The 113,249-nt window shown below is 58.3% G+C and carries 111 protein-coding genes and 3 tRNA genes (2 of these 114 running past the window's edge); 59 read left to right on the plus strand and 55 right to left on the minus strand.

Going from position 1 to position 113,249, the window contains the following annotated elements; translation table 11 throughout:
- Nucleotides 1–94, plus strand: the end of a protein-coding gene (locus tag D7S44_RS12465) for a Gfo/Idh/MocA family protein (protein ID WP_120455294.1). It extends 1,076 nt beyond the left edge of the window; only the last 94 of its 1,170 coding nucleotides appear in the window; its start codon lies beyond the left edge, outside the window; the stop codon is at nt 92–94.
- A gap of 109 nt (nt 95–203) precedes the next feature.
- Here the strand turns inward: D7S44_RS12465 and D7S44_RS12470 are convergent.
- The 6 genes from D7S44_RS12470 to aspA all read right to left on the minus strand — a co-directional run bounded on the left by D7S44_RS12470 (nt 204) and on the right by aspA (nt 5,925).
- A tRNA-Phe gene (locus D7S44_RS12470) sits at nt 204–279 on the minus strand.
- Between the two features lie 107 nt (nt 280–386).
- The gene (gene dicD / locus D7S44_RS12475) at nt 387–968 is read right to left on the minus strand and encodes a division control transcriptional repressor DicD (protein ID WP_120455295.1); all 582 of its coding nucleotides are present in this window, start codon (nt 966–968) and stop codon (nt 387–389) included.
- Between the two features lie 54 nt (nt 969–1,022).
- Nucleotides 1,023–2,723: a protein-disulfide reductase DsbD gene (locus D7S44_RS12480; protein ID WP_120455297.1), complete on the minus strand. Its 1,701-nt coding sequence runs from the start codon at nt 2,721–2,723 to the stop codon at nt 1,023–1,025.
- A complete protein-coding gene (gene cutA / locus D7S44_RS12485) occupies nt 2,699–3,013 on the minus strand; it encodes a divalent cation tolerance protein CutA (protein ID WP_120455299.1) in 315 nt (104 codons plus the stop codon). The genes D7S44_RS12480 and cutA overlap by 25 nt, the downstream gene beginning before the upstream one ends.
- A gap of 75 nt (nt 3,014–3,088) precedes the next feature.
- On the minus strand, nt 3,089–4,390 hold the full coding sequence (locus D7S44_RS12490) for an anaerobic C4-dicarboxylate transporter (protein WP_120455300.1): 1,302 nt from the start codon (nt 4,388–4,390) through the stop codon (nt 3,089–3,091).
- Nucleotides 4,391–4,488: 98 nt separating this feature from the next.
- The gene (aspA, locus tag D7S44_RS12495; RefSeq protein WP_120455882.1) at nt 4,489–5,925 is read right to left on the minus strand and encodes an aspartate ammonia-lyase; all 1,437 of its coding nucleotides are present in this window, start codon (nt 5,923–5,925) and stop codon (nt 4,489–4,491) included.
- 347 nt (nt 5,926–6,272) lie between these two features.
- Here aspA and D7S44_RS12500 point away from each other — a divergent pair, with 347 nt between their 5' ends.
- The 4 genes from D7S44_RS12500 to D7S44_RS12515 all read left to right on the plus strand — a co-directional run bounded on the left by D7S44_RS12500 (nt 6,273) and on the right by D7S44_RS12515 (nt 9,509).
- On the plus strand, nt 6,273–6,731 hold the full coding sequence (locus tag D7S44_RS12500) for an FxsA family protein (RefSeq protein WP_120455302.1): 459 nt from the start codon (nt 6,273–6,275) through the stop codon (nt 6,729–6,731).
- A gap of 237 nt (nt 6,732–6,968) precedes the next feature.
- The gene (locus tag D7S44_RS12505; protein ID WP_021507766.1) at nt 6,969–7,262 is read left to right on the plus strand and encodes a co-chaperone GroES; all 294 of its coding nucleotides are present in this window, start codon (nt 6,969–6,971) and stop codon (nt 7,260–7,262) included.
- Between the two features lie 45 nt (nt 7,263–7,307).
- Nucleotides 7,308–8,957 carry a chaperonin GroEL gene (gene groL, locus D7S44_RS12510; protein ID WP_120455310.1) on the plus strand — a complete coding sequence of 550 codons (1,650 nt, stop codon included), beginning with the start codon at nt 7,308–7,310 and terminating at the stop codon, nt 8,955–8,957.
- Between the two features lie 195 nt (nt 8,958–9,152).
- Entirely contained in the window at nt 9,153–9,509 is a 357-nt protein-coding gene (locus D7S44_RS12515; RefSeq protein ID WP_120455312.1) for a DUF4156 domain-containing protein, read from the plus strand.
- Between the two features lie 147 nt (nt 9,510–9,656).
- Here D7S44_RS12515 and epmB read toward each other — a convergent pair whose 3' ends face one another.
- Nucleotides 9,657–10,685 (minus strand): EF-P beta-lysylation protein EpmB, encoded by a 1,029-nt coding sequence (gene epmB / locus D7S44_RS12520; protein WP_120455314.1) that lies wholly within the window; start codon nt 10,683–10,685, stop codon nt 9,657–9,659.
- A 41-nt stretch (nt 10,686–10,726) separates the two neighbouring features.
- Between epmB and efp the strand changes: the two genes are divergently transcribed.
- The 3 genes from efp (at nt 10,727) to D7S44_RS12535 (ending at nt 11,713) form a co-directional block, all read left to right on the plus strand.
- Nucleotides 10,727–11,293 carry an elongation factor P gene (gene efp / locus D7S44_RS12525; RefSeq protein ID WP_120455316.1) on the plus strand — a complete coding sequence of 189 codons (567 nt, stop codon included), beginning with the start codon at nt 10,727–10,729 and terminating at the stop codon, nt 11,291–11,293.
- Between the two features lie 51 nt (nt 11,294–11,344).
- Nucleotides 11,345–11,476 carry an entericidin A/B family lipoprotein gene (locus D7S44_RS12530; RefSeq protein WP_120455318.1) on the plus strand — a complete coding sequence of 44 codons (132 nt, stop codon included), beginning with the start codon at nt 11,345–11,347 and terminating at the stop codon, nt 11,474–11,476.
- Between the two features lie 102 nt (nt 11,477–11,578).
- Complete coding sequence (locus tag D7S44_RS12535; RefSeq protein WP_033749247.1) at nt 11,579–11,713, plus strand: entericidin A/B family lipoprotein; 135 nt, start codon at nt 11,579–11,581, stop codon at nt 11,711–11,713.
- A 33-nt stretch (nt 11,714–11,746) separates the two neighbouring features.
- Here the strand turns inward: D7S44_RS12535 and D7S44_RS12540 are convergent, their stop codons facing one another.
- Nucleotides 11,747–12,271, minus strand: a complete 525-nt coding sequence (locus D7S44_RS12540; protein WP_120455320.1) for a lipocalin family protein — start codon at nt 12,269–12,271, stop codon at nt 11,747–11,749.
- Between the two features lie 134 nt (nt 12,272–12,405).
- On the opposite strand from D7S44_RS12540, the gene epmA reads away from it, so the two are divergent.
- Nucleotides 12,406–13,383: an elongation factor P--(R)-beta-lysine ligase gene (gene epmA / locus D7S44_RS12545; protein ID WP_120455321.1), complete on the plus strand. Its 978-nt coding sequence runs from the start codon at nt 12,406–12,408 to the stop codon at nt 13,381–13,383.
- Nucleotides 13,384–13,560: 177 nt separating this feature from the next.
- Here epmA and degS read toward each other — a convergent pair whose 3' ends face one another.
- The 3 genes from degS to zapG form a co-directional block, all read right to left on the minus strand.
- Entirely contained in the window at nt 13,561–14,625 is a 1,065-nt protein-coding gene (gene degS / locus D7S44_RS12550; RefSeq protein ID WP_120455323.1) for an outer membrane-stress sensor serine endopeptidase DegS, read from the minus strand.
- 92 nt (nt 14,626–14,717) lie between these two features.
- On the minus strand, nt 14,718–16,088 hold the full coding sequence (gene degQ / locus D7S44_RS12555; RefSeq protein WP_120455325.1) for a serine endoprotease DegQ: 1,371 nt from the start codon (nt 16,086–16,088) through the stop codon (nt 14,718–14,720).
- 109 nt (nt 16,089–16,197) lie between these two features.
- Entirely contained in the window at nt 16,198–16,599 is a 402-nt protein-coding gene (zapG, locus tag D7S44_RS12560) for a Z-ring associated protein ZapG (protein ID WP_120455884.1), read from the minus strand.
- Between the two features lie 175 nt (nt 16,600–16,774).
- On the opposite strand from zapG, the gene zapE reads away from it, so the two are divergent.
- The 5 genes from zapE to sspB all read left to right on the plus strand — a co-directional run bounded on the left by zapE (nt 16,775) and on the right by sspB (nt 20,425).
- A complete protein-coding gene (zapE, locus tag D7S44_RS12565; RefSeq protein WP_120455327.1) occupies nt 16,775–17,902 on the plus strand; it encodes a cell division protein ZapE in 1,128 nt (375 codons plus the stop codon).
- Nucleotides 17,903–18,130: 228 nt separating this feature from the next.
- Nucleotides 18,131–18,559 (plus strand): 50S ribosomal protein L13, encoded by a 429-nt coding sequence (gene rplM, locus D7S44_RS12570; RefSeq protein ID WP_033793286.1) that lies wholly within the window; start codon nt 18,131–18,133, stop codon nt 18,557–18,559.
- Between the two features lie 15 nt (nt 18,560–18,574).
- On the plus strand, nt 18,575–18,967 hold the full coding sequence (rpsI, locus tag D7S44_RS12575) for a 30S ribosomal protein S9 (RefSeq protein WP_031375459.1): 393 nt from the start codon (nt 18,575–18,577) through the stop codon (nt 18,965–18,967).
- A gap of 327 nt (nt 18,968–19,294) precedes the next feature.
- A complete protein-coding gene (sspA, locus tag D7S44_RS12580; protein ID WP_033749254.1) occupies nt 19,295–19,936 on the plus strand; it encodes a stringent starvation protein SspA in 642 nt (213 codons plus the stop codon).
- Between the two features lie 3 nt (nt 19,937–19,939).
- Nucleotides 19,940–20,425, plus strand: coding sequence for a ClpXP protease specificity-enhancing factor (sspB, locus tag D7S44_RS12585; RefSeq protein ID WP_120455330.1), 486 nt, complete (start codon nt 19,940–19,942; stop codon nt 20,423–20,425).
- A gap of 51 nt (nt 20,426–20,476) precedes the next feature.
- Here sspB and D7S44_RS12590 read toward each other — a convergent pair whose 3' ends face one another.
- Together D7S44_RS12590 and gltB are read right to left on the minus strand one after the other, a co-directional pair.
- Nucleotides 20,477–21,895 carry a glutamate synthase small subunit gene (locus D7S44_RS12590; protein WP_120455332.1) on the minus strand — a complete coding sequence of 473 codons (1,419 nt, stop codon included), beginning with the start codon at nt 21,893–21,895 and terminating at the stop codon, nt 20,477–20,479.
- A gap of 54 nt (nt 21,896–21,949) precedes the next feature.
- The gene (gene gltB, locus D7S44_RS12595) at nt 21,950–26,419 is read right to left on the minus strand and encodes a glutamate synthase large subunit (protein ID WP_120455334.1); all 4,470 of its coding nucleotides are present in this window, start codon (nt 26,417–26,419) and stop codon (nt 21,950–21,952) included.
- 852 nt (nt 26,420–27,271) lie between these two features.
- On the opposite strand from gltB, the gene arcB reads away from it, so the two are divergent.
- Entirely contained in the window at nt 27,272–29,614 is a 2,343-nt protein-coding gene (arcB, locus tag D7S44_RS12600; RefSeq protein WP_120455336.1) for an aerobic respiration two-component sensor histidine kinase ArcB, read from the plus strand.
- An 883-nt stretch (nt 29,615–30,497) separates the two neighbouring features.
- Nucleotides 30,498–31,217, plus strand: coding sequence for a monofunctional biosynthetic peptidoglycan transglycosylase (gene mtgA / locus D7S44_RS12605; protein WP_120455338.1), 720 nt, complete (start codon nt 30,498–30,500; stop codon nt 31,215–31,217).
- A 3-nt stretch (nt 31,218–31,220) separates the two neighbouring features.
- Here the strand turns inward: mtgA and npr are convergent, their stop codons facing one another.
- From npr to D7S44_RS12660, 11 genes are all read right to left on the minus strand, one after another.
- Nucleotides 31,221–31,493, minus strand: a complete 273-nt coding sequence (npr, locus tag D7S44_RS12610; RefSeq protein WP_120455340.1) for a PTS phosphocarrier protein NPr — start codon at nt 31,491–31,493, stop codon at nt 31,221–31,223.
- Entirely contained in the window at nt 31,490–32,344 is an 855-nt protein-coding gene (rapZ, locus tag D7S44_RS12615; RefSeq protein ID WP_120455342.1) for an RNase adapter RapZ, read from the minus strand. The genes npr and rapZ overlap by 4 nt, the downstream gene beginning before the upstream one ends.
- A 54-nt stretch (nt 32,345–32,398) precedes the next feature.
- A complete protein-coding gene (gene ptsN / locus D7S44_RS12620; protein ID WP_120455344.1) occupies nt 32,399–32,878 on the minus strand; it encodes a PTS IIA-like nitrogen regulatory protein PtsN in 480 nt (159 codons plus the stop codon).
- A 156-nt stretch (nt 32,879–33,034) separates the two neighbouring features.
- Nucleotides 33,035–33,322 (minus strand): ribosome hibernation promoting factor, encoded by a 288-nt coding sequence (hpf, locus tag D7S44_RS12625; RefSeq protein ID WP_120455346.1) that lies wholly within the window; start codon nt 33,320–33,322, stop codon nt 33,035–33,037.
- 21 nt (nt 33,323–33,343) lie between these two features.
- Complete coding sequence (gene rpoN / locus D7S44_RS12630; protein ID WP_120455348.1) at nt 33,344–34,777, minus strand: RNA polymerase factor sigma-54; 1,434 nt, start codon at nt 34,775–34,777, stop codon at nt 33,344–33,346.
- 47 nt (nt 34,778–34,824) lie between these two features.
- Nucleotides 34,825–35,550 (minus strand): LPS export ABC transporter ATP-binding protein, encoded by a 726-nt coding sequence (lptB, locus tag D7S44_RS12635; protein ID WP_120455349.1) that lies wholly within the window; start codon nt 35,548–35,550, stop codon nt 34,825–34,827.
- A 5-nt stretch (nt 35,551–35,555) separates the two neighbouring features.
- On the minus strand, nt 35,556–36,104 hold the full coding sequence (lptA, locus tag D7S44_RS12640; protein WP_120455351.1) for a lipopolysaccharide ABC transporter substrate-binding protein LptA: 549 nt from the start codon (nt 36,102–36,104) through the stop codon (nt 35,556–35,558).
- Nucleotides 36,073–36,651, minus strand: a complete 579-nt coding sequence (lptC, locus tag D7S44_RS12645) for an LPS export ABC transporter periplasmic protein LptC (protein WP_120455353.1) — start codon at nt 36,649–36,651, stop codon at nt 36,073–36,075. Before lptC ends, lptA begins: the two co-directional genes overlap by 32 nt.
- A complete protein-coding gene (kdsC, locus tag D7S44_RS12650; RefSeq protein ID WP_120455354.1) occupies nt 36,648–37,214 on the minus strand; it encodes a 3-deoxy-manno-octulosonate-8-phosphatase KdsC in 567 nt (188 codons plus the stop codon). Before kdsC ends, lptC begins: the two co-directional genes overlap by 4 nt.
- A gap of 13 nt (nt 37,215–37,227) precedes the next feature.
- Complete coding sequence (gene kdsD, locus D7S44_RS12655) at nt 37,228–38,214, minus strand: arabinose-5-phosphate isomerase KdsD (protein ID WP_120455356.1); 987 nt, start codon at nt 38,212–38,214, stop codon at nt 37,228–37,230.
- A 17-nt stretch (nt 38,215–38,231) separates the two neighbouring features.
- Nucleotides 38,232–39,212, minus strand: coding sequence for a calcium/sodium antiporter (locus D7S44_RS12660; RefSeq protein ID WP_120455358.1), 981 nt, complete (start codon nt 39,210–39,212; stop codon nt 38,232–38,234).
- Nucleotides 39,213–39,437: 225 nt separating this feature from the next.
- Between D7S44_RS12660 and mlaF the strand changes: the two genes are divergently transcribed.
- The 7 genes from mlaF (at nt 39,438) to murA (ending at nt 44,242) form a co-directional block, all read left to right on the plus strand.
- A complete protein-coding gene (mlaF, locus tag D7S44_RS12665) occupies nt 39,438–40,253 on the plus strand; it encodes a phospholipid ABC transporter ATP-binding protein MlaF (protein ID WP_120455360.1) in 816 nt (271 codons plus the stop codon).
- A 4-nt stretch (nt 40,254–40,257) separates the two neighbouring features.
- Nucleotides 40,258–41,040: a lipid asymmetry maintenance ABC transporter permease subunit MlaE gene (mlaE, locus tag D7S44_RS12670; RefSeq protein ID WP_120455362.1), complete on the plus strand. Its 783-nt coding sequence runs from the start codon at nt 40,258–40,260 to the stop codon at nt 41,038–41,040.
- 4 nt (nt 41,041–41,044) lie between these two features.
- A complete protein-coding gene (mlaD, locus tag D7S44_RS12675; protein WP_120455364.1) occupies nt 41,045–41,590 on the plus strand; it encodes an outer membrane lipid asymmetry maintenance protein MlaD in 546 nt (181 codons plus the stop codon).
- Nucleotides 41,591–41,603: 13 nt separating this feature from the next.
- Nucleotides 41,604–42,236: a phospholipid-binding protein MlaC gene (mlaC, locus tag D7S44_RS12680; RefSeq protein WP_120455366.1), complete on the plus strand. Its 633-nt coding sequence runs from the start codon at nt 41,604–41,606 to the stop codon at nt 42,234–42,236.
- Between the two features lie 2 nt (nt 42,237–42,238).
- Complete coding sequence (gene mlaB, locus D7S44_RS12685) at nt 42,239–42,544, plus strand: lipid asymmetry maintenance protein MlaB (protein WP_120455368.1); 306 nt, start codon at nt 42,239–42,241, stop codon at nt 42,542–42,544.
- 114 nt (nt 42,545–42,658) lie between these two features.
- Nucleotides 42,659–42,916, plus strand: coding sequence for a BolA family iron metabolism protein IbaG (ibaG, locus tag D7S44_RS12690; protein WP_120455370.1), 258 nt, complete (start codon nt 42,659–42,661; stop codon nt 42,914–42,916).
- A gap of 66 nt (nt 42,917–42,982) precedes the next feature.
- Nucleotides 42,983–44,242 (plus strand): UDP-N-acetylglucosamine 1-carboxyvinyltransferase, encoded by a 1,260-nt coding sequence (gene murA / locus D7S44_RS12695; protein WP_120455372.1) that lies wholly within the window; start codon nt 42,983–42,985, stop codon nt 44,240–44,242.
- 68 nt (nt 44,243–44,310) lie between these two features.
- Here murA and D7S44_RS12700 read toward each other — a convergent pair whose 3' ends face one another.
- Nucleotides 44,311–44,613, minus strand: coding sequence for a helix-turn-helix domain-containing protein (locus tag D7S44_RS12700; RefSeq protein ID WP_120455374.1), 303 nt, complete (start codon nt 44,611–44,613; stop codon nt 44,311–44,313).
- Between the two features lie 250 nt (nt 44,614–44,863).
- Nucleotides 44,864–45,835, minus strand: coding sequence for an octaprenyl diphosphate synthase (ispB, locus tag D7S44_RS12705; protein ID WP_120455376.1), 972 nt, complete (start codon nt 45,833–45,835; stop codon nt 44,864–44,866).
- Nucleotides 45,836–46,091: 256 nt separating this feature from the next.
- Here ispB and rplU point away from each other — a divergent pair, with 256 nt between their 5' ends.
- The 3 genes from rplU (at nt 46,092) to cgtA (ending at nt 48,078) form a co-directional block, all read left to right on the plus strand.
- Nucleotides 46,092–46,403 (plus strand): 50S ribosomal protein L21, encoded by a 312-nt coding sequence (rplU, locus tag D7S44_RS12710; RefSeq protein ID WP_033749281.1) that lies wholly within the window; start codon nt 46,092–46,094, stop codon nt 46,401–46,403.
- 15 nt (nt 46,404–46,418) lie between these two features.
- Nucleotides 46,419–46,676, plus strand: a complete 258-nt coding sequence (gene rpmA / locus D7S44_RS12715) for a 50S ribosomal protein L27 (protein ID WP_006121751.1) — start codon at nt 46,419–46,421, stop codon at nt 46,674–46,676.
- Nucleotides 46,677–46,905: 229 nt separating this feature from the next.
- On the plus strand, nt 46,906–48,078 hold the full coding sequence (gene cgtA / locus D7S44_RS12720; protein ID WP_120455378.1) for an Obg family GTPase CgtA: 1,173 nt from the start codon (nt 46,906–46,908) through the stop codon (nt 48,076–48,078).
- A 39-nt stretch (nt 48,079–48,117) separates the two neighbouring features.
- Here cgtA and D7S44_RS12725 read toward each other — a convergent pair whose 3' ends face one another.
- Genes D7S44_RS12725 through D7S44_RS12745 form a run of 5 tightly spaced genes read right to left on the minus strand, consistent with a single transcriptional unit; the run spans nt 48,118 to nt 52,970 of the window.
- Entirely contained in the window at nt 48,118–48,534 is a 417-nt protein-coding gene (locus D7S44_RS12725) for a hotdog fold thioesterase (RefSeq protein WP_096072476.1), read from the minus strand.
- A 3-nt stretch (nt 48,535–48,537) separates the two neighbouring features.
- Nucleotides 48,538–49,296, minus strand: a complete 759-nt coding sequence (gene dhbA, locus D7S44_RS12730) for a 2,3-dihydro-2,3-dihydroxybenzoate dehydrogenase (protein WP_120455380.1) — start codon at nt 49,294–49,296, stop codon at nt 48,538–48,540.
- The gene (locus tag D7S44_RS12735) at nt 49,293–50,147 is read right to left on the minus strand and encodes an isochorismatase (protein ID WP_120455382.1); all 855 of its coding nucleotides are present in this window, start codon (nt 50,145–50,147) and stop codon (nt 49,293–49,295) included. Before D7S44_RS12735 ends, dhbA begins: the two co-directional genes overlap by 4 nt.
- A gap of 17 nt (nt 50,148–50,164) precedes the next feature.
- Nucleotides 50,165–51,781: a (2,3-dihydroxybenzoyl)adenylate synthase gene (locus D7S44_RS12740; RefSeq protein ID WP_120455384.1), complete on the minus strand. Its 1,617-nt coding sequence runs from the start codon at nt 51,779–51,781 to the stop codon at nt 50,165–50,167.
- 10 nt (nt 51,782–51,791) lie between these two features.
- On the minus strand, nt 51,792–52,970 hold the full coding sequence (locus D7S44_RS12745) for an isochorismate synthase (protein WP_120455886.1): 1,179 nt from the start codon (nt 52,968–52,970) through the stop codon (nt 51,792–51,794).
- A gap of 195 nt (nt 52,971–53,165) precedes the next feature.
- Between D7S44_RS12745 and fepB the strand changes: the two genes are divergently transcribed.
- Nucleotides 53,166–54,113 carry a Fe2+-enterobactin ABC transporter substrate-binding protein gene (gene fepB / locus D7S44_RS12750; RefSeq protein ID WP_371315471.1) on the plus strand — a complete coding sequence of 316 codons (948 nt, stop codon included), beginning with the start codon at nt 53,166–53,168 and terminating at the stop codon, nt 54,111–54,113.
- Here the strand turns inward: fepB and entS are convergent.
- Nucleotides 54,108–55,358 carry an enterobactin transporter EntS gene (gene entS / locus D7S44_RS12755; RefSeq protein ID WP_120455388.1) on the minus strand — a complete coding sequence of 417 codons (1,251 nt, stop codon included), beginning with the start codon at nt 55,356–55,358 and terminating at the stop codon, nt 54,108–54,110. The genes fepB and entS overlap by 6 nt on opposite strands.
- A gap of 143 nt (nt 55,359–55,501) precedes the next feature.
- Between entS and fepD the strand changes: the two genes are divergently transcribed.
- The 3 genes from fepD to D7S44_RS12770 are packed head-to-tail and all read left to right on the plus strand — an operon-like array spanning nt 55,502 to nt 58,289.
- Nucleotides 55,502–56,491 (plus strand): Fe(3+)-siderophore ABC transporter permease, encoded by a 990-nt coding sequence (gene fepD, locus D7S44_RS12760; protein ID WP_120455390.1) that lies wholly within the window; start codon nt 55,502–55,504, stop codon nt 56,489–56,491.
- A complete protein-coding gene (fepG, locus tag D7S44_RS12765; RefSeq protein WP_120455392.1) occupies nt 56,488–57,468 on the plus strand; it encodes an iron-enterobactin ABC transporter permease in 981 nt (326 codons plus the stop codon). The genes fepD and fepG overlap by 4 nt, the downstream gene beginning before the upstream one ends.
- Entirely contained in the window at nt 57,465–58,289 is an 825-nt protein-coding gene (locus D7S44_RS12770; RefSeq protein WP_120455393.1) for an ATP-binding cassette domain-containing protein, read from the plus strand. The genes fepG and D7S44_RS12770 overlap by 4 nt, the downstream gene beginning before the upstream one ends.
- A 135-nt stretch (nt 58,290–58,424) precedes the next feature.
- Here the strand turns inward: D7S44_RS12770 and D7S44_RS12775 are convergent, their stop codons facing one another.
- From D7S44_RS12775 to fes, 3 genes are read right to left on the minus strand one after another with little or no spacing between them, the layout of a single operon-like run.
- Nucleotides 58,425–62,345, minus strand: coding sequence for an enterobactin synthase subunit F (locus D7S44_RS12775; RefSeq protein WP_120455396.1), 3,921 nt, complete (start codon nt 62,343–62,345; stop codon nt 58,425–58,427).
- The gene (locus tag D7S44_RS12780; protein ID WP_120455397.1) at nt 62,338–62,556 is read right to left on the minus strand and encodes an MbtH family protein; all 219 of its coding nucleotides are present in this window, start codon (nt 62,554–62,556) and stop codon (nt 62,338–62,340) included. The genes D7S44_RS12775 and D7S44_RS12780 overlap by 8 nt, the downstream gene beginning before the upstream one ends.
- 40 nt (nt 62,557–62,596) lie before the next feature.
- Nucleotides 62,597–63,808: an enterochelin esterase gene (gene fes, locus D7S44_RS12785; protein WP_120455399.1), complete on the minus strand. Its 1,212-nt coding sequence runs from the start codon at nt 63,806–63,808 to the stop codon at nt 62,597–62,599.
- A gap of 274 nt (nt 63,809–64,082) precedes the next feature.
- Here fes and D7S44_RS12790 point away from each other — a divergent pair, with 274 nt between their 5' ends.
- Nucleotides 64,083–66,317: a TonB-dependent siderophore receptor gene (locus D7S44_RS12790; RefSeq protein WP_120455401.1), complete on the plus strand. Its 2,235-nt coding sequence runs from the start codon at nt 64,083–64,085 to the stop codon at nt 66,315–66,317.
- Here D7S44_RS12790 and pmrB read toward each other — a convergent pair whose 3' ends face one another.
- From pmrB to dacB, 3 genes are read right to left on the minus strand one after another with little or no spacing between them, the layout of a single operon-like run.
- On the minus strand, nt 66,318–67,376 hold the full coding sequence (pmrB, locus tag D7S44_RS12795; protein ID WP_120455403.1) for a two-component system sensor histidine kinase PmrB: 1,059 nt from the start codon (nt 67,374–67,376) through the stop codon (nt 66,318–66,320).
- A complete protein-coding gene (gene pmrA / locus D7S44_RS12800; protein WP_120455405.1) occupies nt 67,373–68,035 on the minus strand; it encodes a two-component system response regulator PmrA in 663 nt (220 codons plus the stop codon). The genes pmrB and pmrA overlap by 4 nt, the downstream gene beginning before the upstream one ends.
- 3 nt (nt 68,036–68,038) lie before the next feature.
- The gene (gene dacB, locus D7S44_RS12805) at nt 68,039–69,472 is read right to left on the minus strand and encodes a serine-type D-Ala-D-Ala carboxypeptidase (protein ID WP_120455406.1); all 1,434 of its coding nucleotides are present in this window, start codon (nt 69,470–69,472) and stop codon (nt 68,039–68,041) included.
- A gap of 250 nt (nt 69,473–69,722) precedes the next feature.
- On the opposite strand from dacB, the gene greA reads away from it, so the two are divergent.
- The gene (greA, locus tag D7S44_RS12810) at nt 69,723–70,199 is read left to right on the plus strand and encodes a transcription elongation factor GreA (protein ID WP_120455408.1); all 477 of its coding nucleotides are present in this window, start codon (nt 69,723–69,725) and stop codon (nt 70,197–70,199) included.
- A 121-nt stretch (nt 70,200–70,320) separates the two neighbouring features.
- Here greA and yhbY read toward each other — a convergent pair whose 3' ends face one another.
- Nucleotides 70,321–70,614: a ribosome assembly RNA-binding protein YhbY gene (gene yhbY, locus D7S44_RS12815; protein WP_120455410.1), complete on the minus strand. Its 294-nt coding sequence runs from the start codon at nt 70,612–70,614 to the stop codon at nt 70,321–70,323.
- Between the two features lie 126 nt (nt 70,615–70,740).
- On the opposite strand from yhbY, the gene rlmE reads away from it, so the two are divergent.
- The 17 genes from rlmE to D7S44_RS12900 all read left to right on the plus strand — a co-directional run bounded on the left by rlmE (nt 70,741) and on the right by D7S44_RS12900 (nt 88,727).
- Complete coding sequence (gene rlmE / locus D7S44_RS12820; protein WP_120455888.1) at nt 70,741–71,370, plus strand: 23S rRNA (uridine(2552)-2'-O)-methyltransferase RlmE; 630 nt, start codon at nt 70,741–70,743, stop codon at nt 71,368–71,370.
- 112 nt (nt 71,371–71,482) lie between these two features.
- Nucleotides 71,483–73,408 (plus strand): ATP-dependent zinc metalloprotease FtsH, encoded by a 1,926-nt coding sequence (ftsH, locus tag D7S44_RS12825; RefSeq protein WP_033749306.1) that lies wholly within the window; start codon nt 71,483–71,485, stop codon nt 73,406–73,408.
- 85 nt (nt 73,409–73,493) lie between these two features.
- Nucleotides 73,494–74,327 (plus strand): dihydropteroate synthase, encoded by an 834-nt coding sequence (folP, locus tag D7S44_RS12830; RefSeq protein ID WP_120455412.1) that lies wholly within the window; start codon nt 73,494–73,496, stop codon nt 74,325–74,327.
- A 7-nt stretch (nt 74,328–74,334) separates the two neighbouring features.
- The gene (gene glmM / locus D7S44_RS12835; protein ID WP_120455414.1) at nt 74,335–75,669 is read left to right on the plus strand and encodes a phosphoglucosamine mutase; all 1,335 of its coding nucleotides are present in this window, start codon (nt 74,335–74,337) and stop codon (nt 75,667–75,669) included.
- A gap of 216 nt (nt 75,670–75,885) precedes the next feature.
- Nucleotides 75,886–76,221 (plus strand): preprotein translocase subunit SecG, encoded by a 336-nt coding sequence (gene secG, locus D7S44_RS12840; RefSeq protein WP_103794032.1) that lies wholly within the window; start codon nt 75,886–75,888, stop codon nt 76,219–76,221.
- Between the two features lie 48 nt (nt 76,222–76,269).
- A tRNA-Leu gene (locus D7S44_RS12845) sits at nt 76,270–76,356 on the plus strand.
- A 59-nt stretch (nt 76,357–76,415) separates the two neighbouring features.
- A tRNA-Met gene (locus D7S44_RS12850) sits at nt 76,416–76,492 on the plus strand.
- Between the two features lie 209 nt (nt 76,493–76,701).
- Nucleotides 76,702–77,154, plus strand: a complete 453-nt coding sequence (gene rimP / locus D7S44_RS12855) for a ribosome maturation factor RimP (protein WP_147402108.1) — start codon at nt 76,702–76,704, stop codon at nt 77,152–77,154.
- 24 nt (nt 77,155–77,178) lie between these two features.
- Entirely contained in the window at nt 77,179–78,666 is a 1,488-nt protein-coding gene (gene nusA, locus D7S44_RS12860) for a transcription termination factor NusA (RefSeq protein WP_081136885.1), read from the plus strand.
- Nucleotides 78,667–78,683: 17 nt separating this feature from the next.
- Entirely contained in the window at nt 78,684–81,371 is a 2,688-nt protein-coding gene (infB, locus tag D7S44_RS12865; RefSeq protein ID WP_120455416.1) for a translation initiation factor IF-2, read from the plus strand.
- A 65-nt stretch (nt 81,372–81,436) separates the two neighbouring features.
- On the plus strand, nt 81,437–81,844 hold the full coding sequence (gene rbfA, locus D7S44_RS12870; RefSeq protein WP_120455418.1) for a 30S ribosome-binding factor RbfA: 408 nt from the start codon (nt 81,437–81,439) through the stop codon (nt 81,842–81,844).
- On the plus strand, nt 81,844–82,788 hold the full coding sequence (truB, locus tag D7S44_RS12875) for a tRNA pseudouridine(55) synthase TruB (protein WP_120455420.1): 945 nt from the start codon (nt 81,844–81,846) through the stop codon (nt 82,786–82,788). Before rbfA ends, truB begins: the two co-directional genes overlap by 1 nt.
- Nucleotides 82,789–82,907: 119 nt before the next feature.
- Nucleotides 82,908–83,177 (plus strand): 30S ribosomal protein S15, encoded by a 270-nt coding sequence (gene rpsO / locus D7S44_RS12880; protein WP_010615981.1) that lies wholly within the window; start codon nt 82,908–82,910, stop codon nt 83,175–83,177.
- Nucleotides 83,178–83,483: 306 nt separating this feature from the next.
- Entirely contained in the window at nt 83,484–85,619 is a 2,136-nt protein-coding gene (gene pnp / locus D7S44_RS12885; RefSeq protein ID WP_120455422.1) for a polyribonucleotide nucleotidyltransferase, read from the plus strand.
- Between the two features lie 131 nt (nt 85,620–85,750).
- Nucleotides 85,751–86,635, plus strand: a complete 885-nt coding sequence (gene nlpI / locus D7S44_RS12890; RefSeq protein ID WP_033749316.1) for a lipoprotein NlpI — start codon at nt 85,751–85,753, stop codon at nt 86,633–86,635.
- 105 nt (nt 86,636–86,740) lie between these two features.
- The gene (yrbN, locus tag D7S44_RS24105) at nt 86,741–86,797 is read left to right on the plus strand and encodes a protein YrbN (RefSeq protein WP_100229640.1); all 57 of its coding nucleotides are present in this window, start codon (nt 86,741–86,743) and stop codon (nt 86,795–86,797) included.
- A 16-nt stretch (nt 86,798–86,813) separates the two neighbouring features.
- Complete coding sequence (locus D7S44_RS12900; RefSeq protein ID WP_120455424.1) at nt 86,814–88,727, plus strand: DEAD/DEAH family ATP-dependent RNA helicase; 1,914 nt, start codon at nt 86,814–86,816, stop codon at nt 88,725–88,727.
- An 87-nt stretch (nt 88,728–88,814) separates the two neighbouring features.
- On the opposite strand, the gene D7S44_RS12905 is transcribed toward D7S44_RS12900, so the two are convergent.
- Nucleotides 88,815–89,561, minus strand: a complete 747-nt coding sequence (locus tag D7S44_RS12905) for an SDR family NAD(P)-dependent oxidoreductase (RefSeq protein WP_120455425.1) — start codon at nt 89,559–89,561, stop codon at nt 88,815–88,817.
- A 180-nt stretch (nt 89,562–89,741) separates the two neighbouring features.
- Here D7S44_RS12905 and D7S44_RS12910 point away from each other — a divergent pair, with 180 nt between their 5' ends.
- Nucleotides 89,742–90,644, plus strand: a complete 903-nt coding sequence (locus tag D7S44_RS12910; protein WP_120455427.1) for an AraC family transcriptional regulator — start codon at nt 89,742–89,744, stop codon at nt 90,642–90,644.
- A 17-nt stretch (nt 90,645–90,661) separates the two neighbouring features.
- Here the strand turns inward: D7S44_RS12910 and D7S44_RS12915 are convergent, their stop codons facing one another.
- The 3 genes from D7S44_RS12915 to ubiU form a co-directional block, all read right to left on the minus strand.
- A complete protein-coding gene (locus tag D7S44_RS12915; RefSeq protein ID WP_120455428.1) occupies nt 90,662–91,672 on the minus strand; it encodes a luciferase-like monooxygenase in 1,011 nt (336 codons plus the stop codon).
- 116 nt (nt 91,673–91,788) lie between these two features.
- Nucleotides 91,789–92,670 carry a U32 family peptidase gene (locus D7S44_RS12920; RefSeq protein ID WP_120455430.1) on the minus strand — a complete coding sequence of 294 codons (882 nt, stop codon included), beginning with the start codon at nt 92,668–92,670 and terminating at the stop codon, nt 91,789–91,791.
- A gap of 10 nt (nt 92,671–92,680) precedes the next feature.
- Entirely contained in the window at nt 92,681–93,676 is a 996-nt protein-coding gene (gene ubiU, locus D7S44_RS12925; RefSeq protein WP_120455431.1) for a ubiquinone anaerobic biosynthesis protein UbiU, read from the minus strand.
- A 203-nt stretch (nt 93,677–93,879) separates the two neighbouring features.
- Between ubiU and ubiT the strand changes: the two genes are divergently transcribed.
- Nucleotides 93,880–94,404 (plus strand): ubiquinone anaerobic biosynthesis accessory factor UbiT, encoded by a 525-nt coding sequence (ubiT, locus tag D7S44_RS12930; RefSeq protein WP_120455433.1) that lies wholly within the window; start codon nt 93,880–93,882, stop codon nt 94,402–94,404.
- Entirely contained in the window at nt 94,398–94,904 is a 507-nt protein-coding gene (locus D7S44_RS12935; RefSeq protein ID WP_120455435.1) for a GNAT family N-acetyltransferase, read from the plus strand. The genes ubiT and D7S44_RS12935 overlap by 7 nt, the downstream gene beginning before the upstream one ends.
- Here D7S44_RS12935 and D7S44_RS12940 read toward each other — a convergent pair.
- Nucleotides 94,888–95,175, minus strand: coding sequence for a GIY-YIG nuclease family protein (locus D7S44_RS12940; RefSeq protein ID WP_120455437.1), 288 nt, complete (start codon nt 95,173–95,175; stop codon nt 94,888–94,890). The two genes, D7S44_RS12935 and D7S44_RS12940, sit on opposite strands and share 17 nt — an antisense overlap.
- 90 nt (nt 95,176–95,265) lie before the next feature.
- Between D7S44_RS12940 and D7S44_RS12945 the strand changes: the two genes are divergently transcribed.
- On the plus strand, nt 95,266–95,712 hold the full coding sequence (locus D7S44_RS12945; RefSeq protein ID WP_120455439.1) for a YhbP family protein: 447 nt from the start codon (nt 95,266–95,268) through the stop codon (nt 95,710–95,712).
- A gap of 18 nt (nt 95,713–95,730) precedes the next feature.
- On the opposite strand, the gene D7S44_RS12950 is transcribed toward D7S44_RS12945, so the two are convergent.
- The gene (locus D7S44_RS12950) at nt 95,731–96,252 is read right to left on the minus strand and encodes a type 1 glutamine amidotransferase domain-containing protein (RefSeq protein ID WP_120455440.1); all 522 of its coding nucleotides are present in this window, start codon (nt 96,250–96,252) and stop codon (nt 95,731–95,733) included.
- A 142-nt stretch (nt 96,253–96,394) separates the two neighbouring features.
- On the opposite strand from D7S44_RS12950, the gene D7S44_RS12955 reads away from it, so the two are divergent.
- Complete coding sequence (locus D7S44_RS12955; RefSeq protein WP_120455442.1) at nt 96,395–97,021, plus strand: NAD(P)H-binding protein; 627 nt, start codon at nt 96,395–96,397, stop codon at nt 97,019–97,021.
- Here the strand turns inward: D7S44_RS12955 and nrdG are convergent.
- The 6 genes from nrdG to argF all read right to left on the minus strand — a co-directional run bounded on the left by nrdG (nt 97,018) and on the right by argF (nt 102,962).
- Nucleotides 97,018–97,494 carry an anaerobic ribonucleoside-triphosphate reductase-activating protein gene (gene nrdG, locus D7S44_RS12960; RefSeq protein ID WP_179256423.1) on the minus strand — a complete coding sequence of 159 codons (477 nt, stop codon included), beginning with the start codon at nt 97,492–97,494 and terminating at the stop codon, nt 97,018–97,020. The genes D7S44_RS12955 and nrdG overlap by 4 nt on opposite strands.
- Entirely contained in the window at nt 97,494–99,632 is a 2,139-nt protein-coding gene (gene nrdD, locus D7S44_RS12965; protein ID WP_120455445.1) for an anaerobic ribonucleoside-triphosphate reductase, read from the minus strand. Before nrdD ends, nrdG begins: the two co-directional genes overlap by 1 nt.
- A gap of 209 nt (nt 99,633–99,841) precedes the next feature.
- On the minus strand, nt 99,842–100,228 hold the full coding sequence (gene ridA, locus D7S44_RS12970; protein ID WP_120455447.1) for a 2-iminobutanoate/2-iminopropanoate deaminase: 387 nt from the start codon (nt 100,226–100,228) through the stop codon (nt 99,842–99,844).
- Between the two features lie 82 nt (nt 100,229–100,310).
- A complete protein-coding gene (gene pyrI, locus D7S44_RS12975; protein ID WP_120455449.1) occupies nt 100,311–100,775 on the minus strand; it encodes an aspartate carbamoyltransferase regulatory subunit in 465 nt (154 codons plus the stop codon).
- 12 nt (nt 100,776–100,787) lie between these two features.
- Nucleotides 100,788–101,723: an aspartate carbamoyltransferase gene (pyrB, locus tag D7S44_RS12980; RefSeq protein ID WP_120455450.1), complete on the minus strand. Its 936-nt coding sequence runs from the start codon at nt 101,721–101,723 to the stop codon at nt 100,788–100,790.
- Nucleotides 101,724–101,954: 231 nt separating this feature from the next.
- The gene (argF, locus tag D7S44_RS12985; protein WP_120455452.1) at nt 101,955–102,962 is read right to left on the minus strand and encodes an ornithine carbamoyltransferase; all 1,008 of its coding nucleotides are present in this window, start codon (nt 102,960–102,962) and stop codon (nt 101,955–101,957) included.
- 163 nt (nt 102,963–103,125) lie between these two features.
- Here argF and rraB point away from each other — a divergent pair, with 163 nt between their 5' ends.
- Nucleotides 103,126–103,554, plus strand: a complete 429-nt coding sequence (gene rraB, locus D7S44_RS12990; RefSeq protein WP_120455454.1) for a ribonuclease E inhibitor RraB — start codon at nt 103,126–103,128, stop codon at nt 103,552–103,554.
- Nucleotides 103,555–103,616: 62 nt separating this feature from the next.
- The gene (gene miaE / locus D7S44_RS12995) at nt 103,617–104,378 is read left to right on the plus strand and encodes a tRNA isopentenyl-2-thiomethyl-A-37 hydroxylase MiaE (RefSeq protein ID WP_120455456.1); all 762 of its coding nucleotides are present in this window, start codon (nt 103,617–103,619) and stop codon (nt 104,376–104,378) included.
- Between the two features lie 14 nt (nt 104,379–104,392).
- Here the strand turns inward: miaE and D7S44_RS13000 are convergent, their stop codons facing one another.
- The gene (locus D7S44_RS13000; RefSeq protein ID WP_120455457.1) at nt 104,393–104,896 is read right to left on the minus strand and encodes a GNAT family N-acetyltransferase; all 504 of its coding nucleotides are present in this window, start codon (nt 104,894–104,896) and stop codon (nt 104,393–104,395) included.
- Between the two features lie 99 nt (nt 104,897–104,995).
- Here D7S44_RS13000 and D7S44_RS13005 point away from each other — a divergent pair, with 99 nt between their 5' ends.
- Nucleotides 104,996–106,189 (plus strand): hypothetical protein, encoded by a 1,194-nt coding sequence (locus tag D7S44_RS13005; protein ID WP_120455459.1) that lies wholly within the window; start codon nt 104,996–104,998, stop codon nt 106,187–106,189.
- Between the two features lie 72 nt (nt 106,190–106,261).
- On the opposite strand, the gene D7S44_RS13010 is transcribed toward D7S44_RS13005, so the two are convergent.
- The 3 genes from D7S44_RS13010 to pepA form a co-directional block, all read right to left on the minus strand.
- Nucleotides 106,262–109,117, minus strand: a complete 2,856-nt coding sequence (locus D7S44_RS13010) for a valine--tRNA ligase (protein ID WP_120455461.1) — start codon at nt 109,115–109,117, stop codon at nt 106,262–106,264.
- Nucleotides 109,118–109,122: 5 nt separating this feature from the next.
- Nucleotides 109,123–109,581 (minus strand): DNA polymerase III subunit chi, encoded by a 459-nt coding sequence (locus D7S44_RS13015; RefSeq protein ID WP_120455463.1) that lies wholly within the window; start codon nt 109,579–109,581, stop codon nt 109,123–109,125.
- Nucleotides 109,582–109,726: 145 nt separating this feature from the next.
- On the minus strand, nt 109,727–111,238 hold the full coding sequence (gene pepA, locus D7S44_RS13020; RefSeq protein WP_033749345.1) for a leucyl aminopeptidase: 1,512 nt from the start codon (nt 111,236–111,238) through the stop codon (nt 109,727–109,729).
- A 257-nt stretch (nt 111,239–111,495) separates the two neighbouring features.
- Between pepA and lptF the strand changes: the two genes are divergently transcribed.
- Together lptF and lptG are read left to right on the plus strand one after the other, a co-directional pair.
- Complete coding sequence (lptF, locus tag D7S44_RS13025; protein WP_120455465.1) at nt 111,496–112,596, plus strand: LPS export ABC transporter permease LptF; 1,101 nt, start codon at nt 111,496–111,498, stop codon at nt 112,594–112,596.
- Nucleotides 112,596–113,249, plus strand: partial view of an LPS export ABC transporter permease LptG gene (lptG, locus tag D7S44_RS13030; RefSeq protein WP_120455467.1) — the 5' portion only. 423 nt of this gene lie beyond the right edge of the window; 654 of the gene's 1,077 nt are visible here — the first part of the coding sequence; the start codon lies at nt 112,596–112,598; its stop codon lies off the right edge, out of view. Before lptF ends, lptG begins: the two co-directional genes overlap by 1 nt.

Below are 113,249 nucleotides of genomic sequence, written 5' to 3' on the forward strand. Positions count from 1 at the left end.
GTATCCCGATGTTCATGCCGGTTTAGCGGGCGTGCGCTGGGTCGAGCAGTGCGTTAAATCGGCGGATGCGGGCGCGGTCTGGATTGAGTGTTAGCGGCTCTCTGGCGCGCGCCGTTATCCGGATCCCGATGTGGCGAGGATATTTCGATAACGGGTTCCGCACAAAAGCAAAAACCCCCGCCGAAGCGAGGGTTTCAAATTCGTGGTGCCCGAACCCGGAATCGAACCAGGGACACGGGGATTTTCAATCCCCTGCTCTACCGACTGAGCTATTCGGGCAACGGGGCGCATTAAACCGTAATGGCCGCTTCGCGTCAACGCCTTTCCGGTAAAAAAGCGGGAAAACGTGACTGATTGCCTGATTTTCAGGCAGAAGCGGCAAAACCCTAAGCCAGCGCGCCGTTGGCGCGGCACAGCGCGATGCGCAGCACATCTTCCGCCAGCCGTTTGGCTGTAGCGACATCCTGTACATTACGCTTCACCAGCAGCTTGCTGAGACAGCCTTCCAGGATAAGCTCCAGCTGATCCGCCACCATCGTCGGATTATCCAGCCCCAGCTCCACCAGAATGCTATGGGTGAAGTGCCAGGAGGCCTGTTTCTGCTGTTCGGCAATCTGATGCACCGGCTGATCCGGCTGCGGATAAAAGCTGCAGGCCGCAATAAACAGGCAGCCAGGATAGCGCCCCTTTTGCACCTGTTCGCTCAGCACCTGATAGCGCGCCAGCAGCTTCTGCTCGCCGTCGAACTTATCGCTGAGCAAAACCTGGCGCCGCCAGCTGTCGATCTGCTGGCCGTGATAGCGCAGCGCATCGTAGAGCAGGGCATCGCTATCGGGCCAGAATTTCTCTAGCTGCGCCAGCGACAGTTCGCTGTCGGCAGACAGCTGCGGTAGTAATGACGTCGTCGCCGCCAGTCCATTTTTTTCGAGCACGTTCAACGTATGCTCGAGTATCTGTTCACGCTGCAAGTGACGTCTCCTCTCTGTACGAGTCCGCCTGTGGCGGAGTTACTCCAGTGTCGTTTAGCGCGTCCGATTCTGCAAATGCGCGCGGAAATCCTCAGCGTTGAGGAAGCCCGTCACGCGAGAATCCGGGATCTCACGGCCCTGCGCATCAAAAAACAGAATGGTCGGCAGGCCGAGCACCTGAAGATGCTGCAACAGGGCGTTATCCGTGGCGTTATTCGCGGTTACGTTGGCCTGCAACAGCTGAAAATGACTCAGCGCTTCGCGCACGCCCGGATCGCTAAAGGTGTATTTTTCAAACTCCTTGCATGCCACGCACCAGTCAGCATAGAGATCGACCATGGTGACGCGGCCGTTAGCCTGCCGCAGCGCCTCGTCCAGCTGCGGCGCAGAGGCGATGCGCTGAAAGGGTAGCTGCGCTGCCGTCTGCGAGGCGGCAGGCGCGTTCCAGACCCACTCCTGTAACGGGCGGGCGCTGATTAGCGCCGCGGCCAGCATCACCATCTGCAGGATACGCCATTTGCCGCCGTGGCCGCGCAGGCTGCTGCAAAACGCCCAGGCGAAGCCAGCGACGCCCAGCGCGCTCCAGAGCCGCGCTCCCCAGAGATCGCCCAGTACGCGCTCCAGTAAAAAGACCGGCAGCGCAAGAATAACGAAGCCAAAGCCTTGCTTGACCGTCTGCATCCAGGGACCGCTTTTCGGCAGCAGGCGGTTGCCGAATACCGTCACCGCAATCAGCGGCAGGCCCATGCCCATCGCGTAGAGCCACAGCGTGCCCGCACCGGCCCAGAGATTGCCGCTCTGGGCGATATAGAGCAGGATGGCGCTGAGCGGCGCAGTGGTGCAGGGCGAGCAGATCAGCCCCGCCAGCGCGCCCATCAGGAAGACGCCGGGCAGCGAACCGCCCTGCTGGCGATTGCTCCAGAGCGTCAGGCGCGTCTGGACGCTGGCGGGAAGCTGCAGCTGGAACAGACCAAACATCGAAAGCGCCAGCAGGGTGAAAATCAGCGACAGACCGATCAGGACATAGGGATGCTGCAGTGCCGCCTGAAAGCGCAGGCCCGCCGCCGCAACCACCACGCCCAGCAGCGTATAGGTGAGCGCCATGCCCAGGACATAGACTAACGCCAGGCTAAACAGCCGCAGCAGAGAGCCGCTGCGCTGGCCGCCGAGGATAATCCCGGCGATCAGGGGATACATCGGCAGCACGCAGGGGGTAAAGGCGACGCCGATGCCAATCAACAGCGCCCAGAGCGGCGAGAAGGGCAGCGGCGTTGCGGGAGCGGGCGAGGCGCTGACCGCTGACGGCGCCGCGTCGGCGGCCACCGGCGTTAGCGGAATGGTGCGCGTTTCCGGCGGATAGCAGAAGCCTGCCGCCGCGCAGCCCTGATAGGTCACGACAAGGCTGGCGCCGCTGGCGGCCTGCTGTAGCTGTACCGGCACGCGGAGATCCTGCGGATAGATTTCGCTTTTGCCGTAGAACTCATCCTCATGCGGCTGGCCTGGCGGCAGCGCCACTGGCGCTATCTGTGCCTGGCGCGCGCTGACATGAATCTGCTGTCGGTAAAGGTAGTAACCCTCTTTGACTTTCCAGCTGAGGGTCAACTGATGGCCCTGCTGGCTGAAATCGAAGGCAAACGCCTGCTCCACAGGAACAAAGCGGCTATTGCCGTTAGAGGTGAAAATCGACGCCTGCGTCGGCAGCGCAATAAACAGCGCCAGCACAAAGGCGATCAGGCAAGAGATGCGTGCAGCCATGACAAGTATTCACTGTCTCCATGTTGAACCGGTAGCGCCAGCAGCTCAGGCACATCATAAGGATGTTCGCGCTTAAGCAGATCCATCAGCGCCTGCTGGTGCGTCGTATCGCTTTTTAACAGCAGCTGAACTTCGCTAGCCTGCTCAAGTTTGCCTTGCCAGACGTAAAGCGAAGTTGCGCCGGGCAGCAGCGTAACGCAGGCGGCAAGCTTCGCTTCCAGCGCCTGGGCGGCGAGCCGACGCGCGCAGGCTTCATCCGGCGCGGTACAAAGAATCACAACGGCGTTCATTGCGTCGCTCCTGTTGCGGAAAGCGAGGATGATAGCACGCGCGCGGCGCTTCAGGCTTTACAGGTTGTAACGGCGCTACAGCACCAGACCGCCAATCAAAAAGCCAAACAGCACCGAAAGCGCAATCGCCAGCACGCCGGGCACGATAAAGGCGTGATTGAAAACATAGTTGCCGATCCGCGTCGAGCCGGTATCGTCCATCTCGACGGCGGCGAGCAGCGTCGGATAGGTCGGCAGCACGAACAGCGCGGAAACGGCGGCGAAGGAAGCGATAGCGGTATGCGGCGAAACGCCCAGCAGCAGCGCGGCGGGCATCAGCGCTTTGGTGGTCGCCGCCTGCGAATAGAGCAGCATTGAGGCGAAAAAGAGTGCCACCGCCAGCAGCCAGGGCGCCTGTTGCAACAGACCACCCGCCAGCTGCTGGATCTCGCCGATATGCGCTTTGACGAAGGTGTCGCCGAGCCAGGCGACGCCCATCACGCAGACGCAGGCGCTCATGCCCGACTTAAAAGTGCTGGCGCTGAGGATGGCGCTGGTGTCGATTTTGCAGCTCAGCGAGATGAGCGTTGCGATGGTCAGCATAAACACCACTATCGCTTCGTTGCGCGGCAGCGGCGGATCGGCAATTAATCCCACTCCATCGCTGATAGCGGTGGCGTAGAGCACCACGGCGACGATACCGACCAGAAATAGCAGCACCGACCGTTTTGCGCCCGGCTTCTCTTCATAACGGCTGGCCCCACGCAGGCGCACTTCGCCTTTGGCGAGGCGCGCCTGGTAAACCTCATCTTCATGCAGTTCTTTGCCGAGGAAGTTGGTCACCAGCGCCGCGAGAAACAGGCCGATCATCGTCGAGGGGATCGCGACCGCCAGCAGGGAGATATAGCCGACGCCGCGCGGCTCCAGCAGGGAGGCGAAGAAGACCACCGCGGCGGAGAGCGGCGAAGCGGTAATGGCGATCTGCGAGGCGACCACGGCGATAGAGAGCGGACGCGACGGGCGAACGCCTTGCTCTTTCGCGACTTCGGCAATGACCGGCAGCGTCGAGAAGGCGGTATGGCCGGTGCCAGCCAGCAGCGTCATCATATAGGTTACCAGCGGCGCCAACAGGGTGACGTAGCGCGGATGACGGCGCAGCAGCCTTTCTGCCAGGCTGACCAGATAATCCATACCGCCCGCTACCTGCATCGCGGCGATAGCAGCGATCACCGCCATAATAATTTCAATGACATCAAAAGGGATCGCGCCCGGCTTCAGCCCACAGACCAGCGTCAGCGCCAGCACGCCCAGACCGCCCGCGAAGCCGATACCGATCCCGCCCAGACGCGCGCCCAACCAGATCGCCAGCAGGACGATCGCTAATTCAACGACGATCATTCGTCACCTCATCAGAATGAAAAGAGCCGGTTATGTACCAAATAAAAAGGCGCGCCGTGTTGATCGCGGCGCGCCTTTCTTATTATTACGTAAAAGAGTTACTGTTCGTTTTCGTCAGTGTAGCGACGGGCTTTATAAACCGGGTACATCAGGTTCTGCACCGAGAAAATGTCGTCCAGCTCGCTTTCGGTCAACAGACCGCGCTCCAGCACGACTTCGCGCACGCTTTTACCTGTCTCCGCGCAGATCTTGCCAACGATATCGCCGTTGTGGTGACCAATGTACGGGTTGAGGTAGGTCACGATGCCGATAGAGTTGAAGACATAGGCTTCGCATACCGCTTTGTTGGCGGTGATGCCGTTGATGCATTTTTCCAGCAGGTTGTAGCAGGCGTTGGTCAGGATGCTGATTGACTCAAACAGCGCCTGGCCGATCACCGGCTCCATTACGTTGAGCTGTAGCTGACCCGCTTCCGCTGCCATGGTCAACGTGGTGTCGTTGCCGATCACCTTGAAGCAAACCTGGTTAACCACTTCTGGCACTACCGGGTTGACCTTAGCGGGCATGATCGAGGAGCCAGCCTGCAGCTCTGGCAGATTGATCTCGTTAAGGCCCGCGCGCGGACCGGAAGAGAGCAGGCGCAGGTCGTTACAGATCTTCGACAGCTTCACCGCCAGACGCTTCAGCGAAGAGTGCACCATCACGTAGGCGCCGCAGTCCGAGGTCGCTTCGATCAGATCTTCCGCCGGCACCACCGGCAGGTTGCTGACTTCGGCGAGACGCTGGACCGCCAGTTGCTGATAGCCGTCCGGCGTGTTCAGACGCGTGCCGATCGCCGTAGCGCCGAGGTTCACTTCCAGCAGCAGCTCGGCGGTGCGCAGAATGCTGCGCGTCTCTTCGTTCAGCAGGACGTGAAAAGCGTGAAACTCCTGGCCCAGCGTCATCGGCACCGCGTCCTGCAGCTGCGTGCGGCCCATCTTGAGAATGGTCTCGAACTCCGCCGCTTTGCGCTCGAAGCCTTCACCCAGCTCTTTAATGGCGTCCAGCAGCTTCAGGATCGAGCTGTAGACCGCGATGCGAAAACCGGTGGGGTAGGCGTCGTTGGTGGACTGGCACTTATTGACGTGATCGTTCGGGTTGAGGAACTGGTATTCGCCTTTCTGATGGCCCATCAGCTCCAGCCCGATATTAGCCAGCACTTCGTTGGTGTTCATATTGACCGAGGTGCCCGCGCCGCCCTGATAGACGTCGACCGGAAATTGATCCATGCACTTGCCGTTGTTCAGCACCTCGTCACAGGCCTGAATAATGGTATTGGCGATATTGCGCGGGATGGTCTGCAGCTCTTTATTGGCGAGCGCGGCGGCCTTTTTCACCATCACCATACCGCGCACGAATTCGGGAATATCGCTGATTTTACTGTTGCTGATACGGAAATTTTCAATCGCACGCAGAGTATGAACGCCATAGTAGGCATCGGCGGGGACTTCACGCATGCCTAGCAGGTCTTCTTCGATACGAATGTTGTTCGCCATGATAACCTTCTTGTTATTGGCCGCTTGCGCTGGCGCCATCCATCACAGGTGATGTATTGATTTGTCGTGGAAAGCCGGAGCGGACAGTGTATCCGCCTCGCCACCGGCGCGCACGATCATATGCTGCCGTCGGGCTAAAGCGCGAGCCTGGATACGTATCCGTGCACCAATTATCGTCGCAATAACCGCGATATGTGATATCGCGCACAAATTTAACCCTACTGTAAATATTTGAAAACAGCGGTTGAATTCGCCGCGCCACAGGCCCATCTCATGGCTATGCCGTTTAACAGGGCATTTTTCGCTGTCTGCCTGACGCAGAGCAGCCCGACTAAAAGGAGAATACGGTGCGCTGGTTACCGTTAATCATTATTTTTGCGCTCGCCTGGATTGAGATCACGCTGTTTATTCAGGTGGCTCACGCGCTGGGCGTGTTGCTGACCATGCTGCTGGTGATTTTCACCTCGGCGATTGGCGTGTCGCTGGTGAAAAACCAGGGCATGAAAAACTTTATGCTGATGCAGGAGAAGCTGGCGCGCAACGAGAGTCCGGCTGAAGAGATGATCAAAAGCGTATCGCTGATTATCGCCGGTTTCCTGCTGTTGCTGCCCGGTTTCTTTACCGATTTTCTCGGCCTGCTGCTGCTGTTGCCGCCAGTGCAGAAACATCTGACGCTTAAACTGATGCCGCACCTGCGCGTCTGGCGCGGGCCGGGCGCTGGCCCTGACGGCGGATTTACCGTTGATGGCGAATATGAACGTAAGGAGAGCGATCGTATCGGCCATGACGATCGTCGCGATCGTTAAAGGCGCCCTAAAGAGAAGCGTGACCTGCGGGCCACGCTTTTTTTATGCGCGGCGCTAAAAGCGCCGCTGTTGCGCAAAAAACAGGCAGTTGTCATAACCAGGTAAAAAAAATTGTCCTGCCGCCCCTTGAAAGCGATTTTGTCCGACCCTATCTCTTGCACCACGAGGCCGGAAGCCCTGCAGCCCGGCGTTCAACCCAAAAATGAATGATTGGACTTCTCAAAGGAGAGCTATCTAATGAAAATTCGTCCGTTGCACGATCGCGTTATCGTCAAGCGTAAAGAAGTTGAAGCTAAATCTGCTGGCGGCATCGTTCTGACCGGCTCTGCAGCAGGCAAATCAACCCGTGGCGAAGTACTGGCCGTGGGCAATGGTCGCATCCTGGAAAATGGCGATGTGAAGCCGCTGGACGTCAAAGTGGGCGACCTGGTGATCTTTAGCGAAGGTTACGGCGCAAAAACCGAAAAGATCGACAACGAAGAAGTGCTGATCATCTCTGAAAGCGACATTCTGGCGATTGTTGAAGCGTAATTACGCGAAATTCACTGAACGAAACGAATTTAAGGGACAATTGAAATGGCAGCTAAAGACGTAAAATTCGGTAATGACGCTCGCGTAAAAATGCTGCGCGGCGTGAACGTACTGGCAGATGCAGTAAAAGTTACCCTGGGCCCGAAAGGCCGTAACGTGGTTCTGGATAAATCTTTTGGTGCACCGACCATCACTAAAGATGGCGTGTCCGTAGCGCGTGAAATCGAGCTGGAAGACAAGTTCGAAAACATGGGCGCGCAGATGGTGAAAGAAGTCGCTTCTAAAGCTAACGACGCAGCGGGCGACGGCACCACCACCGCAACCGTACTGGCGCAGTCTATCGTTAACGAAGGTCTGAAAGCTGTAGCTGCAGGCATGAACCCGATGGATCTGAAGCGCGGTATCGACAAAGCGGTTATCGCCGCTGTTGAGCAGCTGAAAGCGCTGTCCGTACCTTGCTCTGACTCTAAAGCTATCGCTCAGGTCGGCACCATTTCCGCTAACTCCGATGAAAGCGTCGGCACCCTGATCGCGCAGGCGATGGAAAAAGTGGGTAAAGAAGGCGTGATCACCGTTGAAGAAGGCACCGGTCTGCAGGACGAGCTGGACGTGGTTGAAGGTATGCAGTTCGATCGCGGCTACCTCTCTCCGTACTTCATCAACAAGCCGGAAACCGGCGCCGTTGAGCTGGAATCGCCGTTCATTCTGCTGGCTGACAAAAAAATCTCCAACATCCGCGAAATGCTGCCGGTGCTGGAAGCCGTTGCTAAAGCAGGCAAACCGCTGCTGATCGTCGCTGAAGACGTAGAAGGCGAAGCGCTGGCAACGCTGGTGGTCAACACCATGCGCGGCATCGTGAAAGTGGCTGCAGTGAAAGCGCCGGGCTTCGGCGACCGTCGTAAAGCTATGCTGCAGGATATCGCTATTCTGACCGGCGGTACCGTTATCTCTGAAGAGATCGGTATGGAGCTGGAAAAAGCGGCGCTGGAAGATCTGGGCCAGGCGAAGCGTGTAGTGATCAACAAAGACACCACTACCATCATCGATGGCGTGGGCGAAGAGTCTGCTATTTCTGGCCGCGTGACGCAGATTCGTCAGCAGATCGAAGAAGCGACCTCTGACTACGACAAAGAAAAACTGCAGGAGCGCGTAGCGAAACTGGCAGGCGGCGTTGCCGTTCTGAAAGTGGGCGCAGCAACTGAAGTTGAAATGAAAGAGAAGAAAGCGCGCGTTGAAGATGCCCTGCACGCAACCCGTGCTGCGGTAGAAGAAGGCGTGGTAGCTGGCGGCGGCGTAGCGCTGGTGCGCGTAGCGGCACAGCTTGCTGACCTGACTGGCCAGAACGAAGATCAGAACGTCGGTATCAAAGTCGCGCTGCGCGCGATGGAAGCACCGCTGCGTCAGATCGTTTCCAACGCAGGCGAAGAGCCGTCTGTTGTTGCCAACAACGTGAAAAACGGCGACGGCAACTACGGTTACAACGCGCAGACCGAAGAATACGGCAACATGATCGACTTCGGTATCCTGGATCCGACCAAAGTGACCCGTTCTGCGCTGCAGTACGCGGCCTCTGTTGCCGGTCTGATGATCACCACCGAGTGCATGGTGACCGACCTGCCGAAAGGCGACGCGCCTGATTTAGGTGCTGGCGCTGGCGGCATGGGCGGCATGGGCGGTATGGGCGGCATGATGTAATTGCCCTGACGCTTTCGTCATCTGAAAAACCCCCGATCGGAAACGGTCGGGGGTTTTTCTTTTGCAGATGAAAAGGGTATAAGTAAGGGCGCAATACTTCGGCTTTGCGGGTTCAGGGCAATGAATGTTCAGAAAAAAGAGACATTTTTCTGCTACGCTGCCGCCCGATACTGATGATAATAAATGGGGATTACAATGCGGATTAACCTCTTGCTCGGACTGGCGGTCGGTACTTTATTGCTGGCTGGATGCAGCAGCTCTCACCAGTTGAGCGCTGGCGGCGAACGTGTCACCTTCACCGACCAACAACCGGGCAGCGAATGTCAGCTTCTGGGAAATGTCACCGGTTCACAAAGTAACTGGCTGAGCGGCTCCGGCGGCGAGGGCAGCTCTCTGCGCGGCGCGGCCAACGATCTGCGCAACCGCGCGGCGGAAATGGGCGGCAACGTGATTTATGGCGCGACCAGCCCGACGCAAAACCTGTGGTCCGCTTTCGCGCCGCTGGACAGCAAAATGAATGGGCAGGTCTATAAGTGCCCGGCGAAAGGCTAATCGCGTTCGCAAGCTTATTGATAACGGCCGGTCTTACCGGCCGTAAATTTTTAGAAGGCGCAAAGCCCGGCTTGAGATAGCGGCTTTGCCCTTCGCGCCGTTTCACCTGGCCTGAAAAGGGGACGGCAGCCCGATATCCCTTCTCCTCTACTCCTGACGCAACTGCAAATCGAGCGGCGTTTTGCTCGGCTCGCCGCCGATCTCGCGCGCCAGCTTCGGCACCATATATCCGGACACCTGCGTCAGCAGCTCGCGTACCAGCGCGCGCGCCTCTTCGTCGGAGACAAAGAAGTGCGCCGCTCCCTGCACCTTATCCAGAACGTGCAGGTAGTAGGGCAGGATGCCCGCGTCGAACAGGGCGTTGCTGAGGTTAGCGAGCGTCTGCGCGTTGTCATTGACGCCGCGCAGCAGGACGCTCTGGTTCAGCAAGGTGACCCCGCCGCGCTTAAGCTGCTGCATCGCGGCCGCCAGCGGTTCGTCAATCTCCTGCGCATGGTTGATATGCGTCACCATCAATACCTGTAAACGCGTTTCGGCGAGGATTTGGCACAACCCGTCGGTAATACGCGCCGGGATGACGACCGGCAGACGGCTGTGGATACGCAGGCGTTTCAGGTGCGGAATCTGCGCCAGCGCGTCGATCAGCCACGCCAGCTCATGATCCTTCGCCATCAGCGGATCGCCGCCGGAGAAGATGATTTCGTCCAGCTCGGGATGGGCCGCGATATAGTCGATAGCCGTCTGCCAGTTGCGTTTATTGCCCTGGTTATCCTGATAGGGAAAGTGACGGCGGAAGCAGTAGCGACAGTTGACTGCGCAGCCGCCTTTGACGAGCAGCAGCGCGCGGTTTCTATACTTATGCAATAAGCCCGGCACCACGCTGCTCTGTTCGTCGAGCGGATCGGCGCTGTAGCCTGGCGCCTGAATAAACTCCTGGCGCTGGGTGAGCACCTGCAGCAGCAAAGGATCCTGCGCATCGCCTGGTTTCATGCGGGCGATAAAGGCGCGCGGCACGCGCAGCGCGAAAAGCCGGCGGGCATCATGACCAGCTGCCAGTTCCGCATGCCGTTCGAGGCCTAAAAGTTGCAGTAATTCATCAGGTTCGGTGACAACATCAGCAAGTTGCTGCAACCAATCTTCTCTGGAAGGGGTTTTTAGGGTTACAATGTGTGCCATTTTTTTGGCTATTACCAGTTCAATATTTACAGAGGGCCTTTATGGCGACTTATCTTAGCAACGATTTTCGTTCCGGTCTTAAAATCATGTTCGAAGGCGAACCTTATGCCATCGAATCCAGTGAATTCGTTAAGCCAGGTAAAGGCCAGGCATTCGCACGCGTTAAAATGCGTCGTCTGCTGACCGGTACGCGCGTTGAGAAAACCTTCAAGTCTACCGACTCAGCTGAAGGTGCGGATGTTGTTGATATGACGCTGCAATATTCTTACAACGACGGCGACTTCTTCTACTTTATGCACCCGGAAACCTTCGAACAGTACCAGGTCGAAGCGAAGATCCTGGAAGACGTGCAGAAGTGGCTGCAGGACAACTCAGAGTGTATCGTCACGCTGTGGAACAACAAAGCCATCGCCGTTCAGCCGCCGAACTTTATCGAAGCGGAAGTCATTGAAACCGATCCAGGCCTGAAAGGCGACACCGCTGGTACTGGCGGCAAGCCTGCCAAACTGGCGACCGGCGCCGTGGTGAAAGTGCCGCTGTTCGTACAGATCGGCGAAGTGGTTAAAGTTGATACCCGCTCCGGCGAATACGTGTCACGCGTAAAATAAGTGCGAAGGCGCATCCTGGGATGCGCCTTTTTCTTTGGTGAGTAAAGAAGAATGAAAAAACAGCTAACGCTTTTCACTCTTGTGCTGCTGGCCTGTTCCGCGCTCAGCGCCTGTAATACTTTTCATGGCTTCGGCGAAGATGTTTCCCACCTTGGCGGCGCCATCTCGCGCGCGGCAAAATAGACCCGGTAGATAACCTTTTTCTGTGCGTTTCAGTACGTTTGGCCATAAGCAGTCTATGCTTAAAGCGCTGTACTTGACTGCAACCACAAAAAGGACATTGCCATGTTAAAGAAAAGTATTGTTGCGATTTTCTCAGTGCTGGTGCTCTCTTCTCTGCTGTCCGCCTGTAACACCACCCGTGGTGTCGGCGAGGACGTAGAAGCGGGCGGCCAGGCTATTCAGCGTACTGCGCAGTAATTCCTTCAAGCCGGTACGATCTCTTCGTACCGGTTATTTCTGTTTGACCCAGATAAGCTCATCCACCGGGAAACCGGCCTGCCGCGCCTGATCTACCAGCTTTTGCTTCACGCCCTCTTCCAGCTGCGGCGTGCGCGATAATATCCAGAGATAGTGATGATTGGGACCGCACACCAGCGCGTAGCGGTAATCCTTATCCAGCGCGATAACGTTGTATCCGGCGTAGAAAGGACCAAAGAACGAGACTTTCAGGGCGGCACGCTGCGGATCGCCGGTAAAGTACGCCTTGCCTTCGCTCTCCTGCCATTTCTGCTTCTGCGGCTTGTAGCCGCGGTTAACCACCTTGATACCGCCGTCATCGCGCGGGCTATAGGTTGCAGTAACCTGTTCCAGGCCGCGCTCGAAGCGGTGGTCGAGACGCGCTATTTCATACCAGGTGCCGAGATAACGCTGACTGTCGAACCCTTCGACAACGGTAACGTTTTTCGGCGGCGTGGTAGAGCAGGCTACTGACAGCACTGAACTCAGGCCTGCGATAAAGGTTTTCCATGGGGACATACGCGATTCCTTTTTAGCTGAACAGATTAAGTATAGTTGCCGCTGCGATTTTTCTCTGGGTTCGGACGGCTCATTGTCTGCCGAGGGCATTGCAGGTAGACTTCCACCCCTTATTTGTATACGGAGTCATCACCATGAGCGAAACGGCAAGCTGGCAGCCGAGCGCACCCATTGCCAATTTGTTGAAACGTGCGGCTATCCTCGCGGAAATTCGACGTTTCTTTGCCGATCGCGGCGTGCTTGAGGTCGATACGCCGGCGATGAGCCAGGCGACCGTCACCGATATCCATCTGGTGCCCTTTCAGACGCGCTTTGTTGGCCCCGGCGCGACGCAGGGACGCGATCTCTGGCTGATGACCAGCCCGGAATACCATATGAAGCGCCTGCTTGCCGCGGGCAGCGGACCCATTTATCAGATGGGACGCTGCTTTCGTAACGAGGAGGCGGGTCGTCACCACAATCCTGAATTCACCATGCTGGAGTGGTATCGTCCGCATTACGATATGTACCGCCTGATGAATGAGGTCGACGATCTGCTGCAGCAGGTGCTGGAGTGCGACAGCGCTGAGTCGCTCTCCTACCAGCAGGCGTTTATTCGCCATCTCGATCTCGACCCCTTGTCTGCCGATAAAGCGCAGCTGCGCGAAGCGGCGGAGAAGCTGGGCGAAGGCGAGCTGGCAAACCGCGAAGAGGATCGTGATACGCTGCTGATGCTGCTGTTTATGCTGGGCGTAGAGCCGAAGATTGGTATCGATAAGCCGACCTTCGTTTACCATTTTCCAGCCAGTCAGGCGGCGCTGGCCGAGATCAGCACTGAAGATCACCGCGTCGCAGAGCGTTTTGAGGTCTATTACAAAGGCGTGGAGCTGGCGAACGGTTTTCGTGAACTGACCGATAGCCGCGAGCAGCGCCAGCGTTTCGAGCAGGATAATCGTCGGCGCGCGGCGCGCGGGCTGCCGCAGCATTCGGTCGATAATTTTCTGCTGGATGCGCTGGCGCATGGCATGCCTGACTGTTCCGGCGTGGCGCTCGGTGTAGATCGTCTGATTATGCTGGCGCTGAAGGCGGATTCGCTGAGCGAGGTTATCGCTTTCCCGGTAGATCGCAGTTAGAAGCGGCTTTTTGCTGTTGGCAAACGGCAGCCAAAGCTAAGGAGTGGGTGGTATGGACCGAAGAGCAAAGCGTCCCGCGCCATGGATGGCGCGGGCCGAGCTGGCAGGGATGCCGTCTTTTGCGTCTTTGCGATCGGGCCATACTACCCGCGACGGCACCCTCCTGGCAGCTCAGAATCAGTTCTCGCTGTCAGGAAACTCCTGAATAGTGACCGGCAGCGTCAGCTTCTGATCGTTGCGTAACACGTCGACTTTAATCACCGAGCCCGGGCGGATCTCTGCGACCTGATCCATCGTCTCCTGAGCGGAAACGGCCGGTTTGCCGTTGACGCTCAGCAGCACGTCATTCACCTGAATGCCCGCTTTCTCCGCCGGTCCGCCTGGCGTTACCACGCTAACGATAATGCCCTGAACGTGATCGATGCCGCTGCCCTGATTATGCAGCGCAGGCAGCTCGCGCCCGGTGATGCCGATATAGCCGCGAATAACGCGACCGTCGCGGATCAGCTTATCCATAATCTTGCTCGCCAGCGCGGTAGGGATGGCGAAACCAATGCCTTCCGGCGTCTCGCCGTCATTGCTTTTATCAAAGGTCAGGGTGTTGATGCCCATTAGCTCGCCCAGCGAGTTAATCAGCGCGCCGCCGGAGTTGCCCTGATTGATGGAGGCGTCCGTTTGCAGGAAGTTCTGGCGCCCCGATGAACTCAGCCCGATGCGGCCAGTGGCGCTGATAATGCCCTGCGTAACGGTTTGTCCTAAGTTATAGGGGTTGCCGATCGCCATCACCACATCGCCGATATGCGGCACGCGGTGCGGGTTAATCGGGATAACCGGCAGACTGGAGGCGGTGATTTTCAGCACCGCCAGATCGGTCATCGCATCCGAGCCCACCAGGTTGGCTTCAAAGAAGCGGCCATCCTGCAGCGCGACGATAATTTGATCGGCGTTGTTGATAACGTGCTTGTTGGTAAGGATGTAGCCTTTAGCGTTCATGATCACGCCGGAACCCAGCGTGGTAATGCCGCGGTTGTTATTGCCGTGGGCGCTGCGGTTGTAGACGTTGACTACCGCGGGCACGGCGCGGCGGACGCCGGCATTAAAGCTGAATGGCGTCTTATCGTTGCTGTCGTCATGGTCGAGAAGGGCGCTGGTGCCGCCCATACGCAGTGCGGGCAGCGCCGCAAGCAAAATGCCCGCGACTATCAGGCCCAACACCACCGAACGCAAAAGTTTAGGAAACATGGTGTTAACTTACGCCAGGGGGAGATCGCAGGGCAGAATAGCACGAGAAAGGCGAACAAACACGCGATCGTGTTGTTCGCCTGTAGAGAAGATTAACGCAGCAGCAGGTAGATAGATTCGCCGCCGCGCACGACGTTCAGCGCCAGCACCGGCGGTTTGCCTTCCAGCACCTTGCGCATTTCGGCGAGGCTGGTAACGCGCGTGCGGTTAACACCGACGATCACGTCCTCTTTTTGCAGACCGACCTGCTCAGCAGGCGTGCCTTTTTCAATGCTGTCGATCTTCACGCCTTTGTCGCCGGTTTTCGTCGCGCCGTCGCTCAGCATTGCACCCTGCAGCGCAGGCGACATCAGCTGCGCGCTTGCAGTGCTCTGCGCGCTTTGCTCCAGCGTTACCTCGACCGAGAGCGGCTTACCGTCGCGCAGCAGGCCGAGCTTCACTTTTTCGCCCGGCGCGGTGGTACCCACCTTCACGCGCAGTTCAGCAAAGCTGGTGATCGGCTTGTCGTTAATCGAGGTAATAATATCGCCTGACTTAATCCCCGCTTTCTGGGCGGCGGACTGCGGCAGCACCTCGGAGACGAACGCGCCGCGCTGCGCATCGACGTTAAACGCCTTGGCGATATCCGCTGTCATTTCGGTACCTTTGATACCGAGCTGGCCGCGTTTCACTTCGCCATATTTAATCAGCTGCTGCGCCAGATTCATCGCCATGTCGCTGGGGATAGCGAAGCCGATACCAATATTGCCGCCGCTTGAGGCCAGGATCGCCGTGTTGATGCCGATCAGCTCGCCATTAAGATTGACCAGCGCGCCGCCGGAGTTGCCGCGGTTAATGGCGGCGTCGGTCTGGATAAAGTTTTCCAGGCCTTCCAGATTAAGCCCGCTGCGGCCCAACGCGGAAATAATGCCGGAGGTGGCAGTCTGACCCAGACCAAACGGGTTGCCGATCGCCACGGCGAAGTCGCCGACTTTCAACTGATCGGAATCGGCGATTTTCACCTGAGTCAGGTTCTTCGCGCCTTCAACTTGAATCAGGGCGATGTCGGTCTGTTCGTCATGTCCAATCAGCTTCGCGTCATATTCGCTGCCGTCGCCAAGCTGCACGCTGATTTTGTCCGCGCCGTTAACCACGTGGTTGTTGGTGAGGATATAGCCTTTAGCGGCGTCGATAATCACGCCGGAGCCCAGGCCTTCAAACGGCTGCGCCTGATCGCCGCCCGGTCCCTGACCGAAGAAGCGTTTTAACGGTTCGGGAATATCCTGCGCCTGGCTAGCCGCTTCCGTACCTTCAACGTGGACGCTGACTACCGCCGGCAACACTTTTTCCAGCATCGGCGCCAGGCTGGGTAACGGCTGGCCCTGAATCTGCGCGGGCAATGTCGCCATCGCAGCAGGCGCTGCGGCAAGGCTCATCCCAATACTCAAGGCTAATGCGCTTAACAGTCGTGCTTGTTTTTTCATTGCTACAACGCTCTCGCTGCGAAAAGTGGGGGAGTAAACGTATGTGACAGTTGATTCAGGGTCGGGTTCGCAAAAATGCGGGGCGCAACGTGATTGCGCCCCAATAAGATTAGTCGCGCGCGGCGCGTTCGCCACGCAGCAGGCCGGAAGCGCCTTCAGAATAGTCGCGCGGGATCTGAACCGGCGCCTGATCGTTATCCGCTTCCGCTTCAGTCAGCTGATAGGCAAAAGGATTTTTTTCGCCCGGCAGGTTCGGCAGCAGATCGTTCGATCCTTTCGCCATATGCTGATAAAGCTGGCGATAGTCGCGCGCCATATTATCCAGCAGCTCTGCGCTCTGCGCGAAGTGGTTAGTGAGCTCTTCGCGGTAATCCGCCAGCTCCGCTTTGGACTTCTCCAGCTCGTACTGCATGCTGCGCTGCTCACGCAGCTTTTTGTTACCGAAACGCATGGCAACCGCGCCGATAATAATGCCAATTACTAAACCAATTAGCCCGTATTCCCAGGTCATAATGACTCCCATGTAATTTCCGTTGCTTGTAGGGCATCCACCATTTCAATAATAGCCACTATACCCGTTAATCTTATGGATGTGGAACTCTGAGGCGGCATGCCTTAGTGTAGAGCGGCCTTTTTTTCATCAACCGAACTGTGAATAAGACCTTATCAGGGATTCTGAGAGAACCATGCAAACCTCATCTCCGCTTGCGCGCTATGAGCAGGCGCTGTCGCAGGGCGACTTTAAACCCGATGATGTACAACGCGAAGCGATCACCCGACTGGACGCTGTTCAGCGGGCGCTGATGGCGCGTCAGCCTGAGCAACCTGCGAGCGGCAAAGGATTATTCGGCCGCCTGTCCCGACTGATGGGCAAAGAGAAAAGCGAAACGCAGGCGCCGGTACGCGGCCTCTATATGTGGGGCGGCGTAGGGCGCGGCAAAACCTGGGTCATGGATTTGTTTTTTCAGTCTATTCCTGGCAACCGCAAGCTGCGCCTGCACTTCCATCGTTTTATGCTGCGCGTGCATGAAGAGCTGACCCAACTGCAGGGACAGAGCGATCCTTTACTGACGATCGCCGACCGTTTTAAAGCTGAAACGGATATTCTCTGCTTCGATGAATTCTTCGTCTCCGATATTACCGACGCTATGCTGCTCGGCACGCTGATGGAGGCGCTCTTCGCGCGCGGCATCACGCTGGTGGCGACGTCGAATATTCCGCCGGACGATCTCTATCGCAACGGCCTGCAGCGCGCGCGCTTTTTGCCGGCGATTGAGCAGATCAAACAGCACTGCGACGTGATGAATGTCGACGCTGGCATCGACTACCGGCTACGCACGCTGACCTCGGCGCACCTGTGGAACGCGCCGCTGAATGAGGCGACACACGCCGAGATGGAACGCATGTTTAAGGCGCTGGCGGGCAGCGCGCGCGACGACGCGCCGGTGCTGGAGATTAACCATCGCCAGATGGCGACGCTGGGCGTCAGCGAAGGGGTGCTGGCAATCGACTTCCTGACGCTGTGCGGGGAAGGGCGCAGCCAGCATGACTACATCGAACTGTCGCGCCGCTTCCACAGCGTGCTGCTCTATGACGTGCCGGTGATGATTTATAAAACCGAAGATCAGGCGCGACGCTTCCTCGCGCTGGTGGATGAGTTCTACGAGCGCCACGTCAAACTGGTGGTCGCGGCGGAGACCTCGCTGTACGAAATCTATCAGGGCACGCGACTGAAATTTGAGTATCAGCGCTGCCTGTCGCGCCTGCAGGAGATGCAGAGTGAAGAGTATCTGCGGCTGCCGCATCTGCCCTGATCGCGCCCAATAAAAAGATCAAATAGAGTTCGATTTTTGTAATCGACTTCTCTATAATCTTGCGACCCCACGTTACAGCAACTGGATTTATTTCCCGAATCCGTTGTGCTCCGGTAACTCTATCCGAAGGGGTGGGCTTGCTGGTCAAAATGGTCGTGTGAGCCTCAACCGTTTACTTAAGCGTTTGGGTTTTCACCAACGTGTAACTTAATTTGGGTAAGCTTTTCGATGAAAACTTTTACAGCTAAACCAGAAACCGTACAGCGTGACTGGTATGTTGTTGACGCAACTGGCAAAACCTTGGGTCGCCTGGCGACTGAACTGGCGCGCCGTCTGCGTGGTAAGCATAAAGCGGAGTACACTCCGCACGTTGATACTGGTGATTACATCATCGTTCTGAACGCTGACAAAGTCGCCGTTACCGGCAACAAGCGTACTGACAAGATTTACTATCACCACACCGGCCACATCGGTGGTATCAAACAGGCGACCTTTGAAGAGATGATTGCTCGCCGTCCTGAGCGTGTGATTGAAATCGCGGTTAAAGGCATGCTGCCGAAGGGCCCGCTGGGCCGTGCAATGTTCCGTAAGCTGAAAGTTTACGCGGGCAACGAGCACACCCATGCGGCACAGCAACCGCAAGTTCTTGACATTTAATCGGGATTACAGGCAATGGCTGAAACTCAAAACTACGGCACTGGTCGCCGCAAAAGCTCCACCGCTCGCGTATTCATTAAGCCGGGCAGTGGCAACATCGTTATCAACCAACGTTCTCTGGAACAGTATTTCGGTCGCGAAACTGCCCGCATGGTAGTTCGTCAGCCGCTTGAGCTGCTGGACCTGGTTGGTAAATTCGATCTGTACGTCACCGTTAAAGGTGGTGGTATTTCTGGTCAGGCAGGTGCGATCCGTCACGGCATCACCCGCGCTCTGATGGAGTACGACGAATCTCTGCGTGCTGAACTGCGTAAAGCGGGCTTCGTTACCCGTGACGCACGTCAGGTTGAACGTAAGAAAGTCGGTCTGCGTAAAGCACGCCGTCGTCCGCAGTTCTCCAAGCGTTAATTGTTTGCGGCTCCGGCTGCTACGATTGGCACAAAAAACCCGCTTCGGCGGGTTTTTTATTTTCTTCTCCGGCGCGTCTGAATAGCGATAAAATCCCTGCGCTGCTCGCAAATTCCCCGCAAATCTTGAATCCTCGCCCACAAGCTGCCCAAAATCTGGTAAACTCTGTGTCACTTTGCGCCCATAAGTCGGCGTGTTATGTCGGTCAACCGTCGGGATGTCGGAGAGACAAGGCTAGCGCAGGCTGTGAGCGAACGATTGAGCAGGTGAGTCGCCGTGTGGTTGGCTATTCGCAGTAACTTTTTGTGAACAAACTTGGAGGTTTTCATGGCTGTCGCTGCCAACAAACGTTCGGTAATGACGCTGTTTTCCGGTCCTACTGACATTTTCAGTCATCAGGTACGCATCGTACTGGCTGAAAAGGGCGTTAGTGTAGAGATCGAGCAGGTCGAAATGGATAACCTGCCGCAGGATCTGATTGACCTCAACCCGTATCGCACTGTGCCGACGCTGGTAGATCGCGAACTGACGCTGTATGAATCCCGCATCATTATGGAATACCTGGACGAGCGCTTCCCGCATCCGCCGCTGATGCCGGTCTATCCGGTTGCGCGCGGCGAAAGCCGTCTGATGATGCACCGCGTCGAGCAGGACTGGTACAGCCTGATGCACACCATTGAAAAAAGCAGCGGCCAGGAAGCTGAAGCCGCGCGTAAACAGCTGCGTGAAGAGCTGCTGGCGATTGCGCCGCTGTTCGCCCGCACCCCGTTCTTTATGAGCGAAGAGTTTAGCCTGGTGGATTGCTATCTGGCGCCGCTGCTGTGGCGTCTGCCGTCTATGGGCATCGATCTTGCCGGTGCCGGTTCGAAAGAACTGAAAGGCTATATGAATCGCGTATTCGAGCGTGACTCTTTCCTCGCTTCACTGACGGAAGCGGAACGTGAAATGCGCCTGCAAGCCCGGGGCTAATCTATGGAAATGTCGCAACTCTCAGCCCGTCGTCCTTACCTGTTGCGTGCGTTTTACGACTGGCTGCTCGACAACCAGCTAACGCCGCATCTGGTGGTCGACATCAATCTGCAAGGCGTTCAGGTGCCGCTCGAGTACGCGCGTGATGGCCAGATTGTGCTGAACATTGCGCCGCGCGCGGTCGGCAATCTGGAACTCGGCAACGACGAAGTGCGTTTCAATGCGCGTTTCGGCGGCGTGCCGCGTCAGGTTTCTGTACCCATGGCCGCCATTCTGGCGATCTACGCGCGTGAAAATGGCGCGGGCACAATGTTCGAGCCAGAACCGGCCTATGAGCTGGGCGGCCAGGACGCAGAAGAGACCTCGGCCGATCCTGTGATGTCAGTGATTGATGGCGATCGTCCGGACGACGCCACCGAAGAAGATAACTCGCCGGATGACGATCCGCCGCCGCGCGGCAATCGCCCGTCGCTGCGCGTGGTGAAATAAAAGATAAAAAAAGCCGGCTGCGATAGCCGGCTTTTTTGTCGCTGTTGAATCTTACACTTCCAGATAGTCCATAATGCCTTCTGCGGCTTTACGGCCTTCGGCAATCGCTGTCACCACCAGATCTGAACCGCGCACCGCATCGCCGCCGGCGAAGATTTTAGGATTGCTGGTCTGAAAGGCGCTCTCCGCGTGTTCCGGCGCGATAATGCGTCCCTGTCCATCCAGCTCTACGCTAAAGTCGGCAAGCCATTCCATTTTGTGCGGACGGAAACCGAACGCCATAACCACTGCATCTGCGGGCAACACATGCTCGGAGCCGGGCACGATCTCAGCGCGACGACGTCCTGCCGCATCGGGCTGGCCCATCTCGGTACGCGCCACTTTCACGCCGCTGACGCGACCGCTGGCATTGATTTCGACGCCCAGCGGCTGCACGTTGAACTGAAACTCTACACCCTCTTCACGTGCGTTTTTCACCTCACGTTTCGAGCCCGGCATATTCGCTTCATCACGACGATAGGCGCAGGTCACGTGCGTCGCGCCCTGACGGATAGAGGTACGTACGCAGTCCATCGCGGTATCGCCGCCGCCCAGCACCACGACGCGCTTGCCTTCCATATTGACGTAAGGCTGGTCGTCCTGCTGTGCAAAGCCCATGGTATGTTTGGTGTTGGCGATCAGGAACGGCAGCGCGTCATAGACGCCTGGCGCATCCTCATTCTCCAGTCCGCCGCGCATCGACTGATAGGTGCCGACGCCAAGGAAAACCGCATCATAGGCGTTCACCAGGTCGCTCATCTGTACATCGCGACCCACTTCGGTATTCAGCTGGAACTCAATGCCCATTTCGGTAAAGAGCTTACGGCGTTTGACCATCACCTCTTTTTCCAGCTTGAATGACGGAATGCCGAAGGTCAGCAGGCCGCCGATTTCCGGATGGCGATCGTAGACTACCGCTTTCACGCCGTTACGCGTCAGCACGTCAGCGCAGGCGAGGCCCGCCGGGCCAGCGCCGATGATCGCCACCCGCTTGCCGGTCGGTTTAACGTGCGACATATCCGGCTTCCAGCCCATCTCCATCGCTTTATCGTTGATGTAGCGCTCGATATTGCCGATAGTGACCGCGCCGAACTCGTCGTTCAGGGTGCAGGAGCCTTCGCACAGACGATCCTGTGGGCAAACGCGTCCGCACACTTCCGGCAGGCTGTTGGTCTGATGCGACAGATCCGCCGCTTCCATAATGCGGCCTTCGTTCGCCAGCTTCAGCCAGTTAGGAATGTAGTTGTGAACCGGACACTTCCACTCGCAGTAAGGGTTACCGCAGGAGAGACAGCGATCGGCCTGCGCCTTCGCCTGGCTCTCGGAAAAGGGCTCATAGATTTCCACAAACTCAATTTTACGAATTTTCAGCGGCTTCTTTGGCGGGTCAACGCGCTGCAAGTCGATAAATTGATAGACGTTTTGACTCATCGTAACCTCTTACGGCTATCCCGTCCGGCGCGGCGCGCCAGACGGGGCGAACTATTACTGTGCCTGCACACGCAGCTCGGCTGCGGAACGACTGCGGTGACCCAGCAACGCTTTAACATCACTGGACTTGGGTTTAACCAGGGCGAAGCGCGACGACCAGAGCGGCCAGTTGGCAAGGATCTCTTCGCCGCGGCTGGAGCCGGTGTGTTGCACATGCTCGGTGATTAAGCCGCGCAGATGCTCCTCGTGGATCGCCAGCTCGTCGACGTTAAGCACTTCCACCAGCTCCGGGTTGACGCGCTTGCGGAACTCGCCGTCTTCATCCAGCACGTAGGCGAAGCCGCCCGTCATGCCAGCGCCAAAGTTCACGCCGGTGCGGCCCAGTACGCAGACAATGCCCCCGGTCATATACTCACAACCGTTGTCACCGATCCCTTCAACGACCGTAATCGCGCCCGAGTTACGCACTGCGAAACGTTCGCCTGCGCGGCCTGCGGCGAACAGCTTGCCGCCCGTCGCGCCATAGAGACAGGTATTGCCCGCAATGGTCGCTTCGTGGCTGCGGAACGCGGAGCCGACCGGCGGACGGATCGCCAGCATACCGCCAGCCATCCCTTTGCCGACGTAGTCGTTGGCGTCGCCGGTCAGCGTCAGTTCGACGCCACCTGCGTTCCATACGCCGAAGCTCTGACCGGCGGTGCCGGAGAAGTGCGCGCGGATTGGATCCGCCGCTAGCCCCTGGTCGCCGTGGATCGCCGCGATAGCGCCAGAAAGCGTCGCGCCTACGGAGCGGTCGGTGTTGCGGATGTCGAAGAAGAAGGTCTTACTCTGTCTTGCTTCCACAAACGGCATCGCCTGGTCATGCAGCGCCTTATTCAGCTCGCCTTTGTCGAACGGCGGGTTGCTGCCTTCGGTGCAGTGCAGCGCTTTGCCCGGCATCGGCGTCGCCGTTTTCAGCAGCGACGAGAGATCCAGGTTCTGCTGCTTGGCGGTGAAGCCATCCAGCTCTTTCAGCAGATCGGTGCGGCCAATCAGGTCGGTCAGGCGTTTTACGCCCAGGCTGGCCATCAGCTCGCGGGTTTCACGCGCGATGAACTCAAAGTAGTTAGTTACCTTGAAGGGCAGGCCGTGATAGTGGTTCTTACGCAGCTTGTCATCCTGGGTCGCTACACCGGTCGCACAGTTGTTAAGGTGACAGATACGCAGATATTTACAGCCCAGCGCCACCATCGGGCCGGTGCCGAAGCCGAAGCTTTCCGCGCCGAGGATTGCCGCCTTGATAATGTCGCGGCCGGTCTTCAGGCCGCCATCTACCTGCAGACGGATCTTGTGGCGCAGACCGTTGGAGACTAACGCCTGCTGCGTCTCCACCAGGCCAAGCTCCCACGGACAGCCCGCATATTTGACCGAACTTAACGGGCTGGCACCGGTGCCGCCGTCATAGCCTGCGATAGTGATCAGGTCGGCATAGGCTTTCGCCACGCCGGTAGCGATGGTGCCGACGCCCGGTTCAGAGACCAGCTTCACCGAAATCATCGCCTTCGGGTTTACCTGCTTCAGGTCGAAAATCAGCTGCGCCAGATCCTCAATCGAGTAGATGTCGTGATGCGGCGGCGGCGAAATCAGCGTAACGCCCGGTACGGAGTAGCGCAGCTTCGCGATGTAAGGCGTTACTTTATCGCCCGGCAGCTGACCGCCCTCGCCAGGCTTGGCGCCCTGCGCCACTTTAATCTGAATCACGTCGGCATTGGCCAGATAGGCTGGCGTAACGCCGAAGCGGCCCGATGCGACCTGTTTGATGCGCGACACTTTATTGGTGCCGTAGCGCGCCGGATCTTCGCCGCCTTCGCCGGAGTTAGAGTAGCCGCCGAGCGAGTTCATCGCTTCGGCCAGCGCCTCATGCGCCTCCGGGCTGAGCGCGCCGATTGACATCGCTGCGGTATCAAAGCGTTTAAACAGCTCGCTGGCCGGCTCGACGTCGTCGATATGGATCGATTCGGTGCCCGGCTGCAGCGCCAGCAGATCGCGCAGCGTCGCTACCGGACGCTCGTTCACCAGCTTCGCGTACTCCTGATAGTCGCTGTATTCGCCGCTCTGTACGGCGCGCTGCAGCGTAGCAACCACATCCGGGTTGTAGGCATGGTATTCGCCGCCGTGCACGTACTTCAGCAGGCCGCCCTGGTCCAGCGGTTTACGCTGCAGCCAGGCGCGCTTCGCCAGATTGGTCAGATCCTGCTGGAAGTCGGCGAAGTTCGCGCCGCTGATGCGGCTGACGACGCCCTGGAAGCAGAGACTCGACACATCGGCATGCAGGCCCACCGCCTCGAACAGTTTCGAGCAGCGATAGGAGGCGATAGTCGAGATGCCCATTTTGGACATGATCTTGTAGAGACCTTTGTTGATGCCGTTACGGTAGTTCAGCATCACCGCGCGATAATCTTTCTCAATGACGTTGCTGTCGACCATCTTCGCCAGCGATTCATAGGCGAGGTAAGGATAGATAGCGGTCGCGCCGAAGCCGAGCAGCACGGCGAAGTGGTGCGGATCGCGCGCGCTGGCGGTCTCGACGATGATATTGGCGTCGCAGCGCAGGTTTTTCTCAACCAGGCGCGTCTGCACCGCGCCGACGATCATCGGCGCCGGAACCGGCAGACGGTTTTCGCTGATAGCGCGATCGGAGAGCACCAGCAGCACAGTGCCGTTGCGCACCATACGCTCTGCCTCGTCGCACAGGGCATGCATCGCCTGCTCCAGCGTCTGCGTCGCCGGGTCAAAGGTGCAATCCAGCGTATCGGCGCGATAATATTCGCCTTCCAGCGTGGTCAGCTGATTGAAATCGGACCACAGCAGGATAGGGGACTTAAAGCTGACGCGGTGCGCCTGGCCTTCTGCCTCGCAGAATACATTCATCTCGCGGCCGATGCTGGTAGCCAGCGACATCACATGGTTTTCACGCAGCGGATCGATCGGCGGGTTAGTCACCTGCGCGAACTGCTGGCGGAAATAGTCATAAATGATGCGCGGACGACTGGAGAGCACGGCGAACGGCGTGTCGTCGCCCATAGAGCCGACCGCTTCCTGGCCGTTCTCGCCCAGCACGCGAATAATGGTGTCGAGCTCTTCGCTGCTGTAACCGAACTGCTTCTGGTATGTCGCCAGCAGCGGGTCGTTGAGTTCGCGGCTGCCGACCTGGTTGTCGGGCAAATCTTCGAACGGCACCAGACGCTTAACGTTTTTCTCCATCCACTCTTTATAGGGGTGGCGGCTCTTGAGATCGTTATCGGTTTCCGCCGAATGCAGAATGCGTCCGATACGGGTGTCGATCACCATCAGTTCACCAGGCCCAACGCGGCCTTTCTCCACCACTTCGTCCGGCTGGTAATCCCAGATGCCAACTTCGGAGGCGCAGGTGATCAGTTTGTCTTTGGTGATCACGTAGCGCGCCGGGCGCAGGCCGTTACGGTCAAGGTTACAGGCGGCATAGCGGCCGTCGGACATTACGATGCCTGCCGGGCCGTCCCACGGCTCCATATGCATCGAGTTAAAGTCGAAGAAGGCGCGCAGCTCCGGATCCATATCCGGGTTGTTCTGCCAGGCGGGCGGCACCAGCAGGCGCATAGCGCGCACTAAATCCATGCCGCCGTTCAGGAACAGCTCCAGCATGTTATCCATTGAGCTGGAGTCGGAGCCGGTTTCGTTAACGAACGGTCCGGCGTTCTGCAGATCGGGGATCAGCGGCGTATTGAATTTGTAGGCGCGCGCGCGCGCCCACTGCCGGTTGCCAGCGATGGTATTGATTTCGCCGTTGTGCGCCATATAGCGGAACGGCTGCGCCAGCGGCCAGCGCGGCACGGTGTTGGTGGAGAAGCGCTGATGGAACAGGCAAATCGCCGACTCCAGACGCAGATCCGCCAGATCGAGATAAAAGCGCGGCAGGTCGGCCGGCATACACAGGCCTTTATAGATATTGACCTGGTTTGAGAAGCTACAGATGTAGAACGCTTTATCGTCGCTCTGCTCAATGCGCTTTTCCGCGCGGCGGCGAGCCATATAGAGACGACGCTCCATATCGCGCGGACGCCAGCCAGCCGGCGCATTGATAAAAAGTTGCTGAATGCGCGGCATAGAAGAGAGAGCAATCTCTCCCAGCACATCCTGATTGACGGGCACGTCGCGCCAGCCGACCACAGAGAGGGTTTCACGGACCACTTCCTCTTCCACGATGCGGCGGCTCGCCTGAGCCTCTTCCTCATCGTGGCTGAGGAAAAGCATGCCCACGGCGTAATTTTTCGCCAGGCGCCAGCCTTTCTCTTCCGCCACTACACGGAAAAAGCGGTCAGGTTTTTGTAATAACAGACCACAGCCGTCGCCGGTCTTGCCGTCGGCAAGGATCGCGCCGCGGTGTTGCATACGGGCCAGTGCATGAATGGCGGTACGCACTACCTTGTGGCTAGGTTCGCCTTCTATATGGGCGATGAGGCCGAAACCACAGTTATCCTTTTCAAGGGATTTGTCATACAACATTTCAGTGAACCTCCCCAGGCTCTGTGGATTCCCTTTGGTCGGGCTACGGGCGCAGAAAGAGCTAAGCGACAGGCTGATGCGCATCGTGCGCTGCACTCCTGTGTCGCCCCATCTGTCTGGCCGTTGGCGTCGTTGTCACAAGCGTCGTGGTCTTGTTACAGGGGGAATCTCTGTTACTGCATAAATATGACGAGTTGAGCACCCGTCCAGAAAGCTTCCAGCGGATTTCCAACTTATCGGGAAAGCGGAATTACGTCAAATAGCGTTCCTGGTCGTGTTTTTATCAAGGTTAAATGAATTAACTTATTGAATTTAATTGAATTTAACCCTAAAAAACTGTCGGTTGGCCATTTAGCAGGACCGGCGGAAATGTGAACTGTCTCACTGTCATGAAGCGGTCATATCCCTTTCCCGTGCTGGCTAGAAGGGCTTTAACAGCAGAATCTGCTACATAGCAGATTACCCGCACATCATGTATCTGTTTTTCTTATAACGGCATATTTGAATCAAACGCGGGGTCGCCATAAGTAAAATTAATCAGAACAGGTTCGATTATCCACGCAGTTAAAATGAATTTCTATTCAAAAGAATAAAGAGGTGCCGGGACAACGGAACGCTGTCGGCAAAGAGAGAAATGAAAGACTTAGATCACAATCGCCGGTAAACAGGCGGCCCTCCAGATTATTCGGTTGGCACAATTAGTCAAGTGATTTAGCGTCTGCGCGGACATCGTCGCCGATCGTGGCGTCAGATGCACCATAACAGGGCATAACGCGCGCTTTCCTGCGCGTCGTCGCGCCAACGGCAGGGTAATTACGCTATGATGAGCCTGTTCTTTTCCAGGGAGTTCGTATGAAACAGATTCGCCTGCTGGCGCAGTATTACGTTGATTTAATGGTTAAGCTGGGACTGGTGCGTTTTTCGCTGTTGCTGGCGTCGGCGCTGGTGGTGCTGGCGATGGTCGTGCAGATGGCGGTGACCATGGTGCTGCGCGGACATGTCGAGAGCATTGACGTCGTCCGCTCGGTTTTCTTCGGGCTGCTGATTACGCCCTGGGCGGTCTACTTTCTCTCCGTGGTGGTCGATCAGCTGGAAGAGTCGCGCCAGCGTCTGTCGCGGCTGGTGGATAAGCTGGAGGAGATGCGCACCCGCGATTTAGAGCTAAACCAGCAGATGAAAGAGACCATCACGCAGCTCAACCAGGAAATTAGCGATCGTATTAAAGCGGAGCAGGCGCGCGAGCAGGTGATGGATAAGCTGCGCGAAGAGATGGCCCGCCGCGAACAGGCGCAGATCGAGCTGGAACAGCAATCCTCATTTCTGCGCTCTTTCCTCGATGCTTCCCCCGATCTGGTGTTCTACCGCAATATCGACAAGCAATTCTCCGGCTGTAACCGCGCCATGGAGCTGCTGACCGGAAAAAGCGAAAAACAGCTGATTGGCCTGACGCCGCGCGATATTTACGACGAGGATGCCGCCACCAAAGTGCTGGAGACGGATGAGAAGGTCTTCCGTCATAACGTCTCGCTTACCTACGAACAGTGGCTGCAATACCCTGACGGGCGCAAAGCCTGTTTTGAAATCCGCAAAGTGCCTTACTACGACCGCGTCGGCAAACGCAGCGGACTGATGGGCTTCGGCCGCGATATAACCGAGCGTAAGCGCTATCAGGACGCGCTGGAGAACGCCAGCCGGGAGAAAACCACCTTTATCTCTACTATCAGCCATGAGCTGCGTACGCCGCTTAACGGCATTGTCGGCCTGAGCCGTATTCTGCTTGATACCGATCTCAATCAGGAGCAGTTGAAATACCTGAAAACTATCCATGTTTCCGCTATTACGCTGGGCAATATCTTTAACGACGTCATTGAGGTGGACAAGATCGAGCGCCGCAAGGTGCAGCTGGATAACCAGCCGCTCGACTTCACCGGCTTCCTCGCGGATCTGGAGAACCTCTCCGGACTGCTGGCGCAGCCGAAGGGACTTAAGTTCGTTATGGCACCGAACCTGCCGCTGCCGCATAAGATTTGCGCCGACGGCACGCGCCTGCGTCAGATTCTGTGGAACCTCATCGGCAACGCAGTGAAGTTTACCCAGCATGGGGAGATCGTAGTGCGCGTCGCCTATGAGCAGAACGAGACGCTGCGCTTTGAGGTTGAGGACTCCGGGCAGGGAATTCCGCAGGAGGAGCAGGACAAGATCTTCGCCATGTACTATCAGGTGAAAGATCAGCACGGCGGCAAACCGGCGACCGGCACCGGCATCGGACTGGCGGTATCGCGTCGACTGGCGCAGGCGATGGGCGGCGATATCAGCGTGCGCAGCGCGCCGGGACAAGGCTCCTGCTTTACCGTGCTGATCAAAGCGCCACGCGTGGCGGAAGAGGTGGAGGATGACGACAGAGACGACAGCATGCCGCTGCCGGCGCTGCACGTCTTGCTGGTAGAAGATATCGAGCTGAACGTGATCGTGGCGCGCTCGGTGCTGGAGAAGCTTGGCTGTAGCGTTGAAGTCGCCATGACCGGCCAGGCTGCGCTGGAGATGTTCGACCCGCTGGAGTTCGATCTCGCCCTGCTGGATATCCAGCTGCCGGATATGACCGGTCTCGACGTCTCGCGCGCTATTCATCAGCGCTACCCAGGCGCCAGCCTGCCGCCGCTGGTGGCGCTGACCGCCAACGTGCTCAAGGATAAGAAAGAGTATCTAGATGCCGGCATGGACGATGTGCTCAGCAAGCCGCTATCCGTGCCGGCGCTGACCGCCATGATTAAAAAGTTCTGGGATCATCAGAGCGAAGAGAGCGAGGCTGACCGTCCCGAAAGCGATGACAAGACGCGCACGCTGCTTGATGTGCCGATGCTGGAGCAATATATCGAGCTGGTGGGCCCCAGCCTGATTACGCAGAGCCTGACGATGTTTGAACAGATGATGCCTGGCTATCTTGAGGTGCTGGATTCAAATCTGATGGCGCGCGATCAGAAAGGCATTGCGGAAGAGGGGCACAAAATCAAAGGCGCGGCGGGATCGGTCGGGTTACAGCATCTACAGCAGGTGGCTAAGCAGATCCAGAGCCCGGAACTGCCGGCATGGTGGGACAACGTAGGCGAATGGATTGAAGAGCTAAAACAGGAGTGGCGTCATGACGTTCAGGTGCTGCGTGACTGGGTAGCGGAAAGAGAAAAGCCAGGGGCTTAAAAAAAATGACCCCAGTCGAAGACCGGGGTGCGCGAATACTGCGCCAACACCAGGGAAAAAGGCGCTGTTGCTATACTTAGAGGAGTTAAAGTGCAGCAGCGTGGTATTGGTTAACGTCTGTCATCACCTTAGCAAATTCATTAATGACCAGGGAAAGATTCATTAAAATGTGTGATGTTGAGCAGCGTTTAAATACAGAAAACATTAATTTGGCAACACAGTCAAGCAAGGAATTAATTTCTGCGTTGCATTGCGCTTATTTTGACCAATTGTTCTATTTTTTGTGCGGTTTTTGTTTGCCTGAACGATCGGAACATGGTCTCAAACACGGGAAAATGAGTCTGACCCGCCAGGGCCGCTTTTTATCAATGTAACACAATGAAATTTATGGGATAACAGGGTATTAACCTCACTTTATCCAAAACGTTTTGGAAAGCATGACCCTAAAGTTCCAGATTTGATTTAAGTCCTGTTGATTTGCAGGGTTTCAGCCGGGAAACTGAGCGCCTGAGAGGCCACCAGAAAGATCAAATTAGCAGCCTGACGGTGTATATTGTGTAACCATCATAGTCAAATGGTGAAAAGCAGAACAGCGCGCCAAAAGGCACAGTTTAGAAAGGTGAATGATTCAAAACGATCCTTATCACAAATGGTTAAGTATATGGTGTGGAAAGGGATAAGCGATAAACAAGTATGGAACCGATTCCTTTTTGACGGAAGTGCTTGATGTCATTCGATCTGTCTTAATATTTAGAGGGTAGAATGTCGCTGCTGAGATTAAAAAAAACGCATCTTATTGCGCTTCTTCAGCGATTTTGACCAAGACCGGGCTTTCATCACGCTGGTAATTGATTAATGCAGGGAACAGGTAAGAGAACATTGCATGAGCAAGAATAAAGGGAGCCGCTGGCGTCGCATTAAACGAGCCGGTATCGGCGCTGTTGTCGTTATATTGGGTATCTGGGCGGCTGGAATTGCCCTGTTTGCCTTTCTTCCCGTGCCGTTTTCAGCGGTGATGGCGGAACGGCAGATTGGTGCCTGGCTGCGCGGCGATTTTCATTACGTAGCGCATTCCGACTGGGTGGGGCACGACGAGATCTCTCTTTGGATGGGGCTGGCGGTTATCGCCTCGGAAGACCAGAAATTCCCAGAGCACTGGGGCTTTGACGTCAATGCGATTGAAACGGCGCTGGGCAGCGAAAGCGAGCGCATGCGCGGCGCTTCGACGCTGTCGCAGCAAACGGCAAAGAATCTTTTTCTCTGGGATGGACGCAGCTGGGTGCGAAAGGGGCTGGAAGCGGGATTAACGGTCGGCATTGAAACCGTCTGGACCAAACGGCGCATTCTGACGGTCTACCTTAATATCGCCGAATTTGGTCAGGGAACCTTTGGCGTAGAAGCGGCGGCGCAGCGTTATTTTCATAAACCGGCCAGCCGCCTGACGATAGCAGAAGCCGCGCTGCTGGCGGCCGTGCTGCCTAATCCCATCCGGTTTCGCGCCGATGCGCCCTCAGGCTACATACGCCAGCGTCAGCAATGGATTATGCGCCAGATGCGCCAGCTGGGCGGTGAAGGCTTCCTGCTGCGTAATCATCTTAACTAGCGATTAGTCTTCGTCGAAACCAGCCTCGAAAAGCTCAATAACGGCAGCCAGCGCCTGATGTTCTTCCGGGCCGCTGGCTTCGATTTCAATATGCCCGCCTTTTGCCGAATCGAGCATCAGCAGCGCGATAACGCTGCTGGCCTCCGCCTCGGTCCCGGCCTCATTACGCAGCAGAACCTCAGCGTTAAAGCTCTGCACCAGTTCAAACAGCTTCATGGCCGGACGCGCATGCATGCCCAGCTTATTTTTAATTTCTACAGTTTGTTTGACGGTCATGATTTGCGTTTTTCCAGCGTGCGATGGCGAGACTGTACGTTTTTGCCGCGTGAGCGGAAGTAGTCAGCCAGCTGCTCAGCGATATAAACCGAACGGTGTTTACCGCCCGTACAACCGATAGCGACGGTGAGATAGCTGCGGTTGTTGGTTTCCAGCATCGGCAGCCACAGCTCGAGGTAGCTGCGCGTCTGGTAGATAAAGTTGTGCACTTCGGTATGGCGATCGAGAAACGCCGCTACGGGGCGATCGAGGCCGGTCATTGGGCGCAGCTTGGGATCCCAGTGCGGGTTAGGCAGAAAGCGCACGTCGAAAACGTAGTCGGCATCGATAGGGATGCCATGCTTGAAGCCAAATGACTCAAACACCATCGTCAGCTCGCGTTCGCGCTTGCCCAGCAGCCGCGTGCGCAGCATCTCCGCCAGCTCGTGAACCGACATTTCAGACGTATCGATAATTAAATCGGCCCGTGAGCGCAGCGGCTCCAGCAGATCGTTCTCTTCGTCGATAGCGCTTTCCAGCGACAGGTTTTTACTGGAGAGCGGATGCAGGCGGCGCGTGTCGCTGTAGCGGCGGATCAGCGTATTGCGATCGGCGTCCAGAAACAGCAGCTGCGGTGAAAAGGCGTCCGGCAGATTGTTCAACGCATTTTCAAAAATTTCCGGCGACTCCGGCATGTTGCGCACGTCGATGCTGACGGCAGCCGAAATATTACGCTCTACCAGCGAGTTCGCCAGCTCGGGCAACAGCACCACGGGCAGGTTATCGACGCAGTAGAAACCCATATCTTCAAGCGCGCGTAGCGCCACCGATTTTCCTGAGCCTGACCGACCGCTAACGATCATCAGCACCATGACCTTCTCTCCCGTTTTAAACCGGCACGCACGCCGGTAAAAGCGCAGCGCGCGTTACTGCTCCTCTGGAGCTTCTGTAATAATGGCGTAGAGTTCTTCATCGCTTTGTGCCGCGCGCAGGCGGCGACACACGGTCTTGTCCGCCAGACGTTTCGCGACCAGAGACAGGGTGTGCAGGTGGGTTTTGCACTGGTCCGCGGGCACCAGCAGCGCAAACAGCAGATCAACCGGCTGGTTGTCCACCGCGTCGAATGCGATAGGCTGGTCAAGGCTGATAAAGACGCCTACGGCGCGCAGCGTGTCCTCTTCCAGCTTGCCGTGCGGAATAGCGATACCGTTGCCGATACCGGTACTGCCCATGCGCTCACGGGTCAGGATCGCTTCAAACAGCGTTTGATGCGGCAGATTAAGCTGCTTCGCTGCCAGTTCGCTGATAATTTCCAGCGCGCGCTTTTTACTCTGGCAGTGTACGCCGTTGCGCGTACAGTCCGGCGTCAGCACGGTGCTCAGTTCCAGTGTCAGATCGTTGTTCATTGTCGTTTCACTTGCGAGTTCACAGAGCCGCGGGCCTGCCGCGCTTAACGACCGCGCGGTATCCCGTGGCGCTTGCACAGATGGCAAAACGGGGCGGTAAATCCGCCCCATCCAGACCGCCCTGAGCGCGCGGCGCGCGCTCTGCAAGCGTGAAGGTTAGTGTTTTTTCAGTTTGTCTTTATGCCGGGTTAGCTGACGGGCAAGTTTATCGACCAGCCCGTCAAGCGCCGCATACATATCTTCCGCTTCCGCCGTGGCGTGCAGCTCGCCGCCGTTGACATGCAAGGTCGCTTCCGCAACCTGGGTGACCTTTTCCACTTTCAGAACAATATAAACCTGATTGATACGATCGAAATAGTGTTCCAGTTTGGCAAATTTGTTGCTGATGAATTCACGCAGCGCTTCGGTGATTTCAACATTTTGCCCAGTGAGGTTTAGCTGCATAGGTCTTCCTTCTCATTTCTGTCAAACCAGCTGTTTACGCTGGTTGGAGGGCGGGATAGATAAAGACTCGCGATATTTAGCGACGGTTCGGCGCGCCACCATGATGCCTTGTTCAGATAACATGGAGGTAAGCTTACTGTCACTCAAGGGTTTAGCGGGATTCTCCGCCGAGATTAATTTTTTCACCAGCGCGCGGATAGCCGTTGAGGAGGCTTCGCCGCCGCCTTCGGTATTGACGTGGCTGGAGAAAAAATATTTAAGTTCAAAGATGCCGCGCGGGCTGTGCAGATATTTCTGCGTGGTTACGCGCGAAATGGTGGACTCATGCATATCGACGGCCTGCGCGATATCCGCCAGCACCATCGGACGCATAAATTCTTCGCCCTGCTCGAAAAAAGCCTGCTGCTGCTCAACGATGCAGCGCGTTACTTTCAGCAGCGTATCGTTGCGGCTTTCCAGGCTTTTAATCAGCCATCGCGCCTCCTGCAGGTTGCTGCGGATAAACTGGCTGTCGCTGTCGTTACGCGCGGCGCCGCCCATGGCGGCGTAGTGTTGATTGATCTTCAGACGCGGCACGCTGTCGGCATTCAGTTCAACCGTCCAGCGCGTGCCGATCTTGCGTACCAGCACGTCGGGAATGACATATTCCGGCTCGCCGGTCTGTACCGACTGGCCAGGGCGCGGATCCAGCGACTGGATCATCAGCATCGCCTCTTTCAGCACATCTTCTTTGAAACGGGTTACGCGCATCAGGCTGCGGAAATCGTGGTTAGCCAGCAGATCGAGGTGGTTGCTGACAATCAGGCGCGCTTCGGCCAGCATTGGCGTGGTCGGCGCGAACTGAGAAAGCTGCACCAGCAGGCAGTCGCGCAGATCGCGCGCGCCGACGCCGACGGGATCGAAGCGCTGAATGCGCTTCAGCACCGCCTCGACTTCATCCAGCGCCAGTTCGTCATTACCCATGCTGTCGAGGATCTCGTCAAGCGAAACGGTAAGGTATCCGGTATCGTCGATAGCATCGACGATCGAGGTGGCGATAGCGCGATCGGTATCGGTGAAAGGGGTCAAATCCACCTGCCACATCAGGTAATCCTGCAGTGACTGGGTCGTTTCGCCCTGATAGATCGGCAGCTCGTCATCCTGATAGTCAGTGCCAGTGCCGGAAGGCGTGCCTGCGGTGTACATTTCGTCCCAGGTGGCGTCGAGCGGCAGATCGTCCGGCATCTCTTTCTGTTCAAGCGCCTCGCGCGTGTCCAGCACCTCATCTTCCTGATAGTCGCGGCTGTCGATCTCTTCATGCACTTCAGCCTGCTCCAGCAGCGGATTGCTCTCCAGCGCCAGCTGCAGCTCTTGCTGCAGCTCAAGCGTAGAGAGCTGCAGCAGCCGGATTGCCTGCTGCAACTGCGGAGTCATTGCCAGCTGTTGGCTGAACCTGAGTTGCAAACCTTGCTTCATATTCAGGACGGAATTTCCTAAGCAAACATCGTATTAACGACACCTTATCAGAGTCTGAACTCTTCGCCCAAATAAACCCGTTTAACCTGCTCATCTGCAAGAATTTCGTTCGGCGTGCCGTGAGCGATAAGGCGCCCCTGGCTGACGATATAAGCGCGTTCGCAAACCGCCAGGGTTTCACGCACGTTGTGGTCGGTGATCAAGACGCCGAGGCCGCTGTCGCGCAGGTGCTCGATGATCTTTTTGATGTCGATAACCGAGATGGGATCGACGCCGGCAAAAGGCTCATCAAGCAGGATAAATTTAGGGTTAGCGGCCAGCGCGCGGGCGATTTCTACGCGGCGGCGTTCACCGCCCGACAGCGCCTGACCCATGCTGTCGCGCAGGTGAGCGATATGAAACTCATCCATCAGCTCGTTGGCGCGATCCTGGCGCTGCTCTTCGGTAAGATCGTCGCGGATTTGCAGTACCGCCATCAGATTGTCATAGACGCTCAGGCGGCGGAAAATCGACGCTTCCTGCGGTAGATAGCCGATACCGCGCCGCGCGCGCGCGTGCAGCGGCAGAATGCTGATATCTTCCTGGTCGATCACGATGCGGCCAGCGTCGCGCGGCACGATGCCGACGACCATATAGAAGGTGGTGGTCTTACCCGCGCCGTTGGGGCCGAGCAGGCCGACGATCTCGCCGGATTTCACCTGCAGGCTGACATCTTCCACCACGCGACGGCCTTTATAGGCCTTCGCCAGGTTTTCTGCGATTAATGTGGCCATAGCGATCAGTTACTCTTTTTCGGGCTGTTAGCGTTCTTGTCCTGCAGCTGCGACGGCACCAGCACGGTGGTGACGCGTTTGCTCTGGCCCTGGCTGTAGGCCTGCATTTTCTGCTCTTTGACCAGATAGGTGATGCGGTCGCCTTTAATATTGCTGTCCTGCTGCTCAATGTAGGCGTTGCCGGTCAGCTCAACGAAATCTTTCGCCAGCTCATAGTGCAGTTTGGCGGCGTGGCCCTGAACCGGCTTGCCGCTGTCCTGCATCTGATAGAAGGTGGCAGGATTGCCGTAGGCATCGACGATGGTTTTGTTGCTGTCGCCGCCGGGACGCGTCACCACCACTTTATCGGCGGTGATTTTGATCGTTCCCTGGGTCACGATGACGTTGCCGGTAAAGGTCGCCACATTGCCTTGCAGGTCGAGCGCCTGGTTCTCGGAATCGATGTTGACGGGTTTGTCCGAGTCGCCGGTCACCGCCAGCGCGGGCAAACTGGCCGCCAGCAGCGCGCCGACCAGGAAAAACTTAAGGCTGTTGTTGTGCATTTTGGATTTCATAATAAGTTTTGACCTTTTCAATCAACTCGGCGTTTTTCGTCCGTAAATTCCCGCGCATCTTCATGCCGGTAGAGTTAAAACCGCGCCCGAATAAGGTTACCTGATCGTCGGACGTCACATCCTGCGAGACGAGGTTGACCTGCGCGTTGTCAGTTTTGATGCGCTGAAGCTGCGAATCCTGTGTCAGGGTATTCACCTCGACATGGCCATACAGATACAGCATACGATCTTTCGTTAATTTGGCTTTATCGGCGCGCACGGACCAGGTCGGCACTTTATTTTCGTCGTAGGTGGTCATGACTGGCTTATCGAACCAGCTCACCTCATCCGCCGAGAAATAGGTCACTTTTTCCGACACCAGTTTGTAGGCCAGCGCCCCTTGCGGGTTGTAGACCACGGTATTCGAATTCGCGCTGGTATAGGTCGGCTCCTGATCGTTGGCGGCGACCGGCGCGCTATTGTCATCCTGGCTGGTCAGGTTCCAGCCGATCAGCACCAGCGCAATCAAGGCCAGAATCAGCGTTATCCAACGCCTGCTTTTACTCATACTGATTGCCCTTTGGCATCCTCAAATTTGTTCTGCGCCATTAAAATCAGGTCGCACAGTTCGCGCACTGCGCCGCGTCCGCCCGCAATGCGCGTGACGTAACGGGCGCGCGGCAGCAATACCGGATGCGCATCCGCTACCGCCACGCTCAGCCCTACGCGGGCCATCACCGGCCAGTCGATAAGGTCATCGCCGATATAGGCGACCTGTTCGTCGGAAAGCGACAGTTTATCCAGAAGTTCGCGATAGGCCAAAAGCTTATCCGACTGTCCCTGGTAAAGATGACGAATGCCTAAAGTTTTGCAGCGATCCTCCATCAGGCGCGCATTGCGCCCGGTAATAATCGCCACCTCTATATCAGAGGTTAGCAAACAGCGGATGCCGTAGCCGTCGCGCACGTTAAAGGCTTTTAGCTCTTCGCCATTATTACCCATATAGATCACGCCGTCCGACATAACGCCGTCGACGTCGCAAATCAGCAGACGGATCTGGCTGGCGCGCGCCATCACCTCCGCGCTGACCGGGCCGTAGCAGGTTTCCACCAGGGAAGTATTTACCGACATTCTCGTTTCCTGTTCAGACTACGCCGGCGCGCAGCATGTCATGCATATGTACCACACCGAGCAGACGATCGTCATCGGCCACCAGCAGCGCGGTAATGTTTTTGTTTTGCATCAGGTTCAGCGCTTCTACCGCCAGCATATTGGGACGAACCCGAATGCCACCGCGCGTCATCACTTCTGAAATAGTGGCTTTCTGGAAGTCGATGCCCATATCGAAGATGCGGCGCAGGTCGCCGTCGGTAAAGATGCCTTCGATCTTCATCAGATCGTCGACAATTACCGTCAGCCCTAAATTTTTACGCGTGATCTCCAGCAGCGCGTCGCGCAGCGAGGCGTCGCGCGTAACGTGCGGGATCTCGTCGCCGCTGTGCATAATGTCGCTGACGTGCAGCAGCAGCTTGCGTCCCAGCGCGCCGCCCGGATGCGACAGCGCGAAATCTTCTGCGGTAAAGCCGCGCGCTTCCAGCAGCGCGACCGCCAGCGCATCGCCCATCACCAGCGTCGCCGTGGTGCTGCTGGTGGGTGCGAGTCCGAGCGGGCAGGCCTCCTGCGGCACTTTCACGCACAGGTGCACGTCCGCGACGCGGCCCATCGCGCTGTCGGGGCGGCTGGTAAGGCAGATAAGCTTCACATGCTGCCGCTTCAGCACCGGGATCAGCGCCAGAATCTCATTGGACTCGCCGCTGTTGGAGATGGCGAGCACGATATCGCTGCGGCCGACCATGCCGAGATCGCCGTGGCTGGCTTCGCCGGGATGCACGAAAAAGGCGGGCGTGCCGGTACTGGCGAAGGTGGCGGCCATCTTTTTGCCGATATGGCCCGATTTGCCCATGCCCATGACGACGACTTTGCCCTGACAGCGATAGATCATCTCGCAGGCGCGCGTGAAGTCGTCGTTAATATACTGGTCCAGCTGCTCCAGACCTTCACGCTCTATGCGCAGTACCGCTTTTCCCGCCGTCTGAAAGTCGAAATTCGCAATTGAAAGCTGAGTTGACATGGCAAATCGGTCCTTTGTTATCCGTCGATGAAAGCGGGCTGAATCCACAAAAGCGCGCCCCAGACGATGAAACCACAGAGTAAGAATGCTCCCGCAACGCGGCCGATGCGGCGGCTGCGCTGCAGGCAGAGCAGGGCGAACAGCACGCTGACTCCCAGCATCACCCAGTAATCGCGCGCAAAAGCGTGTTCATCGACGCTGCCGGGATTTATCAGCGCCGGTAAGCCCAGCACGATGGCGATATTATAAATATTGGCGCCGATTAAATTACCGATAGCGATATCATCTTCGCCTTTCAGCGCGCCTGCCAGCACGGTCGCCAGCTCCGGCAGACTGGTGCCTACCGCGATCAGCGTCCCGCCCATCACCAGTTCGCTGACGCCGAAATAATCGGCAAAGGCGGTAGCGTTATCGATGACCATGCGCGTCGCCATCGGCAAAATAATCAGCGCGACCGCCAGCCAGAGAAAGGCTACTGTATTGCCGCTCTCTTCACGCGGCAGCTCCGCAAGCTGTTCGCGCGTCAGGGTGTCGCTATTGTCGCGTTCGGCGCGGCGGGCAAAGCGGATTGCCACCAGCAAATAGACGATGGCGATAGCGATCAGGCCAAGCCCGTCAAGACGGCTCAGGTAGTTGTCGAACAGCATCAGGCCGCTGAGTAGCGAAACCAGCAGCATCAGCGGCAGCTCGCGTCGTACCAGGTTGGAGTATATGTTCAGAGGGTGCAGCAGCGCCGCGCCGCCGAGTATCAGTAAAATATTGGTAATGTTGGAGCCCAGCGCGGTGCCTACGGCGAGATCCATCTGGCCATGCTGCGCCGCTGAAAAAGAGAGGATCATCTCCGGCAGCGATGTGCCGATGCTGACGACCGTCATGCCGATAATCAGCGGCGGGATACCAAAGGATCGACACAGGATCGCGGCGCTAAACACCAGGCGATCGGCACCATAAGCCAGTAAAATCAAACCGATGATCAGCAGGGCAGAGGCTACGAACATGGAAAATCCTTGGATGAAATGCGTTGCCGGCACGTCTTGTGCGGCAGGTTTCAGGTTCTGTCATCATAAACAGGCGCTGATTTTGACCGTCTGAGCGGCAAAAGTAAATTTTATGCCCGCTTTAGCCAAATGAAGGCGGTAAGTTTCTGTAAAGCTATCGTGCACTGGCGTGTTACAGGCTACCATCGTACGCTTTATAACGCCCGCTCCACAGAAGAGGTAATAATGGACCAACAGGAAACGAACCTGGTTGAGGTTCGTGGCGTCAGTTTTTCACGCGGCGATCGTCCGATTTTCGACGATATTTCGTTGACGGTGCCAAAGGGAAAAGTCACGGCCATTATGGGACCGTCGGGCATAGGTAAAACTACGCTGCTGCGTCTGATTGGCGGCCAGCTGCAGCCCGATCGGGGCGAGATCTGGTTTCGCGGCGAAAACATTCCTCGGCTGTCCCGCGCGAAACTCTATGAAACCCGTAAAAAGATGAGCATGCTGTTCCAGTCCGGCGCGCTGTTCACCGATCTGACCGTCTATGAAAACGTGGCCTGGCCGCTGCGTGAACATACTCAGCTTCCTGCGCCGCTGCTGCACAGCACGGTGATGATGAAGCTGGAAGCGGTGGGATTACGCGGCGCGGCGCAGCTAAAACCGGCGGAGCTCTCCGGCGGTATGGCGCGGCGTGCGGCGCTGGCCCGCGCTATCGCGCTTGAGCCAGAGCTGATTATGTTTGACGAACCGTTCGTCGGCCAGGATCCCATTACCATGGGCGTGCTGGTAAAGCTGATCGACGAACTGAACCACTCGCTGGGTCTGACCTGCATTGTGGTATCGCACGATGTGCCTGAGGTACTCAGCATCGCCGACAGGGCCTATATCGTAGCCGGGCAGAAAATCATCGCTCAGGGCAGCACGCCGGAGCTGCGGGAAAACCCCGATCCGCGCGTGCGCCAGTTTCTGGATGGGATTGCGGACGGACCTGTCCCGTTCCGGTTTGCCGCCGGAGACTATCTTGCCGATTTAACCGGCTCAGGGAGAATGTAAGCCAATGTTGTTAAAGGCGCTGGCGTCATTGGGACGTCGGGGAATCAATACCTGTTCCACCTTTGGCCGGGCAGGCTTAATGCTGTTTCACGCACTGGTGGGCAAACCTGCCTTTCGTAAACACGCGCCGCTGCTTATCAGGCAGCTTTACAGCGTCGGCGTTTTGTCGCTGCTGATCATCGTGGTTTCCGGGCTGTTTATCGGCATGGTGCTGGGGCTGCAAGGCTATCTGGTGCTGACGACCTACAGTGCGGAAACCAGTCTCGGCATGCTGGTGGCGCTGTCGCTGCTGCGCGAGCTGGGACCGGTGGTCACGGCGCTGCTGTTTGCTGGCCGCGCCGGATCGGCGCTGACGGCGGAGATTGGCCTGATGAAGGCGACCGAGCAGCTCTCCAGCATGGAAATGATGGCGGTGGATCCGCTGCGTCGCGTCGTTTCGCCGCGCTTCTGGGCGGGCTTTATCAGCATGCCGCTGCTGGCGCTGATCTTTACCGCCGTCGGTATCGCAGGCGGCGCGCTGGTAGGCGTGAGCTGGAAGGGCATCGATCCCGGCTTTTTCTGGTCGGCGATGCAAAACGCGGTCGATTTCCGCACTGACGTAATCAACTGCATTATCAAAAGCGCCGTTTTTGCCGTGACGGTCACCTGGATCGCGCTGTTTAACGGTTACGACGCGATTCCGACCTCTGAAGGGATCAGCCGCGCGACGACGCGCACCGTGGTGCACGCCTCACTGGCGGTGCTCGGTCTGGATTTTGTGCTGACAGCACTGATGTTTGGGAACTAAAGCAATGCAAAGCAAAAAAAGCGAAATTTGGGTTGGCGTGTTTATGCTTCTGGCGCTGGTGGCGATGCTGTTTCTCTGCCTGCGCGTAGCGGATCTTAAGTCGCTCGGCACGCAGCCGACCTGGCAGCTCTATGCTACCTTCGATAACATCGGCGGGCTGAAAGTGAGCTCGCCGGTCAAAATTGGCGGCGTGGTCATTGGCCGCGTTACCGACATCTCTCTTGAACCTAAAACCCTGCTGCCGCGCGTTACTATGGCGATCAGCGATGAGTACGCCAATAAGATTTCCGACACCAGCTCGCTGGCGATCCGCACGCAAGGCTTACTCGGCGAGCAGTTTTTAGCGTTGAATTTAGGTTTCGACGATCCCGAGCTGGGTTCGGCGATGCTGAAAGACGGCGATACGCTCCGCGATACCAAGTCGGCTATCGTGCTGGAAGACCTGATTGGTCAGTTCCTGTATAAGAGCGGCGGCGACAATAAAAATGGCACGAATAACAAGGATCCGCAGAGCGCCGACAGCGCGCCTGCGGCCCCGGCCCAACCCTGAGAGGTAAAAATTGATGTTTAAGCGTTTACTAATGGTTGCCATGCTGGTCATCGCGCCGCTGGCTGCGGCGAATGCAGCCGATCAAACCAACCCCTATAAGCTGATGAACGAGGCGGCGGCGAAAACCTTCACCCGCCTGAAAAACGAGCAGCCGAAAATCAAGCAGAACCCCAACTACCTGCGCGACGTGGTGCGCCAGGAGCTGCTGCCTTACGTGCAGATCAAATATGCCGGCGCGTTAGTGCTGGGCCGCTACTACCGGGAAGCGACGCCGGCGCAGCGTGAAGCCTATTTCAGCGCGTTCGGCGACTATCTGGCGCAGGCTTACGGCCAGGCGCTGGCGCTCTATCACGGCCAGACTTATCAGATCCAGCCGGAGCAGCCGCTGGGCAACGCCAATATCATCGCGATTCGCGTGACCATTATCGATCCCAACGGTCGCCCGCCGGTACGTCTGGATTTCCAGTGGCGTAAGAACAGCCAGACCGGAAACTGGCAGGCTTACGATATGGTGGCGGAAGGGGTCAGCATGATCACCACCAAACAGAACGAATGGAGCGACCTGCTGCGCACCAAAGGCATCGACGGCCTGACCGCACAGCTTAAAACCTACGCGGCGCAGCCGATTACGCTGGATAAACAGTAACGATGCATGAGTCATTACGCTGGCAGCGTGACGCCAGCACGCTGTCGCTGTACGGCGAACTGAACCGCGATACGCTGCTGGCGCTGTGGCAGCAGCGCGACACGCTGATCGACAAAGCGGAGATTATTGATGTCTCTGGACTGGCGCGCGTCGATTCAGCCGGTCTGGCTTTGCTGGTGCATCTGCGGGAAATCGCGCGCGCGCAGGGCATCACGCCGCGTTTTAGCGGCATCAGCGATAAATTGCAGTCGCTGATTACTCTCTACAATCTTCAGCAGATTATTGTTTCTGCGGAAAAAAGCAGCTGATCGCTTTCTGCTCTGTTAAGCCCCTGTTTTTCGCAGGGGCTTTTGCATGTTTAAGAGTCCGCCGCTTTCCTCTAAGATGTTACCCTTTATTATTTTCAACTTAAGTAATGAGCAATGGAAAACAGTGAAATTCAGGCTGTGCTGATGAAAGCGCTGCCGCTGGAAGAAGTGCATGTGATGAGCAACGACGGTAGCCACTTTCAGGTGATTGCCGTAGGTGAAATGTTTGGCGAACTGAGCCGTGTGAAGAAACAGCAGGCCGTTTACGCGCCGCTGATGGAATACATTGCCGACAACCGCATTCATGCCGTCTCCATTAAAACCTATACCCCTGCTGAATGGGCGCGTGACCGTAAACTCAACGGTTTCTGAGCCTGCATCATGGGCGCTCGCCGCTGGCGAGCTCTACCCGTCTTTAGTTAATTGAGAGCCGTGTTAATGGACAAATTTCGTGTGCAAGGCCCCACCCGTCTGAGTGGTGAAGTGACCATTTCCGGGGCGAAAAATGCCGCGCTGCCGATTCTGTTTGCTGCGTTGCTGGCTGAAGAGCCGGTCGAGATCCAGAACGTGCCGAAGCTGCGCGATATCGATACCACTATGAAGCTGCTGAGCCAGCTGGGTGCGAAGGTTGAGCGCAACGGTTCCGTCCACGTTGACGCCAGCAAAGTCGATATTTACTGCGCACCGTATGAGCTGGTGAAAACCATGCGCGCATCTATCTGGGCGCTGGGCCCGCTGGTGGCGCGCTTTGGCCAGGGACAGGTTTCTCTGCCGGGCGGCTGCGCGATTGGCGCGCGTCCGGTCGATCTGCATATTACGGGTCTGGAGCAGCTGGGCGCGGAAATCAAGCTGGAAGAGGGCTACGTTAAGGCCTCTGTCAACGGCCGTCTGAAAGGCGCGCATATCGTGATGGATAAGGTAAGCGTCGGCGCGACGGTCACCATCATGAGCGCCGCGACGCTGGCGACCGGCGTCACCATCATTGAGAACGCAGCGCGCGAGCCGGAAATTGTCGATACCGCCAACTTCCTGATTACGCTGGGCGCGAAGATCAGCGGCGCAGGCACCGATAAGATCACCATTGAAGGCGTTGAGCGTCTGGGCGGCGGCGTCTACCGCGTGCTGCCGGATCGTATCGAAACCGGCACCTTCCTGGTAGCGGCGGCGATCTCAGGCGGTAAAGTGCTGTGTCGCAACACCCAGCCGGACACGCTGGACGCGGTGCTGGCGAAACTGCGCGACGCGGGCGCCGACATTGAAACCGGCGATGACTGGATCAGCCTGGACATGCATGGCAAACGCCCTAAAGCGGTAAACGTGCGTACCGCGCCGCACCCTGGCTTCCCGACGGATATGCAGGCGCAGTTCACCCTGCTTAACCTGGTCGCGGAAGGGACGGGCGTGATCACCGAAACGATTTTCGAAAACCGCTTTATGCATATTCCTGAGCTGATTCGTATGGGCGCGCACGCGGAGATCGAGAGCAACACCGCTATCTGTCACGGCGTGGAAAAACTCTCCGGCGCACAGGTAATGGCGACCGACCTGCGCGCATCGGCGAGTCTGGTGCTGGCGGGCTGCATCGCTGAAGGCACGACGCTGGTGGATCGCATCTACCATATCGATCGCGGCTATGAGCACATCGAAGACAAGCTGAAGGCGATGGGCGCTCAGATTGAGCGCGTAAGCGGCGAGTAATCGCGACTTTTATCTTTACTGAAACCAGCCACGTTCGCGCGGCTGGTTTTTTTGTGCCTGAACGATCTTCAGGTGCTGGTGGGATCCTGCTTGCACTTCTCATGCCCTGAAGGGGATCGAATACGCTTTTTACGATCCAGCAGCAGATGCGTCTTCGGATCGTAGTAGCGGCTTGGCCAGATCTCAGCGGGATGGACGTTAATCGCGTCGGCAATCAGCCATTCGCCTTTTGGCCATGGACGCGACAGGGCATTTGCCAGCGTGGATGAACTTAATCCTGCCTGGCGTGATAATGCCGCCAGCGTTGTACCGCGTCTGCGCAGCGCGGCTATCACATCGGCTGGATGCCAGTCTTTATTCCTTTTTTGCATATCGCATTCTCCTTGTTCCTTGCATGTCTGTTCCCTGTATAGCCAGGGGGCGTTATCGGTTTCTCTTATCTGGAAATTTATAGAAATTTTATAACAGAAACGTTCCATTTCTTTCCAGTAATTTTTGGAGCAGTCCCGAGAAGTGCGCACCACTACGCAAAAGTACGGCAACAGGCAGAATGTATTGCTGAAAAAGTCGAGGCAGAGAGGAAAGAAGAGAGCGGAGCTGCGCAGGCAGCTCCGGGGGATATCAGAAATCGCGCTGTACAGACATATGCGCCAGCGCTTCAAGCGCGCTGCGCCAGGGGGATTCCGGCAGCGCGCTGAGCGCCTCAATCGCTTTGTCCGCTTCCTGTTCGGCGCGCTTGCGCGTCCACTCCAGCGAGCCGCACTGCTGCATCGCGGCCAGCACCGGTTCGAGAAGATGACGGCCATTGCCCTGTTCGATCGCTTCGCGGATCATTTTCGTCTGTTCCGGCGTGCCGTTATGCATCGCATGCAGCAGCGGCAGCGTCGGCTTACCCTCGCTCAGATCGTCGCCGGTATTTTTGCCCAGCGTGGCGCCGTCGGCGCTGTAGTCGAGCAGATCGTCGATTAACTGGAAAGCCGTGCCGAGAAAGCGACCGTAATCCTGCATCGCTTTTTCCTGCGCCGGAGTCGCTTCGGCGAGAATGGCGGATGCCTGCGACGCCGCCTCGAACAAACGCGCGGTTTTGCTGTAAATCACGCGCATATAGCTCTCTTCGGTGATGTCAGGGTCGTTGACGTTCATCAGCTGCAGCACTTCACCTTCGGCAATCACGTTCACCGCTTCGGACATCAGCGCCAGGATACGCAGCGAACCCATGCTGGTCATCATCTGGAAAGCGCGGGTGTAGATAAAATCGCCGACCAGCACGCTGGCCGCATTGCCGAACGCCGCGTTCGCGGTGGCTTTGCCGCGACGCATATCGGATTCATCCACCACGTCGTCATGCAGCAGCGTCGCGGTGTGGATAAATTCGATCAGCGCCGCGTTAGTGACGTGCAGTTCGCCCTGATAGCCCAGCGCGCGTGCTGAGAGCACGGCGATCATCGGACGGATGCGCTTACCGCCGCCGCTGATGATGTAATAGCCCAGCTGATTAATCAGCGAGACCTCGGAATTCAGCTGGTCGAGGATGGTCTGGTTGACGGCCGCCATATCCTGCGCGGTTAATTCATTAATTTGTTCTAAGTTCATTCGTCTGTTCAGCTTTGACTCGTTTCAACGGCTCATGGTACGTGCTTTAACCAGCCTGAGTTCAGGTAATCTGTTACTGATTGTACTTGAATTTTCCGGATGAGAAACGTTTGCGATCGGCCTGTGTTTTTTTTCTGCAAGAGAGTGCAAAGTGCACTTGTCTTCTGCTGGAGTTTTGCGTAGAATTCGCGCCCTATTGTGAATATTTATCGCGCCGCCTGATGAACGAAAGGCATGCGCAGAAGCGGAGTTTTATATGTACGCGGTTTTCCAAAGTGGTGGTAAACAACACCGAGTAAGCGAAGGTCAGACCGTTCGCCTGGAAAAGCTGGACATCGCAACCGGTGAAACCATTGAGTTTGACCAGGTGCTGATGATCGCAAATGGCGAAGACGTGAAAATCGGCGCGCCACTGGTTTCAGGCGGCGTGATCAAGGCTGAAATCGTTGCTCACGGTCGTGGCGAGAAAGTTAAAATCGTTAAGTTTCGTCGTCGTAAGCACTACCGTAAGCAGGCTGGCCACCGTCAGTGGTTCACTGATGTGAAAATTACTGGCATCAGCGCTTAAGAGGAGATCTGACAAATGGCACATAAAAAGGCTGGTGGCTCGACTCGTAACGGTCGTGACTCCAATGCAAAACGTCTGGGTGTAAAACGTTTCGGTGGCGAATCTGTTCTGGCAGGTAGCATCATCGTTCGTCAGCGTGGCACTAAATTCCACGCCGGTAACAACGTAGGTTGTGGTCGTGACCACACTCTGTTCGCTACCGCAGACGGCAAAGTAAAATTCGAAGTGAAAGGTCCGAACAACCGTAAATACATCAGCATCGTTGCTGAGTAAGGTTGTCGTGACGCAGACAGCGACTGTCTGAACGCACGAATAAAAGCCCCGCAGCCATTGCGGGGCTTTTTACATTCTGCGACCTGTCGTTCTGTATTGCTGTACACTTTATGTACGCCTGATGCAAATCAGTCCTGATTTATCCGCCGCCGGTCAGCGCAGACAGACCCTGGCGGACCCGTCCGCTGCTCTCTCAGGAGCGCGGACGACTGTGTGACGGAGAAATAAAATGAAGTTTGTTGATGAAGCGACAATCCTGGTGGTTGCCGGCGATGGCGGCAATGGCTGCGTCAGCTTCCGCCGTGAGAAATATATTCCTAAAGGCGGCCCGGACGGCGGCGACGGCGGCGACGGCGGTGACGTTTACCTGGTTGCCGACGAAAACCTGAATACCCTGATTGACTACCGCTTTGAAAAATCTTTCCGCGCCGAGCGCGGTCAGAACGGCCAGAGCCGGGACTGTACCGGCAAGCGCGGTCAGGACATCATCGTCAAGGTGCCGGTCGGCACGCGCGTGATCGATCAGGGTACCGGCGAAACGCTGGGCGACATGACGCGCCACGAGCAAAAGCTGATGGTCGCCAAAGGCGGCTGGCACGGGCTGGGCAACACCCGCTTTAAGTCTTCGGTAAACCGTACGCCGCGTCAGAAAACCATGGGTACGCCGGGCGAGAAGCGCGATTTACAGCTGGAGCTGATGCTGCTGGCCGACGTCGGCATGCTGGGCCTGCCGAACGCCGGCAAATCGACCTTTATCCGCGCCGTATCGGCGGCTAAGCCAAAAGTGGCGGACTATCCGTTTACCACGCTGGTGCCGAGCCTGGGCGTGGTGCGTATGGACAGCGAGCAGAGCTTTGTGGTTGCCGATATCCCGGGCCTGATTGAAGGCGCTGCCGAAGGCGCTGGCCTCGGCATCCGCTTCCTGAAGCACCTGGAGCGCTGCCGCGTGCTGCTGCACCTTATCGATATCGCGCCGATTGACGAGTCCGATCCGGTGGAAAACGCGCGTATTATTCTCGGCGAGCTGGAAAAATACAGCGACAAGCTGTTCAACAAGCCGCGCTGGCTGGTGTTCAACAAAGTTGACCTGATCAGCGAAGAGGAAGCGCAGGCGCGCGCCAAAGCGATTGCTGAGGCACTGGGCTGGGAAGAGAAGTACTACCTGATCTCTGCGGCAAGCCGCCAGGGCGTTCAGGATCTCTGCTGGGACGTGATGAGTTTCATCAACGCCAACCCGAAAGAAGCGGAAGAAGAAGAGAAGAAACCCGAGAAAGTCGAATTCATGTGGGATGATTACCACCGTGAAGCGATGGAAAGCGCGGTTGAAGAAGAAGATGAAGAGTGGGATGACGACTGGGACGAAGATGACGACGAAGGCGTCGAAATCATCTACCAGCGTTAATGCCGGAAAAAAGGGACAGCGAAAGCTGTCCCTTTTTGTTTATCCCAGCACCGCCACCGTCAGACGCGACGAGCAGCAGAGCTGGCCGCGCGCGTTGCGGATCTCTATCTGCCACACCTGATTGCGTGAGCCGATATGCAGCGGACGGCAGATGCCGCGCACTTCGCCGCTGGAGACTGAGCGGTGGTGGCTGGCGTTCACCTCAATGCCGACCACGCTTTTTCCCTCTTCGGTGCAGAGATAGCCAGCGATCGATCCCATCGACTCCGCCAGCACCACCGACGCGCCGCCGTGTAGCAGGCCGAAAGGCTGATGGGTACGCGCGTCAACTGGCATTACCGCTTCCAGATAGTCGTCGCCGATCGCGGTAAAGCGGATGCCGATATGCGCCACCAGCGAGTTCTCGCCGATAGCGTTCAGCGCGTCGAGATCGGTTTCGCGTTTCCAGATCGCCATCGGTCAGGCTCCCAGCGTCGCGCCGCCGTCGACCACGATATCCTGCAGTACGACATGGCTGGCGAGATCCGAGGCGAGGAACAGTACGTTATGGGCGATCTCCTGCGGTCTGGCGATCTTACGCAGCGGGATCCCAAGCTTATATTGATCCGGGAAGCCGTCGATCATCTCCTGTTCGGCGGTCGGCGTATGCCACAGGCTGCGCTGCATCTCGGTATCGGTCGAACCGGGCGAAACGATATTGCACCGAACGCCATAAGGCGCCATCTCCAGGCCCACCGTCAGGGCAAGGCTGCGCAGCGCGGCTTTCGACGCGCCGTAAGCTGACATGCCAATACGCGGCGCGTGCGCCGAGTTAGAGGCGATAGTAACGATGGCACCCGCCCGCTGCTGGCGAAAGAGCGGCAGCGTCTGCTGAAACATATTAAAGGCGCCGCCGACATTGACCGCCAGACAGGCCTGGAAATCTTCAAATGAGATTTCATCGGTCGCGCCGATGCGCAGGATGCCCGCGCCATTTACCAGCACGTCGAGCCGCGGCTGCTGCGCCAGCAGAGGCTGGCACGTCGCTTTCACCTGCTCCGGGTCCGCAACGTCCAGCCTGTGGCAGGCGAAAGGGTAGTCATGGTCGTGAAAGCGCAGGTCGAAGCCCTGAACCTGCGCGCCCGCCGCATGGAAAGCGAGCGCGGTGTGATAGCCGATGCCCTGGCCTGCGCCGGTTACCCAGACGATTTTACCGCTGAAATCAAAGTGCTGGCTCATTGTGCAGGCTCCCGCGACAGCAGCGTCCACCAGCTGTCGATGGTCGGGTTTTTTGCCAGGCTAACGAAGTCGATATCGCCGTGTACCTGACGCCAGCGCGCCGCCAGCGCCATCATGCGAACGGAATCCAGACCGTAGTCGATCAGGTTCTCGCTATCTTCCGGCACGTCGTCATCCTCCAGCAGCGGCAGGATCAGCGCGCGCAGATCGTCTTTGCTGAGCGGCAGCGGCATCAGATCGGCGGTCATCACTACTTTGCCGCTGCGTCCGGCGGTATAGGTCAGCGCCATCATATGCTCTTCGCGGCTAAAGTCAGCCAGCGCATCCGCCACCATAAAGGGCTGAATATTGCGCATAAAGGCGTCGGTGGCGGTGGTCAGGCAGCCGATGTGCGCATAAACGCCGGTAATAATCAGCTGGTCGCGACCCATCTCCTGCAGGATCGACTCCAGCGGCGAGCGTACAAAGGCGCTGTAACGCCACTTGGTCAGTACCTGATCCTCCGCATCGGGCGCCAGCGCATCCACGATCTTCTGCTGATCCGGATGTTTGTTCAGGCCCGGCCCCCACATATCGTTGAGCAGCGCGCGATCTTCATCGCTCTGCTGATTGGGCTGCGCGGTATAGAACACCGGAATGCCCTGCGCCTTACACCAGGCGCGCAGGCGGGCGATATTCTCCACCACCTGATTAACCAGCGGGCTGTTTTCGCCCCAGAAGTTAAGGAAATAGGCCTGCATATCATGAATAAGCAGCGCGGCGCGCTGCGGCTCCAGCGTCCATTTCACCTTGTTGGTGGGCAGCTCGGCGGCGGCAGGCAGCGGATATGAGGTCAGTTTTGGAATAGCCATAAAATCTCCGGAACAGGTCAGGCTTGTGCTTGTTGATCGGCAAGCTGTTGGCGCAGGCGTTTCTTGTCTACTTTGCCGACGGGCGTCAGCGGCAGTTCATCCACGCAGGTAATACGGTCGGGCAATTTATAGTCGGCGACGCCCAGTTCGCGCAGGTGGCGTCGCAGCGCCACCGGCTTGATCGGCTGACGGGAAACGATAAAGGCGCAGCTCTTTTCGCCCATCAGCTCATCCTGCATCGACACCAGCGCCGCATGGATCACGTCGGCATGGCGCTGCAGGAGGTTTTCAATCTCCTCTGCGGCGATCTTTTCGCCGCCGCGGTTGATCTGATCCTTTTCACGGCCCTGTACGGTGATGTAGCCCTGCGGGTTAATCTCGATCAGATCGCCCGAGCAGTAAAAACCCTCAGCGTCGAAGCTGGCCGCGTTGTGCTCCGGGCTTTTGTAATAGCCGCGAAAGGTATAAGGGCCACGCGTCATCAGTCGGCCGATAGCGCCGGTTGGCAGCGGATTGCCGTTTTCGTCTGCCACCCAGACCTCATCGTCCGGTGAAATTGGACGGCCCTGCGTGGTGAGTATGGTTTTCTCGTCGTCGTCGAAGCGGGTGTAGTTCACCAGGCCTTCAGCCATGCCGAACACCTGTTGCAGCCGGCAGCCGATCTCGCTCTGAATACGCGCCGCGATGGTTTCGCTCAGCTTCGCTCCGCCGACCTGCATACGCTGCAGAGACGCCAGCGCCTTATTGCTGCCCCACTCATTGATCGCCTGCAGCCAGAGGCTGACGGCGGGCGGCACCAGGCCGGTGTCGGTCACCTGATGCTTTTCGATCAGCGGGAAGCAGTTCGTCGCGCTGGGATCTTCGGCCAGAATCACCTGGCCGCCCGCATAGAAGACGCCCAGCGAGCCGGGCGAACTCATTGCAAAGTTATGCGGCGCGGGCAGGGCGATCAGGTAACGCGTTTCGGCCGTGACTGCGCAGATCTCGTCGCTGGCGCGAATGCTGTAGTAGTAGTCATTATGAGTACGCGGGATAAGCTTTGGCGTTCCGGTGCTGCCGCCGGAGAGCTGGAAAAGAGCCACGTCGTCGGCGGCGGTCGGCGTTGGCCGGTAGTCGCCCGCCGCTTCGGCCATCAGCGCTTCCAGGGTAGTGTCCGGCTGGCTGTCATTGCGCAGGATCACCTGCCGCAGCGAGGGCTGGGCGGCGCACAGCGCGTCGATAAAGCTATCGTCGGCGAACAGCGCATGGCGACGATCGGCGATCAGCAGCGCGGGTTCGATCTGCGCGGCGTAGGCCTGCAGCTCGGTGCGCTGGTGGCTGAACAGCGCATAGACCGACACGACGCCCAGCTTAAACAGGGCGAAAACGGTGACGTAGAAGTCAGCGACATTGCCGAGCTGCACCAGCGCGGTATCGCCGTTTTTCAACCCGCGGCGCTGTAGCGCGGCGGCCAGGTTGTCGCTGCGCTGCGCCAGCTGACGGTAGCTCAGCTGCAGATCGCCCTCGATAATGGCGATGGCGTCGCTGTTTTTATGACGCTCCAGGATATCGGTCATCGGCACATCCAGCCAGTAACCTTTCTCGCGGTAGCGCGCCGCCAGATCGTCTGGCCAGCGGTGGTAGGGGATCGACATGGTATTTCCTTTATTGCAGTCCAAAAGCGCGCAGCATGGTGTCGAGCTTGACACCGGTCTCGCGCCATTCTGATTCCGGTTGCGAATCCGCCACGATGCCCGCGCCAGCGAACAGGCGCACCCGCGCGCCCTGTACGGTGCCGCAGCGGATGGTCACGACCCATTCGCCGTTGCCCTGATCGTCGCACCAGCCAACGATTCCGCCGAACAGCCGACGGTCAAACGGCTCCAGCGTCTGGATCAGCTGCTGCGCGCGCTGATGCGGGAAGCCGCTCAGGGCTGGTGTCGGATGCAGCAGACAGGCGAGCGACAGCGCGTTCTCCTGTTCGTCGAGCGCTTCGCCGTCGATCTGCGTCGCCAGATGCCACAGCGTGGCGGTCGTCAGCAGAGAAGGGGTGGCGGGAACCGAGAGCAGGCGGCTGCGCGGCTGCAGCACCTCACGCATCGCATCTGTCACCAGCTTATGCTCGTGGCGATCTTTCGCCGACTGCATCAGAGCGTCGCCGGCGGCCCGGTCGCGCGCTGCGACGGCGTCGCGACGCGCAGATCCGGCGAGCGGACAGGAGCTGAAATCGCGCCCCTCTTTGCGCAGCATCAGCTCCGGGCTGGCGCCGACCAGCGAGCCGCCCTGCGGCAGCGGCAGGTGAAAGTGATAGCTGTCAGGGTTTTGCGCCACGATGCGCTGCATCAGTGCGGCGATATCCACCGGCTGTTCCGTCACGATATCCATCAGGCGCGACAGCACCACTTTATCCAGCTCGCCGCGCTGCGTGGCCATAACGGCCTGCGCCACCATCGCGGTAAAAGCATCGTGCTCCGGCACGGCGGCGCGGCGACGCACCTGCGGCAGCGGCGCCTGAACCGCCGTCAGCGCACCTTGTAAATCGGCGCGGTCAAAGGTCTGATGCGATTCAGGGATAAACAGCGCGGCGGGCTGCGTGACGTCGAAGGGGATAGCGCCGACCAGGATCGGATGGGCAATACCCTGTTTTTTTGCCGCGGCGAAGTGGCGGCGCAACTGCTGTTGAAAATCGCCGTTTAGCGCATCGCCATCGGTCACCGGGGTGGTGACGGTGGTGTAGCAGCCTTGCGTAGCGATACTGCGCCACGGAGATGTGAAGATAAAACCCCGACACAGCGCGGAGAAATCCTGAAGCTGGGGATTTCCAAACGTCAACGTTTCAACCATAATTTTCACCTATAAATGATAAGATAATTAATAATGATTATCATTTGTATTGTGGTTCTGTAACCTACGTTGATTGGGCCGGAGTGTCAATAAATTCGCGGCGTTCAGCGCGCGATCTCAGCGTGTTTCAGAAAGGTGGCAGGGCTTTGTCTTACAGTAAAAGGTGGACTGAATCTTATGTTTAAGCGGACTTTTATGACGGTGGCCGCGCTGCTTTTCGTCACGTTGCTGGCTAACCCGGACGCGCGGGCCGAAGGCGGCTGGCCGCGCACGCTGCAAAGCGCCCACGGCAGCGTGACGCTGCCAAAAGCGCCGCAGCGTATCGTCTCGACCAGCATGACGCTGACCGGCTCGCTGCTGGCGATCGACGCGCCGGTAATCGCCAGCGGCGCAACCGCTCCAGGCAGCCGTCTGGCCGACGATCAGGGTTTTTTTCGTCAGTGGGGCGACGTAGCGAAGCGTAAAAACGTTAAGCGCCTCTATATCGGCGAACCCAGCGCCGAAGCAGTGGCCGCCGAAGCGCCGGACCTGATTATCGTCAGCGCCACCGGCAACGATTCCGCCATTAAGCTGGTGGATCAGTTCTCGGCCATTGCGCCGACGCTGGTGGTGAACTATGACGACAAAAGCTGGCAGCAGCTGGTGACGCTGCTTGGCGAAGCGACCGGCCACGAAGCTGATGCGGCGGCGCGCGTTAAGGCGTTTGATGAGCAGGAGGCGGCGCTGAAGCAGAAAATTACGCTGCCGCCGCAGCCCGTTTCCGCGATGGTATTTAACGGCGATGGCCGCGCGGTGAACCTCTGGACCAGCGAATCGGCGCAGGGCAAGCTGCTGGAGCAGCTCGGCTTTACGCTCGCCGTGCCGCCCGCCAACCTGCAGCAGATGCACAGCATGGGCCAGCGCAAAGATATTATTCAGCTCTCTGGCGAAAATGTCGCCAGTGGCCTGAACGGCAATAGCTTCCTGCTGTTCGCCGCAGAAGATCAGACCGCGCAGCAGTTGATGCAAAACCCTTTCCTGGCGCAGACCGCAGCGGTGAAACAGCGGCAGGTTTATGCGCTGGGCGCGGATACCTTCCGTCTTGACTACTACAGCGCCAGCCACCTGCTGGCGCGTCTGGAGCAGCTGTTCGTTAAGTCATAACGCTTCGTCCGCCAGCGTCGGCGCTGGCGGCTGATAGCGTCGTAGCCTCGCCATCAGGATCCACATCGCTAACCCCAGCAGCGCCGCGCCGAAACCGAAAAGCGCGGCGGCCTGCTGCGGCAGCAGCCATGTCCCCATCGCGCCAATCAGCGCCGCGCCGACTGCATCGCCGGTAACATTCTGCGCCGTCCAGAGGCTGTTGATGCGCCCCAGCAGCGCATCAGGCGTCAGCGACTGGATCAGCGTGTATTGCACCAGGCTGTTAATGGCGTTGAAGTAGCCGAACGCCGCCAGACACGCCAGGCTGAGCGCGAACAGCGGCATCAGGCTAAACAGCCCAAGCGCGAGAAAGGCGGCGATAGCGCTGCCCAGGATCAATCTCCCAGGCTGCGGCGACTGCGTCAGGCGTCCGCTGGTCAATGCGCCCAGCGCCGCGCCGAGCGGCACGGCGGCATACATCAGGCCCAGCTCATCGAGACTGACCTGCCAGTGCGGCGCCAGCGCCGGATAGAGCACGCGCACCGCGCTCGCCAGCGTTACCAGCGCGCCGATCAGCGCAGCCATACCGACCACCGGCGCGGCGAAAAGAAACTGCACGCCGCTGGCAAGCGCCCTGAGCGGATGCTCGCGCGGCTGGGGCGGCGGCGGCATCACGGGCAGCCTGAGCAGGGTTAACACGGTGAGCAGCGTACCGAAGGCGGCGAGCGCGTAGTTCCACGCCGCGCCGCCGTGCGCCAGCACCACGCCACCGATGGCGGGCGAGAGGATCGCGCCGAAGCGTACCGTCAGCATGGTAATGGCGCCCGCCTGCATCAGATTTTCGCGTCCCACCAGCGCCGGGGTCGCCGCCAGCAGCGCGGTGACCCCGAGCGCGCCGAAAAAACCGTCCCATAAACCCAGCAGGAAAACCGCGCTGACCGAAGGCGTCGGCAGCGAAGCGTTAATGGCCAGCGCCACGAAGCCGAGGCCGCAGGTGGATCGCGCCATCAGGATCAGACGCTTGCGTTCATAGCGATCCGCCAGCACGCCGCCGGTCAACAGCCCGATAAACATGCCTGCGCCCGCCAGGGTGACCGCCAGCCCGACCAGCGCAGGAGAGCGGGTCAGCTGCTGAATTTGCACCGGAACGGCAATGGCCAGCATGCCGAGCGCGACAATAGAGATAAAGCGGGCGATAAAAACCGCGCGAAAAGCGGGATGGGTCTTCAACAGGCTGAGGTCGATCAGATGGGAGGGTTTGGTCATTTCTGTGCCTTTTGCTGCGGTTTTCCTCGTTATGGTCGAGGAGAATCATGGTAACATACAAAATACGAGTAATAACGATAACAAGTATCATTATCAAATTGATGCGCCAGACGCGTCAGTGAACAGTGAAGGTTCGGAACGTTATGCGCCAACTCACCGCAATAGCCGCCTCAGGGATGCTGCTGTTGCTCTTGCTCGCGCTCAGCCTGATGCTCGGCGCCAAATCAATCGCCATCCATGATGTTTATCTTGCCCTGACTACCCGCTGCGACAGCGCCGACTGCATAATTGTGCGCGAAGCGCGCCTGCCGCGTACCCTCGCAGGTTTAATGGCGGGTTGCGCGCTGGGGCTGGCGGGCGCGCTGATGCAGAGCCTGACGCGTAACCCGCTCGCCGATCCCGGCATCCTGGGCGTTAATGCGGGCGCAGGTTTTGCCGTGGTGCTCGGCATCGCCCTGTTCGGCGCGGATTCGCCCGCCGACTGGCTCGGCTTCGCCTTTGGCGGCGCGCTGCTGGCGTCGCTGCTGGTGGCGCTGACCGGCGCGCTCGGCGGCGGCCGCGTAAATCCTGTGCGCCTGACCCTGGCGGGCGTGGCGCTGGGCGCGGTGCTGGAAGGGCTGACTTCCGGCCTTTCTCTTCTGAACCCCGATATTTACGATCATCTGCGCTTCTGGCACAGCGGCTCGCTGGATATTCGCAGCGTTGCTGTACTGCGCGTGACGTATCCGGCTGTGGCTGTGGGCGTGCTGATTGCGCTGCTGCTGTCGCGCTCGCTCAACAGCCTGAGCATGGGCGGCGATCTGGCGACGGCGCTCGGCACGCGCGTGGCGCGAACGCAGATTCTGGGACTGCTGGCTATCGCCCTGCTGAGCGGCGCCGCGACGGCCGCCGTTGGCCCCATCGCCTTTGTCGGGCTGATGACGCCGCATCTGGCCCGCTGGCTGTGGGGCAACGAGCATCGCTGGATGCTGCCTGGCACGCTGCTGATTACGCCCTGTCTGCTGCTGGCCGCCGATATTCTCGGGCGTCTGATGGTGCCCGGCGAGCTGCGCGTCGCCGTCGTTACCGCACTGATCGGCGCGCCGATGTTGATTGTGCTGGTGCGCCGCAAGCTGGGAAGAGGGCAGGTATGAGCCGGGCGATGAGGCATACAATCTGGCTGCTGGCAGCCTGCGCGCTGCTGGCTTTTTTTGGCGTCACCCGCGGCGCGCTGCCGATTACGGGCGCGCAGCTCTGGCAGTTAATCACCGGTGAGGCGGCGCGCAACGTTCAGCTGATTGTGCTGGAGTGGCGCCTGCCGCGCGTGACAATGGCGTTGCTGATCGGCGCAGCGCTGGGCGTCAGCGGCGCGATTTTTCAGTCTTTGCTGCGCAACCCGCTCGGCAGCCCCGACATACTCGGCTTCAATACCGGCGCCTACAGCGGCGTGCTGGTGGCGCTGGTGCTGTTTCACCAGCACAGCGAAGCGATAACGCTGGCGGCGCTGCTGGGCGGCGTACTTACCGCAGGCGTGGTCTATCTTTTCGCCTGGCGCAACGGCGTTGAGACCTTCCGGCTGATTATCGTCGGTATCAGCGTACGTGCGCTGCTGATGGCGCTCAACGGCTGGCTGATTATCAGCGCCTCGCTGGAGGCGGCGCTCAGCGCGGGGCTATGGAGCGCCGGATCGCTCAACGGCATCACCTGGGCGAAAACGACGCCGGTGATCGTCGTGCTGCTGGCGGCGCTGCTGATGACCGCGCTAATGGCGCGGCGTATGCGTCTGATGGAGATGGGCGACGATACCGCCTGCGCGCTGGGCGTGCCGGTGGAGCGCAGTCGGCTGTGGCTGATGCTGCTCGGCGTGGTGCTGACCGCCGCCTCGACCGCGCTGGCTGGCCCCATTTCGTTCGTCGCGCTGCTGGCACCGCAGATCGCCCGTCGCCTGTGCGGCGGCATCAAAGGCGCGCTGCCGCTGGCGGCGCTGTGCGGCGCGCTGCTGCTGCTGGCGGCGGACTACGCGGCGCAGCACCTTTTCCTGCCTTATCAGCTGCCGGTCGGCGTGATTACCGTCAGCCTCGGCGGGCTTTATCTGATTACACTACTGGTTCGGGAGGCACGACGCCAATGACAGAGAAGATTGCCCGCCTGCAGGGCGATGCGCTGACGCTGGGCTACGAGAAAAAAATTGTGGCGGAGGCGCTGTCGGTAACGATTCCGGATGGCGAACTGACGGTGATTATCGGCCCCAACGCCTGCGGCAAATCGACGCTGCTGCGGGCACTGAGCCGCCTGGCGCCGCCGCTCAAGGGGCAGGTGCTGCTCGACGGCGAGGCGATTTCGCGTTTCTCTACCAAAGAGGTGGCGCGGCGTCTCGGTCTGCTGCCGCAAAGCTCGCAGGCGCCGTCGGGCATCAGCGTCAGCGAACTGGTGGCGCGCGGCCGCTATCCGCATCAGCCTTTATTTGGTCGCTGGCGCGATGAGGATGAAGCGGCGGTACAGCAGGCGATGCAGGCGACCGGCGTGGCGGATATCGCTGCGCAGCCGGTGGAGCAGCTCTCCGGCGGGCAGCGTCAGCGCGTCTGGATCGCTATGGTGCTGGCGCAGCAAACGCCGCTGCTGCTGCTGGACGAACCCACGACCTGGCTCGATATTACCCATCAAATTGAACTGCTGGAGCTGATGCAGGATCTTAATCAGCAGCATGGCCGCACGCTGGTGGTGGTGCTGCACGATCTCAATCAGGCGTGTCGCTACGCCACCCACCTGATTGCGATGCGCAGCGGCCAGATTGTCGCCGAGGGCAAGCCGTCTGAGATTATTACGCCGGAGCTGATTGAGGCGGTGTATGGGCTGCGCTGCATGATCGTGCAGGACCCGGTGGCACACACGCCGATGATTGTGCCGCTGGGGCGCGGCGGAAGCGGAAGGACGAATCAAAAACCGCACTAAACATGGCAGAGCGGGTAGTCTGGTCCGAAGAGCAAAGCGTCCCGCGGCATGGATGGCGCGGGCCGAGCGGGCATGGATGCCTTGAGCGACTTTGCGATCGGACCAGACTACCCGTGACCGCACCTTACTCTGGAATCAGGCAAACTTTGCCAGCAACTGCTGCAACTGCGGACCGATCTGCGCGAACATGCGCGGCGAGATAATCTCTACGTGGGCGCACGCCAGCGGCCGAACCTCAAGCTCGCCTACATAGGGCGCCCAGGCGCGGCGCGCATCCTGACCCGGCTGCTGCGTCTGGGTGGCGAGGAACAGCGTGGCGCGGCCGTTGAAGCGCGCGCTGCGTGCCGTCGCCAGCAGGCGTACCGAACTGGCGTAGTTGGCCTCAATCGCATCGAACATCGCTTCCAGCCCTTCGCCCGCCTGCTGACGCTGCGCGGCGACAAACTGTTCGCGTTCGCGGTTAACCTCATCCAGCACCGCCGGATCCAGCTGGTTCTCGCCACGTTTCTCATCCCAGTTCTGCGTCTCAGGCGGCCAGGTATCAAGCAGGCCGAGGAACGCTACCTCTTCGCCAAGCGCCTCCAGCCGCGCGGCGATGCCCTGCGCCAGGGTGCCGCCCAGCGAATAGCCGAGGAAGTAGTAAGGACCGTGCGGCTGCTGCTGGCGCAGCGTGGCGAGGTGCGCGTCGCAGACCGCGTCCAGATGCGCCGCCTGACTGAGCGGGCCGCTGGCGTCGGGCGACTGGATGCCGACGATTGACCAGCGTGCGTCAAGATAGCGCTGCAGAACACTGAACTGCCAGGCGAAGCCCGACGCCGGATGGAAGCAGAAGAGCGTCGGCCCGCTGCCCTGGCGCAGCGGCAGTACCGGCTCGAAGCCAGCGTTTTGCGCCGCCTGCGCGTCGCTCAGCAGGGCCGCCAGCTTCTCAACCGTAGCGGCGACCATAATCTGACCGACGGAAACCGGCAGTTGCAGTTCGCGCCGCAGCTGCGCTGCCAGGCGCATCGCCAGCAGTGAATGACCGCCCAGCGCAAAAAAGTCCTCCTGCGCGCCGACGCTGTCGCGCGCCAGCAGCGTGGCGAACGCCTCCGCCAGCTGCGTCTCCAGTCCCGGCAGCGGCGCGCGGCCCGCGTCGTTCGCGCGGCTTTGCGGCAGCGGCAGGGCTTTGCGGTCCAGCTTACCGTTGCTGCTGAGCGGCAGCGCCTCCAGCTCGACGATCGCGGCCGGCACCATATGCGCGGGCAGCTGTTGCGCCAGCGCGGCGCGTATCGCCTCGGCATCAACCGGCCGATCTGCCACGACATAGCCTACCAGCTGGCGCGCATCGCCCTGCTGCGCGCCGGCGTTGCCCAGCACCACCGCATGCGTCACCGCCTGCAGAACGCCTGGCTGCGACGCCAGCGCATGGTCAATCTCATTCAGTTCAATTCGCTGGCCGCGGATCTTAAGCTGATCGTCGCTGCGGCCAAGGTATTCCACCGCACCGTTAGCGAGCCAGCGCGCAACGTCGCCGGTACGGTACATGCGCGTGCCGTTGCCAAAGGGATCGGCGACAAAGCGGCTGGCGGTCAGGTCGGGGCGGTCGAGGTAGCCGTGCGCCAGCTGCACGCCGGTGAGATAGAGATCGCCAGCGACACCCGGCGGAACCGGCTGCAGGCGCGCATCAAGAATGCGTAAGCCGGTATTCCAGACCGGGAAACCGATCGGCACGCTGGCGCCTTCTACCGCCGCCAACTCGGGGCCGAAAGCGGGATAGTAACTGACGTCTACCGCCGCCTCGGTCGGGCCGTAGAGGTTGTGTAGCGGCACCCGGGTCAGGGCTTCCCACTGACGAGACAGCCCGGCAGGCAGCGCTTCGCCGCTGCAGAAGACGCGGCGCAGGCTGGCGCAGCGCGTAACAGCTTCGTCGTCCTGCAATGAGGCGACGAACGCCGCCAGCATCGAGGGAACAAAGTGCGTGGTGGTGACGCGCCAGCGCGCGAAGAGCTGCTGCAGCGCGTCGGGATCGCGGTGCGCGTCCGGCGGCGCCATTACCAGCTGCGCGCCCGTCAGCAGCGGCCAGAAAAACTCCCAGACGGAGACGTCGAAACTGCTGGGGGTCTTTTGCAAGACCACGTCGTCGGCGGAGAGCGGATAGCTCTGCTGCATCCACAGCAGCCGGTTGACGATCGCCTCATGGCCGACCAGCACCCCTTTCGGTCGTCCGGTCGAGCCGGAGGTATAGATAATATAGGCGCCGTCCTGCGGACGCGGATGCTGAGCATGCTCGCCCGCGGCCGCAGCTGGCAGCAGCGCGTCATAAAAGAGCGGGGCGACAGAAGAAAGCACGGCGAAACGCGCTGCCAGATCGCGGCTGGTGATCAAGGTCTTCGGCGCGGCGTCCTCCAGCATCATTCGCAGGCGATCGTCAGGATAGCCGGTATCAAGCGGCAGATATGCTGCGCCGACGCTAACGATCGCCTGCAGCGCCAGCGACAGAAAGATCGAGCGCGGCAGCGCCACGGCGACGATATCGCCGCGCTGCACGCCGCTGGCGATCAGCTGCTGCGCCAGCGCCTCGACCTGCTGACGCATCTCGCGGTAGCTCAGCTGGTGACGGCTGTCCGCCAGCGCGGGCGCGTCCGGCGTGCGCAGCGCCTGCGCCTGCAGCAGGCTGCTGAGCGTCGCTTCCGGCAGCATTAGGGCGGTCTGGTTGATGCGATCCAGTTGCTGATGCTCCGCCTCGGTGAGCAGATCCAGCTCGCCGCAGGGACGCTCGGGCTGCGCCGCCAGCTGGCGCAGCAGCAGATCGAAACGGCTGGCGTGCTGCGCCAGTACGCTCTCCTGATAACGTTCAGCGTTGGCCAGCAGCTCCAGCGTAAGCTCGCCCTGTTCGCTGATATAGATAGCGATCTCCAGATCGCGCACCGGCCCGGAAGCGAGCTGATGCGTTATGCCCTCAATGCCGTTGAAATCGAGCTGATAGTCAAACATCTTCAGGTTGATAACCGGACCGTAGAGCGGATCGCTATCGCCGAGGCGGCCTGCGTCGCGCTGAACCTGCTCGGCGTCGAAGCGCTGATGGCGGCGCATCTTTTTCACTTCGGCGGCCAGCTGGCGCGCCAGCGCGCTGAGCGGCTGAGCGGGATCGTAGTGCACCGCCATCGGCAGCACGTTAATCACCGGGCCGGTGGCGCAGAGCGCCGCTGAGCCGATGCGGCGCATAAAAATAAAGCCTGCGGCGAAATCATTCTGGCCGCTCAGGCGCGCCAGCCAGAGCGCCACCAGCGCAAAGGCGGCGTCGGCTGCACTGACGTCCATCTGCTGCGTCAGCGTCTGGAAAAGCGCGCGGTCCGGCGAGAGAGTATGGCGCAGCAGCGCGGTGCTGGCGCTCTGTCCAGCCAGCGGCAGCGGGGAGAGGGTGGCGGGCGGCGGCAGCTGCGCGCTCTTCTCGCGCCAGAAGTCGCGGTCCCGCTGCCAGGTCGGCGACGCCTGATAGCGCTGGTACTCCTCTACCACGTCGCTAAAAGGGACAAACGGGGTCGGCTCCGGCGTTTCGTTGCGCATCCATGCGCTGTAGAGGTTGGCGATGCGGCGCGTCAGGGCGGTAAAGCTAAAGCCGTCTACCACCAGGTGATGATAACGCTGATACCAGAACCAGTGCTGCTCACCGAGGCGCATCAGCTGGTGATGCCACAGCGGCGCGCCGCTCAGCACGCGCAGGTCGCCGGACATATCGGCGCGCATCAGGGCGCGCACGGCGGCTTCCGGATCCGCCTCCTGACGCAGATCGACAACCTCAGGCAGCGTAAAGGTCTGCGGCGACAGCCACTGCACCGCTTCGCCCTCACGTTCGCCAAAGGCCATATTCAGCGTGTCGGCCTCCTGCATTCCGGCGACGATCGCCTTGCGCAGCAGCGCGCTGTCCAGCTCGCCGCGCAACTCGACAAAATGCGCGACCGCATAGGCGTTAGCCTGTTGCGACAGCTGATCGGCCATCCAGATGCCGGGCTGCGCCGCAACCAGCGGCAGGATTTTCTGGTCGGTATGAAGGGAATTCATCAGGGTCTCAGACATGGTCGCTCCGGTTCGCAGTCGGGTGAGCGGGGCGAATATCGCGCCAGTTCGCATTGAGCCAGTTCAGACATTCCGCCTGCGGCCGGGGGCCGAATACGCTGCGCCAGCCGGCGGGCAGCGCGCGGAAAGCAGGCCAGAGGCTGTATTGCTGATAAGCGTTTATCAGCACGAGACAATCCTGCTGCGGATCGTCAAAGGGATTAGGTTGCATATCGGTCTCCTGCCCGCACCAGCCGGGCTAGCCAGGCGATTTAAAGAAGATGTTGCCACATTGCTTTCAGTCCGTTGAGCAGGCCGCCGCGCCAGCAGAGCGCGTCGTGGCCGCCGTCGACCGGGTGGAAAATGACCTGATGTCCCGCTGCGGAGAGGTCTTGTTTAAGCTGTTGGTTTGCTTTGAAGATCAGATGCTCGCGACGTCCGGCTTCCAGATAGAAGCGCGACGGCGAAAGACGGTATTCGCCCTGCTGCAGCTGCTGGATCAGCCTGCCGTTGGCCTGGCCGCGCTCCGGCCACCAGAACGAGCCGGAAAGGCTGATGGCGCCGCCGAAATGGTGTGGCCAGTTAAGCGCCGCCCAGACGGAGGAGAGCCCGCCAAAACTCTGCCCGCTCACCAGCGTCTCGGCGGCGCTGGCGCGATGCGGTGCCCAACCCTGCAGCTGCGGCAGCAGCTCTTCCTGCAGGGCCAGCCAGAAATCGGCGTTGCAGGTCAGTTCGCGGCTGCGATGTTCGCGATCGATGATATCGACCATGACATAGACCGCCGGCGGCAGTTCGCCCGCGTCGGTAAGCTGTTGTAATGGCCAGGCGATCGGCATGCTGTTGGCCCAGAACTGACCGTCCAGCAGCAGCGCCAGCGGACGCGCGCTCGGCTGTGCGTCGCCGGTAGCGTAAACCCACACCGAACGACGATTGCCGAGGCGCGCGCTCTGCCAGATATGGTGCTGCAGCGGCAGCACAGGCGCGCAGCCGCTGTCGACCGCCTGCCAGACACGCTGATCGGGTGCCTCAGGGAGATGCAGCGGCGACACGCGCATGCCGCGTCCGCCCGCCCAGCCGCGCAGCGGGTTTAGCGGATCGTTCTGCGCGGTGGGAAATTTTTTGCTCCACCAGGCGCGCAGAGTCTGCATATCTGGTTCGCCCGCAAATGAGGCGGGATCGCTGTCGGGCATCAGGCAGTAGCTGCCGCGCCAGCTGGCAGGCAGCTGCGTGCGCCAGAACCAGACGTCGGTGCCTGCAATGCGGCTGAGCGAGCGGGGCGCGGCGCGCTGATGATGGTCAGTGACGCCGGTTATATTGATCCAGACACGGCGGATGGGAGAGGTGGCTTCGTTCCCCTGCGGATCGCGCCAGAAAAAGGTCACGCCGCATTCGCCGTTACCGACCAGTTCAATTAAAGGAAGCCCCTGCTGCTTTAAGGTATGCCACCAGGATTCACTGCCGGTTTCGTTGGTTAACCATGTCATAAATAGAGTATTTACTGGGCCTGATGCGCGCAAAGTTTCACAGATGTTATGAAGAATACTATTGATAATTATTTGCATTTGCAATAGGGTGTTTCCCGCTCCGATATCAGGAGCGCGCGCGTTCCGCCAGCCTCATCAGCCTGTGTTGTCAGACGGATGTTCCGCGATGGAAAGCCTGGGTGCGGCTGGAATGCTTGCTTGCAAGGAAAGACTCTTTCACCGGCGCGCCCGCAGGAGACGAACAGGTTTCCGCTGGCAATCCAGGAACATAAAAATGCGTAAATTATTCCGTTTGTCCTTAGCCATTTTGATTGAACTCGGCCTGACTGCCACCAGCGTACAGGCTGCAGACAGCAGCAGCACTTCTGCCTCCAGCAGCGGCGACACGCTGGTGGTCAGCGCGGCGCAGCAGAACCTGCAGGCACCGGGCGTTTCGACTATCACCGCCGACGAGATTAAAAAGCGCCCGCCTGCGCGCGACGTGTCGGAAATTATTCGCACCATGCCGGGCGTCAACCTGACCGGCAACTCCACCAGCGGCCAGCGCGGCAACAACCGCCAGATCGATATTCGCGGCATGGGGCCGGAAAATACCCTGATTCTGGTAGACGGCATGCCGATCTCCAGCCGCAACTCGGTGCGGCTGGGCTGGCGCGGCGAACGTGACACGCGCGGCGATACCAACTGGGTGCCGCCGGAGATGATCGAACGCATCGACGTTATTCGCGGGCCGGCGGCGGTGCGCTACGGCAACGGCGCGGCGGGTGGCGTAGTGAATATCATCACCAAAAAAAATGAGGACCAGCAGTGGCATGGTTCCTGGAACGCTTACTACAACGTGCCTGAGCATAAAGAAGAGGGCGCAACGCGGCGCACTAACTTCAGTCTGGAAGGGCCGCTGGGCGATGACGTCAGCTTCCGTCTCTACGGCAATCTGGCGAAAACCCAGGCGGACGCTTACAACATCAACGAAGGACATGCAGCGGAACGTACCGGAACCTATGCCGGAAGCTACCCGGCAGGCCGCGAAGGGGTGATCAATAAAGACATTAACGCCATGCTGCGCTGGGCGTTTGCGCCGATGCAGGCGCTGGAGTTTCAGGCGGGCTACAGCCGCCAGGGCAATCTCTACTCCGGCGACACCCAGAACACCAATACCAGCGATCTGGTGAAGAGCCTCTATGGCAAAGAGACCAACCGGCTCTACCGCCAGAACTTTGCGGTGAAATGGTCCGGCGCCTGGGATAACGGCATCAGCACCAACAGCTACGCGCGCTATGAAAACACGCGCAACTCACGCATTAACGAAGGGCTGGCCGGCGGCACCGAAGGCATCTTCTCTAATAGCGGCTTCAATACGATTGAGCTGAACGATGTGCTGCTGCATAGCGAAATCAGCGTGCCGTTCGAGCTGCTGGTGAATCAGACCGCCACCCTCGGCGTCGAGTGGAACCAGCAGCGTATGAAAGATCCCTCATCTACCACTCAGGCCGCCTCTGACGGCGCGGTGCCGGGCATCTCCAGCAGCGGGCGCAGCCCCTATTCGCAGGCGGAGATCTTCTCGATGTTCGCCGAAGACAATCTGGAGCTGACCGACAGCACCATGCTGACGCCCAGCCTGCGCTTCGATCACCACTCTATCGTCGGCGATAACTGGAGCCCGTCGCTTAACCTGTCCCAGGGCCTGGGAGATGACTTTACGCTGAAGATGGGCATCGGCCGCGCCTATAAAGCGCCGAGTCTCTACCAGACCAACCCGAACTATCTGCTCTACAGCAAAGGCCAGGGCTGCGCCGCCAGCACCGGCTCCTGCTATTTACAGGGCAACAGCGACTTGAAAGCGGAAAACAGCATCAACAAAGAGATTGGGCTGGAGTGGAAGCATGAAGGTTATCAGGCGGGGCTGACCTGGTTCCGCAACGACTACCGCAACAAGATTGAGGCGGGCTATGCGCCGTCCGGCAAAGCCTCTAACGGCACCACTGACATCTATAAGTGGGAGAACGTGCCGAAAGCGGTGGTAGAGGGGCTGGAGGGAACGGTGAACGTTCCTGTGACTGACAGTATCGCGTGGAATAACAACTTCACGTACATGCTGCAGAGCAAGAATAAAGAGACCGGCGATCGCCTGTCGATTATTCCTGAATACACGCTGAATTCTACGCTGAGCTGGCAGGCGACGCAGGATCTGTCGCTGCAAACCACCTTCACCTGGTACGGCAAACAGGTGCCGAAAAAGTATGACTACAAAGGTAATGCCGTGACCGGCAGTGCGACGAAGCAGGTAAGTCCTTACTCCATCATCGGGCTAAGCGGCACCTATGACGTAAATAAATACGCCAGCGTAACGGTCGGCGTCGACAACCTGTTTGACAAGCGTCACTACCGCCAGGGCAACGCGCAGACCACCGGCAATGCCACGACGGGCGCTTATCTCTATGGCGCAGGCGCGAATACCTACAATGAATCAGGCCGTACTTATTATGTCAGCCTGAATACCCATTTCTAATCAGTTAAGACGCAGCGGCAGTACGCAGCGGGCAATCAGCCCGCTGCGATCGCTGCGATTGATTAACTTCAGCTCGCCGTAGTGCATCTGCAAGATGCGTAGGACAATATTCAGCCCCAGACCGCTGCCGCCGTAGCGCTGATCGCGACGGCGAAACGCTTTAGTCAACTCTTCCGCCGCCTCGGGATCGATGCCCGGCCCCTCATCAATAACGCTGAGAATAATGTGGCTGTCGCTCTCTTCCAGGGTTATTGCAATCTGGCTGCCCGCCGGGCTGTAGCGCGACGCGTTTTCCAGCAGGTTGCGCAGCAGCAGACGCAGCAGTACCGGCTCGCCCTGGCTTTGCGCTACCGCTTTTTCCGGCCAGGTAAGCTGCTGCTGGCGCTGTTCCACCAGCTCCCGCATCTCCGGCTGCAGCGGATGCAGTATTTCGGTCAGCCAGTGAACAGGCTGCGCGAGTCCGCTGGCCAGCGCCTGGCTGGCGCGCGCCAGCATCAGCAGCTGTTCAACGGTATGCATCAGTTGATCGATGCGCGCCACCAGCATCTCGCTGTGCGGCACGCCCTGCTGCTGCAACAGCTCAAGGTGCAGGCGCAGCCCGGCGAGCGGCGTGCGCAGCTCATGGGCTGCGTCTGCCGTAAACAGACGTTCCTGCTGTAGCGTATGGTCAAGGCGCGCCAGCAGCTGATTAATCGCGCCGGTAACCGAGACGATCTCTTCCATATCGGACTGAATGTCGAGCGGCGTGAGATTATCGGCGGAGCGCTGCGCCAGGCTGGTCTGCAGCGCGCGTAGCGGACGCACGATCCAGCTAATCGCCCAGAATGAGAGCACCAGCGTCAGGCCCACCATCACCACAGAGGGCAGCAGCAGCGAGGCGATCGCTTCGCGGATCTCATTTTCGACGCGATCGTTGCGCGCCTTGGCGGAGAGGGTTTCGTTAACAAGAAAGCCGATCTGTTCACGGCTCTCATGCCACAGCCAGAACGCGCTCATGATCTGGCAGGTCAGCAGAATCAGCGCCAGCATAATCAGTAAGCGCTGACGCATACTGTTCATTCGCGGTTCTCCAGACGATAGCCGACGCCGCGTACGGTTTTAATCCGGTCCTTGCCCAGCTTGCGGCGCAGATTATGAATATGCACTTCCAGGGTATTAGAGCCGGTATCATCCTGCCAGCTGTAGAGATCCTGCTGCAGCGTTTCGCGGTGCACATTTTGTCCGATGCGCATCAGCAGACGCGTCAGCAGCGCGAACTCCTTGGGCGTGACGTCAAGCGGCTGGTTCTCCAGCAATACCTGCTGCGAAGAGAGGTTGAGCGTCAGATCGCCCTGGCGCAGCATGTTATCGCTGTGGCCCTGATAGCGACGGATCAGCGCGCGCACGCGCGCCTGCAGCTCCGCCAGCGCCAGCGGCTTAATCAGATAGTCGTCGGCACCGGCGTCGAGTCCTTCCACGCGATCCTGGAGCGCATCGCGCGCGGTCAGGATCAGTACCGGTAGATCGACGCCGGATCGCCGCCACTGACGCAGCAGATCGCCGCCGTCGCGATCCGGCAGGCCGAGATCCAGCACGATCAAGCTGTACTGCGCGCTGTGCAGCAACGCATCCGCCTCGGCGGCGCTGGCGGCGCAGTCAACGGCGTAACCCTGGCTGCTCAGGGCCTGAGTCAGGCCCGCCTGCAGCAGTACATCGTCCTCAACGATCAATATTTTCATGCGCTAATTGTTCTGATAGATATCCCGATAGAGTCGGCTCTCAAAGCGTACCAGCGGAACGCGCCGCGTGCGTTGATCCTGCGGCGGTACGGCATAGCCTGACAGGTATTGCACAAAGGCGACGCGCGCGCCGCTGGCGGTGGTAATAAAGCCCGCCAGATTATAGACGCCCTGCAGCGAGCCGGTTTTAGCTGAAACTTTGCCATCGACGCCCGCCTCGTGCAGACCGCCGCGATATTGCAGCGTGCCGTCATGGCCCGCCAGCGGCAGCATGGAGATGTAATCCAGCGTCGCGTCGTTCTTCGCAATGTACTGCAGCACCTGCATCATGGTATCCGGCGCGATAAGATCGTGGCGCGACAGCCCCGATCCATCAACCTGGATACTGTTGCCTAAATCAATGTTGGCTTTCTCGCGCAGGATGCGGCGAACAGCGTCCGAACCCGCGCGGAAGGTGCCAGGCACGTTGAAATAGTGATGGCCGATGGTGCGGAATACCGTATCGGCAATCATGTTGTCCGATTTTTTCAGCATAGTATGCAACAGCGAATGCAGCGGCGCCGACTGGGTCGAGGCCAGCACGGTGCCCGGCGAAGTGACCTGCGTCTGGCGCACCAGATGGCCGCTGTAATCGATATCGGCCTGACGCAGCTCCTGTTTCAGGATCTCGCCGGCCCAGGCGGCGTCGTCCTGTACGGCGAACGCCAGCGGCAGCGGCTCCGCGCGGTGGCGCATACAGCCGGTCAGCGTATAGCGGTTAAGTTCGCCCGGCACTACGTCGAGTTCGCAATATTGCCCTTCGCCACTGTTGCGGCCAATCGTACGCACCTGACTGAACATATGAGCGGGATAGTAAGAGGCGATGCGCACAAAGGCGGTTTCACCCGGGGCACTGGCGCTATAGAGCGAGACGGAGAAACAGTTTTTATCCACAATCGCCGCGCCCGGCGGCGCGCTGAAGCACTGCGTCAGATCGTTCCACGGCCAGCCCGGCGCCATGTCATGACTGGCGAACACCGAGGTGTCGATCACCAGGTTGCCTTTGATATGGGTCACGCCCTGCTTCTTTAGCGCGGCGACCATATTGCGCAGATCCTGACGGCCCAGCGTAGGATCGCCGGCAAAGCGCGCGACCAGATCGCCGTTTAGCGTGCCGTCGCTGATGGCGCCTTTGGTTTCCAGCGTGGTCTGAAAGCGGTAGTCGCCGCCCAGCTCCAGCAGCGCCGCCAGCGCGGTAATCACCTTCATGGTACTGGCGGGCAACGCCATCTGTTTGCCGTGATAATCGATTATCGGGGCGCTGGCGCCCACTTTCTGCACCATCAGCGCCAGATTGGTGCCATCAGGCAAATACTGCATGTATTCATCTACGGGCGCTGCTTGTGCCTGCAGCATAAACGCACAGGTTAGTCCGGTAACAAGTCGTGAAAATCGCATAATCTCGCGGTAACTGGCAGGTGAAGCCGTCAATACTACGTCCCGCAGTGGTGCAAAGTAAACGATGACCAGCAGGGAACTCTGGGTTAAAATACGTATCAAAATGCAAAACCACTTTCTGGCCTGGAACCTTTTCCGGGTCAGGATTCTTTTATTTGCAAAACGAGGGTCAGGCCCTGCAGAACCGGTTTTTCTGTGGACACTGGTCAGGATGACGCCGTTAAAACAGGAAAGAGAGCGAGGAGCTTAAATGAATCAGATTCCGATGACGTTAAGGGGCGCCGAAAAGCTGCGCGAAGAGCTGAACGAACTGAAAACCGTCAAACGCCCGCGTATCATCGCCTCAATCGCTGAAGCGCGCGAGCACGGCGATCTGAAAGAGAACGCCGAGTACCATGCCGCTCGCGAAGAGCAAGGGTTTTGCGAAGGCCGTATTCAGGAGATCGAAGCCAAGCTCTCTAACGCGCAGGTTATCGACGTAACCGCCATTCCGAACAATGGCCGCGTGATCTTCGGCGCGACCGTGACCGTGCTCAATACCGATACCGACGAAGAGTCGACCTATCGCATCGTGGGCGATGACGAAGCGGATTTTAAGCAAAATTTGATTTCGGTTAACTCGCCGATGGCGCGCGGTCTGGTAGGAAAAGAGGTGGACGATGTGACCATCATCAAAACCCCGGGCGGCGATGTTGAGTATGAAATCCTTAAAGTGGAATACCTTTAAGGGACAGCTACGCTTTGAAAAGCGTGGAAGCATTATGTAAAGAATGGAAAAGGCCGCGATGCGGCCTTTTAACCCATGCGGGAGCATGGCACTTTCTCTGGCCGCTTTTACGGCGTGCGCATTAGCGCGGCAGAGAGATCTTGCTCTCTTTAGAAGGGCGATACAGCACCAGCGTTTTACCGATTACCTGCACGTTGCTGGCTTTGGTTTCACGCACGATAGCCTCAACGATCAGCTGTTTGGTTTCACGATCTTCCGAGGCGATTTTCACCTTAATCAGTTCGTGATGTTCCAGCGCGGATTCGATTTCGGCCAGCACGCCTTCGGTCAGGCCGTTGCCGCCCAGCATCACCACCGGTTTCAGTGGATGGGCGAGGCCTTTAAGGTGCTGTTTTTGTTTGGTACTTAGATTCATCGTATTTTTTGCTTACTCAGGGATTGAAAACGGTTCATTCTACCGCCATCTCGGGGTTATCACCAAATCAACGCAACCCATTGCGTGCAGGTTTATCGCTGCGATGACGATTTAGTTGAGAAAATTATGACGGGTAAAAAGCGTTCGGCCAGCTCCAGCCGCTGGTTACAGGAACACTTTAGCGATAAATATGTGCTACAGGCACAGAAAAAAGGGTTGCGTTCGCGCGCCTGGTTTAAACTTGATGAAATACAACAGGGTGACAAGCTTTTCAAACCCGGTATGACCGTGGTAGATCTGGGGGCGGCCCCCGGCGGCTGGTCACAGTATGTGGTGCAGCAAATTGGCTCTTCGGGACGCATTATCGCCTGCGATATTCTGCCGATGGATCCTATCGTCGGCGTCGATTTCCTTCAGGGCGATTTTCGTGAAGAATCGGTGATTAAGGCGCTGCTTGATCGCGTAGGCGATCAAAAAGTGCAGGTGGTCATGTCGGATATGGCGCCCAACATGAGCGGGACGCCGGCCGTAGATATTCCCCGGTCGATGTATTTGGTTGAACTGGCGCTCGAAATGTGTCGGGATATCCTGGCGCCGGGCGGCAGTTTTGTAGTGAAAGTGTTTCAGGGAGATGGCTTCGATGAATACCTGCGGGAAATTCGCTCCCTGTTTACGAAAGTGAAAATTCGTAAGCCGGACGCTTCGCGATCACGTTCGCGCGAAGTGTACATTGTGGCGACAGGGCGCAAACTATAGCCCAATTGATGAAGTTGCAGCCCACCAGCCGCGATTCCATGTATGAAGGATATATAGTACCCTACGCTGTCTGTTAACACCGTTGTAATATGAGGTTAATCCCTTGAGTGACATGGCGAAAAACCTGATTCTCTGGTTAGTCATCGCGGTCGTGCTGATGTCAGTATTCCAGAGCTTTGGGCCCAGCGAGTCGAATGGCCGTAGGGTTGATTATTCAACCTTCCTGTCGGAAGTGAACCAGGATCAGGTCCGCGAGGCACGTATTAACGGGCGTGAGATTAACGTAATCAAGAAAGACAGTAATAAATACACGACCTACATTCCTGTCAATGATCCCAAGTTACTCGATAACCTGTTGACCAAAAACGTCAAAGTAGTTGGCGAACCGCCGGAAGAGCCGAGCCTGCTGGCTTCGATCTTTATCTCCTGGTTCCCGATGCTGCTGCTGATTGGCGTGTGGATCTTCTTTATGCGCCAGATGCAGGGCGGCGGCGGCAAAGGCGCGATGTCCTTTGGCAAGAGCAAAGCCCGTATGCTGACGGAAGATCAGATCAAAACCACTTTCGCTGACGTGGCAGGCTGCGACGAAGCGAAAGAGGAAGTCGGTGAGCTGGTCGAGTATCTGCGCGAACCGAGCCGCTTCCAGAAGCTGGGCGGTAAAATTCCCAAAGGCGTGCTGATGGTGGGCCCGCCGGGTACCGGTAAAACCCTGCTGGCGAAGGCTATCGCAGGCGAAGCGAAAGTGCCGTTCTTCACCATTTCCGGTTCTGACTTCGTGGAAATGTTCGTGGGCGTCGGTGCATCTCGCGTGCGTGACATGTTCGAACAGGCGAAGAAAGCCGCTCCCTGCATCATCTTTATCGATGAGATCGACGCCGTCGGTCGTCAGCGCGGCGCAGGTCTCGGTGGCGGTCACGATGAACGTGAGCAGACCCTGAACCAGATGCTGGTTGAGATGGATGGTTTTGAAGGCAATGAAGGCATTATCGTCATCGCTGCGACTAACCGTCCAGACGTTCTCGACCCGGCGCTGCTGCGTCCCGGTCGCTTTGACCGTCAGGTCGTCGTCGGTCTGCCGGACGTGCGTGGCCGCGAGCAGATTCTGAAAGTGCATATGCGCCGCGTACCGCTGGCGACCGATATCGACGCAGGCATCATCGCGCGCGGTACGCCGGGCTTCTCCGGTGCGGATCTGGCTAACCTGGTGAACGAAGCGGCGCTGTTTGCTGCACGCGGCAACAAGCGCGTGGTATCGATGGTTGAATTCGAGAAAGCGAAAGACAAAATCATGATGGGTGCGGAACGCCGCTCCATGGTGATGACGGAAGCGCAGAAGGAATCCACCGCGTATCACGAAGCGGGCCACGCGATTATCGGTCGTCTGGTGCCGGAACACGATCCGGTGCACAAGGTGACGATTATTCCGCGCGGACGTGCGCTTGGCGTAACCTTCTTCCTGCCTGAAGGCGATGCGATTAGCGCCAGCCGTCAGAAGCTGGAGAGCCAGATTTCGACCCTGTACGGCGGCCGTCTGGCTGAAGAGATTATCTACGGTGCGGAACACGTTTCCACCGGTGCCTCTAACGACATCAAAGTGGCCACTAACCTGGCGCGCAACATGGTGACGCAGTGGGGCTTCTCAGAAAAACTGGGTCCGTTGCTGTATGCGGAAGAAGAGGGCGAAGTATTCCTGGGCCGCTCTGTGGCGAAAGCGAAACACATGTCCGACGAAACCGCGCGTATTATCGATCAGGAAGTTAAGCATCTGATCGACAGCAACTACCAGCGCGCTCGCCGTATCCTGAGCGAAAACATGGACATCCTTCACGCGATGAAAGACGCGCTGATGAAGTATGAAACCATTGACGCTCCGCAGATCGACGACCTGATGGCGCGCCGCGAAGTGCGTCCGCCAGCGGGTTGGGAAGATCCAGGCAGCAACTCCGACAGCAACGGTACGCCGAAAGCACCGCGTCCGGTTGATGAACCGCGCACGCCGAATCCTGGCAACACCATGTCAGAGCAGTTCGATAAATAACAGGGTTCTGTTCACCCTTGCAAAAACCCCGGCTGGTCCGGGGTTTTTTACATCCGTTATCAGGTAATCAGAGGAGATTTCCCCTATGAAGTTGTACGCCCGTGATGCCCATCTCGATTTATCGTTTCCCCATGTGATGGGTATTTTGAATGTCACGCCGGACTCCTTCTCCGATGGTGGAAAACATAACTCTCTGGTAGAGGCGCTGACGCACACCAATGAGATGGTTAACGCAGGCGCGACGATTATCGACGTTGGCGGCGAATCGACCCGACCCGGCGCAGATGAAGTCAGTGTCGAAGAGGAGCTGGCGCGCGTGATCCCGGTCGTGGAGGCGATTGCGCAGCGCTTTGAAGTGTGGATTTCGGTCGATACCTCAAAAGCTGAAGTCATCCGTGAAGCGGCGCGAGCAGGCGCTCACATCATCAATGATATTCGTTCGCTGTCTGAGCCTGGCGCGCTGGAGGCAGCCGCGGCGGCTAACCTGCCGGTTTGCCTGATGCATATGCAGGGCGAGCCGCGTACCATGCAGCAGGCGCCTGAGTATCACGATGTCGTCAGCGAAGTGGACGCTTACTTCGAGGCTCAAATTGCGCGTTGCCAGGCCGCGGGCATTAAAAAAGAGCATCTGCTGCTCGACCCTGGCTTCGGTTTCGGTAAGAATCTCAGCCACAACTATGCGCTACTGGCCCACCTCAGCCATTTTCACCGTTTTGAACTGCCGCTGCTGGTGGGTATGTCGCGTAAATCCATGATTGGTCAGCTGCTGAACGTCGGGCCGTCGCAGCGCCTGACAGGCAGCCTGACCTGCGCCGTGATCGCCGCCATGCAGGGCGCGCAGATCATTCGCGTACATGATGTTAAAGAGACAGTCGAGGCGATGCGCGTTGTCGAAGCGACACGGAGAGCAAAAGGATAATTAAGGCATGAGTGATCGTAAATATTTCGGTACAGATGGCATTCGCGGCAAAGTTGGCGAAGCGCCGATTACCCCTGATTTTGTCCTGAAGCTGGGCTGGGCGGCAGGCAAAGTGCTGGCGCGCCATGGCTCAAGAAAGGTGCTGATCGGCAAAGACACGCGCATTTCCGGCTATATGCTGGAGTCGGCGCTGGAAGCGGGTCTGGCGGCGGCAGGCCTCTCCGCCGCGTTTACCGGCCCGATGCCGACGCCTGCTATCGCCTATCTGACGCGTACCTTCCGCGCCGAAGCGGGCATTGTTATTTCCGCCTCGCACAACCCGTTTGACGACAACGGCATTAAATTCTTCTCTGCTGAAGGCACTAAGCTGCCGGATGAAGTCGAAGAGGCGATTGAGCTGGAGATGGAGAAGCCGCTGACCTGCGTGGAGTCCGCCGAACTGGGCCGCGCCAGCCGTATCGTGGACGCTGCCGGTCGTTACATTGAGTTCTGCAAGGGCACTTTTCCCAGCGAGCTGAGCCTCAACGGCCTGAAAATCGTGGTCGACTGCGCCAACGGCGCGACGTATCACATTGCGCCGAACGTGCTGCGCGAGCTGGGCGCGACCGTTATCGCTATCGCCACGCAGCCCGACGGCATGAATATCAACAAAGAGTGCGGCGCGACCGATCTGCGTATGCTGCAACAACGCGTGCTGGCGGAGAAAGCCGATCTCGGCCTTGCTTACGACGGCGACGGCGACCGCATCATGATGGTCGACCACCTGGGCGAAAAAGTCGATGGCGACCAGATCCTTTATATTATCGCGCGCGAGGGGCTGCGTCAGGGCCAGCTGCGCGGGGGCGTGGTTGGCACGCTGATGAGCAATATGGGCCTGGAGCTGGCGCTGAAGCAGCTCGGCATTCCTTTTGCGCGTGCGAAAGTGGGTGACCGCTACGTGCTGGAGAAGATGCAGGAGAAAAACTGGCGTCTCGGCGCGGAGAACTCCGGGCACGTTATTCTGCTGGATAAAACCACCACCGGCGACGGCATTGTGGCAAGTTTGCAAGTACTCACTGCAATCGTGCGCAACCATATGAGCCTGCACGACCTGTGCAGCGGCATGAAAATGCTGCCGCAGGTGCTGGTCAACGTGCGCTTCAGCGGCTCCAGCGACCCGCTGGAGAATGAAACGGTGAAAAGCGTAACGGCGGAGGTCGAGAAGACGCTCGGCGGACGCGGACGCGTGCTGCTGCGTAAATCGGGCACCGAGCCGCTGATTCGCGTTATGGTCGAAGGGGAAAATGAAGCGCAGGTCACCGAGCTGGCGCATCGGATCGCCGAGCAGGTAAAAGCGGTTTAAGCGGCTGACGGCGTCGGTTTTTACGCCGATCCGCCGTTAAAATCATCATGATGGCGCTTTTTTCCGCAGTCAGTCGCGTTAAAGAAAATTGCACTTGCAGAGGTATGCGCCTTTGGTTAGTATTCACACCCGCTTCTGATGGGTGATGACGACACGGCCCATCTATACTGGCTGAAGCTTAACTGTGCGGTTATCGCGCAAGGAAACAGGTTGATTATGTACGAAGCTCTTTTAGTTATTTTCCTTATTGTGGCCATCGCCCTTGTGGGTCTGATTATGCTGCAGCAAGGTAAAGGCGCTGATATGGGAGCCTCATTCGGTGCAGGCGCATCCGCAACGCTGTTCGGTTCTACGGGTTCAGGTAACTTTATGACTCGCACTACCGGCATTCTGGCGGCGCTGTTCTTCATCATCAGCCTTGTTCTGGGTAACCTGAACACCAATAAGACTTCAAAAGGAAGCGAGTGGGAAAATCTGTCAGCGCCGGCTCAGTCAACGCAATCGACTCAGCCTGCACAACCGGCAACGCCGGGTAATGATATCCCGAAATAAGTTCGTCATGCTTGCGACGCGACAGATTCAAGTCGCGGTCTGAAAAGTGCCGAGGTGGTGGAATTGGTAGACACGCTACCTTGAGGTGGTAGTGCCCGATTGGGCTTACGGGTTCAAGTCCCGTCCTCGGTACCAAATCTGAGTTTTACTTGCAAAAATCGCAAGATCGGCGTAACATTCGTCACGTTTTCGGACGCGGGGTGGAGCAGCCTGGTAGCTCGTCGGGCTCATAACCCGAAGGTCGTCGGTTCAAATCCGGCCCCCGCAACCACTTTCCCTTAGAGTTCTTTTTCAAATATACTGTGTGCATCGACGGGCGCATCGCAGCGAGTTTTGAAAAAAATTCTTCTGGACGGTGCCGAGCCGCTTAGCGGCGTACAGGGTCCAGTCACAAAAAGCCCCGAATTTTCGGGGTTTTTTGTTATCAGGAAATCGCAACACTGGGCTATTAAGCCCTTTTTTTATGTCTTGGGGGTGGGCTTGTCCACATTAGAGCAAAAATTGACAGAGTTGGTATCGGCTCCAGTAGAAGCGCTCGGCTATGAACTGGTCGGTATTGAATTCGTTCGTGGTCGCACATCAACCCTGCGCATCTATATTGATAGTGAAGATGGCATCAATGTCGATGATTGCGCGGATGTCAGCCACCAGGTAAGCGCAGTGCTGGATGTGGAAGATCCCATCACCGTGGCTTACAACCTTGAAGTCTCCTCACCGGGACTGGATCGCCCCATGTTTACCGCGGAACACTATGTACGGTTTACAGGCGAAGAAGTCAGTCTGGTCCTGCGCATGGCGGTACAGAACCGTCGCAAATGGCAGGGCATCATCAAGTCGGTCGAAGGCGAGATGGTGACGGTGACCGTTGAGGGTAAAGATGAGGTGTTCGCGCTGAGTAATATTCAGAAAGCGAACCTGGTCCCCCACTTTTAAAAGTCCGGATTGAGGCTAACCAGGATGAACAAAGAGATCTTAGCTGTTGTAGAAGCCGTTTCTAACGAAAAAGCCCTGCCGCGTGAGAAAATCTTCGAAGCGCTGGAGAGCGCGCTGGCAACTGCGACCAAGAAGAAGTATGAGCAAGAGATTGACGTTCGCGTCAGCATCGATCGCAAAAGCGGCGACTTTGACACCTTCCGCCGTTGGGAAATCGTAGAAGAAGTCACGCAGCCGACGCGCGAGATCACGCTGGAAGCAGCCCGCTTCGAGGATGAAGCGTTCAATCTGGGCGATTACGTTGAAGATCAGATCGAATCGGTCACCTTTGACCGCATCACCACCCAGACCGCGAAGCAGGTTATCGTGCAGAAAGTGCGCGAAGCTGAGCGTGCGATGGTGGTCGATCAGTTCCGCCAGCACGAAGGCGAAATCATCACCGGCGTGGTGAAAAAAGTGAATCGCGACAATATCACTCTCGATCTCGGCAGCAACGCCGAAGCGGTGATTTTGCGCGAAGACATGCTGCCGCGTGAGAACTTCCGTCCGGGCGACCGTATTCGCGGCGTACTTTACGCCGTACGTCCGGAAGCGCGCGGTGCGCAGCTGTTCGTGACCCGTTCTAAACCCGAAATGCTGATCGAACTATTCCGCATCGAGGTGCCAGAGATCGGCGAAGAAGTCATCGAAATTAAAGCGGCGGCTCGCGATCCGGGCTCACGCGCTAAAATTGCGGTGAAAACGAATGACAAACGTATCGATCCGGTCGGCGCCTGCGTCGGTATGCGCGGCGCGCGCGTACAGGCCGTATCGAGCGAGCTGGGCGGTGAACGTATCGATATCGTGCTGTGGGACGATAACCCGGCGCAGTTTGTTATTAACGCCATGGCGCCGGCCGACGTGGCGTCAATCGTGGTTGATGAAGATAACCACACCATGGATATCGCTGTTGAAGCCGGCAATCTGGCTCAGGCGATCGGCCGTAACGGCCAAAACGTGCGTCTGGCTTCCCAGCTGAGCGGCTGGGAGCTGAACGTGATGACCGTCGATGATCTGCAGGCGAAACACCAGGCCGAAGCGCATGCTGCTATTGATATGTTTACTAAACATCTCGACATCGACGAAGAGTTCGCCACCGTACTGGTGGAAGAGGGCTTCTCTTCGCTGGAAGAGCTGGCATACGTGCCGATCAACGAGCTGCTGGACGTTGATGGTCTGGACGAAGAGACCGTAGAAGCCCTGCGTGAACGAGCCAAAAATGCGTTAACCACCCTGGCGCTGGCGAAAGAAGAGAGCCGTGGTAATCAGGAGCCCGCTGAGGATCTTCTGAATCTCGACGGCCTGGATCGTACGCTGGCGTACCGCCTGGCGGCGAAAGGCGTTTGCACGCTGGAAGATCTCGCCGAGCAAGGTGTCGACGATCTGACGGATATTGAAGGGCTGAATGATGAGCAAGCCGGCGCGCTGATTATGGCCGCGCGAAATATCTGCTGGTTCGGCGATGACGCGTAATAACAGGAAGGAACAGCATGACAGATGTAACCGTAAAATCGCTGGCCGCAGAGATTCAGACCCCGGTCGATCGCCTGGTTCAGCAATTCGCTGACGCAGGGATCCGCAAGTCGGAGAACGACGCGGTCACGCAGCAAGAGAAAGAAACTTTATTGTCTCACCTCAATCGCGAGCATGGTCAGACCGGCTCAAGCAAGTTAACATTGCAGCGTAAGACACGCAGTACCTTGAATATCCCAGGCACCGGGGGTAAAAGTAAATCGGTGCAAATCGAAGTCCGCAAAAAGCGCACCTACGTAAAAGGTGATGCGGAAGCTGAACAGGCAGAAGCAGAAGCCCAGGCTCAGCGTGAAGCGGAAGAAAAGGCGCAACGCGAGGCTGAAGAACAAGCCCGTCGCGAAGCTGAAGAAAAAGCGCAACGTGAAGCCGAAGAGAAAGCCAAGCGCGAAGCCGCTGAAAAGGCGAAGCGTGAAGCAGCGGAAAAAGAAAAAGTGACGAATCATCAAACCGACGATATGACCAAGGCTGCGCAGTCCGACAAAGCCCGTCGCGAAGCGGAAGCGGCTGAACTGAAGCGTAAAGCGGAAGAAGAAGCGCGCCGTAAGCTGGAAGAGGACGCACGCCGCGTTGCTGAAGAAGCGCGCCGCCTGGCTGAAGAGAAATCGGCTGAATGGGAAAAACCTGAGGAAGAGGATAAAGGCGACTATCACGTCACTACCTCGACTCATGCCCGTCAGGCTGAAGACGAAAACGACCGTCAGGTTGAAGCGGGCCGCGCACGTGCGCGCACCACCGCTAAAGCGGCGCGTCCGGCGAAAAAAGGCAACAAGCATTCCGAAGCCAAAACCGATCGCGAAGAAGCGCGCGCGGCGATTCGCGGCGGCAAAGGCGGCAAACACCGCAAGCCAAGCATGCTGCAGCAAGGCTTCAACAAACCTGCTCAGGTTGTTAACCGTGACGTCATCATCGGCGAAACCATCACCGTAGCCGAACTGGCTAACAAAATGGCGGTGAAAGGTTCGCAGGTCATCAAAGCGATGATGAAGATGGGCGCGATGGCGACCATCAACCAGGTTATCGATCAGGAAACAGCTCAGCTGGTAGCGGAAGAGATGGGTCATAAAGTGATCCTGCGCCGCGAGAACGAGCTGGAAGAAGCGGTAATGAGCGATCGCGATACCGATGCTGCGCAAGAATCGCGCGCGCCGGTCGTCACCATCATGGGTCACGTCGACCACGGTAAAACCTCACTGCTGGACTACATTCGTTCGACCAAAGTCGCCTCTGGCGAAGCGGGCGGCATTACCCAGCACATCGGTGCTTACCACGTCGAAACCGACAACGGCATGATCACCTTCCTGGACACCCCGGGCCACGCCGCGTTTACCGCGATGCGTGCACGTGGTGCGCAGGCGACCGATATCGTTATCCTTGTGGTAGCGGCTGACGACGGCGTGATGCCACAGACCATCGAAGCGATCCAGCACGCGAAAGCGGCGGGTGTGCCGGTAGTGGTTGCCGTCAACAAAATCGATAAGCCAGAAGCCGATCCGGATCGCGTGAAGAACGAGCTGACGCAGTACGGCATCATCCCGGAAGAGTGGGGCGGCGAAAACATGTTCGTCAACGTCTCTGCGAAAGCCGGTACCGGTATCGACGACCTGCTGAACGCGATTCTGCTGCAGGCGGAAGTGCTGGAGCTGACCGCTATCCGTGAAGGTATGGCGAGCGGCGTCGTGATCGAATCCTTCCTGGATAAAGGTCGCGGTCCGGTAGCGACCGTTCTGGTGCGCGAAGGTACCCTGAACAAAGGCGACATCGTGCTGTGCGGCTTCGAGTATGGCCGTGTGCGCGCGATGCGTGACGAACTGGGTCGCGAAGTGCTGGAAGCGGGTCCGTCCATTCCGGTGGAAATCCTCGGTCTCTCCGGCGTGCCGGCAGCGGGCGATGAAGCAACCGTCGTACGTGACGAGAAGAAAGCGCGTGAAGTGGCGCTGTATCGTCAGGGCAAGTTCCGCGAAGTCAAACTGGCGCGTCAGCAGAAAGCGAAGCTGGAAAACATGTTCGCCAACATGACCGAAGGCGAAGTTTCCGAGCTGAACATCGTGCTGAAGTCCGACGTCCAGGGTTCTGTGGAAGCGATCTCCGACTCGCTGCTGAAACTCTCCACCGACGAAGTGAAGGTGAAGATTATCGGTTCTGGCGTGGGCGGTATCACCGAAACCGACGCAACCCTGGCTGCGGCATCCAACGCGATCATCCTCGGCTTCAACGTGCGTGCCGATGCCTCTGCGCGTCGCGTCATTGATGCTGAAAACGTCGACCTGCGTTACTACTCCGTCATCTATAATCTGATCGACGAAGTAAAAGCAGCGATGAGCGGTATGCTGGCACCGGAGTTCAAACAGCAGATTATCGGTCTGGCTGAAGTTCGTGACGTGTTCAAGTCACCGAAGTTCGGCGCGATCGCTGGCTGTATGGTCACCGAAGGTAACATCAAGCGTCACAATCCGATCCGCGTACTGCGCGACAACGTGGTTATCTATGAAGGCGAGCTGGAATCTCTGCGTCGCTTCAAAGATGACGTCAACGAAGTGCGTAACGGCATGGAGTGTGGTATCGGCGTGAAGAACTACAACGACGTTCGCGTTGGCGACATGATCGAAGTGTTCGAAGTGATTGAAGTTAAGCGCACCATCGACTAAGCACTGGACGATGTGTTGCAATTTGGGAGGCCGCTGGCCTCCCGAATTATTTTGGAGAGTTGATTATGGCGAAAGAATTTGGCCGCCCACAGCGCGTGTCGCAGGAGCTGCAAAAAGAGATCGCAATCATTCTGCAGCGCGAGATTAAAGATCCGCGTCTCGGCATGATGGTGACGGTATCCGGCGTGGAAGTTTCGCGCGATCTCGCTTATGCCAAAGTATTTGTCACCTTCCTCAACGATAAAGACGAGGATGCGGTGAAAAACGGTCTGAAGGCGCTGAAAGAGGCGTCTGGCTATATCCGTATTCTACTCGGCAAGGCGATGCGTCTGCGCATCGTGCCGGAGCTGACCTTCTTCTACGACAATTCGCTGATTGAAGGTATGCGCATGTCGAACCTGGTCTCTAACGTTATCAGGAACGATGTCGAGCGTCGCGGTGAAAACCCGACGGAAGATGACAAGGAGGACTGATGAGTCGTCCTCGTCGTCGCGGCCGCGACGTCCACGGCGTGTTTCTGCTCGATAAGCAGCAGGGCGCGTCGTCCAACGATGTGCTGCAAAAAGTTAAGCGTCTGTTTAACGCCAACAAAGCGGGCCATACTGGCGCGCTCGATCCGCTGGCGACCGGCATGCTGCCGATTTGCTTCGGCGAAGCCACCAAATTCTCACAGTATCTGCTCGACTCGGATAAGCGTTATCGCGTGATCGCGCGCCTCGGCGAACGTACCGATACCTCCGACGCTGACGGCAATATCGTCGAAACCCGTCCGGTGACCTTTAGCCAGAGCGAACTCGATGCGGCGCTTGAGAGTTTCCGCGGCGAGACGATGCAGGTGCCGACCATGTTTTCGGCGCTGAAGTATCAGGGCCGGAAACTGTATGAGTACGCGCGCGAAGGCGTCACCGTGCCGCGCGAAGCGCGTCCGATTACCGTATTCGAACTGCAGTTTATCCGCTGGGAAGGCGATGAACTGGAGCTGGAGATTCACGTTTCCAAAGGCACCTATATCCGCACCATTATCGACGATCTGGGCGAGAAGCTCGGCTGCGGCGCGCATGTCATTATGCTGCGTCGTTTGCAGGTGGCGCGCTACCCGATCGAAAAGATGATGACGCTGGAGCAGCTGCAGGCCATAGCGGCGACGGTAAACGCGGCGGAAACGCCCGATTACGCGCCGCTCGACGCGCTTTTGCTGCCAATGGATAGCCCGGCGGAAGCGTTCCCTCTGGTGAATTTGCCCTCCGCCGTTGCCGCCTTTTTCAAACAGGGCATGCCGGTTCAGGCGGCGGATGCGCCGCAGCAGGGACTGGTGCGCGTCACCGAAGGGGATGCGCATAAGTTTATCGGGATGGCGGAAATCGCCGATGACGGGCGCGTGGCGCCGCGTCGTCTGGTAGTGGAGTACCCCGCGTAATCATTGCTCAACGCCGCATTTGCGTTGCTATCGGGCGAAGAGTAGAATAGCGCGGCTTTAAAGCGGGTAGCTGAATTAGAGATCGGCACCCATACATTCATTTATTACTGGAGTTTATTATGTCTCTAAGCGTAGAAGCTAAAGCAGAGATCGTTGCCAAATACGGTCGTGGCGCTAACGACAGCGGCTCAACTGAAGTTCAGGTTGCACTGCTGACTGCTCAGATTAACCACCTGCAGGGTCACTTCTCTGAGCACAAAAAAGACCACCACAGCCGTCGCGGTCTGCTGCGCATGGTATCTCAGCGTCGTAAGCTGCTGGACTACCTGAAGCGTAAAGACGTTGCTCGCTACACCAGCCTGATCGAAAGCCTGGGTCTGCGTCGCTAAGTCTGAAGAATCTGATCAAAGATGTAGTGCAGAGACTTTGCAAAAAACGCGTCTTGCGATCAGATTCCTGCGAGTTTCGCGAAAAGGGGGCCTTTACGGCCCCTTTTTTCGAGCAATGCGCAGCAATCCGGACCAAACTCATGTATTGTTGCAGTGAGTGATCTTCGTTTGCAGAGGTTCGCGCGGCTAATGAGAGGCTTTACCGCAGATTCGGTTAAAGGTTGTCATTAGTCGCGAGGATGCAGCTGAAGATCGGTAATCCATGGCTCGCCAGAGAGGCGTTGCCCCGAAGTTAAGGAATTCATTTTGCTGAACCCGATCGTACGTAAATTCCAATATGGTCAGCATACCGTCACGCTGGAAACCGGCATGATGGCGCGCCAGGCCACCGCAGCCGTTATGGCCAGCATGGACGACACCGCCGTATTCGTTACTGTTGTCGGCCAGAAAAAAGCGAAAGCAGGTCAGGACTTCTTCCCGCTGACCGTGAACTACCAGGAGCGTACCTACGCCGCTGGCCGTATCCCGGGCAGTTTCTTCCGTCGTGAAGGCCGTCCAAGCGAAGGCGAAACCCTGATTGCGCGTCTGATTGACCGCCCGGTTCGTCCGCTGTTCCCGGAAGGCTTCGTGAACGAAGTTCAGGTTATCGCAACCGTAGTATCCGTTAACCCGCAGGTTAACCCGGATATCGTCGCGATGATCGGCGCCTCTGCCGCGCTGTCGCTGTCAGGCATTCCGTTCAACGGTCCGATCGGCGCCGCGCGCGTCGGTTATATCAACGACCAGTATGTGCTGAACCCGACCGCTGACGAAATCAAACAGTCTCGTCTGGATCTGGTGGTTGCCGGTACGCAGAACGCGGTACTGATGGTTGAGTCCGAAGCGGACATCCTGACCGAAGATCAGATGCTGGGCGCAGTGGTCTTCGGCCACGAGCAGCAGCAGGTAGTGATCGAAAACATCAATTCTCTGGTTGCAGAAGCGGGCAAACCGCGCTGGGACTGGCAGCCTGAGCCGGCTAACAACGCGCTGATCGCACGCGTTGCCGCGCTGGCTGAAGCGCGCATCAGCGACGCTTACCGCATCACCGACAAGCAAGAGCGTTACGCACAGGTTGGCGTCATCAAAGACGAAACCATCGCTGCGCTGCTGGCCGAAGATGAAACGCTGGACGACGCTGAAATCGGCGACATCGTTCACAGCCTGGAAAAGAACGTGGTGCGTACCCGTATCCTGAACGGCGAACCGCGTATCGACGGCCGTGAAAAAGATATGATCCGTGGTCTGGACGTGCGCACCGGCGTGCTGCCGCGTACTCACGGCTCGGCGCTGTTCACCCGTGGCGAAACGCAGGCGCTGGTTGCCGCGACGCTGGGTACCGCGCGTGACGCGCAGAACCTGGATGAGCTGATGGGCGAACGTACCGACAGCTTCCTGTTCCACTACAACTTCCCCCCTTACTCGGTAGGCGAAACCGGTATGGTCGGCTCGCCGAAGCGTCGTGAAATCGGTCACGGCCGTCTGGCGAAGCGTGGCGTGCTGGCAGTGATGCCGAAGCAGGAAGAGTTCCCGTACACCGTTCGCGTGGTTTCTGAAATCACCGAATCAAACGGTTCTTCTTCAATGGCTTCCGTGTGCGGCGCTTCTCTGGCGCTGATGGATGCCGGCGTGCCGATCAAAGCGGCCGTTGCAGGCATCGCGATGGGCCTGGTGAAAGAAGATGAGAAGTTCGTGGTCCTCTCCGATATCCTCGGCGACGAAGATCACCTCGGCGACATGGACTTCAAAGTAGCCGGTAGCCGTGAAGGCATCACCGCGCTGCAGATGGACATTAAAATCGAAGGCATCACCCGCGAAATCATGCAGGTTGCCTTGAATCAGGCCAAAGGTGCGCGTCTGCACATCCTGGGCGTGATGGAGCAGGCGATCAGCACGCCGCGTCAGGAAATCTCTGAGTTCGCGCCGCGCATTTACACCATCAAGATCAATTCAGACAAGATCAAAGATGTGATTGGTAAAGGCGGTTCCGTTATCCGCGCGCTGACTGAAGAGACAGGCACCACCATCGAAATCGAAGACGACGGCACCGTGAAAATCGCGGCAACCGACGGTCTGAAGGCGAAAGAGGCGATTCGTCGCATCGAAGAGATCACCGCCGAGATCGAAGTGGGCCGTATCTACAGCGGTAAAGTCACCCGTATCGTTGACTTCGGTGCCTTCGTCGCTATCGGCGGCGGCAAGGAAGGTCTGGTACACATTTCTCAGATCGCGGACAAGCGCGTAGAGAAAGTGACTGACTACCTGCAGATGGGCCAGGAAGTACCGGTTAAGGTACTGGAAGTGGACCGTCAGGGCCGCGTTCGTCTGAGCATCAAAGAAGCGACAGAGTCTAAGCCTCAGGGCGAAGAAGCTGCCGTGACCAGCATGCCAGACGCAGAGTAATTCCCTGTTTGCCTCTCCTTATCCCATTGTGGATGGGAGAGGCGTTTGTGTCATCGCGAGGGCGGGAATCCTTGTGCACAGCAGGCGGATGACAGGAGCGTTATCCTAATGTTTGTATTCGGGAGTGGGAAATGAAGCCTTTTTTGCGCTGGTGTTTTGTTGCGACAGCTATCACGCTGGCAGGATGCAGCAACTCCAATTGGCGTAAGAACGAAGTTCTTGCAGTACCTCTACAACCCACACTGCAGCAGGAAGTGATTCTGGCGCGCATGGAACAAATTCTTGCCAGTCGCGCCCTTACCGATGATGAACGCGCACAGCTGTTATATGAGCGCGGAGTGTTGTATGATAGTCTCGGTCTGAGAGCACTGGCGCGGAACGATTTCTCGCAAGCGCTGTCTATAAGACCAGATATGCCAGAAGTGTTTAACTATCTCGGCATATATTTAACGCAGGCAGGCAATTTTGATGCTGCCTATGAAGCGTTTGATTCTGTACTTGAGCTTGATCCAACTTACAATTATGCGCATTTAAACCGTGGTATCGCCCTCTATTACGGCGGTCGATACAAGTTAGCGCAAGATGATCTGCTGGCGTTTTATCAAGACGATCCCAACGATCCTTTCCGCAGCCTGTGGCTCTATCTCGACGAACGTGAGATGGACGCTGACAAGGCGAAAGTTGCGCTGCAGCAGCGTTACGATAAAGCGGCCCGTGATCAATGGGGATGGAACATTGTCGAATTCTACCTTGGCGACATCAGTGAAAGCACGCTGATGGAACGTCTCAAGGCAGACGCAACGGATAACACCTCGCTCGCTGAACATCTCAGTGAAACCAACTTCTATTTAGGTAAGCACTACCTAAGTCTGGGGGAGAAGGACAACGCGAAAGCGCTGTTCAAACTGGCGGTGGCCAACAACGTCAATAACTTTGTTGAACACCGATACGCATTGTTGGAACTGGCGCAACTCGGCCAGACACAAGACGATTTATCAGAATCTGACCAGCAATAGCTGACGAACTTTTATTGCCTGAATTACCCGTTAAGTCATCATCTTCCGGGATGAAGGCTTTTCTGTTCGTCGAAACTTCTAATTTGAGCCGGTTCACACTTTTTGATGAAAATGACTGAAAATTTTCACGACGAGTTATGTAGACTGGCCGCCGCAATCTAAGAGGCACGTGTACTACATGACTGATATTCAAACCACTTTTGCTGACCTGGGCCTGAACGCCGACATCCTCGAATCACTGAACGGCATGGGCTATGTTAAGCCTTCTCCGATCCAGGCTGAGTGTATTCCTCACCTGCTGGCGGGCCGTGATGTACTGGGCATGGCGCAGACCGGCAGTGGTAAAACTGCAGCGTTCTCGCTGCCGCTGTTAAACAACATTGATCCTTCTCTTCGCGCACCGCAGATCCTGGTGCTGGCGCCGACTCGCGAGCTGGCGGTGCAGGTTGCAGAAGCGATGACCGAATTCTCTAAACATATGCGTGGCGTCAACGTCGTGGCCCTTTACGGCGGCCAGCGTTATGACGTGCAGCTGCGCGCGCTGCGTCAGGGCCCGCAAATCGTGGTGGGCACCCCGGGTCGTCTGCTCGACCACCTGAAACGCGGCACGCTGGATCTCTCCAGCCTGCGTGGCCTGGTGCTGGACGAAGCTGATGAAATGTTGCGTATGGGCTTCATCGAAGACGTTGAAACCATTATGGCGCAGATCCCGGAAGGTCATCAGACCGCGCTGTTCTCAGCGACCATGCCGGAAGCGATCCGTCGCATCACCAAGCGTTTCATGAAAGATCCGCAGGAAGTACGCATTCAGTCCAGCGTTACGACGCGTCCGGACATCAGCCAGTCTTACTGGACGGCCTACGGTCGTAAAACCGACGCGCTGGTGCGTTTCCTGGAAGCGGAAGATTTCGATGCCGCTATTATCTTCGTGCGTACTAAAAACGCGACGCTGGAAGTGGCCGAAGCGCTGGAGCGCAACGGTTACAACAGCGCGGCGCTGAACGGCGACATGAACCAGGCGCTGCGCGAGCAGACGCTGGAACGTCTGAAAGATGGCCGTCTTGATATCCTGATCGCAACCGACGTTGCGGCGCGTGGACTGGACGTTGAGCGTATCAGCCTGGTCGTTAACTACGATATCCCGCTGGATGCCGAGTCTTACGTGCACCGTATCGGTCGTACAGGCCGCGCGGGCCGCGCTGGCCGTGCCATTCTGTTCGTCGAGAACCGTGAGCGTCGTCTGCTGCGCAACATTGAGCGCACCATGAAGCTGACTATTCCGGAAGTGGAACTGCCGAACGCCGAACTGCTGAGCACCCGTCGCCTGGAGAAATTCGCCGGACGCGTACAGCAGCAACTGGAAAGCAGCGATCTGGACCAGTATCGTGCGCTGCTGGAGAAACTTTCTCCGCAGGACGAGCTGGATATGGAAACGCTGGCCGCTGCGCTGCTGAAAATGGCGCAGGGCGAACGTCCGCTGATCGTGCAGCCGGATGCGCCGCGTCCGCAGCGCCGTGAGTTCCGCGATCGTGACGATCGTCGTGACGACCGCCGCAGCCCGCGTGAAGCGCGTGACAACCGCGAAGGCGGCGAACGTCCGCGTCGCGAACGTCGCGACGTTGGCGAAATGGAGCTGTACCGCATTGAAGTTGGCCGTGATGACGGCGTTGAAGTTCGTCACATCGTTGGCGCTATCGCTAATGAAGGCGATATCAGCAGCCGCTACATCGGCAACATCAAGCTGTTCGGCACCCACTCGACTATCGAGCTGCCGAAAGGCATGCCGGGCGATATCCTGCAGCACTTCACCCGCACGCGTATTCTCAATAAGCCGATGAATATGCAGCTGCTGGGCGATGCGCAGCCGCAGAGCGATGCGCGCGGCGGCGAACGTCGCAGCGGTGGTCGTGACTTCGGCGGCGAGCGTCGTGGCGGCAACCGTGAGGCTGGTCGTGAAGGCGGACGTCGTTTCTCTTCCGAGCGTCGCGAAGGCGGTCGTGAAGGCGGACGTAGCAGCTTCAGCCGTGAAGGCGGTCGCGGTCCGCGTCGCGAAGAAGGCGCTGCAGCAGCACCGCGTCGTCGCGAGTTCTGATAATCAGCCTCGCTGATGAATAAAAAGGGAAGCCTTCGGGCTTCCCTTTTTTACTGGCGCGTTATGGTGACGCGCCTTTTTTTTGCCTTACGCGCCGCCAGCGATCAATACGCGCTCGCCGCTAATGTAGGCCGCTTCCTCAGAGGCGAGAAACAGCGCCACCTGCGCCACATCTTCCGGCAGCCCGAAACGACCCAGCGGCGTCGCCGCCAGCAGCTGCGCTTTCAGCTGCGGATTGAGCTTCTTCGCCGCCAGCAATCCTTCCGTCAAAATGATGCCCGGCGCCAGCGCGTTAACGCGAATATTGCGCGGGCCGAGCTCGCGCGCCAGCCCCTGCGTCAGCGTATCGATCGCGCCTTTCGTCGTTGCCCAGAGCACCGAACCCGGCGTGCTCTGCTGGCTGTTTAGCGCGCTCAGATTGATGATACAGCCGCCCTGCGCTGGAAAGCGCCGCGCCGCCTGCTGACAGACCAGCAGCGTACCCAGCAGATTCACGTTGAGCTGCTGCTGCATTTCCAGCAGGCTCAGGGCGCTAAACTCGCCGTGATGAAACTGGCCGGCATTATTGACCACAATATCGGGCGTGCCGAAGTGCGCCTCTGCGGTATCAAACAGACGCCCGACATCTGCCTCGCGGGAAATATCCGCCTGTACCGCCAGCCCCTCGCTGCCCAGCGTGCGGATGTCGCTGACCACATCGGCCGCGCCCACCTCATCCTGACGATAGTTCACGACAACGCGTGCGCCAGCCGCGGCGAAAGCCATAGCGATTGCTGCGCCGATGCCTTTCGAGGCGCCCGTCACCAGCGCAATTTTTCCATCAAGTGCTTTCATCTTGTCTCTCCACCTGAATATCGCGTTTGCAAAATATGCGCTTTTGCTCCAGTCGGGCGGTAGCGCAATCCTGCAAGTCTCTTGCACGATCCTGCAAATCTGGCGGCAAGGCGGCTGCGTCTGAGAATGGTTCAGGTAACATATTCTGGACAACTCACGCGTGAAGAACGAGGAGAGGATATGGCGGAACCGGCGCAGCTACAGCATCTGGCGCAGCTTATTGCCCGTCATGCGGCCGAAGATGGCCGTCACGACAGCGCGATTGATTTTCTCTTTTTTGGCCGCAGCTCAAGACCGACCGAACCCGCTTCCCATGCCCAGTGGGCCAGCTTTGCGCTGGTGGCGCAGGGGGGAAAAGCGCTGCGCATGGGTGAAGAGGTGATTCACTACGGACCTGGCGATCTGCTGCTGGTGACGATGGATATGCCGGTGCGCTCCTGCGTAACCGTCGCAACGCCGGATAAGCCGAATCTCGGCATCGGCATCGCTATCAACGAGCCGCGCCTGATGCGCTATCTTGACAGTTTTCCGCTGGCTTCATCGCTGGCGGAAGCGCGCACCGAACGCGGCATCGCCGCGCACAAAGTCTCGCCGCTGCTGGTCGATGCGGTGATCCGTCTGATTCGCCTGCTGGATCAGCCGCAGGATATCGCCGCGCTGGCGCCGCTTATTGAACAGGAGATCTTTTATCGTCTGCTGACCGGGCCGGAAGGTGGCCGCATCCTCAATATGGCGCTGGCGGAGCGGCCCGGCAACAAGGTGGCGCGCGCGGCGCGCTGGCTGCGTGAGAATTTCCATCAGCCGCTGAAAATCGAACGACTCGCCAGCAGCGTCGGCATGAGCCCCTCTTCGCTGCATCATCATTTCAAAGCGGTAACCGCGATGACGCCGATGCAGTATCAGAAGCAGCTTCGGCTTAATGAAGCGCGCCGCCTGATGATGATGGATAAACTGGATGCGGGAACGGCGGGGTATCGCGTGGGGTATCAGAGCGCGTCGCAGTTCAGCCGCGAGTACAGCCGCTTTTACGGCCAGTCTCCCGCGCGCGACGTTCGCCAGCTGGCGGTGGGGCCAGAATCGTAGCGCCCACCGCACCCACGCTAGAGCGAGCGGGCCGCTTCCATCGCAATGGCGAAGGAACGCAGGCGCGCCTCGGTATCGAAGATCTGACCGTTGACCATGATCTCGTCAGCCTGGGTTTCGCGCATCAGCGCGGCAAGGCCATGGCGCACCTTATCGGTATCGCCGACCAGCGACATGCTCAGCGCCTGCTGCACGCCATACTGTTCCGACGGCGACCACAGGTTGTCCATATTCTCTACCGGCGCAGGCAGCGGGCCCGGCTTGCCGCGGCGCAGGTTGATAAACTGCTGCTGCTGCGAGGTAAACAGGAAGCGTGCGTCGCGCTCGCTGTCGGCGGCGACAACGTTAATGCAGACCATCGCGTAAGGCTTGTCCAGACGCGCCGAGGGCTGGAATTTTTCACGATACAGGTGCAGCGCCTGGAGCAGCAGATCGGGCGCAAAATGCGACGCAAAGGCGAACGGCAGGCCGAGCTGCGCCGCCAGCTGGGCGCTGTAGAGGCTGGAGCCGAGCAGCCAGACCGGAATTTTCATGCCCAGTCCGGGCACCGGCTGAACGGGCGGCTGCGCATCTTCGTCGGCGTCAAACCAGCTAATCAGCTCCTGCACATCGTCCGGGAAGGTATCCGCATGGATGCTGGAGAGGTGACGGCGCAGCGCCATCATGGTGCGCTGATCGGAGCCCGGCGCACGGCCCAGGCCTAAATCGATACGGCCGGGATAGAGAGACGCCAGGGTGCCGAACTGCTCGGCGATCACCAGCGGCGCATGGTTAGGCAGCATAATACCGCCCGATCCCAGATGCAGGGTAGTAGTGTTGGCCGCCAGATAGCCGATCAATACCGATGTCGCCGCGCTGGCGATGCCGGTCATATTATGGTGCTCGGCCAGCCAGTAACGCTCGTAGCCCAACGCTTCCGCCTGACGCGCCAGCGCCAGCGATGTGTGAAACGCATCGCGCGGGGTTGAGCCCTGAGGAATCGGTGCCAAATCCAGCACGGAAAGACGAAGGGGTTTTTTCTCAGACATGGGCACTCCAGTTGGGTATGGCGCAGGTGATGATTAACCTGCACCAACCAGTATTACGTAATAATGCCCATATTAAAACTGCTAACAACGACAGGCGACTAGCCTGTATGTGCCTTTCAGGAGGGCAACAGCGTCATACCGGCGACTTTACGCCAGTAGCCGTTGCAATCATTACCCTGCGCCATCATCAGCGGCGACTGTCCCTCCTCGTTGGCGCGGAAGCGGGCGATCTCGTTCAGGGTCGCGCTGTTTTGCGGCGACAGCCGCAGAATATCGACCCAGCCGCGCATGCCGGTTAAGTCATTGCCGAGGTTGTAACAGTAGCCGCTCATGGTCTGAATGCCGTTCAGCACAAACACCTGCTGGCCTTCCTGCGAGTGAACGCGCCGCCCGTTAGGGTAGTTGATGCAGCAGGTCTGGCAGTCATCTTTGGCGCGATGTTCGGCGCGGGCGGTAAAGCAGCGCGCCGACAGCGCCAGCGGCAGATAGCCGTAGCCCAGCACCTCTACTTCAAACTGGCCGCGAATGCCGCGCTCCTCGCTCTGCTGCAGCAGCTGCAGCAGCCAGTCGCGTGACATCTCCACCGGCATACACCAGCGGGTCATGCCCTCTTTTACCAGCAGATGCAGGGTCTCGACGTTATAAACGTTGAGCGTAGGCCCGGCGACAAACGGCAGCTTGCGCTCGGCCGCCATATTCACCGTGCCGATGTCGTTCGCCTCAATCAGAAATTCGCCGTTGTCGACGTAGCGCTTCAGCTCTTTCAGCTCTGAAGGCGACTGCAGCAGCGCCAGCGTGCTCAGCACCACCTGTTTGCCGCTGGCCGCCAGCTCGCGCGCCAGCTCCATCCAGCGCTGGTAAGAGGTCGCGCGCCGTTTGCTGCACACCGCTTCGCCGAGATAGACGATATCCGCGCTGCTGTTCGCCGTCTGCTGATAAAAGCTCGCCAGCTGCTCTGTCGGCCAGTACCACAACACCGGACCGATTGCGTATTGCATCCTGTTCTCCTTATTGCCATTCACGGTGGTAAGCGCCAAGCGTGGTCTGCGAGCCTTCGGAAAGCTCATCCAGCGCCGCCGTCCAGGCGTCGCTGACCGCAAAGTTCTCCGGCGCGCTCTTGCAGCGATCGATCGCCTGACGCCATACGCGCGCCACCTGCGCCACATAGGCGGGACTGCGCTGACGTCCCTCAATCTTCACCGAGGCGACGCCAGCGCGCAGCAGATCCGGCAGCAGCGTCAGGGTATTAAGGCTGGTGGGCTCCTCCAGCACGTGATATCGCTGGCCGTCCACCTGATAGCGTCCTTTGCACAGCGTGGGATAGCCTGCGCTCTCATCCGGCGCATAGCGGTCGATCAGCACGTCGTTCAGGCGAGACTCCATACCGCTGGAGGTTTGCTGCCAGCGCACAAACTTCGCGGGCGAACAGGCGCCCGCGCTGTTAGGCGACTCGCCGGTCAGCCAGGAGGAGAGATAGCAGCGGCCTTCCGCCATAATGCAGAGGCTGCCAAAGGCGAACACCTCGAGCGGCACCGGCGTCTCGCGCGCCAGCTGCCTGACCTGATGCAGCGAGAGCACGCGCGGCAGCACCACGCGGCTGAGCGCGAAGTGGCGGTGGTAAAAACGCACCGCTTCCAGATTGGTGGCGGAAGCCTGCACCGACAGATGGCGCTCAATCTCAGGGTAGCGCTGCGTGGCGTACTCCAGCGTGGCGATATCGGCAAGGATCAGCGCGTCCGCGCCGTTCTGCGCCGCCACGTCAATGGCGCGTCGCCAGCGGCCCATACCGTCAGGGTGGGCGAAGGTGTTGATGGCGACATGTAACTTACGGCGATGCTGGTGCAGATAGCGGGCCGCTTCCGCCAGCTTCTTATCGGTAAAGTTCAGCCCGGCGAAGTGGCGTGCGTTGGTGTCGTCTTTCAGTCCGACATACACCGCATCGGCGCCATTCTCCACCGCTGAACGTACGGCGGGCAAATTACCGGCCGGACACAGCAGTTCCATAGTGATCCCTCGTCGACAGGATAAGGCGTCGAGTCTAGGCAAACGGCCAGCGCTAAATGTTGATTTGGTACAGTGAATCGCCAGTTGATAAGGCGGATAGCGGAAAATTCGCGCAAAGGAGCGGCGAAATTATTGATCTCGGCTGCGGCGTGCGGCGGCGAATGTGGCAATATACCTGAAATTTTCTAAAGGGAGAGACGCCCGTGTTCGAGCAGTTACGTGCTGAGTTAGTGAAAAAAGGCCCAGGATTCCTTGCCTTACCGATTTTTCTGACGCCGTTCCCGTTAAAAAAGGCCTTTCTGCAACAACTCTTAAACTGGCAATTTCGCCATGCTTTAGCGGAAGGTGAGTTAGACTTTCTGCAGGCGCGTCATCTGGGTATCGAGATCGCGGATGTGGGTTTACGCTGGATTACCACCATTGAAGAGGGCCAGCTAAAGGTCGTACAGCATGCGGAAGCGGACGTCTGGTTTCGCGGCAATGCTAACGATCTGCTGCTGGTCGCCGCTCGTAAAGCGGATCCGGATATGTTGTTTTTCCAGCGTCGTCTGGTGATCGAAGGCGACACGGAGCTGGGACTGGAGGTGAAAAACCTGATGGATGCTCTGGAACTTGAGGCCATGCCCACGGCGTTGCGCACGGGACTGCAGCAGCTGGCTGCGTTTGTTGAGGCGGGAATGAAACAGGACGCGAAGGCCGCACAGGCGCGCGCGGAGAGTGTATGTTAATTCGCACAGAAATAGGGCTGGATGCGGCAAGCATCGACAGCTTGTTACGGCGCAGCTTCAAGACCGAAGCGGAAGCGGAACTGGTTCAACAGCTGCGGGAAGACGGGTTATTGACGCTGGGCGTGGTGGCGACAGACGATGAAGGCCAGGTGCTGGGCTACGCTGCGTTCAGTCCGGTGACTTTGCAGGGCGAAGACCGTAACTGGGTCGGCCTGGCGCCGCTGGCAGTTGATGAGAGCATGCGCGGGCAGAAAATCGGCGAACAGCTGATCTACGCCGGGCTGGATACGCTGAATGAGTTCGGCTACAGCGCGGTGGTGGTGGTAGGCGATCCCGCCTACTACAACCGCTTCGGCTTCGAACCTGCGGCGCGTCACGGGCTACAGTGCCGCTGGCCGGGTGCCGAAGCGGCGTTCCAGGTCTACCGACTGGCGGATGACGCTTTTGTCGGCGCCGAGGGTCAGATCGATTTTGCCGAGCCGTTTAACCGGCTTGCGTAAGCCAGCTGGCGAGGCAGCCCGGCTGTTGCGCCACCAGCCGCAGCTTCTGCTGGCGGCTGAGCTGCTTGACCCGGTACTCCAGCCGCGACGCCGCGGCGCGGTCGCCGGCGTCGCAGTGATAGACCAGCGCCAGCGGGCCTTTGCCGCGCAGGGCGCGCGCGCCGCGTCCGCTCTCATGCTGCTCTACGCGCCGCGCCACGTCGGTGGTGATGCCGGTATAGAGCACGCCCGCGGCGGTCTGGACGATATAGAGCTGCCACGCCTTATTCATAAACTGAATCCCTGAATCTTTACTGCCGGGCAGTGTAGCGCGCCCGCGACGCGGCGGCTATCCGGCGATTTTTGCACGGAGCAATAGAACGTGTCTGACCATTCTCATCTGGTGCGTTACCTGAAAAAACAGCATGTGCTTTCTCTCTGCTGTCAGGCTGACGGCGACCTCTGGTGTGCCAACTGTTTTTACGTCTTTGACGAAGCCAGCATGGCATTCTGGCTGATGACCGAACCCGATACGCGTCATGGCGCGCTGCTGCAGGCGAATCCGCAGGTAGCGGGCACGGTAAACGGCCAGCCGAAAACCGTGCTGTTGATTAAAGGTGTGCAGTATCGCGGAAAAATCGCGCGGCTTGACGACGCAGCGGCAGCGCAGGCGCGCACGGTCTATCAGAAACGTTTTCCGGTGGCGCGCAAAGTCTCTGCGCCGCTGTGGGAGATCCGGCTAGATGAGGTCAAGATGACCGATAATGCGCTGGGCTTTGGTAAAAAAATTGTCTGGCGGCGGGAAGAGAGTGAAATCCCTTTCCCGTAAGGGAAAGGGAACAGCGCGTTACGACGCCTGCAGAATACGCAGAGACTCGCGGTTAAAGGCGGGCAGATCGTCCGGCGTACGGCTGGTAACGAGACGATCGTCATCCACGATCACCTCTTCATCATAGAAGTCTGCGCCGGCGTTGCGCAGGTCGATAGCGATCGCCTTCACGCAGGTCATTTTACGGCCGCGCACGCCGTTCGCGCTGATAAGCAGCTGCGGGCCGTGGCAGATAGCAAAAATCGGCTTGCCGCTGGCAACAAACTCTTTGGTAAAGGCGACAAAACGGTCGTCGCCGCGCAGCGAATCGGGCGAATGACCACCGGGCAGCAGCAGCGCGTCAAATTCGGCCGGGCTTACTTCGTCAATGGCGCGGTCAATTTTCACCTGCGCTTCGCCCTGCTTGCCGGTAACGGTTTTACCCGCCTCTTTCTCGATGGTGACCACCTCAAAGCCCGCCTGCTTGTAAGCGTCAGCCGGTGAGGTAAATTCTGAGTCTTCAAATTCATCGGTAATCAGTACCGCAATCTTCTTGCTCATTTTCCCCTCCTCATGATGATTTGCGCACGATGCGCTCTCCTGGTGAACAGGTTAAGCCTGGTTGTTTGTGCTGAAAATGCAAGCCGGGCGGCCAAAGCTGACTATATTTCAGAGTAATGGCAACAGGTTAGCGGGAGGCGAGATGCATCGTGTATTACTGACCGGCGCGACGGGCCTGGTGGGCGCGCATCTGCTGCGTTTGCTGGTGGCGGATACGCGCGTTGACGAAATTATCGCGCCGACGCGCCGTCCGCTGCCGCCGATGAATAAGGTGGTGAATCCGGTCGAGGCGGATCTGACCGACGTGCTGCGGCCGCTTAACGTCGCCATCGACAGCGTGTTTTGCTGTCTCGGCACCACGCGGAAAGAGGCGGGCAGTAAAGAGGCGTTTCTGCACGTTGACTATACGCTGGTGGTAGATACCGGCCTGAACGGCCTGCGGCTGGGCGCAAAACAGATGGTGGCCGTCAGCGCCCACGGCGCGAATCGCCATTCGCCTTTTTTCTATAACCGGGTAAAAGGCGAGATGGAGACGGCGCTGCGCCATCAGGGCTGGCCTCGCCTGACGCTGGTCCGTCCCTCTCTGCTGGTGGGCGAACGCACGCGCCAGCGTACCGGCGAAAGCCTGATGGCGCCGCTCTTTGGGATATTGCCCGGCAACTGGCGCTCGGTCTCCGCACAGGCGGTGGCAGAGTGCATGCTCGCGCGCGCCTTTCAGCCTGGCGGCGACAGCGTGGAGATCATCGAATCGGGTCAAATCCCGCGCTAGCCGCGCTCTTTACGCAGATCCCAGATAACCTGATTGCGGCTGCCGCGCCACAGCAGCGTGGCATCTTTTTCCTCTTCTACAAAGCGCCCGTCGATCAGCACATCGATATAGTTCAGCACCTCACGCTGGGGGCAGCTCAACTCGGCGCGCTTATAGCCGGTCCAGAGCCAGATATCCTTACCTGGACACTCTGTACGCACGCGCTTCACCAGCTGACGGATATAGGGCACGTTATGCGGATGCAGCGGATCGCCGCCGCTCAGGGAGAGTCCCTGACGCGGAATGCGGGTATCCTGCAGATCGGCGATCAGGCGCTCCTCCATCTCCAGCGTAAAAGGGGCACCGGAGTCGAGTCGCCAGGTGCTCTGGTTGTAGCAGCCGCGACACTGATGCTCGCATCCGGCCACGAAAAGCGTACAGCGCGTGCCGGGGCCGTTAACGATATCGACCTCATAATAGCGATGAAAGCGCATCATCCCAGCGGTCCGCTCTCCAGATGTTTGACCCGGCGCTGCACCTCTTCCTGCTTGCCCGCGTTAAACGGACGCGCGTCGGGGCTGCCGAGATAGCCGCAGACGCGGCGCGTTACCGATACGCGCGCCGGGTCGTGATTGCCGCAGTTCGGGCAGGTAAAGCCGCGGCTGGTGCAGTTGAACTCGCCGGTAAAGCCGCACTCGTAGCATTCGTCTATCGGCGTATTGGTGCCGTAATAGGGCACGCGATCGTAGCTGTAGTCCCACACATCCTCCAGCGCCTTAAGGTTGTGCTGCACGTTGGGGTACTCGCCGTAGCAGATGAAGCCGCCGTTCGTCAGCGACGGATAGGGCGCTTCAAAGTCGATCTTCTCATAGGGGTTAACTTTCTTCTCGACGTCGAGATGGAAGCTGTTGGTGTAGTAGCCTTTATCGGTTACGCCAGGCACCACGCCGAACTGTGCGGCGTCGAGGCGGCAGAAGCGGTCGCAAAGATTTTCGCTCGGCGTACTGTAGAGGCTAAAGCCGTAGCCGGTTTCCGCTTTCCAGGCGTCGGCCGCGGCGCGCAGACGAGAGATAATCGCGATCCCTTTGGCGCGCAGCGCAGGATCGTCATAGGGATGGCGCGCGCCGCCGCTCAGGGCGTTAAGGGTTTCATGCAGGCCGATATAGCCCAGCGAAAGGGTAGCGCGGCCGTTGCGGAAAATCGGCCCTACTTCGTCATCGGCATTGAGACGTATGCCGCAGGCGCCCTCCATATAGAGAATGGGCGCCACGCGCGCTTTGGTTTTCTCCAGCCTGGCGATACGCGTCATCAGCGCGCGCTTCGCCAGCGCCAGCCGCGCGTCGAGCAGTGCCCAGAATCGCGCCTCGTCGCCCTGCGCCTCCAGCGCGATGCGCGGCAGGTTGAGGCTGATTACGCCCAGATTGTTGCGGCCGTCATGGATTTCGACGCCGTTCTCCTCATAGACGCCAAGAAAGCTGCGGCAGCCCATCGGCGTTTTAAAGGAGCCAGTGACCTTTACCACCTGGTCGTAGTTAAGGATATCGGGATACATGCGCTTGCTGGCGCACTCCAGCGCCAGCTGCTTGATATCGTAATTGATATCGCCCGGACGGCGATTCAGCCCTTCGCGAATAGCGAACACCAGTTTGGGAAAGACCGCGGTTTTATGATTTTTGCCCAGTCCGGCGATGCGGTTGCGCAGGATCGACTGCTGGATAAGCCGCGCCGCCCAACTGGTGCCGAGCCCGAAGCCGAAGGTGACGAATGGCGTCTGGCCGTTGGCGGTGTGCAGCGTGTTGACCTCATACTCCAGTGACTGGAAGGCGTCGTAGCACTCTTTCTCGGTGCGCGCCCGCGCGTAGGCATCCACATCGGCAATCTGCCATTCGGCGGCGATGGCGCGATGCTTCTCCATGCTGAGCAGCACAAAGGGTTCCAGCACCTCGTCGATGCGATTGATGGTGGTGCCGCCGTAAATATGGCTGGCGACCTGCGCGATGATCTGCGCGGTTACCGCGGTGGCGGTGGCGATCGATTTCGGCGGCTCGATCTCGGCGTTGCCCATTTTAAAGCCGTTGGTCAGCATCCCTTTCAGATCGATCAGCATGCAGTTGAACATCGGAAAGAAGGGGGAGTAGTCGAGATCGTGGTAGTGAATTTCGCCGCGCTCGTGCGCCTGTACCACGTCGCGCGGCAGAAGCTGCTGCTGCGCATAGTGCTTCGCCACGATCCCCGCCAGCAGATCGCGCTGCGTCGGGATCACTTTGCTGTCTTTGTTGGCGTTCTCGTTAAGCAGCGCCGCGTTGGTCTGATCGACCAGGCCGCGAATAGCGTGATGCAGCTTGCCACGCTGCTCGCGCGCCACGTCGCGATCGTGACGGTATTCGATATAGGCGCGCGCCAGCTGAGGGTAAGGGCCGCCCATCAGCGTCTCTTCAACCGCGAACTGAATATCACGAATATCGACTTCGACGCGGTCGGCCAGTTTCTCGCTGACGCATCGGGCGACCGTGGCGCACCACTGCGCATCTTCGACCTGCGCCGCACGCGCCGCCGCCAACACCGCCGCCTCAATTCTCGCGGCGTCAAACGCCGAGCGACAGCCGTCGCGCTTCACCACTACCTTTGCCATGTTCTCTCCATTCCCTACATGTTGTGCTTATCGAGATTTTAACCACTATATATGGATATATGGGTAATTTAATCGCAGCTGTTTTGACCTGAAACAAAGAAGAGGAGGTCGCGACGCAAAGCCAGGCGAAGAGGAAAATTTGACTGAAAATGGCGAAAAGGAGAGGGGCAAATAAACTGCGCGCTGCGGTCGCCGCGCGCAGCCGATCGTTAGCGGCGCAGGGCGATCGCTTCGATCTCAATCTTCACGTCTTTCGGCAGACGCGCGACTTCTACGCAGGAACGCGCCGGAAAGCTGGCGTTATGCTCGGTGAAGAAGGCTTCATAGGTAGCGTTAACGGTAGCGAAGTCGTTGAGGTCTTTAACGAACACCGTGGTTTTCACGATGTCGCCGACCTGCAGGCCAGCCGCTTCGACGATCGCTTTCACATTTTCCAGCGACTGACGCGCCTGCGCGTCGATCGCTTCCGGCACCGTGCCGGTCGCCGGATCGACCGGGATCTGGCCGGAGGTGATGATCATATTGCCCAGATCGACGCCCTGCACATAGGGCCCGATCGCCGCTGGCGCTTTTTCCGTACTGATTTCGCGAGACATACTTGCTCCTTAAGAGTGACGCAGCGGCGGCGTGCCGCCGCTGGCGGGAAACATCGCCCCATTATAGGGGCGGGCAGGGCGATTACCAGTGACCGAGCACCACGTGGTGGGCAAAGGCTTTCTCGCAATATTTGCAGGTCAGCTGTACCTCTTCGTCGCGCTTTTTCACCGCGAAGCTGGAGAAAACCGGCTCGCTGCGGCTGATGCAGTTGCCGTTTGGACAGGTCAGCACGCGCTCGATGCGCTCCGGCAGCGTCGGGGCGATTTTCGCGACCACTTCATAGTCGTCGATACGGTTGACCGTCGCGTGCGGCGCATAGACCGCCAGCTGGTTGATCTGATCCTCGGTAAGAAAGGTGTTTTCAATCTTAATCAGATCTTTGCGCCCCATCTCGCCAGAAGGGAGGTTAAGGCCGATAGTGATGCGCTGGTCGGTTTCGGTGAGGCGAAACAGCGACAGCAATTTAAACCCGACCTGCGCCGGAATATGGTCAATGACCGTACCGCGCTTGATCGCTTCTACCTGCAGTTTGTTGTCGTGAGTCATGGCGATTGCTCCTTACAGATCCTGTTCGCTGTTGAGTACCAGCGCCAGCAGAGCCTGACGCGCGAAGATGCCGTTGCCCGCCTGCTGGAAATACCAGGCGTAGGGCGTTTTATCCACGTCGGTGGCGATCTCGTCAACGCGCGGCAGCGGATGCAGCACTTTCATATTGTCGCGGGCGCCAGCCAGATCCGCCGCGCGCAGGATAAACTGCGCCTTAACGTTGGCGTATTCGGACGGGTCGAGACGCTCTTTCTGCACGCGGGTCATATAGAGAATATCGGCGTGCGGGATCACCGCTTCGATGCTGTCGTGGCGTGACCAGACGATGCCGCGTTCGTCCAGCATATCGGTGATATAGGCGGGCATCGCCAGCGCGTCGGGCGCGATAAAGTAGAAGCGATTGCCGTCAAACTTCGCCAGCGCCTGCGTCAGTGAGTGCACCGTGCGGCCATATTTCAGGTCGCCGACCATGGCGATGCTCAGGTTATCCAGACGGCTCTGCGTTTCGCGGATGGTGAAGAGATCCAGCAGCGTCTGCGTCGGATGCTGGTTGGCGCCGTCCCCGGCGTTGAGGATCGGCACGCCGCCGGAAAATTCAGTGGCGAGGCGCGCCGCGCCCTCCTGCGGATGACGCATTACGATGGCGTCAACGTAGGTGCCGATAACGGAAATCGTATCCGCCAGGGTTTCGCCCTTCTTGCCGAGCGAGGTATTACTGCCGTCGGCAAAGCCCACCACCGACGCGCCCAGACGGTGAATAGCCGTTTCAAACGACAGGCGCGTGCGCGTCGAGGCTTCAAAGAAGCAGCTGGCGATAACCTTATGCTTTAGCAGCTCCGGCTGCGGACTGGCTTTCAGCCGCGCGGCGGTGTGCAGCACCAGCTCCAGTTCGTCGCGGCTGAGATCGTTAATGGAAATAATGTGCTTGCGATATAACGGGTTAGCCATAGCTCGCTCCTCTGCGCTACCGAATTGCGGACAAAAAAAAGCCCCTGCTTAAGGGGCTTTTTTTACGATCGGGTTGATGACGGAAAAAACAGGGGCACCGCCTGCGTTCAGGCGTGATGTCGCGTGAATGTTTGCGCTGCGCTGTTGCATGCTTCCTCCGGCAAATTGGGGCGCATTATACCCGTCCGGCATTTTGCATCAAGCGAAAACGTTTGCGGGGCGCCTGCTGACTTATGCCTGGCTAAGCGTCGCCACCATGACCGCTTTGATGGTGTGCATACGGTTTTCCGCCTGGTCGAACACGATGCTGTGCTCTGATTCAAAGACCGCGTTGCTGACTTCCATACCGTCGTGCAGGCCATACTGTTCGGCCATCTGGCGGCCTAACGTGGTCTGATCGTCATGAAACGCAGGCAGACAGTGCAGGAATTTTACCTGCGGATTGCCGGTCAGCTGCAGCATCGCCTGATTCACCTGATAGCCGCGCAGCAGCGCGATGCGCTCTTCCCATACCGCTTTCGCCTCACCCATAGAGACCCAGACATCGGTATAGATAAAGTCCGCACCCTTGACGCCTTCGGCGATATCTTCGGTCAGCGTGATTTTACCGCCGGTTTTCTGCGCCGCCTGGCGGCAGGCCTCGACCAGCTCCTGCTCCGGCCAGCAGCCCTTTGGCGCGACCAGACGCAGATCCAGCCCGGTTACCGCCGCAGCCTCCAGCATGCTGTTGCCCATGTTGTTGCGTGCGTCGCCGACGTAGACCAGCGTCATCTCATGCAGCGCTTTGCCCGGCAGGTGCTCCCGCATCGTGAGAAGGTCGGCCAGCAGCTGAGTAGGATGAAATTCGGTGGTCAGGCCGTTCCATACTGGCACCCCGGCAAATTTCGCCAGCGTCTCCACCAGCGCCTGGCCGTAGCCGCGATACTGGATGCCGTCATACATGCGCCCCAGCACGCGCGCGGTATCCTTCATCGACTCTTTATGGCCGATCTGGCTGCCGCTCGGGCCGAGGTAAGTAACGTTAGCGCCCTGATCGTATGCGGCAACTTCGAAAGAGCATCGGGTACGGGTCGAGTCTTTTTCGAAGATGAGCGCGATGTTTTTACCTTTCAGGCGCGGCGTTTCGTTACCGTTTTTTTTAGCGTGTTTTAATTCAGCGGCGAGGTCGAGCAGGGAAGTGATATCGGCCGGGGTGAAATCCAGCAGCCGAAGGAAGTGGCGTTGAAAAAGCTGACTCATAACGGGCTCCAGTGCATCCATTCTGATTGAATGAAAATTCAATTTAAACGTATGAATATTCATTTTCAACCCCAGCGTAAAGAAACTTTCCGTTTTGAGTAGTGGCGCGCCGGGCAGTGTGGGAAAATACTTGTTTATTGCCGAACACTGAGGGGAATTCGCCATGGCATATGAAGCATTGCTGGAAGAGCAGCGTGAAGAGACACGCCTGATCATTGATGAGCTGCTGGAAGATGGCAGCGATCCGGATGCGCTCTATACCATTGAACATCATCTCTCCTGCAACAACTTCGACTCGCTGGAGAAAGCGGCAGTCGACGCGTTCAAGCTGGGTTATGAAGTGACCGAGCCGGAAGAGCTGGAGCTGGAGGACGGTACCACGGTAATGTGCGTCGATATCCTCAGTGAATCGGCGCTGAAGCCTGAGCTGATCGATGCGCAGGTAGAGCAGCTGGTTAATCTGGTGGGCAAATATAATGTCGACTACGACGGCTGGGGCACCTACTTTGAAGATCCCGACGCCGAAGACGAAGATGACGACGAAGAGGGCGACATTATCGACGGCGACGAAGATACCGGCGTACGTCACTGATTTTCCTGGCGGAGCCTCGCGCTCCGCCTTTCTGTTTTCTGCTTTCTGCCTTTTAAACTGCCATGAACTACGCACCGCTGCTTGAGCCTGTCTATCAGTTTTTACTCTGCCGCACGCCACAAGCCTGGATTGACGAGGCGCGCAAACCGGAAAACCTGACGCTGCTGCTGACCGACCATCTGGTTTGCGAGCTGAAAGCGGCGCAGACCGCCACCTGGCTGATCCGTAAATATGTCGCCGACAAGCCGAGCGGCGAGGCGATCCTCGCCTGGCTTAAGCCCTATGAAGATTTTATTTTCCGCGAGCACCCCGACAGCCAGTTTATTCAGGCCCATAAGAATCTGTCTAAAAGCATTATCGTGCGCAACGAGCTGCCCTGGGCGGACGATCTGGTAGAGAAAATGGTGCTGCTGATTAAAGAGGAGCTGCACCACTTTTATCAGGTGTGGGAGATTATGCAGGCGCGCGGGTTGCCCTATAAAAAGATTACCTCCAGCCGCTACGCCAAAGGACTGCTGCGCGAGATCACTACCCACGAGCCCGATACGCTGGTGGACAAGCTTATCTGCGGTGCCTATATCGAAGCGCGCTCCTGCGAACGCTTTGCCAGCCTGGCGCCCTGGCTGGATGCAGAGCTGGAGAAGTTCTATATCTCGCTGCTGCGTTCGGAAGCGCGCCACTATCAGGACTATTTAGCCCTGGCGGCGCAGATCTCGCCGAAGGATATCACGCCGCGCGTGCGCGCCATTGGCGAAGCGGAGGCGAAGCTGATTAGCGAACCGGACCCGGAGTTGCGTTTTCACAGCGGCGTGCCGGCATTCTGACAGGCAAAGCGCGGCTACAGCGCTTTCAACATTCTGTATTCGCAGTCGCCATGGCCGGTACAGCCCAGCGCGTTGTCGATGCGCTCAAATCCCAGCGACTCATAGAGTTTGATAGCGCGCGTTAAGCTGCCGGTGGTTTCCAGATAGCAGCGGCGGAAGCCGCGCTGACGCGCATGCTCCATGGCACGCAGCGCCAGCTCGCGTGCCATGCCAAAGCCGCGCACCTCTGGCAGGAAATACATCTTTTGCAGCTCGCAGATATCGGGCGCGCTACAGGCGAGCGGGGCGATACCGCCGCCGCCCATGACCTTTCCCTGCTGCTCCACAATCCAGTAGGCGCTGTGTTCAGCGCTGTAAAGTTCGTACAGGCTGTCGAGCTGCGGATCGGCCACGGTATAGCCTTTGTCGGCGGTCAGGCCGAACTCCGCGGAGACGGTGCGGATCACCCGGGCGATATGGGGATTGTCGGCAGCGCTAATGGCGCGCAGCGTCAGTAAAGGCTGAGTTGCAGGGATCATAGCGAAATAACGTGGTTAACATCGGTTAGACATTCACCAGAAATAGCATTATCGTTGGGCAAAAGCAATATTCATTATGGCGCATGGAGGCTGGCGACAGTGTACTCTCGTATTTTCAAAACGATTAAGGAGCTTTTTCCATTATTTATTTTTGCGGGATTTATTAATATATGGGGTTATCTGAAGTGGATAGGCCGGCTGGACATTTTTCCGCTGATTATTAATAATGTCTCGGGCGTTATTGCAGTGTTAATCACCTCGTTAATATTTTTTAGCGCTTTTGCTATAACATTATTGATCCCTTCGGCATTTTCCTCTCTGACAGGCGAGCAGAGCAATAAAAAGACAAAGCTAAAGATAAGATATAATGAGGGATGCTGTGCGGCTACCGCTTTAGCGGCGGTTGTGGCAGCGCTCACGCTTATGTTCACGGAGGAAAAGATCTCAGCATGGGGTGCTGTTTTAGCCTGCATTGTGGTGTTTTTTATTCATGCCCTTTTAAACTATCGCTTTAACCATCAGCGGCAAAATCACCATCGTGAGCTTATCAAACGCTTAAAGCAGATACAGACCGGGAAAGGCGGTCTGACAGGCAAGCGGAAATGGGCATTTCTGATAGCAGAAACAGCGAACCGGACGGCGTTTATTAATCTCCGTTATACCCTGTTTGCAGTCCTTATCGCGGGCCTCTCTTTTTTACCGCTGTTTTTTTTGTTGCAGGCGGACCTCTATTTTTCAGACCGCGATCTGCTGCTCCAGTATGCTGTAATTGTGATTATGTATATCTTTCTCTTTCTGCCGGTGTTGCTGTCGTTATTCACTAACCAAAATAAGACGCGCTACGGTATAAAACCGGTTATGGCTTTTTCTCCCGCGATTGTGATTGCCGTTTTTTCTCTCTTTTCCGTTCAGCTTATTCAGATCAATCAACGCTCGATTGAAATAGTCGGCATGGCTTCATGGCATGAGCGGTTATTCGCTTTTAAAGCGGATAGCTTCCCCGACTATTATTTTCCAAAAAAGATCTGGGGAGCGAGCAAAATCACCTCCAGAGGAGAACGGTTGATTGCAGGCATTGAAGCTTTTTCGAATGGCGAAACGCACCTTATCTGCCCCAGGGTGCTCAAAGCGCTGAGGGAAACCGCGTTAAAAAATAACGCCTTCACCTGGCAGACCGATGAAAAAGCGAAAGCGGAACTGACGGCCATGAGTCAGTATTGTCTGCTGGCGAAAAGCGATCAGCTCAGATCGAGCGCGGCGCTCGTCCCGCTGTTTAACGTCAAACCACGTTAAGTTATCTTCGACGTCAGACAATAAAAAACCCCGCGCCGGGGCGCAGGGTTTTTTTACGGGGATGACGTAAAATCAGAGCGCCGCGATCACTGCCTGCTGTTCAATCAGCTTCGCTTTTGACTGCTCCAGCTCGGCCACGCGCTCGCGCTCCTTCGCCACTACCGCTTCCGGCGCGCGCGAAACAAAGCCGTCGTTCGCCAGCTTGACCTGAATCTTCTCAATCTCGACGTCGAGCTTGCCCAGCTCTTTCGCCAGACGATCCAGCTCCGCCGCCTTGTCCACCAGGCCCGCCATCGGGATCAGCAGCTCGGCGCCTTCAACGATTTTGGTCACGGAAACCGGACCTTTTTCGCCAGCCGGCAGGACGGTCAGGCTCTCCAGACGCGCCAGGCGCGACAGGAAGGTGCGGTTCGCTTCCACGCGGCGCAGCGCAGCCGGAGAGCAGTCACGCAGCAGCACGTCGAGCGGTTTGCTCAGGGCGATATTCATCTCGGCGCGGATATTACGCACCGCGACGATCGCCTGCTTCATCCACTCGATATCCGCCATCGCTTCCGCATCCTCTTTCGCCGCATCGTACTGCGGGAAAGGCTGCAGCATAATGGTGTCGTCGCTGATATTTTTCAGCACTTTCACACGCTGCCAGATGGTTTCGGTGATAAACGGAATAATCGGGTGGGCGAGACGCAGCAACGCTTCCAGCACTGTTACCAGCGTGTTGCGCGTGCCGCGCAGCTCCGCTTCGCTGCCGCTGTTCATCACTGGCTTGGTCAGCTCCAGGTACCAGTCGCAGAACTGGTTCCAGGTGAAGTCGTAGAGCAGGTTGGCGGCGATATCGAAACGATAGCTGTCCAGCGCTTCGCGGTATGCTTTCACCGTGCTGTTGAATTCGGCGAGGATCCAGCGATCCGCCAGCGACAGCGTCATTTCGCCGCCGTTCTGACCGCAATCCTGATCTTCAGTGTTCATCAGCACAAAGCGGCTGGCGTTCCACAGCTTGTTGCAGAAGTTGCGATAGCCTTCAAGACGCTTCATATCCCAGTTGATATCGCGGCCGGTCGACGCCAGCGCCGCCAAGGTAAAGCGCAGCGCATCGGTGCCTGACGGCTCGATGCCCGCCGGGAACTGCTTCTCGGTACGCTTGCGGATCTTCTCCGCCAGCTGCGGCTGCATCATGTTGCCGGTGCGCTTCTCCAGCAAATCTTCCAGCGAGATGCCGTCAACCATATCCAGCGGGTCGATAACGTTGCCTTTGGATTTCGACATCTTCTGGCCTTCTTCGTCGCGGATCAGACCGGTCATGTAGACAGTCTTGAACGGCACCTGCGGCTTGCCGTTTTCATCTTTGATGAAGTGCATGGTCAGCATGATCATGCGGGCGATCCAGAAGAAGATAATGTCGAAGCCGCTGACCAGCACGCTGGTCGGGTGGAACTGACGCAGCGCTTCGGTGTTCTCCGGCCAGCCGAGCGTAGAGAAGGTCCACAGGCCAGAGGAGAACCAGGTGTCGAGCACATCTTCATCCTGACGCAGCGCCACGTCCGCGCCCAGGTTGTTCTCGCTGCGCACTTCTTCTTCGCTGCGGCCGACATAGACGTTGCCGTCGTTGTCGTACCAGGCCGGAATGCGGTGGCCCCACCAGAGCTGGCGCGAGATACACCAGTCCTGAATGTCGCGCATCCAGGAGAAGTACATATTTTCATACTGCTTCGGCACGAACTGGATATCGCCGTTCTCTACCGCCTCGACCGCGACTTTCGCCAGCGGCGCGGTACGCACGTACCACTGATCGGTCAGCATCGGCTCAATCACCACGCCGCCGCGATCGCCGTAAGGCACGGTCAGGTCGTGCGGTTTGATCTCGTCCAGCAGGCCCAGCTCGTCCACGGCGGCGACAATCGCCTTACGCGCGGCGAAACGCTCCATCTTCTGGAACTGCGCCGGGATCTCGTCTGAGCAGGCGTCGCTGACTTCGCCGTTGGTGTCATACACCTGAGCGCGCTCGCGGATATCGCCGTCAAAGGTCAGAATATTGATCATCGGCAGCTTATGGCGGCGGCCGACTTCATAGTCGTTGAAGTCGTGCGCCGGCGTGATTTTCACGCAGCCGGTGCCTTTCTCCATATCGGCGTGCTCGTCGCCCACGATGGGAATGCGACGGTTCACCAGCGGCAGGATCACCTCTTTGCCGATCAGATCTTTGTAGCGCGGATCTTCCGGGTTAACCGCCACGCCGGTATCGCCCAGCAGGGTTTCCGGACGGGTGGTGGCGACCACCAGATAATCTTTGCCTTCGGCGGTTTTCACGCCGTCCGCCAGCGGATAGCGGATGTGCCACATCGAGCCTTTGCTCTCGCGGTTTTCCACTTCGAGATCGGAAATCGCGGTGCGCAGTTTCGGATCCCAGTTCACCAGGCGCTTGCCGCGATAGATGAGGTTCTCTTTATGGAGGCGAACAAACACCTCTTTCACCGCGTTGGAGAGGCCGTCATCCATGGTGAAGCGCTCGCGCTCCCAGTCCACGGAGTTGCCGAGGCGACGCATCTGGCGCGTAATCGTGCCGCCTGATTCCGCCTTCCACTGCCAGATTTTGTCGATAAAGGCGTCGCGACCGTAATCCTGGCGCGTTTTGCCCTCTTCGGCGGCGATCTTGCGCTCCACCACCATCTGGGTGGCGATACCCGCATGGTCGGTGCCCACCTGCCACAGCGTGTTTTTGCCCTGCATGCGCTGGTAGCGGATCATGGTGTCCATGATGGTCTGCTGGAAGGCGTGACCCATGTGCAGGCTGCCGGTGACGTTCGGCGGCGGGATCATAATGCAGAAGCTTTCCTGGCTGGTATCGCCGTTAGGCTTGAAATAGCCTTGCTCTTCCCAGTGCTCGTAAAGCGGCTGCTCGATATCTTGCGGGTTATATGTTTTTTCCATTTCTGCTATGTCGTTTGCGGCTGTGGCGGCGTGGCCGTATTCAATTGGAAACCAACGCTGCGGTACGCTTTATAGCGGTCGCGCGCCAGCTGTTTCTGAGACTCTTCGTAGGGTACGAAGTCTATCACTTCATGGAAAGCAGTAGCAAAATCTGCAAACTGCGGCAGCAGGCTGATCAGCAGATCGCGCGGCGAACTGCCGCGGCGCTGCGGCCAGGCCAGTTCGACCGGCGCGCCGTAGCGCGGACCTTCGCCCGCCAGATTGTGCGGTACGAAGGCGCTGGCCGGACGCTGCCAGAGCGCCTCGTCGAGACGAATGGCCTGCTGCTCGTTTTCACAGGCGATCAAAATGCGTTTGCCCGCCCGCCAGCGCGTTTCCGCCAGATCGCACACCAGCGCCTCAATGGCGCTCAGCTCCTCGCTGTGCGAGTCCGATTCCATTACGTAGAAGGTTGCGTTTTTCATGGAAAGGCCTTGTGGGTGAGAGGTGTCGATGTTACCAGCTAAGGCGCGCGGTAGCACTTCCCGATAAGGTGGATCTAGGGGCGGCGGCGTGTTAAATCAATTTGCGGCGTACGCGCCGCTCCTGAGAGCGGCGCGCGTCGAGCCGTCAGTCGTCGCCGTTCAGACCGGCGCGGTTCAGCAGGAACTGCGACAGCATCGGCACCGGACGACCGGTTGCGCCTTTGGCTTTGCCGGAGCGCCAGGCGGTGCCGGCAATATCCAGGTGCGCCCAGTTATATTTACGCGCAAAGCGCGCCAGGAAGCAGGCCGCGGTGATCGCGCCGCCGGGACGGCCGCCGATATTCGCCATGTCGGCGAAGTTCGATTCCAGCTGCTCCTGATATTCGTCCGCCATCGGCAGACGCCAGGCGCGGTCGCCGGACTGCTCAGAGGCGCCGATCAGCTCGTGCGCCAGCGGGTTATGGTTCGACAGCAGGCCGCTGACGTGGTGGCCCAGCGCGATGACGCAGGCGCCGGTCAGGGTCGCCACGTCGATCACCACTTCCGGATCGAAGCGCTCGACGTAGGTCAGCGCGTCGCACAGCACCAGGCGGCCTTCCGCATCGGTATTCAGCACTTCCACCGTCTGGCCCGACATCGTGGTCAGAACGTCGCCCGGACGCATGGCGCGACCGTCCGGCATATTTTCGCAGCCCGCCAGCACGCCGACCACGTTAAGCGGCAGGTTCAGCTCGGCCACCATACGCATCACGCCGTAGACCGACGCCGCGCCGCACATGTCGTACTTCATCTCATCCATCGATTCGGCGGGTTTGATGGAGATGCCGCCGGAGTCGAAGGTCAGCCCTTTGCCCACCAGCACAATCGGGCGCGCTTCCGCATCGGGATTGCCTTTGTACTCGATGACCGACATCAGCGACTCGTTCTGCGAGCCCGCGCCTACCGCGAGATAGGCGTTCATGCCCAGCTCTTTCATCTGCTGCTCGCCGATGACGCGGGTCGTGACGTTTTTGCTGTAGGCGTCCGCCAGCTGGCGCGCCTGCGAGGCGAGATAGGCCGCGTTGCAGATATTTGGCGGCATATTGCCGAGATCTTTCGCCGCCTTCACGCCAGCCGCGACCGCCAGGCCGTGCTGGATGGCGCGTTCGCCGCTGGTGAGTTCGCGGCGCGTCGGCACGTTGAACACCAGCTTACGCAGCGGACGCCGCGGCTCGGTTTTGTTGCTTTTCAGCTGGTCGAAGTTATAAAGCGCTTCTTTGGAGGTTTCGACCGCCTGACGCACTTTCCAGTAGGTATTGCGGCTTTTTACATGCAGCTCGGTCAGAAAGCAGACTGCTTCCATCGAGCCGGTGTCGTTCAGCGTATTAATGGTCTTCTGGATCACCTGCTTGTACTGGCGCTCATCCAGCTCGCGCTCTTTGCCGCAGCCAATCAGCAGAATGCGCTCGGAAAGAATATTGGGTACATGATGCAGCAGCAGGGTCTGGCCTACTTTGCCTTCCAGCTCGCCGCGGCGCAACAGGGCGCTGATGTAGCCATCGCTGATTTTGTCTAGCTGCTCGGCGATCGGCGACAGACGACGCGGCTCGAAAACACCGACAACAATGCAGGCACTGCGCTGTTTCTCCGGGCTTCCGCTTTTTACACTGAACTCCATGCACTCTCCTGAATCTTAAAGACAACGGCCGCGGCTGTCGCTAGAATGGTCCGCTTGATACCACAGAGGTAAAAAGTTTGGTGGTAATCAACGTTCGAACTACGTTTAGTGTGGCAACGCGTTAATTTTCACCACCCTGACGCATTTGTCATACCATTTTAGCTGCGACGTGGGCCATTGATGAAGAAAAATGGCTGATAAGCGTTGAAACTAGCGATTTTCCTGCAAAAAGACAAGTTATCACAGGCGTACTAAGCGTGATCATCATTAGATATCTGGTTCGGGAAACGCTCAAAAGCCAGCTGGCTATCCTTTTCATCCTGCTGCTTATCTTCTTTTGTCAGAAGTTAGTGCGGATTTTAGGGGCTGCGGTGGACGGCGAAATCCCAACAAATCTCGTTCTGACTCTGTTAGGGCTTGGCGTGCCTGAAATGGCACAACTTATTCTGCCGTTAAGCCTGTTTCTGGCGATCCTTATGACGCTGGGCAAGCTCTATACCGACAGCGAAATCACCGTAATGCACGCCTGCGGGTTAGGCAAAAGCGTGCTGGTGAAGGCGGCGATGGTGCTGATGCTGCTCACCTCTGCCGTGGCGGCGGTCAATGTTATCTGGCTCGGCCCCTGGTCCTCGCGCTATCAGGATGAGGTGACGCAAAACGCCAAAGCCAACCCTGGCGCGGCGGCGCTGGCGGCCGGGCAGTTCCAGAGCTCCAGCGACGGCAATTCGGTACTCTTTATCGAAAACGTAAAGGGCAACCAGTTCGGCAACGTCTTCCTGGCGCAGCTGCGCGCCAAAGGCAACGCGCGTCCCTCCGTGGTGCTGGCAGACAGCGGCCATATGGAGCAGCATAAAGATGGCTCGCAGGTCGTGACGCTGGATAAAGGCACGCGTTTCGAAGGCACGGCGATGCTGCGCGACTTCCGTATTACTGACTTCACTAATTACCAGGCACGAGTCGGCTACAAAGAGGCGACGCTCGATCCGAACGACGCCGAACAGTCCGATCTCACCACGCTGTTAAGCAATGATACGCCAGCGTTCCGTTCGGAGCTGCACTGGCGCTTTACGCTGATCTTCGCCGTGCTGGTAATGGCGCTGATGGTGGTGCCGCTTAGCGTGGTCAACCCGCGCCAGGGTCGCGTGCTGTCGATGCTGCCCGCGATGCTGCTCTATCTCATCTTCTTCCTGCTGCAGAGCTCGCTGAGGTCGAATGCGGCGAAAGGGCGGCTCGATCCCGCTATCTGGATGTGGACAGTGAATGTCGGCTATCTGCTGCTGGCGGTAGTGCTTAATCTATGGGATACGGTGCCGATGCGTCGCGTGCGCGCCCGCTTCAGCCGCGGAGGTTCCGTCTGATGTTTCGTGTTCTCGACCGTTATATCGGTAAAACCATTTTCAATACCATCATGCTGACGCTGTTCATGCTGGTGTCGCTCTCCGGCATCATCAAGTTCGTCGATCAGCTGCGTAAGACCGGCCAGGGCGCTTATACCGCGCTCGCCGCCGGTTACTACACGCTGCTCAGCGTGCCGAAGGATGTTGAGATCTTCTTCCCGATGGCGGCGCTGCTCGGCGCGCTGCTCGGCCTGGGCACGCTGGCGCAGCGCAGCGAGCTGGTCGTTATGCAGGCGGCGGGCTTTACCCGCATGCAGGTCGCGCTGTCGGTGATGAAAACCGCTATTCCGCTGGTGCTGCTCACCATGGCGATCGGCGAGTTTCTTGCACCAGCGGGCGAGCAGATGGCGCGTAACTATCGTGCGACGCAGCTCTACGGCGGCGCGCTGGTGTCGACGCAGAACGGCCTGTGGGCGAAAGACGGCAATAACTTTATCTATATCGAACGGGTGCGCGGCGATAACCAGCTCGATGGCGTCAGCATCTACAGCTTTAGCGACGACCGCCGTTTGAAGAGCGTGCGCTACGCCGCCAGCGCGACCTGGGATCAGAACAACAAGCGCTGGAATCTGGCGCAGGTGGATGAGTCGGACCTGAACGATCCGAAGCAGATT

This window comes from Pantoea piersonii (assembly GCF_003612015.1).
GTDB classification, from domain to species: Bacteria; Pseudomonadota; Gammaproteobacteria; order Enterobacterales; family Enterobacteriaceae; genus Pantoea; species Pantoea piersonii.

Coding starts and splice junctions, on each gene's coding strand:
- D7S44_RS12480 (WP_120455297.1), bottom strand. CDS start 2,723: ATGGCTGCACGCATCTCTTGCCTGATCGCCTTTGTGCTGGCGCTGTTT.
- cutA (WP_120455299.1), bottom strand. CDS start 3,013: ATGAACGCCGTTGTGATTCTTTGTACCGCGCCGGATGAAGCCTGCGCG.
- D7S44_RS12490 (WP_120455300.1), bottom strand. CDS start 4,390: ATGATCGTCGTTGAATTAGCGATCGTCCTGCTGGCGATCTGGTTGGGC.
- aspA (WP_120455882.1), bottom strand. CDS start 5,925: ATGGCGAACAACATTCGTATCGAAGAAGACCTGCTAGGCATGCGTGAA.
- D7S44_RS12505 (WP_021507766.1), top strand. CDS start 6,969: ATGAAAATTCGTCCGTTGCACGATCGCGTTATCGTCAAGCGTAAAGAA.
- groL (WP_120455310.1), top strand. CDS start 7,308: ATGGCAGCTAAAGACGTAAAATTCGGTAATGACGCTCGCGTAAAAATG.
- D7S44_RS12515 (WP_120455312.1), top strand. CDS start 9,153: ATGCGGATTAACCTCTTGCTCGGACTGGCGGTCGGTACTTTATTGCTG.
- epmB (WP_120455314.1), bottom strand. CDS start 10,685: ATGGCACACATTGTAACCCTAAAAACCCCTTCCAGAGAAGATTGGTTG.
- efp (WP_120455316.1), top strand. CDS start 10,727: ATGGCGACTTATCTTAGCAACGATTTTCGTTCCGGTCTTAAAATCATG.
- D7S44_RS12530 (WP_120455318.1), top strand. CDS start 11,345: ATGAAAAAACAGCTAACGCTTTTCACTCTTGTGCTGCTGGCCTGTTCC.
- D7S44_RS12535 (WP_033749247.1), top strand. CDS start 11,579: ATGTTAAAGAAAAGTATTGTTGCGATTTTCTCAGTGCTGGTGCTCTCT.
- D7S44_RS12540 (WP_120455320.1), bottom strand. CDS start 12,271: ATGTCCCCATGGAAAACCTTTATCGCAGGCCTGAGTTCAGTGCTGTCA.
- epmA (WP_120455321.1), top strand. CDS start 12,406: ATGAGCGAAACGGCAAGCTGGCAGCCGAGCGCACCCATTGCCAATTTG.
- degS (WP_120455323.1), bottom strand. CDS start 14,625: ATGTTTCCTAAACTTTTGCGTTCGGTGGTGTTGGGCCTGATAGTCGCG.
- degQ (WP_120455325.1), bottom strand. CDS start 16,088: ATGAAAAAACAAGCACGACTGTTAAGCGCATTAGCCTTGAGTATTGGG.
- zapG (WP_120455884.1), bottom strand. CDS start 16,599: ATGACCTGGGAATACGGGCTAATTGGTTTAGTAATTGGCATTATTATC.
- zapE (WP_120455327.1), top strand. CDS start 16,775: ATGCAAACCTCATCTCCGCTTGCGCGCTATGAGCAGGCGCTGTCGCAG.
- rplM (WP_033793286.1), top strand. CDS start 18,131: ATGAAAACTTTTACAGCTAAACCAGAAACCGTACAGCGTGACTGGTAT.
- rpsI (WP_031375459.1), top strand. CDS start 18,575: ATGGCTGAAACTCAAAACTACGGCACTGGTCGCCGCAAAAGCTCCACC.
- sspA (WP_033749254.1), top strand. CDS start 19,295: ATGGCTGTCGCTGCCAACAAACGTTCGGTAATGACGCTGTTTTCCGGT.
- sspB (WP_120455330.1), top strand. CDS start 19,940: ATGGAAATGTCGCAACTCTCAGCCCGTCGTCCTTACCTGTTGCGTGCG.
- D7S44_RS12590 (WP_120455332.1), bottom strand. CDS start 21,895: ATGAGTCAAAACGTCTATCAATTTATCGACTTGCAGCGCGTTGACCCG.
- gltB (WP_120455334.1), bottom strand. CDS start 26,419: ATGTTGTATGACAAATCCCTTGAAAAGGATAACTGTGGTTTCGGCCTC.
- arcB (WP_120455336.1), top strand. CDS start 27,272: ATGAAACAGATTCGCCTGCTGGCGCAGTATTACGTTGATTTAATGGTT.
- mtgA (WP_120455338.1), top strand. CDS start 30,498: ATGAGCAAGAATAAAGGGAGCCGCTGGCGTCGCATTAAACGAGCCGGT.
- npr (WP_120455340.1), bottom strand. CDS start 31,493: ATGACCGTCAAACAAACTGTAGAAATTAAAAATAAGCTGGGCATGCAT.
- rapZ (WP_120455342.1), bottom strand. CDS start 32,344: ATGGTGCTGATGATCGTTAGCGGTCGGTCAGGCTCAGGAAAATCGGTG.
- ptsN (WP_120455344.1), bottom strand. CDS start 32,878: ATGAACAACGATCTGACACTGGAACTGAGCACCGTGCTGACGCCGGAC.
- hpf (WP_120455346.1), bottom strand. CDS start 33,322: ATGCAGCTAAACCTCACTGGGCAAAATGTTGAAATCACCGAAGCGCTG.
- rpoN (WP_120455348.1), bottom strand. CDS start 34,777: ATGAAGCAAGGTTTGCAACTCAGGTTCAGCCAACAGCTGGCAATGACT.
- lptB (WP_120455349.1), bottom strand. CDS start 35,550: ATGGCCACATTAATCGCAGAAAACCTGGCGAAGGCCTATAAAGGCCGT.
- lptA (WP_120455351.1), bottom strand. CDS start 36,104: ATGAAATCCAAAATGCACAACAACAGCCTTAAGTTTTTCCTGGTCGGC.
- lptC (WP_120455353.1), bottom strand. CDS start 36,651: ATGAGTAAAAGCAGGCGTTGGATAACGCTGATTCTGGCCTTGATTGCG.
- kdsC (WP_120455354.1), bottom strand. CDS start 37,214: ATGTCGGTAAATACTTCCCTGGTGGAAACCTGCTACGGCCCGGTCAGC.
- kdsD (WP_120455356.1), bottom strand. CDS start 38,214: ATGTCAACTCAGCTTTCAATTGCGAATTTCGACTTTCAGACGGCGGGA.
- D7S44_RS12660 (WP_120455358.1), bottom strand. CDS start 39,212: ATGTTCGTAGCCTCTGCCCTGCTGATCATCGGTTTGATTTTACTGGCT.
- mlaF (WP_120455360.1), top strand. CDS start 39,438: ATGGACCAACAGGAAACGAACCTGGTTGAGGTTCGTGGCGTCAGTTTT.
- mlaE (WP_120455362.1), top strand. CDS start 40,258: ATGTTGTTAAAGGCGCTGGCGTCATTGGGACGTCGGGGAATCAATACC.
- mlaD (WP_120455364.1), top strand. CDS start 41,045: ATGCAAAGCAAAAAAAGCGAAATTTGGGTTGGCGTGTTTATGCTTCTG.
- mlaC (WP_120455366.1), top strand. CDS start 41,604: ATGTTTAAGCGTTTACTAATGGTTGCCATGCTGGTCATCGCGCCGCTG.
- mlaB (WP_120455368.1), top strand. CDS start 42,239: ATGCATGAGTCATTACGCTGGCAGCGTGACGCCAGCACGCTGTCGCTG.
- ibaG (WP_120455370.1), top strand. CDS start 42,659: ATGGAAAACAGTGAAATTCAGGCTGTGCTGATGAAAGCGCTGCCGCTG.
- murA (WP_120455372.1), top strand. CDS start 42,983: ATGGACAAATTTCGTGTGCAAGGCCCCACCCGTCTGAGTGGTGAAGTG.
- D7S44_RS12700 (WP_120455374.1), bottom strand. CDS start 44,613: ATGCAAAAAAGGAATAAAGACTGGCATCCAGCCGATGTGATAGCCGCG.
- ispB (WP_120455376.1), bottom strand. CDS start 45,835: ATGAACTTAGAACAAATTAATGAATTAACCGCGCAGGATATGGCGGCC.
- rplU (WP_033749281.1), top strand. CDS start 46,092: ATGTACGCGGTTTTCCAAAGTGGTGGTAAACAACACCGAGTAAGCGAA.
- rpmA (WP_006121751.1), top strand. CDS start 46,419: ATGGCACATAAAAAGGCTGGTGGCTCGACTCGTAACGGTCGTGACTCC.
- cgtA (WP_120455378.1), top strand. CDS start 46,906: ATGAAGTTTGTTGATGAAGCGACAATCCTGGTGGTTGCCGGCGATGGC.
- D7S44_RS12725 (WP_096072476.1), bottom strand. CDS start 48,534: ATGGCGATCTGGAAACGCGAAACCGATCTCGACGCGCTGAACGCTATC.
- dhbA (WP_120455380.1), bottom strand. CDS start 49,296: ATGAGCCAGCACTTTGATTTCAGCGGTAAAATCGTCTGGGTAACCGGC.
- D7S44_RS12735 (WP_120455382.1), bottom strand. CDS start 50,147: ATGGCTATTCCAAAACTGACCTCATATCCGCTGCCTGCCGCCGCCGAG.
- D7S44_RS12740 (WP_120455384.1), bottom strand. CDS start 51,781: ATGTCGATCCCCTACCACCGCTGGCCAGACGATCTGGCGGCGCGCTAC.
- D7S44_RS12745 (WP_120455886.1), bottom strand. CDS start 52,970: ATGGTTGAAACGTTGACGTTTGGAAATCCCCAGCTTCAGGATTTCTCC.
- fepB (WP_371315471.1), top strand. CDS start 53,166: ATGACGGTGGCCGCGCTGCTTTTCGTCACGTTGCTGGCTAACCCGGAC.
- entS (WP_120455388.1), bottom strand. CDS start 55,358: ATGACCAAACCCTCCCATCTGATCGACCTCAGCCTGTTGAAGACCCAT.
- fepD (WP_120455390.1), top strand. CDS start 55,502: ATGCGCCAACTCACCGCAATAGCCGCCTCAGGGATGCTGCTGTTGCTC.
- fepG (WP_120455392.1), top strand. CDS start 56,488: ATGAGCCGGGCGATGAGGCATACAATCTGGCTGCTGGCAGCCTGCGCG.
- D7S44_RS12770 (WP_120455393.1), top strand. CDS start 57,465: ATGACAGAGAAGATTGCCCGCCTGCAGGGCGATGCGCTGACGCTGGGC.
- D7S44_RS12775 (WP_120455396.1), bottom strand. CDS start 62,345: ATGTCTGAGACCCTGATGAATTCCCTTCATACCGACCAGAAAATCCTG.
- D7S44_RS12780 (WP_120455397.1), bottom strand. CDS start 62,556: ATGCAACCTAATCCCTTTGACGATCCGCAGCAGGATTGTCTCGTGCTG.
- fes (WP_120455399.1), bottom strand. CDS start 63,808: ATGACATGGTTAACCAACGAAACCGGCAGTGAATCCTGGTGGCATACC.
- D7S44_RS12790 (WP_120455401.1), top strand. CDS start 64,083: ATGCGTAAATTATTCCGTTTGTCCTTAGCCATTTTGATTGAACTCGGC.
- pmrB (WP_120455403.1), bottom strand. CDS start 67,376: ATGAACAGTATGCGTCAGCGCTTACTGATTATGCTGGCGCTGATTCTG.
- pmrA (WP_120455405.1), bottom strand. CDS start 68,035: ATGAAAATATTGATCGTTGAGGACGATGTACTGCTGCAGGCGGGCCTG.
- dacB (WP_120455406.1), bottom strand. CDS start 69,472: ATGCGATTTTCACGACTTGTTACCGGACTAACCTGTGCGTTTATGCTG.
- greA (WP_120455408.1), top strand. CDS start 69,723: ATGAATCAGATTCCGATGACGTTAAGGGGCGCCGAAAAGCTGCGCGAA.
- yhbY (WP_120455410.1), bottom strand. CDS start 70,614: ATGAATCTAAGTACCAAACAAAAACAGCACCTTAAAGGCCTCGCCCAT.
- rlmE (WP_120455888.1), top strand. CDS start 70,741: ATGACGGGTAAAAAGCGTTCGGCCAGCTCCAGCCGCTGGTTACAGGAA.
- ftsH (WP_033749306.1), top strand. CDS start 71,483: ATGGCGAAAAACCTGATTCTCTGGTTAGTCATCGCGGTCGTGCTGATG.
- folP (WP_120455412.1), top strand. CDS start 73,494: ATGAAGTTGTACGCCCGTGATGCCCATCTCGATTTATCGTTTCCCCAT.
- glmM (WP_120455414.1), top strand. CDS start 74,335: ATGAGTGATCGTAAATATTTCGGTACAGATGGCATTCGCGGCAAAGTT.
- secG (WP_103794032.1), top strand. CDS start 75,886: ATGTACGAAGCTCTTTTAGTTATTTTCCTTATTGTGGCCATCGCCCTT.
- nusA (WP_081136885.1), top strand. CDS start 77,179: ATGAACAAAGAGATCTTAGCTGTTGTAGAAGCCGTTTCTAACGAAAAA.
- infB (WP_120455416.1), top strand. CDS start 78,684: ATGACAGATGTAACCGTAAAATCGCTGGCCGCAGAGATTCAGACCCCG.
- rbfA (WP_120455418.1), top strand. CDS start 81,437: ATGGCGAAAGAATTTGGCCGCCCACAGCGCGTGTCGCAGGAGCTGCAA.
- truB (WP_120455420.1), top strand. CDS start 81,844: ATGAGTCGTCCTCGTCGTCGCGGCCGCGACGTCCACGGCGTGTTTCTG.
- rpsO (WP_010615981.1), top strand. CDS start 82,908: ATGTCTCTAAGCGTAGAAGCTAAAGCAGAGATCGTTGCCAAATACGGT.
- nlpI (WP_033749316.1), top strand. CDS start 85,751: ATGAAGCCTTTTTTGCGCTGGTGTTTTGTTGCGACAGCTATCACGCTG.
- D7S44_RS12900 (WP_120455424.1), top strand. CDS start 86,814: ATGACTGATATTCAAACCACTTTTGCTGACCTGGGCCTGAACGCCGAC.
- D7S44_RS12905 (WP_120455425.1), bottom strand. CDS start 89,561: ATGAAAGCACTTGATGGAAAAATTGCGCTGGTGACGGGCGCCTCGAAA.
- D7S44_RS12910 (WP_120455427.1), top strand. CDS start 89,742: ATGGCGGAACCGGCGCAGCTACAGCATCTGGCGCAGCTTATTGCCCGT.
- D7S44_RS12915 (WP_120455428.1), bottom strand. CDS start 91,672: ATGTCTGAGAAAAAACCCCTTCGTCTTTCCGTGCTGGATTTGGCACCG.
- D7S44_RS12920 (WP_120455430.1), bottom strand. CDS start 92,670: ATGCAATACGCAATCGGTCCGGTGTTGTGGTACTGGCCGACAGAGCAG.
- ubiU (WP_120455431.1), bottom strand. CDS start 93,676: ATGGAACTGCTGTGTCCGGCCGGTAATTTGCCCGCCGTACGTTCAGCG.
- D7S44_RS12935 (WP_120455435.1), top strand. CDS start 94,398: ATGTTAATTCGCACAGAAATAGGGCTGGATGCGGCAAGCATCGACAGC.
- D7S44_RS12940 (WP_120455437.1), bottom strand. CDS start 95,175: ATGAATAAGGCGTGGCAGCTCTATATCGTCCAGACCGCCGCGGGCGTG.
- D7S44_RS12950 (WP_120455440.1), bottom strand. CDS start 96,252: ATGAGCAAGAAGATTGCGGTACTGATTACCGATGAATTTGAAGACTCA.
- D7S44_RS12955 (WP_120455442.1), top strand. CDS start 96,395: ATGCATCGTGTATTACTGACCGGCGCGACGGGCCTGGTGGGCGCGCAT.
- nrdG (WP_179256423.1), bottom strand. CDS start 97,494: ATGCGCTTTCATCGCTATTATGAGGTCGATATCGTTAACGGCCCCGGC.
- nrdD (WP_120455445.1), bottom strand. CDS start 99,632: ATGGCAAAGGTAGTGGTGAAGCGCGACGGCTGTCGCTCGGCGTTTGAC.
- ridA (WP_120455447.1), bottom strand. CDS start 100,228: ATGTCTCGCGAAATCAGTACGGAAAAAGCGCCAGCGGCGATCGGGCCC.
- pyrI (WP_120455449.1), bottom strand. CDS start 100,775: ATGACTCACGACAACAAACTGCAGGTAGAAGCGATCAAGCGCGGTACG.
- pyrB (WP_120455450.1), bottom strand. CDS start 101,723: ATGGCTAACCCGTTATATCGCAAGCACATTATTTCCATTAACGATCTC.
- argF (WP_120455452.1), bottom strand. CDS start 102,962: ATGAGTCAGCTTTTTCAACGCCACTTCCTTCGGCTGCTGGATTTCACC.
- rraB (WP_120455454.1), top strand. CDS start 103,126: ATGGCATATGAAGCATTGCTGGAAGAGCAGCGTGAAGAGACACGCCTG.
- miaE (WP_120455456.1), top strand. CDS start 103,617: ATGAACTACGCACCGCTGCTTGAGCCTGTCTATCAGTTTTTACTCTGC.
- D7S44_RS13000 (WP_120455457.1), bottom strand. CDS start 104,896: ATGATCCCTGCAACTCAGCCTTTACTGACGCTGCGCGCCATTAGCGCT.
- D7S44_RS13010 (WP_120455461.1), bottom strand. CDS start 109,117: ATGGAAAAAACATATAACCCGCAAGATATCGAGCAGCCGCTTTACGAG.
- D7S44_RS13015 (WP_120455463.1), bottom strand. CDS start 109,581: ATGAAAAACGCAACCTTCTACGTAATGGAATCGGACTCGCACAGCGAG.
- pepA (WP_033749345.1), bottom strand. CDS start 111,238: ATGGAGTTCAGTGTAAAAAGCGGAAGCCCGGAGAAACAGCGCAGTGCC.